Raw genomic sequence first — 97,174 nt, 5'->3', positions numbered from 1 at the left:
GCCGGGCGTGACCAAGCACGGGCCTTCGTCGCCGCACGGGAGTTGACGGCGAGCAACCACGACGCAGCGGCGTGGAAGCAAATCAAAATCCGGACAAACCGCATCCCTGATGAGTAGCGTGTCCTCATGACCTATGAGCCGCCTGCCTCGCCGTCATCACCAGATGAGCCTTCGGCGGTGCCACCAAGGGCGGTCCCTTCGCCTGATGAGCCGATGACATTGCCGTTTGGGGCGGCTTCTTCGCCGGACGAGCCCATGGCAAGGCCACCGGCGGCGGCTTCTTCGCCGGATGAACCCATGGCAAGGCCGCCGGCGGGCCCGTCGCCGGATGAGACTGTGGCGGTGCCGCCGGTAGCGGCCCCTCACCCGGACGAACCGTATATGGCGGCCTCTGCTCCGGATCAGCCGATGGCTGCTTCACCGCCGCCCATGGCGGGCCCGCCGCCTGGTGCGCCGCCGGTTGGGCCTCCGCCCATGGCGGCTCCTCCGCCGTATGTGCCGCAGCCGCCGCAGCAGAAGTCCAACTGGTGGAAGATTCTGATCGCGATCGGCGCGGTGGTGGCGGTGTTGTGCTGCGCGGGCGCGGTCGGTTTGGGTATCTGGGGTTACAACAAGGTCAAGGACGTGGCCGGCCCGGCGCAGGACGCCGCGAACGCCTACCTCGACGATGTGCAGGCCGGAAATTACGGCGCGGCCTACAACCTGTTGTGTGCCAGCGCGAAAAGGCAAATCACCCAGCAGCAGTTCGCTCAGGCTCAGAGCATGCTCCCGAAGATCACGAAGCATGAGATCACCGGGTTCAACGTCAATAGTGTCAACGGGAAGAGCAGCGCGACGGTCAATGTGAGGCTGGAGCGCGAGCTCGTCGGCGAGACCAACCAGACCATTCAGCTGGTCAAGGAAGACGGCGACTGGAAGGTTTGCCAAGTCGGGGTGTAGCGATAGGCTTCGATGGTGATCGAAGTCGCCCATTACACCTCCAGTGGCGTCGTGCTCGACGGAAACGGCAATGTGCTGCTGATCCACCACCGAAACCATGGGCGCTGGCTGTGTCCGGGCGGTGAGATCGAGGCCGATGAGGATCCGCTGGCCGGTGCCGCGCGTGAGGTGCGCGAGGAGACGGGGATCGATGTCGAGCCGATCGGTGCGCCGAATTTCGAGCATCCGTCGCTGAGAAGTGTGTTGCCGCCATTCGCCGTGCTCGACATGATGGTGACCGATCGGCGTCTGGGCTATCACCGGCATATCAGCTTTGTGTACGTGTTCCGTCCGGTTTCCGGTGATCTGACACCGCAATTGGCCGAGGTGTCCGACGCTGCTTGGGTTCCGATCGACCAGGTGTCCACTTTGGAGGTGCCGGACGATTTGCCGGCCCTGGTGACCGCGGCGGCGGGCTGGGCGGCCGCTCGTGTCTAATGGGGCGATGGAACCGATCGACAGCCCCACCGATTGGGTGGCCAAACACATTCGCGACTATGTCGAATCCAACGGCGAGAAGGGCCACCACTGGCGTGGCATGGACATTCTGCTGCTGACCACCACCGGCCGCCGCAGCGGCAACCTGCGCCGCACCGCACTGATTTACGGCAAAGACGGCGATCGGTATGTGATCGTGGCTTCCTATGGAGGCAGACCAGACCATCCGCTGTGGTACCTGAACCTGCTGGCCGACCCGCAAGTCACTATCCAGGTCGGGGCCGACGTGATGAGCGCGCAAGCTTCGACGGCGCCGGCGGGGGAGCGGGAGCGGCTGTGGAAGATGATGGCCACCATCTTCCCCACCTATGACCAGTACCAGGGCTCGACCTCACGGGAGATCCCTGTGGTCGTGCTCACCCCGCTAGAGGGCGCGCCGCTTGACCCGCCAGACGAGCAGGGCTAGCAGCAGCGCCGCCAGGCCGACGTAGAGAGTGCTTTCGATGAGCTGGAAACCTGCCAGCCGGTCAGCCGGATGGTAGGTGATCCAGCGAAGGATGCCGTGCTCGTGCAGATAGGTCGCCGGGTCGATGCCGGCGTCGGTGGCCTTGTGTTCCCAGATCGTGGATGACAGCTCGCTGAAGTGTTTACCGGAGGCGTCGGCGAAGCCTTCGCCGAGGTTCCAGTCGAGCGGCTTGGCGGCCAGGCGTAGCTCCCGGCTGCCGGGCGGGATCTCCTGGGTCAGCGTGATGGGCGCGCGGAACTGCGGGCGTAGCCAGGTGGCCACCGCGATCCGTACGGTCACGAACACGACGATCGCGGTGGCGTAGGCGGGCAGGCTGCGCCGCAGCAGGGCACCGGCCAGGGCGGCGATGGCGAAGGCGAACAGCCCGTAGGCCATCGGGACTATCCCGGACAGGTCGAAACCGGTGATGTCGAAGCGGCCGAACAGGTCCAGCGGCTGCCGGAACCAGGCGACCGCCCCGGTGAAGGCCGCGCCCAGGGCGACGGTCAGCCCGGCCAGCGCGACAAGTTTGGCGGCCAGCCAACGCATCCGCGGTACCGCCTGGGTCCACGCCAGCTGCCACGTCCCCAGTTCGAGCTCGCGGGCCAGCAGAGGCGCGCCCAGGAAGGCGCCGATGGCCAGCGGGACGAAGTTGAGCAACGCCAGCATGGGCGCGGCGAAGTCGTAGCTTTGCTGCAGTGTGGCAAGGCCAACGATGCAGGCCCGATCGGTTGTCGGCGGGACGCATCGGCTGGCGCCATTGGGGAACAAGTCGTGCATCGGCTGCCCGACAATCACCAGCGCGGCCCCGATCGCGGCGATGAGCACCACGAGCGCAAGGGCTTCGGCGCGATGCTGGCGCCATATCAGCCATGTCATACCGTTGCCTCCTGATCGATGCCGCGGCGCAGATAGGCCAGCACGAGTTCTTCCAATGCGACCGGCTGTTCCTGCCAGCCCGGCAGGAGCGCCGTGCGCCCGTCGCGCACGAGCAGTGTGCTGTGCCGGTCGGCATGGTTTGCTTCGATAACGCTGCCCGACTTTCGCGGCCCGGTCTCCACGCGCGGCCCCGTCAACAACCGGTGCTGCCCAAGCAGATCGTCGATGTCGCCCTGCACGGCGACGTGGCCATGGTTGAGCACCACCAGGTGATCGCAGACTTGCTTCAGCTCATGCACAACATGGGAGGAGAACAGCACGGTCACCCCGTCGGCAGCCACCGCGCCCATCAGGGTTTGCTGAAACTCCAGCCGCGCCAGCGGGTCGAGGCTGGCCAGCGGCTCGTCGAGCACCAGCAGATCGGGCCGTTTGGCCAACGCGAGCGCCAGCGCGACCTGTGCCTGCTGCCCGCCGGAAAGCGCACCCGCCCGCCGGTTCAGCGGAATGTCCAATTGCGACAGCCGTTTGAGCGCCAGCCCCTCATCAAAGCGCACGTTGCAGCTGCGTCCGAAACGCAGCAGATCCGCGACCGTGAAGTGCCGATAGAGCGGATGGTCCTGCGCGAGGAAACCCACCCGCGACAACGCCTGTGGCGAATTCTCGGTGGGGGATTGGCCGAACACCTCCACCGTGCCCACCGTGGGCGCCACCAACCCCACGGCCATCCGCAGCAGCGTCGTCTTGCCCGCCCCGTTAGGCCCCACCAAGGCGATCACCTTGCCGGCCGGCAGCGCCAGCGTGCACCCGCGCAGCGCCCATTTCTTGCCGTAACGCTTGCCCAAACCCTCGGTCGCGAGCGCTTGCTCATTGCCCGTCATGCCGCTTCCTCGATCCTGGTCTGATGATGCACCGTGGCAAACAGTGCATTGACCGCATGCTCGTCCAGCCCCGCCGTATAGGCGCGACGCAGCCACGACTCCAGCCCCCGCCGCAACGCCGAATAGGTCGCCGGGGACATGGTTTTCGCCGTCGCCTCGTTGACGAACGTCCCGCTCCCGGGCCGGCCGGTGACAAGCGCCTCCTGCTCCAGCTGCCGGTAGGCCTTGGCCACCGTGTTCGGGTTGATGGCAAGCGTCTCCACGACCTCGCGGATCAGCGGAAGCCTGTCTCCCGGCTGGAGAAACCCGAGCAGCACCGCCTGGCGTACTTGGTGCACGAGCTGTAGGTACGGCGGCACGCCGGAACCGGCATCGAGCCGGAAGTGGAACATACGCCCTCCCTTTACGGCTTTACTAGGCGAGTAGTAAAGCAGTAAAGGTCGATCCTGGCTACACCTGTTCTTTGCTCGCCCGCTCCGAAGGTTCGGCTTTGTATTGCGCGCCTTGGCTTGGCGAGGTTGGCGCGGGCTTGGCGAGGTTGGCGCGCGGGCTTGGCGAGTTGGCCCGCGGGCTTGGCGAGTTGGCCCGCGCTGATCAGTCTGGGACGCCGGCCCGGCGGCGATGCCACCTCATCCCGGCCGCGCTTGCCGTCACCAGCACCACACCGGCAATGAGCAGGATCGCCGCACCGCCCACGGCGCCATCGGTCAGATCAGAGATCATTTCCGGTACCGCGAGCGTCACCCCGATCACCCCGCCCGCCAGCGTCATCAGCGACCGCTCCCACCGATACAACACCAGACAGCCAGCTGCCACCGCGAGGGTGAGCGCGTAAGCCCACGCCTCCGTGCCCCCCTCTGCCAGCGGCAGCTGCGCCCCCACGATCGCCAGCCCGAACCCGATCAGCAGCCCCAGCCACTTCGGCCGCGCCCAGCCCGCCACCGTCACCGCCGCCCACGCCGCGCCCAGGCCCAGCAGCGCCACGCCCACCCCCAGTGGCCGCGCATGCCACACCTCCTCGACCAGACTCACCACCGCCCCGACACTCATCGCCGCGGCCACCGCCACCCCCAGCCCAGTCGCCAACACCCACAGGCAGACCAGACTCACCGCCAACCCGGCCCAAAACCCCCACACCGCGTCGTAATCGCTGGCCGCCACCGCCGCCGCGAACGCCGCCGGGATCGAGGTCAGCGCCAACAGCACCCCCACCACCCGCCGCCGCGCCCCCTCAAGCGCACGGATCCGTCCCGGCCCCTCCGCCACCAGCAGCGCCGCCGCCACGAACAACGCCGCCACCCCGGCCAGGATCGCCGTCTGCCACCCGCGCCCCAGCCGGTCCCACGTCGACCCCACCAGCAGCGCCGCGCCGCCCAAAATCAGCCCGCCGCCCAGGTACCCGGCAACCTCGATCAGCCACCCCACCCGAGGCCCGCCAGCAGCCGCAGAAAACTCCCGCCGCACCGCCTCCGCCTGCGCCTGGGTCAACTCCCCAGACGCCACCAGACGCCCCAACGCAGCTTGTTGATCATCGCTGATCGGCATACCCTCAGCATGCGTCCAGACGACCAGTCTGAATACCGGTTCAATGCCGCGTTGTGAAGATCAACCCGGCCGTGTACAGTGGTCCCTCGTGCGGCCGCCGCCTTCACGGAAGCGGACGTACGCACCCTGTCCGGGTGGCGGAATGGCAGACGCGCTAGCTTGAGGTGCTAGTGCCCGTATAGGGCGTGGGGGTTCAAGTCCCCCCTCGGACACGTTATTTCCCCACGACTTCAATTGACGCCATCCGATTTCCGGGTGGCGTTTCTGCGTTGTGGCGCGCCGGGCGTTGTTTCGGGATGGGTGCCATGCGGGGTGGTTTCTGTTCGAGGACGATGCTGCCGTCGATCTCGAGTCGCCAGAGGTGATGGTCGCACCAGATGGCGGTCTGATGGTTTTCCAGGATGGCGATCAGGTCAGCGGTGGCGATGTCGGCTCGGGCGAGGAAGATCATGGCTTGGTCTTCGCGGGCGTAGATGTTCTTGATCGGAGATGTCCAGCGATGCCTTGAGCTCGTGCGTCCGTGTCGGCAGCGGTGGGCGGGGCGGCCGTGGCTCCAATGCGGTTCCAGCCGCCGGCCGCAAGGCTCGCACGAGAACAGGCCGGTCATCGTGAACTCGTGCGTGATTGTCGTGGTGCTGTGGATGGCCTGAGCGGTGATGAAGTCGGCTTCGCTGACCAGAGGCTCGTGCACGACGTCGTGGGAGATGGTCCATTGCTGGACTTTGCTCCATCGGTAGACCTCGGCGTGGCCGAGCGGGTCGTCGGCTTGGTCGAGGCTGCCGTGGTCGGTGTGCTGCCGGTTCCATACCTGCCGGCCGGTATAGCGCGGGTTGCCCAGGATCGACGCGACCGTGCGCAACGTCCATGCAGTTCCGCTCCGGTGAGGGTTGCGGTCCGGGTCGTGCGCAGAAGGGCAGGGGATGTGTTGTTCGTTGAGGCTGACCGTGATAGCGGCCACGCTCCAACCTGCCAGGCGTTGCGCGAACATCCACGAAACCCACGGCGCCGTGACCGGGTCCGGTGCGTAGCGGTGCAGCCGTCGTCCCCACCGGGCGTGGGCTCTGTTGGGGTGTGGCCCGCCGTTGACGATCATGTAGCCGTAAGGTGGCCGCCCACCGACGGCGCGGCCCTGCTCGGCGACCTGGAACTGCATCGCGGCCTTGACCCGGAACCGTGCCCGCTGCACTTCCCGTTTGGCGTGTACACCAAGCAGTTTCAGTAGGGACAGGTGCATCGGGTCGCGGATGTCGACGGGGCCGCCGAGTTCGGGCAGCCACACCGCGACGCCGTAGCGTTCGAACATTGGCGCCAGCTGGATCAGCTGGTCGCCGCAGAAGGCCCGTTCGAATTCGCCGACCACGATCGCGTCGAACCCGCGGGAAGGCTCTCGCATGGCGGTAAGGAGTTGGGCGGCTTGGGGGCGGCGTGCCCAGCCACGGCTGCGGGTGAATCCTTGGTCGATGTATTCGGCGACGATGGTGCCGTGTCCGTTGATGAGGTCTTCGGCCATGGCGCGCTGCCAGCCGGCGGAGGTGGCGAAGTCTTGAAAGCGGTCGGTGGACATCCTGCCGTAAAACGCGAACCGGATACCCGCCGAAACGGCGGCTCCGTTGTGCCGCAACGACCAGTCAGCCTTGCGATCGGCGCGGGTGATCCACGAGCCGAGCAGATCCGATCCGTTGCGGGGGAGGGGCGGCATGAGGAGTCACCTCGATTCGCCTGCGTCAGATGCTCACGATCCCAATAATCCAACAACGGGAATTGGGTGTAAATCGCCCATAAGGATGTCAGCTGGAAGAGCTGCGGCGAGGACTTACGTTAGGACGAAAACGAAAGATCCAATGTGGATCCTGGAGCCGACCGAGGTGTCCGTATAGCCATCGTGCGTGAGAATCTTCTGCGTACTGGCCATGTGAGAATTGGCTGCCAGCGCCCTTCCCTCGGACCCGACTCAACCAGCAATGTTCTGATGAGGACCCTTATGTGAGACGGAGCCGCAGCCCGTCGCGACCGGCGTGCCACCGAGCGCATACATAATCGACATAAAGGGGTACACGACGGTGAGTCAGCCGATCCACAGCTTGTGGTTCAGATAAACCCGCAGAATCGCGCCAGCACGCAACGTATCGATGTAGATGCTGCGTTCCGATGAGCGGGTGCGACAAGGGCTGACTGCTGAAGCAGCAGCGGCGGCAGGCTGGCCTGGCAAGACGGCAAATCCCTTTCTGCGGACGCGGAACGATCCGGCTAGGTTCCCTCCGTCACCTGGACCCATTGCCCTACCGAACCAGGTTCCGGTACCAGCTCAAAAGCAGCTAGGAACGCAGCAAGAGCCGCAGCCTACGACAGTGTCGGTCTGGCGCTGCCTCGGTCGAAGGCTCGATTTGGTGGGACGGCTGGGATGGAGCTGGACGAACCAGAGCGGGCCGGAAAGACTGGCGCAATGCCGAACGCATACAAGAACCCTCGTGGTCACGATGCAGTGCGTCGATGGTGTTCGCAGACGCTGGCGCGAGGGGACTTTCCACTCACCGGCACGGCCGTGGACACCAGCGCCGGACATGTGCAGCTCGCCAGCGCCGGCTCCGGCCGGCCGCGAGTCGTCGTGGTCCCCGGAACGGGATCCAACGCCGCAGTGGCTCTGCCATGGCTGCGGGCGCTGTCAGCTCGCTGGGCGACTACGGTGGTGGATCTGCCCGGTCAGCCTGGACTCAGCGACCCACACCGGCCTCGCCGGACCCGGCTTGCCTGGTACGGCCGAGTGCTCGACGAGGTTCTCACGGCCACACAGATGGACGAGGTTGTGCTGGTGGGCAATTCGCTGGGCGCCGCGGTCGCCCTGGCCGCCGGCTCTCCCCGGATCGCAGCCCGGGCGCTGATCTCACCGGCGGGTTTCATACGGCTATCCGTGGACCCGAAACTGGCGCTGGCATCAGCCATTTGGCTTCTACGGCCCACATCCGATCACACGCGCCGCATGCTCCGTTTGTTCGTCGCCCCCACTGAGGATCCGCCCGAGACCGACGTGGAATGGATGACCCTCATGGCCGGTTCTTGCCGCACCACCCTGGCCCCGCCGCCGCTGCCCACCGAGCTACTAGCCCGCCGCGCCGAGCTGCCGTGCGTCGTCGGGGTAGGGGAACATGACCGGTTCCTGCCACCCCGGCGACTGGCACCAGCCGTGCACCGAACCATGAACCTCGACCTTCGGGTCCTGCCCGGCATGGGCCACCTGACCACTCCACAGCATCTCGACGATGTGGTGTCACTGGTGGCCCAGGTCGCCGATTAGGAGGTGTAAGTCGCAGATCGGAATCCGATGGGGCGCATGGCAGCCAACTACAGAGTTAGGCTTTCGGTCCGCTAGAGGTCTGTTCTGTCGACGGCGGGTTGATCAACTTCCCGGCGGACCGGGTGAAGCAACGTATCCTCGCGGCCCTCTCTTTGCGCGCCGGCCAGGCCCGGTCGACCGGAGAGCTCGTCTGGTCGGCCGCGGGACTGGGCATGGCCCTCGACAGACGCAAACCCAGTAGTTGAACGCTTCGAGCGGGCACACCGGATGGCTGGTTCAGGCCGGCCATGACCCTGGGTCGAGGGTGACTTGTGGCAGGCCTTGAGTTTGACCCCGGGCCTGGGCCCAGTGGCGGTGGGTTAGCCGGCCGCCGGTGACGGTGAGTTCGCCGACGTTGCTGTGCTGCAGGACGACCTGCTTGTTGCTCATGTGCGCCAGGTAGGTGATCTGCTCGATGAGGTCCGGGTCGCGGCGGAAGCGCTCCTTGGCCTTGGTGAGTTCGCCGGTTGCGGTGGCCGGGATTCTGGTGACCGGGCCTTCGTCGCCGGAGGGCAGCCACCAGTGCCAGGCTTGGCGTAGGTCGACCCGGCCACCGAGGAAGACGGAGGCCGCACCCAGCATTCCGGTGGGCATGTTCTTCAGCGCGCTGCTGGTGAACTGTCCGATCCGGATGGTCTGTCCGGCCTGTGTCAGCCGGGCGGCGACCTGGAAGGCGTAGTGCACATCGCCGGAAAGGATCGCCACGGTGGAAAGGCCGGCCCCGGCGAGCAATCGCATCAAGTCCACGAAACTCAGCGGGTTTGGCCGCCACGACTCCAGGTCGGTGGTAGCTTCCCCGGCCACTGCGGCGATCGCCTCGATCGCACCCTCGATGGCGTCGACACCGAACACCGGCCCGGGAGTGACCACGATCGCCGTGCCCGTTCCGGAGAGGGATTTGAGCAGGCCGGCCAGCCGTGCCCGTTCGTCGGGGTCGAGCAGCCGCGGCGCCCTCGTGTTACGTGGATAGAAATAGCCTTCGGTGCGACCCAAGTCGACCCGGTAGTCGAGCGCACCGCGCGTGGCGGCACGGCGGGTGCGGGTATTGAGCATCAGCACCGGAGGGTCGGTCGGCGCTACATAGGACCACTCTTTGAATTCAAAGAGGGCTTTCTCCGCTGCTGCTTCGTTTTTTCCGGTACGGCAGTAGTCGGTGACCGGATTGACGAACGAGCCGAGGTCGAAGGCCTGTGGTGTGTTGCCCCAGGCCTGAAACGCCCAGTAGGCGCACAGCGCGTTGAGCACGATGCGCCGGCCGGTGGCGTTGGCGTGGAAGGTTTTGGTCCATTCCGGGGTGAGGTTCCAGTCGTCGGTGACCTCATGATCATCGAAGATCATGTAGGTGGGGATGTTGGCCAGCACCCGCCGGGCGGCGCCGCTGCCACGGCGGGCCTCGTTGAGTTTGGTGATCTGCTCGGAGAGCATGGGCTGAAAGCCTTTCGGCTTGTCCTGTGGATCCACGCGGATCGACCGGTTCCACGGTTCGGGCCACAGATCGGGGTTCCAGGCCAGCAGGTAGGTCGCGGCGAACTCGCCGAAGGTCAGCAGATGGTTGTGTCCCTCGCTGGAAGTGAGCGTCAGCTTCGCCTGGTCCTTCAAATAGCGGGCCCGGCCACGCACGCTGATCTTCCCGGGTTCGGGTACCCCGGGAAGGTCTTCGGCGCGGCCGATTAGCCGGGTGGCCCACTCGTTGATCGGTTGCGCCAGCAGATCGGCGACGTCGTCGGCGTAGATCTGGTCGCCGGTGAGCAAGAGGGTCGCTGCCCGTTTGGCAGGGTCTTTGGCGTTGCGCTTGAGCAGCTCCTCGGTGGCCAGCATGGCATCGTCGCCGTCACCGTGGAACTTGCGGCACGAGGCGTACAGGATGCGGGCGGACGCCTTCGGTCCGGGCAGGACGAAGGTGGGCAGCGGGAATGGCTCGATCACCAGATCGGACAGCTTGGCCAGCTCCCGCAGCCTGCGTTTGCCGCCGTCCTCCATGACGTCATAGGCCAGGATGGTGTCGATCGGGAACTTTCCTTTACCGCTGGCGGCGTCGATCGGTACCACATCAAAAAGATGAATCCACAGCTTCTCGCCCAGCTGCAGCGGCGTGGTCTGCGCCGGTCCCCGGGTCGAGATCGGCGCGGACAGCGCCGGCGATCGCGCCGTGGGATCGGCAATTTTATAGATCTCGACGTCGAGTTTGAGGTCCTGGGAGGTGGCCAGCCACACATGGACCCGGTCGGCGGTGGCGCGCCGCACGACCGGACCGGCCAGGATGATCGGCGGCTTAGATGGTAAGCCGGTCATAGATGAACCCCTCTGTGGGTACGGTCACGTCGAACTCGTCGATGATCGGGTAGACGTCCTGTGGGGTCAGTGGTGTCGACGGGGCGCCTACCGGCGAGTCGACGGCCACGTAGTTGGGTCCGGTGGGGGTGACCGCCCGTTGTGAGCGCCGGGTTTGGTCGATGTCGGCCAGGACTTCGGCCAGCGGCCCATTGCCAGGGTCGTAGCCGCGCTGGCCCTCGATGTGCTTGGCCAGCCAGGCGATCGCCTCGCGTTCGCGGCCGGGCCGGATGGGCAGGCAGGCACGCACCCATGGGCTGTTGAGGAACTCGTTGCGCCGGCTGTCCCCGTCGGCCTGGATCATCCAGCCCAGCGAGACGCCCATGGGTGCCGGTTCGCTGTCGGCGGTGATGGTGTACTCGGGCCGGCCCAATCCGGTGGCCACCGGGGCGTAACGCGGCCGCCACCAGCTGGGGTGGGTGTAGGTGAACATCATTTCGATGTCGAAGAAGCGGTGGAAGTACTCGATCTCGATCGGGGCCGGGTAGGACGGGTCGTCGCCGCGTGCGAACAGCTGCGAGACCATCCGGTTCATCACCTCGTAGCGTTCCTCCCGGCGCAGGTCGTTGGCGGGCCGGGGCCGGATCTTGCTCATCTCGGTGATGAGCGCCTTCTCCCTTTCGAACTTGTCCTGTTGGGAGCGTTCGGTCAGGTCGGCGCGCAACGCGTCGACCTGCGCCTTCCAGTCGGCGATGGCCTGCCCGTCGGGCTCCCAGCCGTAGGTGTAGCTGACGTTGACCGCGGCCGAGTCACCTTGATGGACGCCGATCTTCACCTTGTAGGTGCCCGATGTTTCGTCCCAGCTCTCGTCCCACTGGATGCCGTTGAGCGGGGCGGGTGCGGCGTCGTCCTTGCCGCCGCCTTCCAGGTCGGTGATCGAGTCGATGGCCAGCTGTGTCACCCGCCGTCCCGGGCCTGGGGTCACCACCACTTCGACGGTGGGAAAGACCGCCAGATTGACCGGGAATCCGGGCGGGGTGTCCAGGTAGACGGTGGCCGAGGTGCTGCCGGTGTCAGTGCCGCCGCGGGGGCGGGGTGGCGAGCCGGGCGGCACATCCGGTACCACGATCTCGTCCGCTTCGCGGAAGTGCACGAAGCGGCTGCGTGCCAGGCCCGCGCCGGGCTCGCAGATGTATACCTGCCACACCAGCTGTGGCCCCAGATCCTGAACCTTGACCCGCACTCGGCGTAGCACCCGCCGCAGCCCGTAGCTGACCGGCTCGGGAGAGTCGTTGCGGATGACCCGCCGGGTCAGGTTGGTGGCGGTGACATCGGTGACGTCACGCACCTTGAGACTGAAGGACTTGGTGATCCGCTCGGAAGCCTTGGTGGTTACCTCTTTGAGCCGGCGGGTGCTTTCCTCCCGCCCGTTCTGCGCGCTGGCCTTGATGTTGGCGCTGGCCGATGCGCCGGCCTGCCAGATGCCTGCCGCGCCGCCGGAGGAGTTGACCGACATGGCCACCGAGTTGTCCCGCTGCACCAGCGAGGAGACCTTGTCGGAGACCTCCTCCAGGTTCTTCTCCTCGGTCGCGGATTCGCTGACCTGCTCGGTGCCCAGCTCGATCTGCTCCTCGTGGATCTGGCGGCGCACCGACTCGTACAACACCTCCAGGGTTTCCAGTGGCGCCACGGTGAACGCCTGTTCGATCGGGCCGTAGCCTTCGTCGAGATGGAAGTACAGCTGCCGGTAGAAGTGGGCAACGCCGATGGGCGACAACGCTTCCTCCACCGAGCCCGGCGGCAGGTAGTCGTAGATCCGGTCGCCGATCGCCTTGGCCAGCCGCTCGGATAGCCGCGCGCCCTGCGGGCTCTTGAGCCAGGCATCGACGGCGCCGGTCATGTCATGCAACAGCCGGGTCTGGGTGCCGTGAAAATCAAAATTTGGGGGTACCCAGCCCAGCGCCCGGTTGACCACGGTGGGTGCGACGCGCACGTTGGCCAGCCGGGACCGCAGATTCTTCAGCAGCGCCCGGGATCCGGCGAATTCGCTCGGGCTGGGCGTGTCGGCCACCTCAGGCACAGGATCGACAGCCAGGAACCGGCGGGCGGCACCGACCCGCATGGCGGTAGGAAGATTGCCCCGGACCCGGGCGACCGCGGCACCCTTGTGGGCGCGCCAAGCGACCGTTGAAGCGAAGGTGCCCAGCGCCCAATCGGAGATCCAGCGAAGGATCAGCGGCTCATAGACGGCGACGGTCAACGTCGCATACGCGTCGCGAAACGGCGAAAGCTGCGTAGTCACATCAAAGTCCAACGACGACGGTTCAGCGAGGGTGTCCGGTTAGCTGGGTCGAGTGGCTGTCCGCCTAACGGACTATCCGTTTTCCTCTTCATCGTGTGCTCCGGTCTAGTGTGTGATGGCAGTGACCTTGAGTGGCTGTGGAGGTGGTGGTGGAGGCTGCGCCCGGCGGTGCGATCCAGACCGATGCGCCGCTGATCGATGCCGAACTCGCCGGCCGGCTGCGCGGCGGCGACGAGAAAGCGTTCGCCGAGCTGCTGGACGGCTGGTCGCAGGCCATGCTGCGCGTGGCGCGGGGATACGTGTCCAGTGACCAGACGGCCGAGGATGTGGTGCAAGAGACCTGGCTGGCAGTGATCCGTGGTATCGACCGGTTCGAGGGCCGCTCGTCGTTGCGCACCTGGGTGTACCGGATCCTGGTCAACATCGCCAAGGCGCACCGGGCCAGAGACAGCCGCACCGTGCCATGGCCCGCACTGGCCGAAGACGACACCGCGCCGACTGTGGACAGGGGCCGTTTCCAGAGCGCGGATGAGCCGTACCCGGGACATTGGCGCAGGTTCCCGATGGTGTGGCCGTCGCCGGAGACCGACGTCGTAGCCCACGAGGTCCGCGACACCATCGAGGCGGCGGTGGCCGAGCTGCCGCAGCGCCAGCGCCTGGTGCTCACCTTGCGGGACATGCACGGATACAGTGCCGTCGAAGTCTGCGAGATCCTGGAGGTCAGCCCGCAGAACCAACGGGTGCTGCTACACCGGGCGCGTGCCGCGGTCCGGGCGCGGCTGGAAGAATACTTCGGCCGGCCGTCGACGGGCGGGGGAGAGGCGAGATGAACTGCGACGAGTTCGTGGAGCTGGTGACCGCCTATCTGGAGGGCGCCCTGGACGAGGCTACCCAGCAGCGGTTCGCGGCGCATCTGTCCGAATGCGACGGTTGCGAACGTTACCTCGACCAGATCCGCCAAACCGTGCAGACCCTGGCAACGCTGCCGCCGCACAGTCTCGGCGGCCAAGCACGCGACCGGCTGCTGGAAGCATTTCGCGAGTTCCACCGGTAACGTGGTGTTGCGATTGGTGAAATCGTTGTCCGGACCGCGAACCATCGATGCTCCTTCACCTGGTGTAGATGCCACCCGTTCAGTGCCTCTAGGCCCACCCGGCGTTACACGCCCGCAGTAGCGACATGCTGGCAGATAGCTGACAAACAGCAGCTGTCCGTATCTGTGCGCACGGCCGGAATACGTGGCTGGCGAAGTGATGGTCGAATAGCCGCAGGCTAGCTGCCCGATCAGCAGCTGGCATCCCCGCGCGCGGCTGCTTGGGCGGCGGCACTGCGGCGATGGAGGTAGTTTTGCTCGGCTTCGTTCGTGACTCTTGCTGCGGCTGCGGTGTAGCCGGCGGCGGCTTCGCCGTGGCGGCCGGCCATGTCGAGCAGGTGGGCGCGGACGGCGTCCAGCCTGTGGTTTCCGGCTAGTTCGGTCTCCAACAGTCTGAGCATTGCCAGGCCGGTTTCGGGGCCGTGGACCATGGCGGCGGCGATGGCTTGGTTGAGCCGGATCATGGGGTTGTTGGAGATGCGGGCAAGAAGGTCGTATATGGCAAGGATTTGTGGCCAGTCGGTGTCAGCGGTGGAGGTGGCTTCGTCGTGGATGGCGGCGATGGCGGCCTGTAGCTGGTAGTAGCCTGCCCGCTGTTGGCGCAGTGCGGCGGTGATGAGTGCGGTGCCTCCGGCGATGAGGTCTTGGTCCCAGCGGGTTCGGTCTTGCTCGTCGAGCGGGATGAGTTCGCCGTGAGGTCCGGTACGGGCGGGTCGGCGGGCTTCGGTCAGGAGCATGAGCGCGAGCAGGCCAGCGGCTTCGGGCTCGCCGGGCATGGCTTGGTAAAGCAGTCGTGCCAGGCGGATTGCTTCGGCGGTGAGGTCTGCGCGGGATACGGCTGGTCCGGTGGTGGCGGTGTGGCCTTCGTTGAACACCAGGTAGAGGATGTGCAGTACGCTGCGCAGCCGTTGCGGTATTTCGTTGGTGGCTGGCATTTGCAGAGGCATTCCGGATTCGGTGATGCGCTGTTTGGCGCGGCTGATCCGTTTGCCTATTGCCGCCTCGGGCAGCAGGAGAGCGCGGGCGATTTCGGCGGTAGTGAGGCCGCCGACCGCCCGCAGAGTCAGCGGGATCGCGTAAGCCGGGGTGAGGGCCGGGTGGCAGCACATGAACAACAGCGGCAGTGAATCGTCCAAATTGGAAGACTGCTCGGGTGTTGTTGTTTCCTGCTGTGCGGCAAGGGTTTCACGGTGATGCCGGGCAGTGTCGGCACGCCATATGTCGATCAGGCGCCGGGTTGCGACCGTGATGAGCCAGCTACGTGCCTGCGCGGGGATTCCGTCTGAAGTCCACTGCTGGGATGCGGTGATGAGGGCTTCCTGGACGGCGTCTTCAGCATTGGTGAAGTCGCCGTAGCGGCGGATGAGCGCGGTGAGGACCTGCGGCGCGAGTTCGCGCAGCAGGTCCTCGACAGCGCCGGGCTGGGTCACAGTTCCGGCTTCGCGCCGCTCATGATGGCGCGGACTTCGATCGGCTGGCGCATGGGCTGCCCGCCTGGGCCTGGCCCGGCGGAGGTGCGCGCGGCGATGTCGATGGCGCGTTGTTCGCTGTCGACGTCGATAAGCCAGTACCCCGCCAGGAATTCCTTCATTTCCGGGAACGGGCCGTCGGAGACGACCGGCGCGTCGACACCGTCGCTTATGACGATCTTGGCGGTTTGTGGGCCGGCCAGCCTCCCGGTGTCGATCAACTCTCCGTTGTCGGTCAGTTCCTGCCAGATCTGCTGCATGTGTTGACCGCTGGCCTGCATGTCCTGCGCTGTCCACGGCTGCCCGCCTCCGTTGTCGGGGCGCAGGTTCATCATCAGCAGGTACTTCATGGTCGCCTTCTTTCTTGTGGTGCCGCCCCCGGATGGGCGTGTCCCTCGCCTGGTGATCGGAGCTGTCGCGCGGATTTGGACAGGATCACCCCTCGCCGGTTTCGAGGAGGTGTTTGAGCCTGGCGAGATCCTTGGTGTTGGCGCGGCGCATCGCGGCGGCCATCGCGCGCCCGGCGACAGCGGCGAAACCGGAAGGTTCACCACGGTTACGCAAGGTCATGCGGGTGTGGGCCGCGTCGATGGGGATGAAGGCGTAGGTGGTTTCCATCGGAAACGGGCCCTGGCTGGTGCGCATCACCAGCTTGCGGCCGGGCTCGAACTCGGCGACTTCGTAGGTGTAGCGCAAGGTGCGGCCAAGGAACCGGGCCACAAACTCGATGCGCGACCCGACCGCGAGCGGGGGCGGGGTCTGCCAGGTCACCGAGGTGATGTTGGCGTACCAGCGGGGAGCGTTGCCGGGGTCACCGGCGAACGCGGCGACCTGCTCGCACGGTGCGGCGATCACAGTCTCAGTCAGCACGTCGACGGCCATGGTCTTCATCCTGTCAGGGCCGGGCGCGACCACCGACGGGGGTTATCCGCCGGTTTGGGCGAAGTCGATTGCCTCGCCGATCAGGGTGTTCCAGCGGCGCCGTTGCGGCTTGTCGATGGCTACCCACTCGCGAAACATGCGCCCGGCCGGGGCGAACGGCTGCCCGTGCCCCTGCCGGATCAGTTCGGCGACGCGGTCTTGGGGAAGTTTGACCAGCAGCGCGCCCGTGGTGCGGTCGATCGAGGCAAAGAACCTGCCGTGGTAGCGCAGGCACGGGTACCCCATCATGGTCGACCGGGACACCGCAGCCTGCGCGCACAGCGGCTCGGCCAGGTCCCAGAACAGCTCTTCCCCAGTCACGGTATTCCCCCCTTTTGCTTGCTGCCGGGTGGTGTGCCGCGGCCCAGGCCTCTCCCGTGCCGCGGCATTACTGTCACAGGCCCGGCTACGGCGCTGCCGAGAACGGCTTGAACAGCGCCAGCTGCGCCCCGCCAGGATCGGCGATGCGCACCGAGGTACCCGCCGGGCCCTCGGTTGGCCCGGCGAGCACGGTGGCGCCCAACGCCACTGCCTGCTTGGCTGCCTGGTCCAGATCATCGACGACAACGTAGGGCAGCCACTGCCCGGCGTCGTCTGACGCGGTGATACCGGCCCACGGCTGCGCGCCGCCGATGAACGACCGGTAGCCGCCGACGCCGGCATCGGCGATGGACCAGCCGAACAGGTCCCCGTAGAACCCGGCGGTCTTGCCCGGGTCGGCGCTGGCCAGATCAAACCACATGAATGGTGCCGTCACGTTCCACACTCCCTCACAGGTCAACGGATCGAGCGCGGCCGGGCTGGCCGCGTTCACCATGTCTGATCCACCAGAGGGCTGGTTTTCATCGGTGCTGTCACCGTCTGGCGCTAACCTGTGTCGTTGTGAGCACGCACGCAGCGGTCGACGGCGAAACAGCCCTGCTCGCCGCGGCCCTGGCTGGCGACCATGAAGCGTTCGCCGCGCTGCTGGCCGCGCACCGGCGGGCGTTGCATGTGCACTGCTACCGCATGCTCGGCTCGCTGGATGACGCCGACGACGCGATGCAGGAAGTCCAGCTGCTGGCGTGGCGCGGTCTGAGCGGCTTCGCCGGCCGTGCCCCGCTGCGGCATTGGCTGTACCGGATCGCCACCACGACATGTCTCAAAATGATCCGCGCAAGGCCAGGTCTGCCGGTGGCCGCTTCAGACATCATCTACCTGCAGCCCTACCCCGACCGGCTGCTCGACCAGCTCACCGCGGCCGACGGCGACCGGCCGCCGCCGCCGTTTCTCGGGACAGCGTCGCGCTGGCGTTCGTCGCCGCGTTGCAGCAACTGCCCGCGACCCAGCGCGCGGCGCTGCTACTACGTGACGTGCTCACCTTCAGCCCCGCCGAAACCGCCGCACAGCTGGACACCACCGTCGCCGCCGCCAACTCACTGCTGCAACGAGCCCGCGCCGGCATGGCCGCACCACACCGGCCCAGCAGGGCGCTCGAACCAGTCGAACAGCAGATCCTGCAGCGTTTCATCACCGCCTGGCACGCCCGCGACATCCCGGCGCTGGCAGCATTGCTGCGCGAGGACGCCATCTTGCGCATGCCACCCGAACGCGCCGAATTCGCCGGCAGGCAAGCCATCGCAGACTTCTTCGCCACCGTGCCCGCCGACGGGCGCCTCGACCTCATCGAGCTGGTCGCGATCCACGCCAACGGGCAGCCCGCCGTGGCGGCATACCTTCCCGACAACCGCGGGGCCTGCAACGGGTACGGCATCATGGTCTTCGACATCACCGGCACCACCAACGACGCCGCAATCGCGATGATCACCGGCTTCCCCCAAGCGGGCCTGTTCCCCGCCTTCGACATACCCACCAGCCGCCCAGCGACCTGACCGGGGGGCCGCAACAGCTTGGATGGCGTGGGTGACGTTGGCGGTGACGATGCAGTGCCGACCGCCGCGCCGGTCGTGACATCGAGTTGGCTGGGGCTGTGCAGCAGCGAAGTGGGCCTCTTCACGCCGTGCGTGTCTTCCACAGCGGACGCTGGCGCAGCAGTGTCGTGGCCACCACTACCAGTGCCGCGACGCCGTAACCGATTTGCAGTGACTGGTGTATTTCCAGGTGAAGGTTGCCGTAGTACTGCGCGACGTATCCGGCGGCGACCACGGCCAGCCATTCGGGCCGGTCGCTCATGGCGGCCAGAGCGACCAGCAGGATGGTGTACCACGAGTAGCCCGGCGTTGCCACGAGAAGCATGACCCCGGCCATGATGGTGGCGCTACGCCAGGGCCGATCCGGGTCGGAGTGCCAGAACACGTAGGCCGCTGTGGCTGCCAGGATGACGACGGCAGTCCCCAGGCGTAGCGATGACGGCAGGAACAGCAGCAGTGCGAAGCGGCTGCCCGTGTCGTAGCCTTCGCCGGTCAGGTAGTCGGGCAGGTAGCCCAGCACGCCGGCGCCGGTGCCGAGAACGTGGGGCAGGTACACCAGAATGACGGTGAGCAATGCGGTGCCGGCTACCAGAAGCGGGCGGCGGCGCAGCATCGAGGGTCCGGCCACCACCGGAATGATCTTGGTGGCGATGGCCAGTCCGAGCAAGGCGGCTCCGGCCGCGGTACCCCGCCATGTTGCCGCCCGCCCGGCAACCAGGAGCGCGGCCACCGTCAGCAATGTGCTTATGACATCCAGGTGGGCGTTGTTGCCCGCCTCGATCGCCACCAGCGGACACCACGCCCACAGAGCGGCCAGCCTGGGATCGGCCCCGGTTTTGGGAAGAACGATCACCAGCAGGATCGCTACCGCGAGCACGGCGAGCACTGCCGCCACCTGCATCGGCCCCTCTTGCGAGCCGGATGGGGAAAGTGCCTGCACGGCAAGGAAAAACGCCTGAGCCACCGGCGGGTAGATGGTGGGCACGGTGGGCCGGTTGATCAGCGAGCATCCCTGCGTGACGTCGGGCTGGCCTTGCGATGCTGTCGCCGGCACGCACCACGTGGAATGCTGCGGCCAAAGGAAATCGTCGCGCAGGTGGACAAGTTCCGGTGCGGCGGGCACATACCGATACGGGCCGATGCCGTCGGCCTGGACCCGGCCGTCCCAGATGTAGCGGTAAAGGTCGTCACTGGTACGCGGCGGGGCGAACCCGGCGGCTAGCGGCAGGCCGATCGCGCCAAGGATGATGAGCGCCACCGCGGCTTTGCGGGGAACGCCCCGCACGAGCCATGCACCGCAGGCGAACAGGACCCAGGCGCTACCCATGAGGACATACCACGTCCAGGCGCCCTGCCACGCCGGGGGATGGACCAGCCACCAGACGCACAGGCCCAGCGCGGCAAGGCAGGCGGCGGCACCCACGGTGCGCAACATGGTCTGTGGCGGGTTCACGGCAGCTCGAACGGCAGGGTCATGCCGTCCAGCGCGTTCGCGCACGCGCACGGGCGGGCCGTGTCTACGGCGGCGATGCCGGCCAGCAGGAGTGTTCGCATCTTGGCGGTGTTGTCGGCGAAGACCCTAAACACCTCGTCTTGGGTGACGCCGCGCTCACCGTCGACGCCCGCGTCCAGGTCGGTCACCAAGGCGATCGTGGCGTAGCACATGGCCAGTTCGCGAGCCAAGGCTGCCTCCGGTGCGCCGGTCATATTGATGACGCCTGCCCCGGCGGCCGCAAAGCCGCGAGACTCGGCGCGGGTGGAGAACCGAGGCCCGTTGATGACGACCATGGTGCCGCCGTCGACGACGGGTTGGCCCGCAGAAGCCGCAGTGTCCAAAATAGACTGCCGTAGGTGTGGGCAGTACGGGTCGGCGAAGTTGATGTGCACGGCGCCCGTGTCGTAAAACGTGTGCTCGCGCCCGCTTGTGCGGTCGACGAGCTGATCGGGTACGACGAAAGTTCCAGCACCGAGCTGCGGTTGCAAGCCGCCGACCGCGCATGGTGCCAGAATCTGGCGGCAGCCCAGGGAGCGAAGCGCCCACATGTTTGCCCGGTACGGGATCACGTGCGCGGGGTAGCGGTGGCCGGAACCGTGGCGCGGCAGGAATGCCACCGACCGGCCGGCGACAGGCGCGATCGTGACAACGCCCGACGGATCGCCGTAGGGTGTGGTGAGTTTGTGCTCGGAGGCGGAGTCGCCGAACAGCTCATACAGTCCGGACCCACCGATAATCCCTATCTGTGCCTGCATCTGATTCTCCTAGTTCTGCGCGCGCAGCCGGGCGAACCAGTGCCCAGCCGAGGCCCAGTGGGTTGCGACGGCAAGGTCTGCCTCATGCGCGATGGGTTCAAGGTCATCGGCGGCGACTGCGGCCCACCAGAACGGTGGGCTGTCCAAACCGTTGTGCCGTAACCGGACCGGATGCCGCCATGTGCCCGACCCTGGCGAACCGATCTCGACGATGATGGTTCCGCTGGGGCGCAGCAGCCGCCGGCAGCGTTGCAGCAGCCGAGCCGGATGCCCGCCGATACCGATGTTGCCGTCGGCCAGAAGCACATGTTTCCACCAGCCCGAGTCGGGGACCCTGGCGAACACGTCGCATAGCCGGGCCGCCGCCCCACGCTCGCGTGCCTGAGCGATGGCTTCACCACTGATATCAATACCCAGCGCGGCCACGCCCTGCTGGGCCAATGCGGAGACCAGCCTTCCCGGCCCGCACCCTACGTCCAACGTGGATCCGCTGCAGCTTGTCACGATGGTGTCATCGCCTGGTCGGGGTTGGCCGCACCAGTGTGCGGCGTCCATGCGCAGCAGGGTGTCACCGGAGACCGACATCAGATCCACGACGGAGTCGTCGCCGATGGCCGCGTGCTGAAGAGCCCGGCCGAAGACGCCCAGCGCCGCTCTCACCTAAACCCCAGTCCGCTTACCACAGCGGCGAACCGGCCGCCGGGGCATTGTGCCGCCACGGCGCCGAGGTAGGCAGAGCGGCAGCCTCATCAAGACAAGGCAACACAACGTCGATCACGGCTTTACCGTATGGCCGGCGCCCCGGCATTGATCCTTACGACACCCTTACGGATCCAAAGCCGAATGTGATCTGCATTCTCGTTATTCTCGATACGTCTGGGTACTTGTCACCGGAGCCGAGTCTTGATCGGGTTCTCGTAAGCCGACCGTAAGACTCTGCGGGTGCCAATGCGTGAACCATGGACGCCATGAAGTCATTGACCTTGATCACTGCGTGGGTGGTGGCGGCGACCTGGGTCCAGGTGCCCTCGCCCAATGCACCCGGAAGCAACGAACTTCTCGCCGCCTCCGCGTCGAGCTCGACACATGTATGGGCGGTCGGCCGGGTAGTCGCCTCCACCTCGAGCTTCCGCACACTGATACTGCGTCACAACGGCACAGGATGGGTGAGCGTGACCCACCCGGCCGCGAGCGGCAGCGCGATGTTACGCGCCGTGGACGCGCCGTCCGACACCGACGCGTGGGCCGCCGGGTTCCAGCAGGGCGGTCAGCGCACGCTCGTTCAGCACTGGGACGGGGCGGCCTGGAGCACGGTCGCCGGCCCCAACCCGAACCCCAACGGCATCAACGAGTTGCGTGGCGTCAAGTCAGTCCAGGGCAGCCTGTGGGCCGTGGGATCGTACAGCCGGCCCGGCGCAAGCTACGGCAGCCTCAAGCTCATCGCCCAGCGCAGCGGCACCGGCACATGGCGCACATTCGCCACGCCGGCCATCACCGCGGAGGACTTCCTCGAGGCTGTCGACGCTACCGGACCTAGCGATGCGTGGGCCGTCGGCTGGGGCAGCACCAGTCCGTTCGGCGGCATAGCTGTAGCGGCGACGTTGCGCTGGAACGGCACCGCGTGGGTATCGGTGCCGCTGCCGCAGCCCAACCAGGTCATGCTGTTTGGAGTGAAGACAGTGTCACCAAACGACGTGTGGGCGGTCGGCCACACGTATCCCGGTGGTCCACACTGGATCCCGGCGATCTACCACTGGGATGGCACAGCCTGGACCCGCGCGACCATACCCGCCTTCCCCGGCGGCGGCCAACTACGCGACATCGTAGCGCTCTCACCATCCAATGTGTACGCCGTCGGCCTCGACGGCGAAGGCCTTGGCGCCCGCAGTCTTGTGCTGCGCTGGGACGGCTCTGCGTGGACACGCGAGACCACACCAGGCCCGAAGCTGTACGGCGCCGCCACCGTCGCACCGTCGACTGTCTGGGGCGTGGGCTACGGCTACAGCCAAAGCGCCGCGGCCAACCAGACCTCCACCATCCGAACGACCGAATAATTTCCTAACAAAGGGTAGAGGATCTCCCGCCGGGCGCGGCACAATCGGTACCGGAGCGAAGATGCGTCTAGACACCGTCACAGGCGACGCCTGCCTCCCGGCGGGATCCTTTGCTGGACAGGGGTTTCCAGCAGATGCGCTCTTACTCCTTTGGACTCAGGGTAGACGCCGTCGGTGATCACTGGGGAAGCCTCTCCGCCACCGGCGACGATCTTCGTCGCCTCCGGCTCGGCCAGATTCTCGTCGGCGGCCTGTACCGGCTACGCCGGTTGTGTCTCAGCGGCTGATACCCGCACGGCGATGCCGTTGAGTAACGTCGCCGTAGCAGGCAGCCAACATGCGGCGAACCAGACGTCGAGTAAAGGAGGGCGAGGCGGCGTGGCTCACGATGACGTCGCACACTTGCGCGAGCTTATGGCCAGGCGCTGGGAGCGGCTAGCGGCTCTTGACGTGGTCGAGGCGGCCGAAGACATTGTGCGCAGTCACCGGCGTAACCAGCTGCTGGCTGACCTGGCTCGCGCCGTGAGAGTCCACATCGGCGCTGAGGACGACCTGACGGCCGCACTCGCAGCCGGAAACCTGGTATTGGTGATGGCAGCCGAGCAGCGGCTTTGCACCGCCCGCCTGCAGCGGGAGGCCGTCGCCGTCGTCTACACCGTTACCGATGACGCATATGAGCAAGCTGGACGCCACTACCAGGCCGTACGCGCCACGCTGCGCCATTCCATCCGGCAACTGCAGCTCGCCCTCAACCGCACCAGCGGAGAGCGTCATTGACGCAGAAGCCGCGGCCGTGTGCGGGGCCAAGGCTTGCGGCCGTGACTGGCCGCGTCGGTGATCGCGATGGCCTGTGAACCTGAGCGGCGGGCGCGGGGACTATCAAGGTGTGGAGAACGTCAGGCGCGACGCGTTGCTGGTAGTTCAGGCGCAGCTTGGTGACCGGCGGGCGCTGGCTGAGCTGGTCCGGCTCTGGCATGACCCCCTCTGGCGCTATGTGCGGCGCATGCTTAACGGTCCTGGCAGAGCGTGGACGGCTAGGCGGATAGCAGCAGCGGCATCGTTAGGGCGTAAGCGGTGATAAGCACCAGCCCTTCGATCTTGGTTAGGGTCAGGCCGCGGCGTAGCAGTGCCCAGGCCAGGCCACCGGTCAAAATCATGGTCAGGACGAGCGTGACGCTTGCCGGCTCGGCGCTGGCGGGTGCGGCGAAGGCGACCACGGCGCCGCCGGCGAGGCTGTTGAACAGGTTGGAGCCGAACAGGTTTCCGACGACGAGGTCGGTTTCGCCCCGGCGCTGCGCCTGAATGGTGGTCACCAGCTCCGGCAGAGACGTGCCTAAGGCCACGAGGGTGAACCCGATGATCAGCTGCGGGACGCCCAGATCCGTGGCGATCGCCGACGCGTTGACCACAAGCAGTTGCGCCCCGGCGAGGACACCGGCCAGGCCGAGCACAGCACGGATGGGCTCAAACCACACTGGCGGCGTCCAGCGGGCCTTCGCCGCGGCCGGTTCGTGGATTTCGCCCCGTTCGTCGCCGGTGTACGAGGTGACCTCTTCGGCGAGCTCGGCATTGCGGCCTTGCCGCGCCCAGCGCAACAGCAGCGCCAACGCGCCAACCGCAGCCAAGGCGAGGACGGCACCGGTCGCGACATTGAGCCCCGCCCAGGCCAACAGGCCGAACATCACCACAGCCCCGACGGCAAGCGGCACCTCGCGCTTGATCACCGAGGAGGTGACCGTGACCTTGGCGACGAGCGCGGCGACACCGAGGATCAGGGTGAGGTTGAGGATATTGGAGCCGGTGATGTTGCCCAAAGCGATGCCGGTGTCGCCTCGTGCTGCGGCGACCCCGGAGACCAGGAATTCCGGTGCCGAGGTGCCCAGGCCGATCACGACGACGCCGACAACCACCGGGCTGATGCGCATGCGCGCGGCCAGCCGCGACGAGCCGAGCACGAGGTGATCGGCGGCGAAAGTGAGCAGCACCAGACCGGCGGCAGCGTAAAGGATTTGAAACACCATCGGGGCACTCCTGCCGGGGGTAGGCAAACGGAACGTGTCGCATTTGCCGACCAGACTTCCCGGCGCACCACCGCACAACCTACCGCATCGGCGCGAGCTCGCGATCGGCCAATCAGCCAGCCCCTCGTGCGCTGATATCGAGGGTCATGACGGTTCCTGCGAGCCTCCGGGTAAGGAGGGTCGTCCGCGTCTGCCGAGCCCCGCCCCAGCTCCCATGGTTTTCTGAGGTGTTTTCGAGGTTGAGCGGATGCGTGATTCGATAGGGTTAACGCATCCGGGCCGCAGTGTCAGCCGGGGATGTTTCTTTGCGCAGAAAGGGTTTGCCGCTTGCCTGGCCAGCCTGCCGTGACTGCAGTTCCCGCCACACCCGTTGTGCGTGAACGCAGTATCTATATCGACGTATTGCGGGCGGCGGCGATTCTGCGCGTCTATCTGAACCACACCTTGTGGATCGGCTGGCTCACGGTCCTGTACCCCTCGATGTCGATCATGTTTGCGCTCGGTGGAGCGTTGGCCGCTTCCTCGGTGGACCGACGCGGAACGTCATCGATGGTGCGGTCGCGGCTGCGGCGGCTGCTTGTGCCGCTGTGGGCGCTGGCTGCGGTGGCGGTGCCGCTGCTGCTGATGCACGGATGGCGGCCCTAACACTGGACCGATGCCCTGTATTGGGTGTTTCCTCTAGCCAACCCTCCCACCGGCGAGTGGGGCGGCGCCTTCGCCCTCGCCCTGTGGTACCTGCGCGCCTACCTGTGGTTCGTGCTACTCACCCCGCTGTTGTGGCGGGCCTATCAGCGCTGGCCCGTGATCACTGTGCTGACCCCAGTGACCGTAGCTGTCTTGCTGTATTCACCCCTGATCGTGCTTCCGGTCAACCGGATCGGCGATGTGCTGTGGTCCACCGCTTCATACGGCACTTGCTGGGTGCTCGGTTTCGCCCGCCACACTCGCCTGCTCGACCGGTTGCCAGTATGGGTGTGCGCCGCGGCCGCGGCGGGGCTGGCAGCCGCGGGGTACCTGTGGGGCACCCACCGCGCCGACTTGGCGCTGCCGTTTGCCGACCCGTTGGCGGACACCCTATGGGGTACAGCTTTCGTGCTCATCCTGATGCGGCTGCGCCCAGATCTGTCGTTCTTGCACCGGTGGGCCTGGCTGTCCAGCACCATCACCGTGATCAACGCCCGGGCGATCACTATCTATATCTGGCATCTGCCGATGCTGTTTGCCGCCGCGACTTTGATTACCGCGTCCGGATTCGACTTCGGTCGGCTCGGCACCACCTGGGCTGCCATCGCTCTGGGCACCGGCCTGACAGCGCTCACCGTGGTGATGATCGGATGGATCGAAGACGTCGCGGCCCGTCGCCGTCCTGCCCTCAACCCGGCACGGCGGCCCGTCCCCGGCTAATCACCTGTCTGGCCAACCACACCATTTTGTCGACGGCTGCGCTGTTTGCGTGGCGGCCCGGCGATGTTTAGTAGGTTGTGAGCCGTGTTCAAGTCTGGGGTGCGGGAACGGCTACGGTACTGGTTCGACAACACGATGTCGCGTGGAACACCCGCGCTCATAGCTTGGCTGGCCTTGGCATCGCTCCTGCTGGTGGTGGCCGTATCGGCCGTGGTGCTGCTGTTTGACACCGATCCTGATCATCGTGATCCGTCGGCGGTGGTGTGGATCAGTCTGCTGCGCACGCTGGATCCAGGAACGATGGGCGGCGATACCGGTAACGCCATATTTCTGGCCATGATGCTAGTTGTCACCATTGGCGGCATCTTCATAGTCAGCTCGTTGGTGGGCATCCTGGCTTCCGGTCTGAACACGAAGCTTGCTGAATTACGAAAGGGCCGATCGCAGGTGGTGGAACACGGACACACCGTGATCCTCGGGTGGTCGGAGCAAATCTTTACCATCATTGGAGAACTCGAACTCGCCAGCGAGGGCGAACGGGTGTGTGTGGCGATCCTGGCCGACCGTGACAAAGTCGAAATGGAAGACGAGATCCGCGCCAGGCTGCCACGCCGTAGCCGGGTGCGAGTCGTGTGCCGTACCGGCAGCCCCACCCGTCCCGCCGATCTGGACATCGTGCGGCCCGATCAGGCTGCGGTGATCGTCATCCCGTCGCGGCAAGACGAAGACCCCGATGTGCGCCTGATCAAGACCCTGCTGTCGTTGAGTCACAGGCCTTGGCCCGATGGACGCCCGCCGGTGGTCGCTGTGGTGACCGACTCGACCAATATGCCCGCCGCGACACTGGCTGGCGGGCCTGCCGCCAAACTTATCGATGCGCAAGACCTGGCCGCACGGCTTGTGGTTCAGTCACGCCGCCAACCCGGGCTCTCCCTGGTGTACAACGAATTGCTCACTTTCGCCGGTGACGAAATCTACATGCGTTCCGAGCCGTCCCTCAGCGGGCGGCCCTTTGCCGCAGCGCTGTTCGCTTACGACACAGCCGCCGTGATCGGGCTCAAGCACCCCGATGGGCAGGTGGTGCTCAACCCGCCGAGCGACACCGTCATTGTCGATGGTGACGAGATAATTCTGCTCGCTCAAAGTCCGTCGATGGTGCGGTTGGCCGCCGAACCCGCCTCGATAGTCGCTGATGCCATTGCCGCGCCCGAGCGGGCGGCCCCGGTGGTGGAACGAACACTGATGCTGGGCTGGAACGAGCGCGGGCCGACCATTCTCACCCTCCTGGACAGGTACCTTCCCGCTGGCTCGGCTTTAACGATCGCCAGCTATGGCAGGCCGCCAGGCGAGATGCCTGCCGCGGCGAACCTGCGTATCACCACCACATCGTGCGACCCTACCCGCCGCCCCGCCCTGCAGGCCCTTGACCTGCAGCAGTTCCAGTATGTGATCGTCCTGGCGGAAGACCATGTCGGTGTGGCTCATGCGGACTCGCGCACTTTGGTGACCTTGCTGCATCTGCGCGACCTCAAGGACAAGCAGGCTGGCAGCTACGCCATGGTCAGCGAACTCATCGACGACGAAAACCGGCAGCTGGCCCAAGTGACCAATGCGGACGACTTCGTGGTCGGCAGTAAACTGATCAGCCTTCTGCTGACGCAGTTGTCCAAGAACCAATATCTGCAGGAGGTGTTCGCTGAATTGTTCGACGCCCAGGGGTCGGACATGTACGTCGAGCCCGCTGGCAACTACTTGATTGCCGGTGCCAAGGCCAACTTCGCCACTGTCATCGAGGCCGCCCGCAGGCGCGGTGAAACCGCGGTCGGCTACCGGGTGCAATCCCACGCGAAAAAGCCTCCCGCATATGGCATCGTGCTCAATCCCGACAAGACTGAGCCGCTTAGCCTTCACCCTGGAGACCAAGTGGTGGTCCTCGCGAAAACCGCTGAACCAGCATGAGTTCGTGTCGCTACCCTGCTAAGGACGCCGCAATTTTGCCGCCGCGAGTACCGCGGCCGCCAGCACAGCTGCCAGCATGGCAAAGGCTGCCGGCCCGATCCCTTCGACCTGTGTGGCAAGCCAGGTCTGGACTTCACCAGCGGCAGTGACGACTGGATCAGTGGCACCAGGACGGTCGCTGAGCCGAACCTCATACCAGCCATACCAAGCGACATAAGCGCCCGCCGCCGTCATGAGCCCGCCCGCCACGCGGGACAGGACCGGCCCTGCCCGGCGCAGCCAGCCCAGAACAGACTGCTGGGCCAGGGCCACGGCGATAGCCACCGTGCCGACGATCAGGGCCATGCCGGCAGCGTAGGCGACGAAGAGCCCGATGCCCTCGGAGATCGTCTCAGCCCGGAAGGTCATTGCCACGACCAGAAGAAACGGTCCTATCGTGCAACTGAGAGAGGCGATCGCGAAGGCCGCTCCAAAAACGGCCATCGACCAGAATCGGCGGGTTAATTGCGGTGCTTGTCCAGCCTTCGGTACAGGCGACGGCAGATCGCGGCCAGTGGCCATCCACAATCCCAAGCCGGTCAGGATTAGTCCAATAGCGATTGTCATCCACGGTGCGTGTTGCATGAGCTGGTCGGCTACCGGCGTGGCAAGCAGACCAAATGCGCCGAAGACACCGACGAATCCCGCTGTCATCGCGGCCGTCATCGCCAATGCCGTACCGGTCTTGCGCCAGGCTGACCGGGATGAATCATTCCCATCGACAACCAGCAGCGACACATAGGCAGGCAGCAAGGCGAATCCACAGGGATTGACAGCCGCCAGCATGCCTGCGGCCACGGCCAACGGATAGGGCGCGTCGGCCACTTAAGCTAACCCCGATAGTCGTTGCTGAAGCTCACTGATGCTCAGACGCCCACGGTGGACGATCGCGCCAGCGCTGTCGAGGATCACATAGTAATGCTGACTGGGCACCTCGAACTTCTTCCAAACAGTGCCGGTATCGTCGGCAAGCTGGGGGAACCCCGATAGCTGGTAGTCGGTGACGAATTTGCGCATTCCGTCTGCGCCGCTGCCGAGCCCGGCCACTCCGACGACATTCACCTTGCCGGCCAGCTGCTGCTGTAGGAGTCTCACCTTGGCCGCGTCGCCTTTGCACGTCGGGCACCATGCCGCCCAGAACCAAAACGCGACTGGCTTGCCGGCGAGAGACGCCGCATCAAACGACTGTCCGTCCACTGTCGACACAGTGAACCTGAGCGTCTCCGGTACCACCGACGATGAGGTCGGTGGGAGTGAGGACTGACTGGTGGCCACCGATACCGAGGTAGCGGGGCCACTGGATGGCACCTCGGTCGCGCAAGCAGCGGTCAGAAACACAGCACCGATCGTCAAGGCCAAGCGGGTTCGCAACATGGCGCTCACCTTAGACCGCATTGGAAGATCTGAACCTTACAGTCCGGTGACGACTGGCTCTGGCGCGGGGCCTGGCGCCGCACGCCCAGCAGTGAGGTAAGCGATGACCGCATTTGGCCCCACCAGGTTACGCCAGGCCCTGCGACGGTCAGCCTCGGCTGCATCTGTGGCGATGTCCGCACGGCGGTGTGACATTTGCATGACAACCTTCGAGCCGGCTACGAGACCTCCATTGCGGCGCCTGGCTTTCCATGCGCCTTAGCGCGTGTGGTCGGCGTGCTGCCACCATCTCGTCGTGGCCAGCGCGCTGGCTGCGGCCACGGCGGCCACGCCGAGGTAGCCGATGGCGGTCGGGGTTTGCTGTGCTGCCAGTCCGGCGTGCAGCGCTGGGACGGAGAACGGGAACCAGGCGCCGTAGCCGAGTGCGGCCACGATCTGGGCGGTGAACAAGGTGGCGAACAAGGTGCCGACGGCAGGCAGATAGCCGCGTCCGATGCTTGCCGCAAGACCGAACGTGGCCGTCAACGCGATGGTGAGCGCCGCGGTGACCAGGATTCTTAGCACTCCGGAACCCAGCTGCGCCAAGGAAGCGCCGGGCACGCCCAGCAGGAAGCCCACGCCGATACCGGCGGCGGCGAGGTAGACCGTCAGGCACAGGCCCCAGGTCGCTGCGGTCGCGAACTTGGCCATCACCGTGGCTGTCCGGCTTGTGGGCAGGGCGAGCAGGTCTTTGGCGGTGTGGTCGGCGAACTCGCGCCCGAACACCCACACCATGATCATGCCGAAAATCCCGAGCCCACCGACGGCGCTGATCTGCGCCAGCAGACTCAGGTAGGAGTCCCATGTGGGCTCCAGCATGGCCAGCTGTGCCTTCGAGCCGAGCAGTCCGAGGTCGCGGGCACGTTCGGGGTGTAGCGAGATGAACATGAACATCCCACCGGCGGCGACGCCCACCGTGATGGCGAGCGCGGTGATCCATGGCAGTCTGGAGGTCCGCAGCTTGAGCATCTCGGCGTAAAGGGCTGCGTTCACCGGGCGGCTCCCGTCAGCCGCAGAAACAGCGATTCAAGATCTTCCTCGTGTACGGCCAGGTGCTGAGGTGGGCAACCACCGTCGACGAGCAGGGTCGCCACACGTTCCGGCGTGTCCACGGCGTCGTGTCCGGTCACCAGCAGCATGCCATTCTCGCCGGGCTGCGGGTCGTATCCGTTGTCGTGCAATATCCGTCGTGCCGCCACGTGATCGCGGCAGCGGACCTGTAGCGTGCGCTGCACGTGCCGAGGTAGGTCGTCGGCGGACATTTCGGTGATCATGCGGCCTTCGTGGATGATGCCGATGCGGGTGGCCAGCCGGGCGACTTCGGCCAGGATGTGGCTTGACAGCAGGATTGTCGTCCCGTCGGCGGCGAGATCCTTGAGCAGCTGGCGGATTTCGGTCACCCCGGCGGGATCGAGGCCGTTGGCAGGCTCGTCGAGGATCAGCAGCTTGGGGTCGCCGAGCAGTGCTTTGGCCAACCCGAGGCGCTGCTGGTTGCCTAGGGACAGGTCGCGCGTCCGCCGGTTCGCGTTGATGTGCAGCCGAGCCGGTCGATGATGTCGCCGACGGCGTGTGGCGCAACATGTTTGAGCCGCGCGGTCACACGCAGGTTCTCTGTCACGGTCAGCTCCGGATAGGCCGCCGGTGTCTCCACCAGGTACCCAACCTGCGCCCACAGATCCTGCGCTGACGGGGAAACGGGCTGACCGAAAAGGCTTACGCTTCCGCTCGTCGGGGCGATCATGCCCAGCAGGACGCGGATGGTCGTCGTCTTGCCCGCGCCGTTGAGGCCCAGCAGGGCATAGATCTCTCCCGTGGCGACGCTCAAGCTCGCGCCGTCGACCGCACGTACCGGCCCGTAGTGCTTGGCCAGTTCGCGGATGGCGATCACAGTCACACGATGACCCTCTCCATAGGGGTGACGCAGGTCAGGCGAAGGCGAAGTAGCGCAGCCACAGATAAGGCACGCACACCGCGATGGTGATGACGGTGACGATCAGGCCGTACTTGGTGAACTCCCAGAACGAAATCCGCTTACCAGCACGCTCGGCCATGCCGAGGATGACCACGTTGGCCGACGCACCGATCGCGGTCGCGTTGCCGCCCAGGTCAGCCCCGAGCGCCAGCGCCCACCACAGCACATTGCCCTCGCCCTTCGGGAAGCCATTGACCAGATCGGCGACGATCGGCGACATGGTTGCCACGTAAGGGATGTTGTCCACGATCGCCGACAGAAACGCAGACCCCCACAGCAGCACCAGCGTCGCAGGCCACAGCTGCCCGCCGACCGCGTTCGTGGCGGCGGTGGAGATCTGGCCGATGACACCGGTGTTGACCAGGCCGCCGACCATGATGAACAAGCCTACGAAGAACACCAGCGTCGGCCATTCCACGTCCTTGGCCACCGCCTCGGCATCCAATCTGGACAGTGCGAGCAGAAGGAGCCCGCCCACCATCGCCACCACTGAGGGCTCCAGATGAAGGACGGTGTGCAGGACGAACGCCGCCGTCACCAGCGCAAGGACGACACCGGAGATGATGAGCAGGCGCGGGTCTTTGATGGCGTCGCGTTCGTCGAGCGTCATCACCTTGGCGGCCTTCTCCGGCTGGTAGGTGAACGCCTTGCGGAAAAGGATCCGGCACAGCACGACGAATACCACCATCAGCACGACCACGATCGGCGTCAGATGGACGAGGAAATCGTTGTAGGACAACCCTCCGCGTGACCCGATGATGATGTTGGGCGGGTCGCCGACCAAGGTCGACGTCCCGCCGATGTTGGAGGCCATCGCCTCGGCGATCAGGAAAGGAATCACCGGCACGCCGAGCCGGTCGCACACCAGAAACGTCACCGGGGCTATCAGCAAGACAGTGGTCACGTTGTCCAGCGCCGCGGACGCGACCGCGGTGACCAGGACAAGGATCACCATCACCCGGAACGGTTTGCCCTTGGCTTTCTTGGCGGCCCAGATCGCCAAGTACTCGAATCCGCCGGTGCGTTTGAGAACGGCGACGATGAGCATCATTCCCAACAACAGGAAGATGACATTCCAGTCGATACCGGTTTGCTCGTCGAAGAACGCGTGTTCGGCATTGCTTGCGCCAATCAACAGCATCAGCGCGGCACCACCGAGGGCCGCAGCAACGCGGTGGATCTTCTCGGTGGCGATCAGGATGTAGGCGACGGTGAAGACGGCGACCGACGCCCACGCCAGCGCCGTCATGCGCCGTCGCCGAGGATCCGGTCCAGCAGGGCATGCATGGTGACGACACCGGCCAGCGTCCCGTCGGGGTTGGTGACCGCCACCAGCGGGCTTCGGGTGCGGGCCATCAGCGCGGCCATCTCCAACGCGGTGGCCCGGCCATCGACCACCGGGGGTTCCTTGGGCTCGTCGGGCAGGCATTCCTGCACAGTGCGGCCGTCGAGTTCGCGGAAGAACACATCTGCGGCGGCCTCGTCGATCACCCGGGCAAGCGTGGGATCGTCCTGGCAGTAGGACGGCACCGCCAACCTCAGCACCTGCGTGCCGGGCAGCACCAGCAACGGCTTGCCCGCATCATTGACGACGATCAGCCCAGGCAGGTCGCCTCCGGCCAGAATCCGCGCGGCATCGATCGCCGCGGTGGCCATGGTGACGGTTGGATACTCGACAGCAAGATCAGCTGCGCGCATGACAGAACACCTCACAGAAACTGGTTCGGACAAACAGCATGTGCTCGCCGACCAGACTTCCCGGCACTCCACCCGTGACCTTATCGGGCTTACGCAAGAACTGTCCACCAGACTCGGCCCCCGATCGCCGAACAGCCGGCTTGGAAAATCTGCACCTACACTGCAGACTTCATCGCGTTGGTGGCAGGCGTGTGGTGATGGAGGCGGCGATGGCAATCAACCCCAGCGGCAGTGAACTTGCCGATTTCGTGGACGCTGACCCGGGCGCGCCGGTGGTCATGCTGAACCTGCTGCGCTTCGCCGAGGGCGGCCGGGAGTCCTACGCCCGGTACGCCGAGGCGCTGCAGGACGGCATCCTGGCGCGTCACGGCGCCCGGGTCCTCTACGCGGGCGACGGCCAGGACGCGCTGGTGGCCGAGCCCGGCCAGGCATGGGACGCGGTACTGCTGGTGCACTACCCGAGCCGACAGGCCTTCGGGCAGATGGTCGCCGATGCCGAGTATCACAAGGTCGCCCACCTGCGTGCGCAGTCGCTCAGCGAGGCTGTTTTGCAGCCCACCCGCGCCTGGGGCCGGTAGGCGGGCGAAACCAGCCTGCTTCGGCCACACCGTTACTTACCGCCGATGAGGCCGGCGTAGTCGGCGGCGGTCAGCGGGTCTCGGGTCAGCGAGCTGTCGGCGCGGGGCACCTCGACGTGCTGCCCGGCTCGGGTGAATGTCACGGTGGTGACGTCGCTGCGGCTGGTGAGCGTACACACGATCTGGGCGAAGGCGAGGATGTCGTCGGTGCGGCCGGTGCCTTCCAGGCCGGTAGCCAGCTCCACGGTGGCCTGTCCGTCGCGGATGTCGACGCTGAGCCCGAGTTCGGTGCCGGCCAGGGCGCTGGCCATGCCTTGCTGTTGCTCGGCGGTGGTGGGGCCGGCGAGCAGATGGCGTAGCTGCTGGCCCGCCGAAGGGGCTCCGGAAAGGCTGCGGGTCACGGCGGTCAGCCGGCCGTCTTTGACGAGGTAAAGGACCTCGTTCACCGCACCGTTTTCCGAGGGTGTGAGGCTCGGCGAAGAGACGCTGCTGCGGCCGGGCAGCTCGACTGGATGCGGCGCCGGGTCGAGCGGAACTCCACAACCGTGCAGGACTGGCGCGCACACGGCCAGTACCAAGAAAATGGCCTTCTTCATTGGCTCGTCCTGGGCAGGGCGATGCGGAACCGGGCGCCGCCGCCGGGCCTGTCGGTGACGGTGACCGTGCCGGCGTGGGCGGTGACGTGCTGGTGCACGATGGCCAGGCCCAAGCCCGCGCCGTCGTTGTCGCCGCGTGCGGAGGCGGTGCGGCCGCGCACGAACCGGTCGAAGATGATGGCGCGGTCCAGCGGGCTGACCCCCGGCCCTTCGTCATCGACATCGAGCAGCCAGGACTCGTCGCGCTGGCCGATGTCGATAGCGGTGGCGCCGCCCCCGTGATGTCGGGCGTTCTCGATCAGATTGGCCAGGATCTGCTGGAAGCGCCGCCGGTCGATCATCCAGATGACATCCGTGCCTGGCCTCACAGTCACAATCCCTTCAGAGATTTTCTGGGTACGGCAGACACCGCGGGCCAATTCGGCGATGTCGGTAGGCTCCGGCTCGGCAGGCTGGTCGCTTCGCGACAGTTCCAGCAGATCGGTGACCAAGTCCTGGAACCGTTCGGCCTCCTCGGAAACGAGGACGGCTGCCGCTGCCGCACGGCCGCTCATATGGTCTTTCTGGCGCAGCAGGACACTCGCTGCGGCCGAGAGAGTCTGTAGTGGGGAACGCAACTCGTGGCTGACATCGGCGGCGAAACGGCGGTCGCGCTGCATACGTGCGGACAGCTGGTCGACCATCTTGTTGAAGGAGGTAGCCAGCCTGGCCAGATCTGGCTCGGTGCCAGGATCCAGGCGAGCGGTGAAGTCGCCAGCGCTGATGTTGTCCGCAGCGCTGACCACGTAGCTCATGGGCCGCACGACGTATCTGGCCGCATACCAGCCCAGCGCGGCACCGCCTGCGGTGGTCGCGGCGGCGACGAGCGTGATGATGATCGCGAGCACCTGCAAGGACCGGTTGAGCTCCTGCATGGAGTCCACGACGTAGAACACGGTTGAGGCATCCAGGGGAACACCGACCACGATGGCCGGCCCGGTGTCGATGCGGATTCGCTGAGCCCCCGGCTGGCCACCATTGACCATGTCTTGCAGGTCCAGAGGAATGGTGGACTTGGTACCGAAATCGGCGTTTCGTCCGTACCAGCGGCCGTCGCGGAACAGGACCGCACGGCGTTTGCCGCCGGTGTCCAGGGCGCGCAGCACTGCGGCGATGTCCGGATGGTCGGTGGACAGACCGGCGCGCACGATTCCAGCTTCCAGGTAGGTGGCGCGTACCGCGCTGCGTTCCCTTTCCTGCAGCAGGAATCGTTCGGTGAGCTGGTAGGACAGCAGCGCGACCGCCGCAGACACCACCAGTGCGCCGATGGCGAAACCGGCGGTGACCCGCGCGCGCAGTCCCGGACGTTTCATCGCTGCAGCTTGTAGCCAAGCCCGCGCACAGTCAGCAGCCGCTGCGGCGTGGCAGAGTTGTCCTCGATCTTCTGCCTCAACCGTCCGATGTGGACATCGACGAGCCTTTCGTCGCCGTAGTCGTACTCCCACACCCGTTCCAGCAGCTGCTGGCGTGACAATACGAGCCCGGCGTGCTCGGCCAGCTCGCACAGCAGCCGAAATTCGGTGCGTGTCAGCGACAGCTGGTTTCCGTGCAGCAGCACCTCGCCGGCCTGCGGGCGGATCTCCAGCCCGTTGAACACCATGATTTGCGGTGCTACCGCAACTGGCCGGGCGCGACGGCGCAGCGCGCGCAGCCGCGCCGACAGTTCTTTGACCGCCACCGGCTTGATCACGTAATCGTCCGCACCTGCCTCGAGCGCTGCGACGACGTCGTGGGTGTCATCGCGGGCAGACACCACGATGATCGGCACGTCGCCGTCTCGCCGAAGCTGCCGGATGCACTCGAACCCGTCGATGCCAGGAAGCATCAGGTCGACCAAGACCGTGTCGGCCGGCTCCTGCCGCTGCGATGCCATGCCCTCTTCGGCCGTGGCCACCGCCCGGACGGTGTAGCCCTCATCTTCCAGGGCCAGACCCAGCGACATTCTGATCCGGTCGTCGTCCTCAATCATCAGCACCGCTGCCACGCCCGCATGTTTACCCCGCCGGCCAGGTATGGCGACACCCTCCAGCTACCTCCGGACGGGTTTGTCACACAACTGTCATGACATCGCGGAAACCCTGCCACACCCGCCGGGAAACGTGGCCGTTGCCCCGCCCGCCGGACTTGGAGGTACGCATGGTGAACAGCGACACCGCCACCGCGAGCATCCCCACCGTCGAGGTGGTCGTCCGTGGCGACCTCGACGTGTGGACGGCCCCAGGCATCAACACGACTCTCGATGAGGCCATCGCGCTGACCCCCAAGCAGCTCATCATCGATCTGGAAGGCTGCCCGTCGATCGATGCCGCGGGCATCCTGCTGCTGCTCGACGCTCACCGCCGCGCCATCCGCAACGGCGGCGTGGTCGCATTGCGCTCCCCGTCGGCACGGCTGATGCGCAATCTGCGCCTGGCCCGCGTCGACAGAGTTCTTCAAGTCCTCACCCCCTGCCCACCAGACGCCCACCGGCAGGAGGACAAGCCATGAGGCACAGACCGGGCCCGGTCGACCTGGTTTTGGCGACCGCCCGTTCGCCGATCGGCGACGATGATGGCGATGCGGTGCTCGGCCGGGCACACACGGCGCTCATGCACACCGTCTCCTCACGCGGCGGGGCATGGGTGGCCGCGACCGACATACCGCCCAAGGCGGCGGCCTCATCGTGGCTGGTCCCGTTGGAAATATCGGCCCCGGTGCTGTCCGGATGGCGCGACGGGCAGTGCGCGAACACGTTGGCGTCGACCTACTACGGCCACAGCGGGATCACCCCACCCCAAGACCCCGCGTGGAAGGCCGCCTATGAACAGGTCAACGCGCGCTACGCAGCCGCGATAGCCCGAAGCGCCGACGACGGCGCAGCGATCTGGCTTCACGACTATCCGCTTCAGCTAGTCCCAGCCATCCTGCGCCGGATGCGCCCCGATCTGCGCATCGGGTTCACCCTGCACAGCCCGCTGCCACCGGCCGAATCGTTCCAGACTCTGGCCGGGCGCGACGACCTGCTGGCCGGACTGGCGGCCGCAGATCTCTTGTCGTTCACCGACGAACGGTCTCGGGCCAATTTCGCGGCCATTGCCGACCAGACCGGCACCGCCTATGGCCGCACCTTGGTGATGCCCATGCCCGCCGACGCCCACGTCATATCCCAGCTAGCCGAAACCTGGACCGTGCAGACACACGCCGCCCAGATCCGGACCTCGTTGCGCCCGGCGAGCACCGTACTCCTGTCGATAGGCGGCAACGACCCCGGCGACGGGACACTGCAACGGCTACAAGAATTCGCGCGGCTCCTGGACACGCGACAGTTGCAAGCTCAAGAATGCGCGTTCATCCAGCTAGCCCCCAACGGCGACGGCCTCACCCCTGAAGCAGCCCAGCTGCGCGCCGAACTGGAACGTCTCACCGCAAAGATCAACGGCCAGCATGGGTGCCTGAGCCACCTGCCGGTTCACTATCAGCGTGGCGTCCTGAGCCCTGCCGAACTCACCGCTTTCTACCTGGCTGCCGACGTCATGCTCGCCACCCCCATGCGCGACCGGGCAACCCCGCACGCCGCCGAATACGCCGCCACGCGCACCCATGGACGTGGCTGCATCGTGCTCAGCGAATTCAGCGCCACACCATTGCCCGGCGCGGTCGTCATCAACCCACACGACCCGGAAGCGCTTGGCCGGGCGATGCTGGCGGCAGCAGCCCAATGCCACACCGCATCACGGCAAGTCGTGGCGATGCGAAGCCAAACGCTGACCAGCGGCGGCATCACCACATGGGCAGACCAGTTCCTGCACAACCTCAAACCCGTCAAGCACCGCACGGCAACAGGTCGTCTCCACCAGACATGGCGGAGCGTTCCCACCGGGCGGCATCAGGAAGGATCGCGGCAACGTGTACAGGCAAGCGACACCAGCGGCCAGCTCACCGTTACCGCACCGCATCCATAAAAGCCTCCTGCTGGCCTCCTGCGCCGACGCCATCGCCGCATCCCTGCACGGCACCCGGCTACCCAGCACCACCGACATCGACAGCGCGATCACCATCAAAACCGACCCGGCGGCCCTGTCCCACCACGGCGAGCACCTGCTGCTCATGGCCAGCCACCTCGCCGCCCACGACGGCGGCCTCGACGAAGACAACCTCGTATGGACTCTGGCCCAATATGCGCCGCACACCGCCGACAGTGGAACCGCCACAGTGCTATCCCAAGTAGCCCAAGGCATCCCATGGTGGCAAGCCGCACCGGCGCTCCACAATGGACAAGGCTCCCACGGTAGCAGCGCCGCTGTGCGCGCCTGCGCAGCCGGACTCCTGCCGCACCACGGCCTCGGCGCGATCGCGGACATCGCCCGTCGCAGCGCCGTCACCACCCACACCCACCCGTGGGCCCGAGACGGTGCCGCCATCACCGCCACGGCCACGGCCTGCCGCGGCCTGCCCGGCACCAGCTTCACCGCCAACCGGTTCCTGGCCGCTGTAGCCAGTCAAGCCCACGACCGCGAAACAGCCCATTACCTGTCAATCGTGCGCACCCTCGTGCGCCACAGGGCAGGACCCGCCGAAACGATCGCCACCCTCAACAGCGCCGCCGGTGTCCTGCGTACCGTCCCCGCTGCTCTCACCGCGTACCTTCGTCACCCGAGCGACCCCACCGCCGCCGTCCGCTACGCCCTCGCCCTCGGCGGTCACACCCGCGCCATCACGATCATCACCGCGGCTCTTGCGGGAGCGCGCAACCCCCAATACCACCCACCCAGCACGTGGCGCGCACAATCACACGCCCTGCGCATCCATCCCATCGCCAACGCCCTAGCCGCCCTGAAAAACACCAGTCCCCAACCCTGGCGAAACCCATGAACCCCTTGCTGCACATGCGAATACGGCTCGAAGCACACCAGATCACCCTCGCCGCCATCGGGCAACTCACGGCGCTGACGGCGCACCTGCTGCCCAAAGTCGTCATCGGCACGCTGCGTCGCTACGCCACCGGCTCATTGCACCTCGACCTGTCCGCCATCACCGTCGTCGATTACGTCGGCGTTGTCGCCATCGAGGACTGCGAGCACGAAACCTCACGCCGAGGCCTGGCCCTAACGATCAGCCTTCCCCAAATCGACCAAACACCCGTGGCACAGCTGAGGCCCGGAGCGCGCCGCACCAAATGGATGCGGCCCATGTTCAACACCGGTACTATCTGCCGCCAACGCACCAGCATGCGTTAGCCTTGCCAACCCTCGGAATCGTTGCCATCGCGCAGAACCGAACCTCGGCGGTGTCGATGGCCGTGTGACATCCGAGATGGGTTCGGCGAACACGACCTCGCACTCTGGGCCGCCGGACGGGCGAGGAATTCGCCGTGCCGAGGGCCGGACGCACGCGGCAATGGCCGCCAGCGCGGACGATCCACGTCGCGCTGCACGGGCGAAGCCGACCGCCGTCGCCGTCTACCCAGATATCGTCGCGCCGGCATTCGTCGCCGCGTAGCTTTTTTTGGCCGCATCCGGGGCGCCAAGGCGGTCGCCATCATTGGCTGCGCCTAGCCATACTGACGAGAAGCGGCCGCGACGGGCGATGCCCGTCTTGGTTAGCGGGTGAGGATGCCGCGGACCACTTGCTCGGATAGTCGCTGTTGGAATCGGAGATCGGTGGCGTCGGCGCCGGAGATGGATCGGCCTAGCACTCCTAAAAGGACCGCGCCGAGCAGGGCGTTGGCCGCGTCTGCGATGTCGTCGACAGCGAATGCCTTGGTTTCGCGGCCGTCGGCCAGCAGCTCACGCAGCGGGGCGGCGATCCAGATGTCGTTGGCCTGCAATACGTCGTTGAGCCGGCCGGTCGTGCCGAGCGCGGTGAGCAAGCCGGCACACATCCCTGGATGGTGGCCGAGGTAGCCGGCCATGGCCGCGACCATAGCCCGCAACCGCAGCTCAGGTGGATCATCTGAGTTGATCGCGCCTTGTATCGCCGCCGCGCCACGCCGCGCGTGCGCGGTGAGCAGGAAGGTGAGCAGATCATCTCGGCCGGAGAAGTAGTAGTAAAGCGTCGCCCGCGACGCCCCGACCAGCTGCGCCACATCCTCCAGCCGCGGTGGCGGGTCGGTGAACAGCACCTGCTCGCTCGCGTCGAGCAGCCGCTCGGCGAGATCGGCTGGGGGAGTCTTCATGACGGATCAGCCTATCCATCTTGATTTAGATCCGAGTCCAGATTACAGTCTAAATCATGGTTGAAATCGCGTCCTATGGTCCGTGGGCAGCCGTCACCGGAGCCTCCTCCGGCATCGGCCGTGCCTTTGCCGAGCAGCTCGCCGCCGCCGGCCTGAACCTGGTCCTGGCAGCTCGATCGACCGACCGCCTCGAATCGCTGGGACAATCCCTGAAGGCCGCCCACGGCACCGACTATCGAGTGATCACCACCGACCTCAGCAGACCCGACGGCGCGTCAGCCGTTATCGATGCCACACAGGATCTGGACATCGGATTGCTCGTGTCCAACGCAGGCAGCGGCAGGCCCGGTCGCTATCTCGATCAAGACCTTAGTGACCTGCACCGCCGGTTCACCCTCAACGCCACCGCTCACCTTGAGCTGGTCCACGCGTTCGGCCGCCGCCTGATGGCCCGCGGCCGAGGCGGCATCGTGATCGTCTCAGCGCTGGGCGCGCAACACGGCATCCCGAACATGGCTCACGATGCCGCCGCCAAAAGCTATGCGCTGCACCTCGGCGTGGCGCTGCATTACGAGCTCGCACCCGCCGGCATCGATGTCACAGTGATGATGCCCGGCAACGTCGACACACCGATCATCGACGCGCTAGGCGTCGACCGCGCGAGCCTGCCCGTCCGCCCACAGCCCGCCGCGCGGGCAGTCCGGGAGACCTTGGCCGCACTCACCAAAAACCAGCCGATACTCATCCCCGGCAGAATGATGCGCCTGATGACCCAGCTGCTGCCGCGCACCGTCTCCATCCGCATGAACGGCAAGATGCTCGCCCAAGCCGCCAGCAACCTCGCGAAACGACAACCAGCAGCCGCCTAACGCTGCGGGAGCTCATGTCGCCGCTGTGACTGCGTCTGTCGGCGACGCGGGGATGAGCACGCGCCAATTTCGGGCACGGCGAGTATGGGCGAGCGCCGGTGTCAGGGGATCTGAGGTTCGCGTTCGTCTGGCGCCCGGTGCTGGTTGGTTGAGTCGTCGTTGGCTGCCTGAGCTGACTCTGTCTGATGAGCATGTTCAGGTTCAGCGTCCGAACGCTCGTTATTGCCGGTTTCGGTACGGGGAAGAGGCACGTCCACTGTGGTCGGCAGGCGAATGTCGAGGAGCTTGTTCGCTGCGGCGCGGCGAGCACGTTGCGCGCCCGCGGGCTCATTCGCCTGTCGCCCATCAACGCGGCAACCGAGAGCGGATCGATCTGCTGTACCGCGACACCGATAGGCCAAGCGCCGGCTGGAGATCGTCTGCCGGGACCAGGCGGCTGCTGCCGCAGCCCTGGTGGCGGCGGGCCACCATCCACATACCGCACCGGACGACACGCTCACCTTGGCCAGCGAGCATGCCGTCGCCTTCCCGGATGAGATCGCCACCGTGCTTGTCCGGGCCGGCACGGCACCGCTTCATCTCACCGTTGCCGAGGAAGACCTGGAGTCGCTTTTGCGCCTGGTAGGTCAGGGGGCCACCGCATGAACGCCGCGCCTTACGCCGAAATGGTCAAGCTGCGCCGGTCCCGGCTGCCGGCTGTGCGGCGAGTCTGGGCCGCGGCTATCTAGCCGCGATCGGCACCTTGTTCGCCGCCATTTTCACGGCGCAGATCGTGGCCGCCCTCGGATACGGACCATGGTTTGCGTTCTCGGTGCCTGCCCTATACGCCGGGATCGCCGGTGACGGCCAACCCGGCCCTGCCGCGATCGGATACCTCAGTGTGGGGGCCGTGGCGGCGGTGAGCGTAGCGGTGACGGTGGTGGTGGCTGCACACTGATCACACGCGCTAGCCACCGAATGCCAGCGTGTGCGCTCCGGGAAGTCCGGTCGGCAAAGTAGCCGTTGCTGTCCATTGCCGGGAGCACACAGGCCGCCGTCAGTGGCGCAGCGGTGCCGTGGCGAATTCGGTGATGCCTTCGGCGAAGCCGACTTCGGCGGTGAAGCCGAGCTCCTTTTGCGCCAGTGCGGGCGAGGCGGTGACGTGGCGTACGTCGCCGCCGCGGTAGGCGCCGGTGACATGCGGCTGCGGGCCGCCGGTAGCGGCGGCTAAGGCGGTGGCCATGTCCAGGATGGTGTGGGGGTGACCGGTAGCAATGTTGTACGCGTTCATGGTTGCGGGTGAGCAATCGGCTTGCAGCGCGAGCAGATTGGCTTTGGCGACATCGTGGACGTGGATGAAGTCGCGCCGCTGGCCGCCGTCTTCGAACACCTGCGGCGCTTGGCCGCTTTCCAACGATGATCGGAAGATGGCGGCGACACCGGCGTAGGGCGTGTCGCGCGGCATGTGAGGGCCGTACACGTTGTGGTAGCGGAGAGCGATTGCGCTGCCGCCGGTGGCCCGGGCCCACGCACCGGCGAGGTGTTCCTGGGCGAGTTTGGTGGCGGCGTAGACGCTGCGCGGCTCTAGCGGTGCGGATTCGTCGACGAGGGACGGTCGCATCTGCGCCGTGCACAGTGGGCAACCCGGTTCGAAGCGGCCGGCCTTGAGGTCGGCCTCGGTTCGGGCGGTGGGGCGTTGGCTGCCGTGTTCGTCGCAGGTGTAGGCGCCCTCGCCGTAGACCACCATGGAGCTGGCCAGTACGAGACGATCGACTTTAGCTGCTGTCATTTCGGCGAGTACCACCGCCGTGCCAAGGTCGTTGCAGGAGGCGTATTCGGGAGCGTCGTTCATGTCGACGCCCATGCCGACCATCGCTGCTTGATGGCAGACGGCATCGACACCGCGAAGGGCGGTGCGCACGGTTTGCCGGTCTCTGATGTCGCCCAGGGTCCATTCCTGCCCGGACGATGTTGACTGGCGATGAGCGGCGGGATGCAGGCAGTCCAGGCCGGTCACCTCGTGGCCGTTTTCCCGCAGGGTCGAGATGATGTGCCCGCCGATGAAGCCCGCTGAGCCGGTGACAAGAATGCGCACATTGGAAACACTATCGGGTATCCAGTGAGGCGGGCCGATCCGTAAGGGTGTCGTAAGGATCATTGGTGGTGGCGCGGCTCTACGGTGAGAGCCGTGATTGATGTGGTGCTGCCCTGCCTTGACGAGGCGCAGGCGCTGCCGTGGGTGTTGGCGCGGCTGCCGGCGGGCTTTCGGGCGATCGTCGCCGACAACGGGTCGGTGGATGGCTCAGCCGAAGTCGCCGAAGCGCATGGTGCGAAGGTGATTCACGTCCCGCAGCGTGGATTTGGTGCGGCTGCCCATGCTGGGCTGTGCGCGGCGCAGACGGACGTCGTGTGCTTCTTGGACGCTGACGGGTCGCTGGATCCGGCGCAGCTGCCGAGGGTGACCGATCCCGTCGTCGCAGGGCAGGCCGATCTGGTGCTAGGTCGCCGTCGGCCGACGTCTCGCGACGCGTGGCCTCCACACGCGCGTCTAGGTAACGCTGTTTTGGCGCGGCGGCTACGTGCGGCCGCCGATGTGACGGTGCACGATCTCGGGCCGATGCGGGCGGCAAGGCGGGAAGCCTTGCTGGGATTGGGGATGCGGGACAGGCGTTTCGGCTATCCGCTGGAGATGGTGCTGTTGGCGGGTAGGGGCGGGTGGCGTGTTCAGGAGGTCGATGTGGACTATGCGCCGCGCATGGCCGGTACCAAATCAAAAGTCACCGGAACGATGAGGGGAACCCTGCGGGCTGTGAGGGACATGTCCAAGGTGCTCGTGTCGTGAACACGCAAATTGTGGTGGTGGCCAAAGAGCCGATGCCTGGCAGCGTCAAAACGCGGCTCTGCCCGCCGTGCACTCCGGAACAGGCGGCGTTGCTTGCTGAGGCGGCCCTTACGGACACCCTCGCCGTTGCGGGCGCTACGCCGGCGGGCAGGAGGGTGTTGCTTCTGCACGGCGACTATCGGCCGCCGCCCGGATGGGATGTGGTGGCCCAGCGCGGCGAAGGTCTGGGCGTGAGGCTGGCCAACGGATTCGCCGACACCGCGGCTGTCGGCTTGGCCACGTTGCTCATCGGGATGGACACCCCGCAGGTGACGGCCGACTTGCTTGGCGAGGTCGCCGATGGTCTGTCCTCGGCCGACGCGGTGCTTTGCGCGGCTGAGGATGGCGGCTGGTGGGCACTCGCGCTTCGCGACGCACGTGCCGCCGTTGTGTTGCAATGGGTGCCCATGTCGCAGCCCGATACCGGCAAGCTCACCTTCGAAGCGCTGACGAGTCAAGGGCTTCGGGTGCACTGGGGTCCTGTCATCCGCGACGTGGACACTGCCGATGACTTGAGCAAGGTCGCGGCCTTGTGTCCCGGTGGAGGGTTTGCGGCTGCGGTCAGTGCGCTGGGGATGGGATGAAACCGGCTCTGGCCACCTATGGTGCGGCGTTGCGCCAGGCGGCGTCCGGAGAGGCGACCCCGGTCGATCTCCTCGCGCCAGGTGGACTCAGTGTCGTGCAGATGGACGCTGCCCACTGGTGCTCCGATCGGCGCCCCGGTGACGAATCCCTGCTCGACACCTGCACCGGTTCCACGCTGGATGTCGGTTGCGGGCCGGGCCGCCTGGTCATCGCCCTTGCGCAGCGAGGAGTGCCTGCGTTGGGCATAGACATCAGCGGCGAGGCGGTCGCCCAAGCGCAGCATCGCGGTGCGGCGGTTCGATTGTGTGACGTCTTTTCCGAGGTACCCGACGAGGGCTGGTGGGCGCACGTGTTGCTCGCCGACGGCAACATCGGGATCGGGGGCGACCCTGCCGCATTGTTGCGCCGTTGCGCCAGGCTGCTGCGCCCGCGTGGAACCCTCGTCGCGGAGCTCGGGTCGCCGGGCTCGGGAACATGGCGCAGGCCGGTGCGCATGCGGCACAACGGAAAGGACAGCGCGCCGTTCTGGTGGGCCGCCGTCGCCGCCGAGGACCTGTGCCAGGTCGCCGAACAGGCAGCGCTGGAGATTGTTGCGCAGTGGACAGCGGCCGGGCGCTGGTTCGCCCGCCTATCCACCTGAGACTAGGAGCACGTGCGATGCGTCCAGAAACCGCGGTCATCGGTGGGTCAGGGCTTTACGAGCTGTTTGACGAGGTTCACGGTGAGTTCAAACCCGACACGCCTTATGGTGAGCCGTCGGCGCCGGTCACGGTGGCACGTGTCGGTGGCAAGGAGGTCGCTTTCCTGCCCCGCCACGGTGCCGGTCACCGCTATCCGGCGCATCGCATCCCTTACCGGGCCAACATGTGGGCGTTGCGGTCCTTGGGCTGCCGCCAGATTCTCGCTCCGTGCGCGGTCGGCGGGCTGCAACCCCGCCTTCAGGCGGGCACCTTCGTGCTGCCTGACCAGCTGATCGATCACACCAGCGGCCGTGAGCACACCTTCTACGACACCGGCGCGGTGCACATCAACTTCGCCGACCCGTACTGCCCGCGACTTCGAAAGTCCATTTTGGAGACCGCGAACGTCGCGGGCCAATCCTTGACCGACGGCGGAGCGATGGTGGTCATCAACGGGCCTAGATTCTCCACGCGTGCCGAGTCGCGCGGTTATGCAGTACAGGGCAGCACTGTCATCAATATGACCGGTGCCCCGGAAGCGGTGCTGGCGCGTGAAATGGCGATGTGTTACGCCGCCATTGCTTTGGTGACTGACCTCGACGCCGGGGTGCAAGGCGATCGGGGAGTGACCCAGGACGAAGTGTTCCGGGTCTTCGCCTCCAATACCGAACGGATGCGGCAGCTGCTGATGGCCGCGGTGGGCGCGCTGGGGACAGGGCCGGATGCTCGTGCGGCTCGGCATTGGACGGGATGAGCCTGCCTTTCGAGCTGCCATGAAGCATCTGCGTTCGGTCTCGGCATTGGCGTGTGTGGCACTGCTGACGGTGTGTGTCTGGTGGCTGGTGCATCCCGCACCGTGGCAGGGCAGCATCGGGTGGTACGTGTTTATGGCCGGTGCCTGGCTGCTTTTCGGTACGGCCTGCTGGCTCATCCGCAAAGTGCCACGCCGCGCCGCAGCGACCCTGATCGTGGTGGGAGGGATCGCTTTGCCGTTGGCTGCTGGATTCGCGCCACCGCGCACCAGCGACGACCTTTACCGCTATTTGTGGGACGGTCGTGTCCAAACCTCCGGCGTCGATCCGTATCGGCATGTTCCAGCCGCCACGGAGCTTGCCGGTCTGCGCGACGATTTCCTGTGGCCGCAGCACTCCGCGTGGTGTGTGGCACCCGGAAGCGGCCTGATGCCGGGCTGCACTATGATCAACCGGCCGGTGGTCAACACCATCTACCCACCCGTTGCCCAGGCCTACTTCGCCAGCGTGGCAATGCTTTCGCCGGAAGGGTCAAGAGAACGGCCCATCCAGCTCGCGTCAGCGCTGTTCGCTGTGGCGACGACGATCCTGCTCTTGCTCGCTTTGCCGCGAGCCGGCGGAGATCCGCGCTGGGCCGCGCTGTGGGCGTGGTGCCCGCTGGTCGCGCTGGAAGCCGGCAACAACGCACACCTGGACGTGGTAGGCGCTTTCCTTGTCGCGTCAGCGCTTCTCGTCGCAGCGCAGGCCCGATCGTGGCGTGGCACGGCCGCAGGAGCAGTCCTGTTCGGGCTGGCCATCGCCGCCAAGATCACGCCGGTGCTAATTGGGCCTTCGCTGCTACGCCGCCGCCCGCTCACCGTCATCGCCGCAGCCGGTGCCACCCTCGCCGCCGTATATCTGCCCTATGTACTAGCGACCGGCCCGGGAGTGCTGGGCTATCTACCCGGATACCTCAGCGAGGAGGGCTACCGCGGCGGGACCCGCTTCGCCTTGCTGGCCCCGATTCTGCCGCCCACCGCCGCCACCGCGGCCGCGGCTCTGATCCTGCTCGCCGCCGCACTGATCTGCTACTGGAAGACCGATCCGGCGCGACCCTGGGACACCGCGACAGTGTTAACCGGCGTGTTCCTTCTCGTCAGCACCCCCGCCTACTCCTGGTACGCCATACTTCTGGTGGTGATGGTGGCGTTGAGCGGTCGGGTCGAGTGGCTGGCCGTCGCGTTGGCGGGCTACGTGGCGCAATACTCGAGCAACCTTCATCTCCACGGCACGCACGCGCAGCAGGTCGGCTACGGTGTCGCGGCCCTGATGGTCGCGGCAGTGTTTGCCGTGCGTGCTGCCGCACGGTGGCAGATCCGCCTTGCCGCCCCCGGATTGTCTTGATTGCCATGGCCAGACGGTTCACCTCGCTTCTGCGTAGCCCCAAACTCACCAGCCAACTCGGTGTCACCCTTGGCATTGCCATCGGTATTTGCTTTGTCACCGGCTATCTGAGCCACGCCATCCAGCAGCCGCCGTGGTGGTTCGCGTGGCCGTCGCGTCCGGTGAACCTCTACCGGGTGACACAAGGTTTGCATGTGGCGACCGGGCTTGCGTTGGCGCCGTTGCTGTCGGTGAAGCTGTGGTCGGTGTACCCGAAGCTGTTCCGGTGGCCGTCGTTGCGCGATCCGGTGCACGCTTTGGAAAGGGTGAGTCTGGCGGTGCTGGTCGCCACGGCCCTGTTCCAGGTGTTTTCCGGGATCCTGAACATTTTTCGCTGGTACCAGCCGATGAGCTTCTTCTTCACCAGAGCGCACTATTGGACGGCGTGGGCTCTGGCCGGCTCTGTTCTGGTCCATCTTGGTGTCAAGCTCCCCATCGTTCGTCGCGCGTTGAGCACCTCGCCGCGCCGCGAACCGGTCTCCGGTGGGCTGAGCCGCCGCGGATTGCTCGCCTCGGTGGCGGCCGCCACGGGTGTGATCACACTGGCCACCGTAGGCCAGACCGTCCGGCCTCTGGCGAGTGTGTCATTGCTGGCGCCACGTGACCCGCGCATCGGCCCGCAAGGGCTGCCGGTCAACAAATCGGCCGTCAGCGCCGGAGTCGTCGCCATGGCCACCGATCCCGGCTACCGGCTCGAACTGGCCGGCCCCGCAGGCGTCCGGACGTTCAGCCTCGCCGACCTGAACGCGTTGCCGCAACACACTTCACAACTTCCCATCACCTGTGTCGAGGGATGGAGCGCCAACGCGCTCTGGTCCGGAGTGAGAATCGCCGACCTCGTAGCCGCAGCCGGAGGCGACGACACCTACCAGGTCTACGTCGTGTCCATGCAGCAGGGCGCGTACAGCCAGTCCACGCTCGCACCACCGCACGCACGCGACCCGCTCACGCTGCTCGCCCTACGGCTGCACGGCGAACCGCTGCACCTCGACCACGGCTACCCGTGCCGGCTCATCGCCCCCAACCGCCCAGGCGTCATGCAAACCAAATGGGTGCAGCGCCTCGTCGTAGAGAGACCAACGTGAGCCGCCAGCCGACCTGGATGACGTGGACCCGGCGAGGCCTGGTGGCACTCGGCCTCATCGCGCTGCTCTACGCCGGCGTCGGGGTGCTGACCGAGGAAGACAACCTCTTCAACTACATACGTTTCCTTATCCTTTCGCTCGTCGGTCACGAGCTTGTCCTCATGCCCATCTTCATCGGCGTCGGTGTCCTCGTCGTAAAGCTGGTTCCGCGTACCGCCCGCCCGATAGTCCAAGCCGCCCTGTTGACCACGGCCGCAGTCGTGATCATCGCGCTGCCCGCTGTCACCGGCCACGGCCGCAGCTCCGACCTGCCCTCCGCGCTGCCGCGCGACTATCCGCGCGGCCTGCTGATAGTCGTCGGATGTATCTGGGCCACCGCAATGGCCGTGCTACTGATTCGCGCAATCCGCCGCGGCCGCAGGCCAGTCGAAGAGGGTTAGCACTGACGAGAGCCTATTTGTGCGGCGTGACCTGGGCGTCGAGAGCGGCCGCTGGTAAGCACCCCGTAATGTCTGCATTGCCGGGTTGGCTCTAGTCTGAGGGGTAGCTCGTTCTGTGAGGGGTGATGAGCAGTGACAACCGAGACCAGCTCGCCGGCGGAAGAACTCGTCACGAAGGTGCTCCTGGCAGGGGTCGGCGCCTCCGAAATCTCCAACGTCTATCTTGGTCATACGCTCGGCCTTTACCGGACACTCGCTGACATCGGCCCCGCGTCAAGCATCGAGCTTGCGGAGGCATCTGGTTGCGACGAGCGGTACGTCCGGGAATGGCTTCAGGCGCAAGCGGTCACGGGGTTCGTCGCGGTCGAAGGAACTGACCCGGCGACGGCGTCGTTCACTCTGGCGGAGGGCGGCCGTGAAGTGTTCGTCGACGAGCTGTCGCCCTTCTACCTTGCTCCCCTCAGCCAGGCGATCGCCGGTGTCGGGGCCGTGCTTGAACGGCTCGCCGCGGCCTTCCGTACCGGGGAAGGGGTGCCCTACTCGGCCTACCCGGGAGGGGTCTCCGCGCAGGCGGCTCTGAACCGGCCCGCCTTCGCCAACGAGCTCATCCCCGCCTGGCTGCCCGCGATCCCCGGCCTTACCGAGCGGCTTGACGGAGGCGCGCGCGTGGCCGACTTCGGTTGCGGCTCCGGCTGGTCGTCGGTCGAGCTGGCCAAGGCGTACCCAAAAATCACCGTAAGTGGCTATGACGCCGACGCTGCATCCATTGCGGCTGCGCGGGCCAACGCTCAGGCGGCGGGGGTGTCGGGCCGGGTTACCTTCCATGAACACGACCTTGCCCAGCCGGTCCAGGGCAGCTACGACGTGATCTTCCTGTTCGAGTGTGTGCACGACTTTGGCTATCCGCAGAAGGTGCTGAGCACCGCGCGCGGGGCACTGGCCGGCGGCGGTGCAGTCATCGTCATGGATGAGGCAACCGACGAGACCTTGGTGTCGCCGACCGATGACCCGGTCCAGAGGTTCTTCGCCAATGTCAGCCCGCTGTGGTGCCTGCCCCAGGGCCGCGACAAACCAGATATGGATCCCGTCGGTACCGTGATGCGGCCGTCGCAGTTGCAGGCGCTGGCTACCGCGAGCGGCTTTGGCTCAAGCAGGATTCTTGATATCGAGCACCCGTTCTTCCGCTTCTACCAGTTGAACGCCTAGCAGTACTAGCTCTGTGTCGTGGGTCCGGGCATGAACTTCGGCGCCTGCTTGTCGGCGAGGAAGTCGAGGATGAGCCGGGCGACGAGTTCGGGCTTTTCCAGCGGCAGGCCGTGTGAGGATCCGGGCACGATGGCTAGCTGGCCGTCGGGGACGGCGGCGCGCATGGCTTCCAGATGCTCGACCGTGACCAGGTCGTCGTCGCCTGCCATCACAAGTGTCGGTGCGGTGATGCGGGTTAGGTCAGCCAGAGTTTGGGGTGTATCGATGATGGCTCGGGCGAGCTTGTCGAAGACCACCTGAAAGTGGTCTCGTCCGTCGGGTGACAGCCTCGCGTACTCGTCGGTCAGGAACGGCGGGACATGTTGCACGGTCATGTTTTCGGTCATGGCCTTCGCCCACGGCTTGGCACCGCTGATGTTGACCGCTGTCCCGATCAGCACCAGTTTGCGGACAAGGTCCGGGCGGCGCATGGCGGTGATCATTGCGACGTTGGCGCCGTCGCTCCAGCCGACGAGGTGGGCTGGACCGATGCCGAGGGCTTCGAGGAAGGCGATGGTGTCGTCGGCCATGATCTCGTAGGTGATCGGGCCTTCGGGGTCGGGCATGCGTCCGTGTCCGCGCCGCTCGGGGCTGAAAACCCGGTACCGTTCGGTGAACTGCGGGGTGAAGGCGGCGAACGTGTTCACCGAACAGAAGCCGCCGTGCAGCATGACGAGTGAGTCTCCGCGACCCTGCGCCTCGTAGTAGGTGGGCAAGCCTGCGGTGTCGGCATAGCCTTTGAATTCGGCGGTATCAAGGGAATTTGTCACGGTAGGCCTCCGGCGGCGTGGGTTGGTGATAGATCCACCGTAGGAAGGCGTGGCGGTACACCGCATGAGGTGTATTACCCATATCTGGGGTACGGGTCCATCACGTCATGATCGAAGCCGGGTTTACGCTTGCCTCATGCCGAGTGCGCCGACGCAGGGTGTTCGGGTCGCTGAGCTGGTGGCGACCTTGTCCTACGCCGCCGACCTGGGACTGGGGCAGCCGATGGCGCACTGCATGCGCCAGACCGTCATCGCCTTGCGCCTTGCCGAGCTGGCGGGAGCCACGCCAGGCGAACGCAGCGCCACCTACTATCTCGGGCTGATGTTCAACGCCTACTGCCACGCTGATGCAGCCGAGCAGGCGAGCTGGTTCGGCGACGACATCGCCTTCAAGTCCGACACCTTCGACTTGCTGGGCATGAACACCGCACAGATCATCTCCTTTCTTGTACGCCGCGTCGGCGGGCATGGCAGCGGTCTACAGCGGGCCCGCCGGCTGGCCGGGTTCCCTCGGTCGAGCATGAAGAAGGTGACCGAATTCCTTAACACCCACTCGCGTCTGGGTGCCCAGTTCGCCGAGCAGATCGGGCTCGACGAGATAGCCGTGCGGTCGTTTCGGCACGGGTACGCCCAATGGGACGGCAAAGGTGTTCCGCGTGGTCTGGCCGGGGCGTCAATAACGCTGCCGGCCCGCCTCGTTCAGGTGGCCGGACCTGTTGAGGTCTATGCTCGCCGGTACGGCGTCGACGGTGCCCGTAAAGCGGCCGTGCGGCATCGAGGTGCCGATTTCGATCCGGCCATTGTGGACCTGTTCTGCACCAACGCATCCGCCATCCTGGACGGGCTTGACGAAGCCTCGGAGTGGGATGCCATCCTCGACGCCGAGCCCAGCCTGTCGCCAATGGTCGATGGCAGCGACCTCGACTCTGTGTTGGAGGCGATGGCAGACCTGGCCGACTTGAAATCGCCTCACTTCGCCGGGCGTTCGCGTGGTGTGGCCAATCTCGCCGCTGAGGCAGCGCGGCTGTGGCGAATGTCCGAGGCGGACATTCTTACCGTCCGCCGCGCCGGTCTTCTCCACGATCTGGGCCGGCTGGGTGTGTCCAACGCGATCTGGGACAAGCCCGGCCCGTTGAGCGCATCCGAACGCGAACACGTGCGCATCCACCCGTACCTCACCGAACGGATGCTGGCCGGTGTCAGCGCGCTGACCGCCAGCTGTGAGGTCGCGGGCCGCCATCACGAACGGCTCGACGGCTCCGGCTATCCGCGTGGCCTGACCGCGACGTCGCTGCGGCCGCTCGATCGGCTATTGGCCGTCGCCGATGTCTACCACGCCATGTCCGAGCCACGCCCGTACCGGCTGGCAATTCCACCCGAGCAGGCAGCCGCCGAGCTGGCAGCTGAGGTGCGGGCCGGCCGGCTCGACGGAGACGCCGTTGCAGCAGTGCTGAAAGCGGCCGGTAAGCGAAGCACCGCACGGCGAGCCTGGCCCAACGGCCTGACCGCCCGCGAGGTCGAAGTGCTGGGACTGCTCGCACGCGGCCGCACCAACAAACAGATCGCCGACCTGCTCACCGTGACACCCAAAACGGTGGCCAACCACACCGAGCACATCTACACCAAAATCGGAGTATCGAGCCGGGCCGCGGCGACATTGTTCGCGTCGCAGCACGGCTTGGTGGGCGCCTTCGAAGCCGAAGACCGCTAGCGGTATTCGGGATTGGCGAAGTCGAATCGCGCACCAGCATCCCAGGCGCTGCGCTGATTGCCGTACGCGGGAATGCCTCCGGCGTCCTTGAGCATTCGGGCCAGATGCATCAGATTCCAGGTCATAAACGTCGTGTTTCGGTTGGTGAAGTCGTTTGCTGGCCCGCCGGACCCTGGGTCCAGATAGGACGGACCCGGCCCGGCCTCACCGATCCAGCCGGCGTCGGCCTGCGGCGGGATGGTGTAGCCCAGGTGCTGCAGGCTGTAGAGAATGTTCATCGCGCAGTGCTTGACGCCATCTTCGTTCCCGGTAATCAGACACCCACCCACGCGACCGTAGTAGGCGTACTGACCGGCGTCATTGAGAAGCGAGGAGCATGAATACAGCCGCTCGATGACGCGTTTCATCACCGAGCTGTTGTCGCCCAGCCAGATCGGACCAGCCAGGACAAGGATGTCGGCTGCTTGGACCCGCTCGTACAACGCCGGCCACTCGTCGCTCGCCCAGCCATGTTCGGTCATGTCCGGCCACACCCCGGTGGCGAGGTCGTGATCGATGGCGCGGACAACTTCCACATGCACACCATGCTTTTCCATGATGGACCGGCTGATGTCGACCAGGCCGCCGGTGTGGGTCAACTCGGGTGACCGCTTGAGGGTGCAGTTGATGAACAACGCGCTCAGGTCGTCGAAGCGGGCCGTGAAGCCTGTCATGTTCTCTCCATCTCCCGCCATTGTGGAGGGTTCGGTTGACGCCATCCATCATCACCCGTCACGCCGCACCGATGCGCAGGCCGGGTTATTACCATCCGATGACGTTGGAGGCGAATGACGCCTCCAAGGTCCTAGGCTGTGTGAGCGAAAGCCCTTCCGACGACCAACGGAGGTCTACCAATGTCGACTGCAAGCCGAAGCTTCAACGACGCGAACGAGGTACGAACCCCACCCAACGCCCAGGTGGACGTGGTACAGCTGGGCGAGGTCAAGGTTGCCCGGTTCACGCTGCAGCCGGGCTGGCGCTGGTCACTTTCAGTCAAGCCCATCGTCGGGACAGAAACCTGCCAAGCCAGGCACATTGGCGCGGTCGTCGCAGGGCACATGCGGGTCGAACACGCCGACGGGACCAAGCTTGAGCTCGGGCCAGGCGACGCGTATCTCATCGAACCGGGCCACGACGCCTGGGTCGAAGGTACCGACGTATTCATCGGCTACGAATTCGACGGCGCGACCGCGGCCACCTTTGCGGCAGATTCCGAAAGCTAGTCTTTTACTTCGCATCGCTGGACTGGACGGGTCACCGCTGCGCGGCATATGCCTCACGTGCGGCGGCGTCCCAGTTTCCGGTGCAGTAGTGCACGACTTCGAGGATGCGTCCATTGGCGACGGTCACCAAGGACAGGGTCCGGTAGTACTGATCGGCGTGGGCGTGATGCAACTCGACGACGAATCCGCGAGGTGTCGGTTCGGCGCGGTCCACGACGACCTGCCAAGGTCCGGGGCCGGCCGCGTGGCGCTGCTGCGCGATGGCGGCCGGGCCGCGCGAGGAGAATCGCCATGATGGCACGTTGAAGTCGATGACCGCGTCGGTGGCGAAGACGTCCGGGCGCAACTGCCCGGTCTGCAGAAACTCGACGAATTCGGTGAGCATCGGGCAAATGGTTACCGCTGTGCTGGTCATGGCAGCTCCTCGAAGGCGAGTGCAGGCCAGCGGTGTGCCCACGGCTGGGCGCGTTCGAGCTGGCCGGCAAGGGAAAACAGCATGGCGTCGGCGCCGACGCGCGTCAGAGCGTGCACACCGATCGGCAGGCCTTGCGGCGCTTCGGGTGTGGGCTCGGTCCAGTGCATCGGCACCGACATGGCCGGCGCACCGGTGATGTTCGCGACGATCGCCGGGAAGGCCACGAAGGGCCCGCCCACGCGCGCCGACCGCCACGGGTCGTCCGGGCTGGAAACCATGGCGCCCAACGGCAAAGGTGGCGAGGCGAGAGTCGGCGTGAGCCAGACGTCGTACCGGGTGAAGAAACCTGCGACAGCACGAGCGAATGCCTGCAGATCCATGATAGCCATCAGATAGGCGCCCGCGGTGACCGACTTGCTTTGTTGCCACATGGCCCAGGTGTTGGGCTCCAGCTCGTCCACATCGGGCTCGCGTCCCACGATTCGGGTCCAATACTCGACAACCCAGGTGACGACCGCGCCGTAGCTGACGCCGATCGCGTGGCCCACGGAATCGTCAAGGCCGGGCAGATCCTCCTCGGCCACCTCGTGCCCAAGCGAGGCAAGCAGAGCGACAGTGTTATCCAGGGCCGCAACGCATTCGGGATGGGCCTGTTGTCCGTCGGGCGTGCGGGTCGTGTACGCGACGCGCAGGCGACCCGGATCGCGGTCGACCGCGGCGGCGAAGCCGTCGACCGGCGCCGGCCAGGACGGGTAAGGGTCGCCTAGCGCGGGACCGGAGGTGGCATCGAGTAATGCGGCACTGTCGCGCACCGATCGGGTCAGGGCGTGCTCGACGGCGAATCCGGCCGCTACGTCGCCGTATTGCGGGCCGACCGGATTGCGCGCCCGGCTGGGCTTGAATCCGAAAAGCCCGCAGGCCGAAGCGGGGAAGCGGATCGACCCGCCCAGGTCGTTGCCGTGGGCAAAAGGCACCATTCCTGCGGCCACGGCGGCCGCGGACCCGCCTGAAGATCCGCTGGTCGTTCGGGTCACGTCCCACGGATTTCGGGTCGCCCCGTGCAGAAGCGGCTCGGTCGTAGGCTGCATACCGAATTCGGGCGTGTTCGTCTTGCCGCAGATCACCAAGCCGGCACTTCGCAGACGTCTTGTCAGCTCCTGATCGTGACGGGATACGTTGCCCGCCAGAAAGCGCGAACCTTCACTGAAACGCACTCCGTCGGCCTCGATCGCGAGATCCTTGAGGAGGTACGGCACGCCGGTGAACGGCCCGTGCGGCAGGCCTGCGGCGGCCTGTGCCCGAGCCAGGTCGAACGTTGGCGTGATGACCGCGTTGAGGAGCGGGTTGAGCCGCTCGATCCGCTCGATGGCCGCCTCCACCAATTCCGTGGCAGTGATCTGTCCGGAGTGGACCAATCCGGCCTGGTCTGTGGCATCCAGCCGGGCGATCGCGTCGGCGTCGCGGCGGGGCAGGGTCGCGGTCATGGCCGCGCCGCCAAGATGATGTTGAATGGTGCGGCGTCGGCCGCGATCCGTTCCACCCGCTCAAATCCGGCTGCCGCGGCGACTTCACGAAGTTTGGCCTCGCCAGCCATGGCGCCGAGTGCCGCACCGACCGGCTGCGACAGCGAGGAAGGTGTGCACGCCATCGTGGAGATGGCGTATCCGATTCGGGCGTAAGGATTGCTGAAGTCGTCCTCGAAACGGTCGGCCGCAAGAGGTTCGATGATCAGCACGGTTCCACTGGGTGCCACGACGCGCTGCGCTTCTTTCAGGGCGCCGACCGGGTCGCCCATGTCGTGCAGCGAGTCGGTGAAAACCGCGACGTCCCAACCACTTCCGGGAAGCGAGCTGGCGTCGGCGACCTCAAAGGTGACCCGCTGCGCCAAACCGGCCTCAGCGGCAGCCTTCCGCGCGTGCGCTACCGAACCATCATCGGAATCCACGCCGGTCAATTTTGCTTGTGGGTACCCGGAAGCGATGACCAACGTGGAAACACCGTAGCCACAACCGATGTCGAGCACGCTTCCCCCGGCGCGCAGGGCCACGTCGACGCCGTCGGCGGCGGGCAGCCACGCCTTGGCCAGACTCGCCTCGTACATCGGGCGGGTGAAGCGTTCCTGGGCGGCGGACAGTGCAGGGTGGTGGTCGCCCCAGCTCAGCCCGGCGCCGGTGCGGAACAGGTCCTCGATGCGGTCCAGGTCGGCCCACAAACCGATGAAGCCCGAGAAGACGCCGATCATCGAGGCGGGGGAGTCGTCGGTGGCCAGCACCGCCGCCATCTCACCTGACAAGGTGAATGTCTGCGCGCCCGGGTCGTAGTCGAGATATCCCGCGACCGACACTGCGCGCAGCCACTCTCGCAGGTAGCGCTCGTGCAGGCCGGTGCGCTCGGCCAGCCCGGCAGGCGTGACCGGGCCGCTGCTCGCCAGCGCTGCCCACAGCCCGAGCCGGTCGCCCAGGACCATGAGCGGGCCGGTCACGCCAACACCCAGCTCAGCGAAGGTCTTACCCGCCGCGGCCTCGAGCTTGGCCGGATCCAGCGTCGTCATGTCGATCATTGGTGGTCACCCCATCTGTCGTAGGTGACCTATAGGCGTGAGATCGCGTCTCACACCCTGTGAGACGCCGGCCTCACAGCACCCAGCGCACTGCCGCTGACGGCTCGTAGGCGCAGGACCGCCCAGTGGAGATCGACTCGCGCAGGTGCTCGCCCAGCGCGGGATGAGCCCGCTCGATGCGCTTGAGGGTGTCACGTATCCGCGCGGTGACCGCCGAGCGGGCCCGTTCACCGGGGTCGGCGAGTCTGCGCACCCGCCCACCCAGACCGTAGGCAGCTGCCAGCCCGGCCACGAGGGCATCGCGTTCAGCCCGGTACTTGGCAGCGCGGCCGTCATCGTGGGTGGCTTCCGCGGCGTCGATCTCCTCTTCGAGGTCGGCGAGGCGCTGTTTGTAAGCCGCGCGGGCCTGCGCGTCGAGGATCTCGTCGGCGCCGGTGTCCGGATCGGGGCTGCCGTAGAGTTGCAGTGCGCTGATCTGCTGTCCGGGGGCGGCCAGCAGCGCGGCGATGTCATGAAGGCCTTTGGCATCGGCGAGCTGTTTGGTGGTACCCGCAAAAGTCAAAATCCAGATTTCGCTTTGTTTGCGGAACTCGGCCGCGGGCGCTTCGGTCGTGGCTCGAAGCCTTAGCACGCGGTCGTAGAGACCCTCCAGGCCCAGCTCGGCGGCGACATCGGCGGCGGTGGTGAGCATCTGCCGGGCCGACACCGGATCACCCTGGCGTGCAAGCACATTGGCGAGCTCGATGCGTGCTCGGGTGGCGATCGGGCGAGCGCCGAGCCTGTCCGCCAGCGCCATCGCGGCGCGCAGATGCCCGGCAGCGGCTTCAAGGTCGCCCATTGCCTCGGCTGCCAACCCGAGATATAGGTCGACCGGCCCGGGAGCGCATACGGCCCCACCGATCAGCACCATGCAACCGGCGTACTCACGCAGATAGTCATATGTGGCCGGTAGCAGGCTCGGCATTCCGGCGGCCACATCTGCCTCGACTTCGATCGCGGCGCCGGCCAATGCGCGCCACCGGAACCCGCTGACCGGCGGAACAGGCCGCGGCGTGCCCAGCGCGGCGGCGGCAGCGGCAGCATCGCCCTGGGCCAGGTGGCGCATCGCGGACTCCTGCACCGCGTATTCCGGCGGCATCGCAGGGCCGGGGAGCGCCTGCATGGCTTTGCCGGCAGCGACCGCACCGCCTTGGCCCAGAGCGAGCGCGACCAGCTGGGTGACCCAAACGCCATCGCCGTCGGGTTCGCCGATCGCCGCTGCAAGCTCGTGCGCCGCGCTGATCTGGCTGGCGGCCTTGGCCGAATCGCCGGTGAGAATGGTGAAGGCGGCGCGCCTGGACGCGGCCAAATAGGTCAGCCGCGGCTGGCGCGATTGCTCGGCCAGCTCCTCCATCTCCAGAAGGGCCGAGGACGCCAGCGGATCCGCCAGTTCCAGCAACGCGATATGGCGGCCCAGGATCGCATGGAACTGCAAATCGCGATCACCGCCACGAATCGCGGCGTTGGCCATCCGCCCGGCGATCTCCAGGCGCCGCGCCGCCGTCCCCGGACCCCACACGACGTCATACTGAGCGGACAAACAGAACGCAAGCACAGCCGCGTCGCCGCAGGCCTGCGCCGCGGCAACCGCCTCGGTGGCCAGCACCTCAGCGCGACCGAGGTCGGCATCCGGCCCGTCGGCGAGTTCCCGGGCGAGCGCCGCCCGGACCCGGGTGGCCAGCGCCTCACCTGGAGAGGTGGCGTCCAATGCCGACAACGCTCGGCCGAGCAGCTCGATCAACTCGGCGTGGCTGGAACCAGAGCGGACCCCCACTCGATGTAGCGCAAGCGCCGCACAGGCCAGCGTCAGGGCGTCGCCTCCCGAGCGGCGGGCGGCCTCGGTGAGCACCTCTCGGGCCGCATCGGTTTCACCCACCCTCAGCATGGCCTCACCAAGCTCGACCTGCATCCCGGGCGGCACGTTACCGGCCAGCTCGGCCAGCCGCAACGCCTGCTTCCAATGCCGGACCGCCTCCTCGTGTGCCAGCCGCGTGGTGGCGTCGCGGGCCGCCTGCTCCACATTCGCCAAGGCCTCGGCGGGATCCGCCGCGGGCACGGCTCGCGCCCAATGGTGCGCGATGTCGCCTGGGCGGACTTGACCACCAGCCTTCCTGCGGGCTCCCAGCGCACGCGCGACGGCGAGATGGGTTTGGGCGCGGGTGCCCGGATCCAGGTCGGCGTAGGCGGTCTCGCGGAACAGGTCGTGTTCGAACCGGTAGATCCCCACATCGAGGGCGCGCAGTACCCGCGCCGCAACAGCAGGCTGCAAAATGTCCACAATGGATGCCAGGTCCACGTGCGCCGCATCGGCCACCACCGCGGCGTCCACCTCGGCCCCGACAACGGCGGCCACGCGCAGCAGCTCGGCGGTGGGCTGGGGCAGCCGCGCGAAACGCCTGCGGATGGCGTCGCCGACCGCGACCGGCACCGCCTGCGCGTTCGCGCCCGCCGCCAGCAGCCTGCCGACCTGGAGCACGAAGAACGGGTTGCCCCCGGTACGGCCGTGGACGACTTCGGCGACGGGCACACCGTGTTCGCCAACAACCGAGCGCAGCAAGGCGTCAACCTCGGCCGTCGCTAGCCCCTCCAGTGACACCACGTCGGCCATCGCGAGCAGCCCCGCCAGCGGATGCCCGTCCTGCACCTCGATATCCCGGTATGTGCCCAGCAGCAGCACGGGATCGCGCCGCAGCGCCCGGGCGGCGAAGTCCAGCACCCGCAAGGCTCCCGCGTCCGCCCAGTGCAGGTCGTCGAGAACCACCACCAGCGGCGCCGCCTGGGCGGCGGCCCGTAGTCCGGCGACCACCGATGACGCCACCGCGAACCACGCCTGAACGCCGCTGCCGTGCGCGAGCAGACCAGCCAGGTCACCGCCCACCGCGGCCAGGACATCGGGCCACGGCCAGAAGTCAGGCAGCCCCGCGCCGTCGACGCACACACCCCACACAGCACGGGCGCCACGCCCAGCCGCTTCGTCGGCGACGACCTCGGCCAGGGTGGTCTTGCCGATGCCCGGCTCCCCGCCGATCAGGACCAGCCGGCCGCGCGACGCCAGCGCCTCGCTGGCATAGCCGCGCAGCAAGGCAAGCTGGGTCTCCCTTCCCACCAGCTCGGCCATGCTGAGAATTCTGCCGTTCACCGTGACCATTGGCCGGTCGGCGAGCGGATGGAAATCCTTACAGAACGCGGCGCGCTTGTCACGGAGCAGTGGGCTGAGCCGTACCTCTGACTGTGGAAACACCGGTCGTTGAATGTCGCCCTCCGAGCGCGTGCCTCCGCCCATGGCGGGGATCCTGAGACCAACACCGGCCGTCCCAGACCCTGACGCTCAGCACCAGTGAGCCGAAATTAGGAGCAATCAGATTTCCTCGCGGATTTCGGCTTGCGAATGTCTGGCGTAAACAGCGCGTCGTACCGGACAAAGGCGACGTAATCTCGCGGCCAGGGTGCACTGGGGAAGATCTCGGAGCTTGAAGAGCTTGTCGCACGGCGTGAGAATACGTTTCCGCCCTGTACCGAAATCGATGAGCACAGCGACATCGTCCTCAACCCCGATGACCGTGCCGGGGCCGTAGCTGTCGTGGTTCACCCGATCTTGTAGCGCAAACTGGTCCGCCAGTGGGTCAGGCGTCGGAAATCCCCTCGGACACCAAAATTCGTGGAATCACACCATAGAATGTGGTGAATCCTCCCCGCTCACACGCGCTGTCGTCTGTCATAGCATCAGCAATCTCGTCGCGCCAAACGGGTGTCGCCCGTTGGGGTGCACGCCAGTCCGGTGGCGAGGATGGCGGCCGTGAACTCGTCCGTCCGACCCGGCCGTGAGCAGCTGATCGGCGCCCTGATCCCAGGTCCGCTGCATCGCCCGGATCCACCGCGGGCGCCGATCACCGAGCTGCCCGCCGCGAGCTCGGTGGGGAGGGTGAGGTGCTGGCGGTCGCGCGGCTGGACCCGTCCGGGCGGGTGCCGGCCAAGGGTGTGCTCTCCGCGCTGGGCTGGAAGCCTGGGCAGCGCCTGGAAATCACCGCCTGCCGCACCGCCATCCTGATCACCGCAGCCGAAGTAGGCCGTCATGTCGTCGGCGGCCGCGGCGAGGTCGCCGTGCCCGTGGCGGCCCGCCGGTGGTGCGCGATTGCGCCCGGCGCGTTGGTGTTGCTGGCGGCGCTGCCCGCCCGCGCCGTGCTCGTCGTCCATCCGATGAGCACGGTGACCTGCCTGCTGCATCGCGTTCACACTCGACTGCTCAGGGAGCATGATGCGCGCTGACCCGGCCCGGATCGCCATTGCACGTCAGCTGCTGGCCCAGCTCGGTGTCACTCTCGCCGACCTGCAGGAGGATCTGGAGCTGGGGTCGGCGGTGTCGGCGGTGGGCGAGTATATGCCGCAGGTCATCGCCGCCGCCGGGCCGGGAGCCAAGAGCACTTATGGCACCTATTGGGCGCGGATGGCCGCCGCCTTCGGCGACCGGCCGCTGAACACGGTCGCCGCCAGCGACATTGAGGCCCTGCAACGGGATATCACCGCAGCCGCACGGTCGCGGCGCAACAACCGCCACGGTCGGCACGCCGGAGAACACGGGATCGCGGCCGCCCGGGCCTTCTACAACCGGGCCATCGCCGACGGCCTGGTCGGCGCAACGGACAGTCCGGCACATCGGGTGGCCAAGCCCCGACGGCTGCCGTCTACCCGCCGGGCGCTGACCGTAGTTGAGCTTTCGGAGATCAATCTGGCGGCGCGGGCGGGTGGCAACGATCCCGTATTGGAGCGTTGCTGTTGCGGCTGCACACCGAGACGGCCTGCCGGCGCGGTGGCGCGCTCGGCCTGCGGCTGTCCGATCTGGACATCACGTGGGCGCTGGTGCGCCTGGCCGAGAAGGGCGGCACCCTGCGTTGGCAACCGGTCACCACCGATCTGGCCACGGCCCTGGCCTAGCATGCCCGCTGCCGCGGCGCCGTGCTGCCCACCGACGCGCTGTTGCGCCACCGTAACGGAAGCAGGCTGACCAGCCGCCGCTACGACCACCTGTGGCACCGTCTCGGCCTGACGTTGCCATGGGTGGCTGCGCATGGGATTTCCACTCATTGGCTGCGCCACACCACGCTCACCTGGGTGGAACGCCATTTCGGCTACGGTGTGGCCCGCGCCTACGCCGGGCACACCGACTCCACCGGACCGGCCACCACCACCTACATCAAAGCCGACCTACAAGCCGTCGCCACCGCCCTGGCGGCGATGACCGGCCAGCCCCATCCACTTGCCACACCCAGCAGCGAACCTCACCCACGAGATGAACGGAGCGCATCAGCCGCGAAACAACCCCGGATGAGGAAACCAGCTGTGCCATCACGGTTTCGATAAGTTTGCGGTGTCGCGGACACGCCGCGCGATTGGCCGACGCCGGGTAGGGGAAGCGGATCGGTGCACGGGTCGAGATCGACCCGTACCCGTTGCGGTGTGGTGAAGAACGACATTGATGATGGCGGGTCTGAGGCCCGCTTGGCTATCCGCGCAGGGCGGAGGCGAAGATGGCTGGGAGGGCGGCCCAGCGGGGTCGGGCGGCGAATTCGGTTAGCCGGCGGCCGGTGGTGGCGGCGGTGCGGTTGGTGACGAACCACGGCGGTTTCGGTGTGATGCTGAGGGTGCCAGTCAGGATCGAGCGGGGCAACGGCCGGAACGGCCCGTAGACCACTGTCCTTTCCGGACGGTGCAGCAGAAGCGAGTTGTGCACGACGCCGCGGCCGCTCTGGATGTCCTCGAGCGTGTGCCCGGGGAACGCACCCCAGGTGGCACGGGCGGTCAGGTAGCCCACGCCGGTCCAGGCGTTGATGCCGATGGTGCCGTAGCGTAGCCGGGCGATGCACTCGCGCAGCTGAATGCCAAGGCGACGTTGTGTGCGCGGGTCGACGATGAGGTTTGCGCCCAACGTGCCGTGAAGACGGTCATTGGCGACGTCAACGGCGGCGTTGAGGAATTCCAGACCGGTGCCGGGTAGTTCGGCGATGCCCAGGACCGGGCCGAAGTACTCGGTGCCGAAGGCGGATTCGGCGCCGTCGGCGAGGTCGAGCCCCCACAGCATGGTGCGTTGGGCTGTGCCGCCGACGGCGTCGAAGTTCGGATGCGCCTGCCGGGCGCCGGCGACCCTGGCATCACAGCCGGGGTACCAGGCGGCGCGGTCTGGTGCGGCAGCGAACGCGGCGCGCAGCGCCGCGTAGAACTCCTGTTTCTGGGGCCATTGCGCGCTGACGATGACGACCTGTGCGGCGATGCAGTTGAAGCCGCAGTTGTGCAGGCGTTGGGTGGCTATGTGCTCGGCCTGGAAGCGGAGGTCCGCGGCCGACCAGCGGCCGGGCACGACGATGGTGGGTGACACCCCGCCGAGTTCGCTGGTGATCGGCTTGGTCAGGCGCGGGGTTCTGGCGGCCTTGGCCGCGATCCCGGCTTTTCCGAACGAAGGCACCGTGCTGGGTCGGATTAACTGTGGATCGTAATTGATGCCGGATTTGGAGCGCATGGGTCCGCAGCGGTCACCTCAAAACCGCCAACCGTCGTCATTGATCAACTCGAACGACCACGGCGATTGGCGAAGATGTCGTGCTCGAGCAGCGTCCAAAGTAGATCTAGCGTTTCCGCATGCCGAGCACTATCGTTGCTCCACATGAACACGCGCCTTCAGCGCGCGTGCTGGGCGTGGGGGTTCAAGTCCCCCCTCGGACACCAAAATACGTGTAAATACACCGATGATGTAGGTGTATTTCCGCAGTCCGAGGCCTTGTCCGACCCCATTTGGCGCACGCGTGCGGTAGACGACTCGAACGTGCGACGCCCGTTCGGGTATCGGCGTGATCGGCGGCCACGATGACCGACGTGTCCCGACCCGTAACGCCGGTTGCCGAGCGGCTCATCGCCGCGCTCGTGCCTGTCACCGTGCCACCACAGCCCGACCCCGCACCCATGCCGGCACTTCCCGCGCCGCCGATACCGGAGCCCGGGCATGTTCTGCTTGCCACCTGCGTCATCGACCGCTCCGGGCGGATCGGCGCCGCGCCGCTGCTGGCGGCCCTGGCCTGGCAACCCGGCGATCCCGTTGAGGTCGATTTCGTCGGCGGTGTGGTCGTCGTCCGGACTAGGCGCGAGGGCAGGCAGCGTATCGGCTCGCGTGGCGACATCGGTGTTCCTGCGGCTGTCCGTGATTTGTCCGGGCTGCGGCCGGGCCACGAGGTGCTGCTTGCCGCGCTGACCGGTCGTGGCGTCCTCATTGTTCATTGCGCTGCCACGGTTGCCAGGCTCCTGGGCCGGATGCACCGCCGCATCCTGGGAGACCTTCGGTGAGCGCTGATCCCGCCACTGTTGCCGCCGCTCGCCAGCTGCTGGGCCGGCTCGGCATCAGCCCTGCCGATCTGCACGCCGCCGTACCGTCCACAATGGAGGTGCCGACGGTCGCCGAGTACGTGCGCCGGGTGAAGGAGGCGGCAGGTGCTTGCGCCCGCCGCACCTACGGCAGCTACTGGGATCGTATGGCCGCGATGTGGGCGAGCGTCTCATCACGAGCTTCGCCGCCACCGACATCGAGTTTCTCAAGAATCAGTCAGCCGCCGGCGCAGCGTCGCGGCGCAACAGCCGTCACGGCCGGCATGCGGGGAGCACGCGGTGGCTGCGGCTCGGGCTCTGTTCAATTTCGCCGCCGCTGATGGGATCGTCGTGGCGGGTGACAGCCCCGCGCACCGGGTCGCCAAACCACGCCGCTTGCCCAACACCCGCCGCGCCCTGACGGCGGTCGAGCTCGAGCAGATCAATCTTGCGGCCCGTACCAGTGGGAACGATGCCATTCTCGACGCGTTGCTGTTGCGGCTTCATACGGAGACCGCCTGCCGACGTGGCGGCGCGCTGGGCCTGACCTTCGGCGACCTCGACGCGCCACGCGGCCTGATCCGGCTGCGGGAGAAAGGCGAAACCCAACGCTGGCAACCGGTCAGCCTTACCCTGGCCTGTGCGTTGACCGAGCACGCGCGCGAGGGGAGCGGTGACTTTTGGCGATCGGTTGCTGCGCTATCGCGATGGCAACCCGCTGACCAGCCGCCGCTACGACAACCTGTGGAAACGCGTCGGCCAACAGCTGCCGTGGGTCGCTGCGCAAGGTATCTCGACCCACTGGCTGCGCCACACCACCCTGACCTGGGTCGAACGGCACTTCGGCTACGGCATTGCCCGTGCCTACGCCGGTCACACCGACTCCACCGGACCGGCCACCACCACCTACATCAAAGCCGATCTCCACGCCGTAGCCACCGCCCTGGAGGCGATGACCGGTCAGCCGCACCCGCTCGCACTCGCGGGCGAGATACTGGCAGGTCCCCCTCGATTTCGGCTCTGACCGTCATGGGACCGCTATCCAATATGGACAGAAGAAGCTGCACTTTTTTGCGGCCCGGGTGTTCATGCCGATACTCAACCACCGGTCGGTCCCCGACGACGGGGAGTATCAGAGCCCGAATTTCGGTGTAACTTGTGGGGCTCGTTAATCCGATTCGTTGGCTGTGACGTGCGGGTTTGTGCGCGGCAGCCGGGTGACGATGCAGGGCATGTCGGCCTCGTTGGTGTACACGGTCTTGCGCCAAATTCTGCTGATGCTCACCCAGCTTGCCGCGATGGTGGCGCCAAGGACGTCGAGCTGCAGGTGTTGCGGCATCAGGTGGCGGTGCCTCGTCGGTAGGTACACCGCCCTGACTTGCGGGCTGAGGATCGGGTGGTGCTGGCGGCGTTGTCGCGTCTGCTGCCCGACCACGGTGGTCGGCGTTCTTCGTCACGCCGGCTACGTTGCTGCGCGGGCATCGGCAGCTGATCGCCCGGCATTGGACCTTTCCGCATGCGCGGCCTGGCCGGCCGCCGATCGATCGGGAGCTGCGTGAGCTGGTGCTGCGTCTGGCGGCCGAGAATCCGACGTGGGGGCATCGTCGGGTGCAAGGTGAATTGGCTCGTTTGGGCTGCCAGATCGCGGCGAGTACGGTCTGGAAGATCCTGCGCCAGGCCGGGGTGGACCCGGCACCCCGCAGGACCGGACCTACCTGGCAGCAGTTCCTGACCGCCCAGGCACACACGATCCTGGTGGGTGACTTCTTCACCGTCGACACTGTTCTGCTGAAACGGATCTGCGTTCTGTTCTTCATCGAGCTGGCTACCCGTCGGGTCTACGTCGCCGGTGTCACCACGCATCCCACCGGCGCGTGGGTGGCGCAGCAGGCCCGCAATCTCTTGATGGGTTTGGGCAAACGCGCGGACGGGCTGCGGTTTCTGGTGCGTGACCGGGACGCGAAGTTCACCGCCATGTTCGACAGGGTGTTCACCGCCGCTGGTATCGACGTGCTCCGCACACCATCTCAGGTGCCAAGGGCGAACGGCACCTGTCGCGCGTCCTTACCGAGTACGCCGTCCACTACAACGGCCACCGGCCAAACCGATCGCTGGGCCGGCGACCACCCAACCCGCCACCGCAAGTCATGGACCTCGCCGCGGCCCGCGTTCAGCGACGTCCGATCCTCGGCGGGCTGATCAACGACTACACGCAGGCCGCATAACCTAAACCCGATTACGAGCCCCACAGGGCGGGGATCTGCTGCTCGTGCCAGGCGCGCGTTCACCGGCGACGACGAGACGCTTCTGCGCAGCCCTTCGGGGGACGCTGCACTCCGTCCTGGCCCTATTGCTGCTCGTCATCGCCACCATCCGCGCGGTCTACAAGCCCTGCGACATGACGTCCCACGGCCACCGCCAGCAAGCCTGACTCATCGATTCCCGGCTCAAAACCAGCCTCTCAAGCGCTCCGATCCACCATATCGCATACCCCCGGCGGGTATGCGATAGCTCACACTCCGGGCGGTTGATACCCCCAGGGGGTAGGGGTAGGTTGTGGTGGAGGAGGTGATCGCGATGGGCAACTACACCGGAGGCGAGAAGAAGGCCGACAATCTGGCCCGGCTGCGCCGGATCGAGGGTCAGGTCCGTGGCCTGCAGCGCATGGTCGAGGCCGATACCTACTGCATCGATGTGCTGACCCAAGTCTCGGCGGCCACGAAGGCGTTGCAGTCGTTCGCGCTGGAGCTGCTGGGCGAGCACATGGCCACCTGTGTGGTCACAGCTGCTGCCCAAGGTGGTGCGGAAGCCGACGAAAAGATCAAAGAAGCGTCCGACGCGATCGCCCGGCTTGTGCGGTCCTAGTGCGTGAAGGAGACATCATCATGACTATTACGGCCTATACCGTTTCCGGCATGACCTGTGGCCACTGCGTCAACGCGGTCTCATCCGAGCTCGGCAAACTGCCCGGTGTCCGCGACGTTCAGGTCGACCTCGCGACCGGGACCGTAACGGTCGACAGCGAAACGCTGCTCGACGACTCCGCAGTCGCAGCGGCGGTCGATGAGGCCGGATACCAGGTGGTGACCACACCATGAAGGCCCCACTCAAGCTCAGCCTGTACGGCCTGGGCCTGCTCCTGATCTTCGCGGCGGCGCTGGGCGCCGGCCGCCTGGCCGGTCCCACCGGCCTGGCTTCCGAGGAGGTAGACATGAACGGCGATGGCCACAACCAGGGCCACCAATCACCGACACCCCAAGCGGCACCGCCGATTCCCGGTGGCGTGCAGATCGCCCAGGACGGCTACCGCCTCGACCTGGCATCGACCACCCTGTCGAGCACTGGCACCCATCCGTTGACCTTCAGCGTGATAGGCCCTGACGGCAAACCCGTTACCAGCTTCACCGCCGCGCACGAGAAGGACCTGCACCTGATTGTCGTGCGCCGCGACCTGACCGGTTTTCAGCACCTGCACCCGGTGCTGGGCGATGGCGGCGTCTGGTCGGTGCCACTGACGGTCGACCGTCCGGGCGCCTACCGCGTGTTTGCCGATTTCCGGCCGGCCGCCCACGACAAGGGTCTGATCCTCGGCGCGGACGCCACTGCACCCGGCGATTACCAGCCACGTCCGCTAGCGCCACCAAGCCGCACCACCACCGTGGATGATTACACGGTCACCTTGGATGGCGACCTCGTGCCGGGTACCTCGTCGAAACTGACTCTGACTGTCAGCAAGGACGGACGGCCGGTCACCGACCTTCAGCCGTACCTGGGGGCGTTCGGGCACCTCGTCGCGCTGCGCGACGGTGATCTGGCCTACCTGCATGTGCATCCCGAAGAGTCCAAGATAGCAAGACCACAGATCGTGTTCTACGCCGAAGTTCCCAGCAGCGGCGGCTACGGGCTGTTCCTGGATTTCCAGCACCAGGGCATCGTGCGCACCGCTGCGTTCACCGCCGCGACGCACGGCACCACCGCACCCGCGGCCAGCCCGACCCCTGCGCCGTCGGCGTCCGGGCACGGACACAACTAGGAGGCCCGCCATGGCAACCGCGACGCAGCCACTGCGCGTGGCCGCCCAGCAGATCGAGCTGGCAATCGGTGGGATGACCTGCGCCTCATGCGCGGCTCGGATCGAGAAGAAACTCAACAAGCTCGACGGGGTCACCGCCACCGTCAACTACGCCACCGAAAGGGCGTCTGTCACCTTCCCCAACACGGTGACACCGCAGGATCTGGTGCGCACCGTCGAGGCCACCGGCTACACCGCCGCCCTGCCCAAGCCGCCCAACGAAAACGACATTGCTGAGCCCACCGATGAGCTGAGTTCCTTGCGTACCAGGCTGATCGTCTCGGTCGCGCTGTCGATACCGGTCATCGCCATGGCGATGATCCCCGCTCTCCAATTCGCCAACTGGCAGTGGCTTTCGCTCACCCTGGCCGCACCTGTGATCGTCTACGGAGGGTGGCCGTTCCACAAAGCAACCTGGGCCAACGTGCGCCACGGCGCGGCCACCATGGACACCCTCATCTCCGTCGGCACCCTGGCGGCGTTCGGCTGGTCGCTATGGGCGCTGTTCTTCGGCACCGCCGGGCAGCCCGGCATGACCCATCCCTTCCGGTTCGCCATCGAGCGAAGCGATGGCGCCGGCAACATCTATCTCGAAGTCGCCGCCGGCGTCACCATGTTCATCCTCGCCGGGCGGTTCTTCGAAGCACGCTCCAAGCGCCGGGCTGGCGCGGCGCTGCGCGCACTGCTTGAACTCGGCGCCAAAGACGTCTCGGTCCTGCGCGGTGGCACCGAAACCCGGATCCCGGTCAGCGATCTGGTGGTGGGTGACCGGTTCGTGGTCCGCCCTGGGGAGAAGATCGCCACCGACGGCATCATCGAAGACGGCATCTCAGCGGTGGACAACTCCATGGTCACCGGCGAGTCCGTACCCGTGGATGCCAAGCCAGGCGACCGAGTCGTCGGCGCCACAGTAAATCTCAGCGGCCGTCTCATCGTCACCGCGGAGCGGGTGGGGGCGGACACGCAGCTGGCGCAGATGGCCAAACTCGTCGAGCAGGCTCAGACCGGCAAGGCCGCCGTGCAGCGTCTCGCCGACCGGATCTCGGCCGTGTTCGTGCCGATCGTGATCGCGCTCGCCGTTGCCACGCTTGGATTCTGGCTCGGTACCGGCAATGGCGTTGCCGCGGCGTTCACCGCTGCGGTCGCTGTGCTGATCATCGCCTGCCCTTGTGCGCTGGGCCTGGCCACCCCTACCGCTCTTTTGGTGGGTACCGGCCGTGGCGCGCAGATGGGCATCCTCATCAAAGGCCCTGAGGTTCTGGAGTCCACCAAGACCGTGGACACCATCGTGCTGGACAAGACCGGCACCGTCACCACCGGCCGGATGACCCTACACACGGTGGTGAGCGACGGCGCCGACCGCGCGGAGGTGCTGCGGATGTCCGGTGCCCTCGAAGCGGCCTCGGAACACCCGATCGCCCAGGCGGTCGCGGAGGCTGCCAAAGCCGAAGGCGGGCTGCCAGAGGTGACCGATTTCTCCAATGTGGAGGGCCTCGGCGTTGCGGGAACCGTTGACGGCAAACATGTCGTCGTGGGCCGGCCCAAGCTGCTGGCCGGGCATGGCCTACAGCCATCGGATGCGATCGCCCAGGCGCTGCAGGAAGCGGAAGCCAAGGGGCACACCGCTGTTCTGGCCGGATGGGACGGCAAGGTCCGCGCGGTGCTCGCGGTGGCCGATGCGGTCAAGCCGACCAGCAAGCAGGCCATCGCACGGCTGCGTGACCTGGGTTTGACACCGGTGCTGCTCACCGGGGACAACACCACGGTCGCCCGTGCGATCGCCGCAGAGGTAGGCATCGACGAGGTGATCGCCGAGGTCCTGCCGCAGGAAAAGGTCGACGTCATCAAACGGCTTCAGGCACAAGGCAAAATAGTGGCGATGGCCGGGGACGGGGTCAACGACGCCGCCGCGCTCGCCCAAGCCGACCTCGGCCTGGCCATGGGCACCGGCACCGACGTAGCCATCGAGGCATCCGACCTGACGCTCGTCCGCGGCGACCTGAACGCAGCCGTGGACGCGATCCGGTTGTCCCGCACAACCTTGGGCACTATCAAGGGCAACCTGTTCTGGGCCTTCGCCTACAACATCGCCGCTCTACCCTTGGCCGCCCTGGGCCTGCTCAACCCGATGATCGCCGGACTGGCGATGGCGCTGTCGTCGGTGTTCGTGGTGTCCAACAGCCTGCGGCTACGCCGTTTCCGCTCCGTCGCAGCAGCATGAGCCCTGGCCCGTGGGCATCGCGGTGGTGACGGTTTGGCCTTTCTGCGAGCCTTCCAGCAGCCGCACCCGCACGTCGCCGCACTTCTGATCCGGGGCGCTTGAGTTCGGGGTCCAAGCCTTCGGTGCCTGCTGGGAGCGGGCAGGGCTGCTCGTGGATCGAGACCAATGACTGTGCTCGCCATCGAGGTGACTTCCGTGCAGGTGGGTCGCAGCCCGGCCCACCCGCCACGCAGGACTGGTGAAGAACGGCCCAGGGCCCCTCGACCTGATCTTGTTCATGGTGTCACCCGACGCTAGATCCGAGATGCGGTCGCGGTTGACAATGCGCTGACCTGCAAGTAGAGGATCCTTCGTGCATTTGACAGCTCCTTATGAAAGTCGTAGCTTTCGTTAGTGGCGACTTTCAAAGCGCATGAGGGTTGGGAAGCGCTGGGGGATCCCAGCCGCTTCGCGATCGTGCAGTGCCTGGCTGAGCGGCCGCGAGATGTCGGGGAGCTGGCCAGTGAACTTCCCATCACCCGGCAGGCCGTGTCGCAGCATCTGACGGTGCTCAAGGGGGCCGGGCTCGTCACCGCTGAGGCGGTGGGAACGCGCCGGGTCTACCGGTTGAACCCCGCGGGCGTGGCGGCCTTAAAAGATCAGCTCGACACTTTCTGGCGTCGTGCGCTGGACGGTTATCAGAACATCGTCGGGGACAAGAAAGAGGAGAGTTCATGACGCAGGCAGATGCTGCGGTGGTGCGTCGGCAGATCATGGTCGAGGCACCGATAGAGGAGGCGTTCACCGTGTTCACCGACCGGTTCGGCGACTTCAAACCGGCCGAGCACAACATGTTGGCGGTGCCGATCGCCGAGACCGTGTTCGAGCCCAAGGTGGGCGGACACATTTTCGACCGTGGCACAGATGGCAGTGAGTGCCGGTGGGCGCGCATCCTTGCCTACGACCCGCCCCACCGCGTGGTGTTCAGCTGGGACATCGGCCCCACCTGGCAGGTCGAGGCCGACCCCGACCTCACCAGCGAAGTCGACGTGACCTTCACCGCCGAGGCTGCGGATCGTACGCGCGTCGACCTCGAACACCGCTACATCGACCGGCATGGCCCGGGCTGGGAATCGGTGCGCGACGGCGTTGCCCACGACCAGGGCTGGCCGCTGTACCTCGACCGGTACGCCGCGCTCTTTGACAAGGGGTAGACGATGACAGCAATCGTGACGAAGATCAAGGTCGAACGGTCGGCGGCGGACGTGTTCAACTACGCCACTGACCCGACACGGTTCAAGGAGTGGCAACAGGGCGTCGTCGACGGGCGGATGGACACCGACGCCGCGCCCGAGGTGGGAACCCGATGCGTGACCACCCGGCGAATCGGCGGCGCGAACCGATCCAGCGTCTCCACCGTCACCCGCATCGACCCACCGAAGGTGTGGGGCGTACGAGGCATCGACGGACCCATCCGCGCCATCGTCGATCTTACCGTGAAGCCGTTGACCGCCAACAGTTCCGAGCTGACCATCAGCGTCGACTTCACCGGCCACGGCATCGGCAAGGTCCTCGTGCCGTTGATGGTGCGACCCCAGTCGCGCAAGGAAATGCCGAGCAATCTGGTCGCGCTAAAGCGGCACCTCGAAAGCCGCTAACGGTGGTGCAAACACGCGCCGCGATCATCTCGGAAAGCAGAGCGAGGGATCGCGGCGCGTGCCTTGCGAACTACCCCTACTCCGGCGCCACACGATGCAGCCGGTTCTCAGTGTAGGGCTCGAAGTCCTTGCCGGGCGCAGCCAGCTCGAACTGCTCGATGAACTCCTCAGGACCGAGGAAGGTGTAGGTCTCACGGGCACGCCAGCCGTCCGGAATGTTCTCGATCGCTTCGGTCACAAACACGATCTTCGCGTCTGCGACCACCTCGGCGATGTACTGGTTCACGAAACCTTCGACGTGGAACTGCCGTAGCACGAACAGTTTGCGGGTCTTGTCCCAGCTGAAGAAGCCCAAGTCCTCATGCAACTCGCCCTCTGGATGGCGTTCTGTCGGCGCCCACTTCGAGGTGCTCGCCACCTTCATGAACTTGCCGCAACCCAAGCCGGGCTCAACGCATCATCCGATCCAATTACGCAACAGCGCCCGCGTCATACCAGGTGACCACCAAATCGGTTTCCTTTGGAACCGAAGCTCATGACGGCGGACGCAGTGATACCCTCGCCCGGCTGAACCGAAGCACGCTTGGCGCCAACAGGCACACTCGCGATGGACGGGGGGTCCGATCTCGACATCATGAGCTTTGCCGCCACCCGCGTTGGTGGAACGAGCTTGCCGGACAGTTCACCCCTCGATCTTTGCAAGGCTCCATTGAACCTGCATGGCCATCGCGAGCGCCCACTCGGCGATCTCCGCCGACCTGAGCGACGCCTTCGCCGAGTCCTTATTGGCCCTCGTTGCCAGGATCGCCATAATCAAGCGCTCTACGCGATCGACGACGCTCAGTTGATGGTAGACCCGGGACATAAATGCCTTGAGGCGCGCTGTCGTGACCTGCCGCGCGCCTCCTGGCATTCGAACGAATTGGCTACCTCGCCCCCGCTGCCACCGGCTGGAGTTCCAGGTGCAGCGCTTCGGCGGTGATGCTTTCGAGCTGTCGATGCCTGGTTTCCGGGCCGAAGATTAGCAGGACGATCCCAGCCAATACCATGGGAATCAGGCCTAGCGCAGCCGTCATTCGGACCGACGGTGCAGCCGCGGCAACGATAACGACGAGGAACAGGATGGCAACTCCGCCGGTCTTCGTCGCGCCGGCGGACATACCGCTGCCACGCGCCCGCACGACGGTGGGATAGACCTCGGCCGTGTAAGCCGCCAGGACACTGTTAAGAAGGCTGATACCCCAGATCGGGATCACCAGCAGCACATAAAGCAGCGTGGAGTTTTCCACGACGCTGTCGCCGAGGAACGCGAACGTCCCCAATGATCCAGCCATCAACACAGTCACACCGAGTACCGTCTTTTTGGTGCTCCAGAAGCCGTACAGGAGAGCGACCGGAAGGCTGAAGGGAAACCCCAAGAGCGCCGCGTTGCGCAGGATCGACGTTGAGTGAACTGCCGAGAATCCCAGATGCTGCAGGTTCGACGGCATCCATTGCTGGAACCCGTACTGCGTCATGCCGATGCTCAACGCCAGCAGGATGATGGCTGCGGATAGCCCTAAGAAGTTTCGGGTGAACAGCTGGCTGATCCCGCCTTTCAGATGCTGCTCCACCGCCAGGTCTGATTCCTCGTCCGATTCGATGATCGCTGCCCCATAGCGAGCCATCACGGCTCGCGCCTCCTCGTCTCTTCCCTGTTGGAGAAGGAAGCGAGGGGACTCCGGCATCCATCGGTTGAGCAGGATGAGGAGAAGCCCCGAAGGCAATCCGACGAGCCATAGCATCCGCCATCCGAACCGATCCGGGGCAGCTATGGTGGATGCCAGCCAGCTGACGATGATGTAGGCGCCCGCAATGTCGCTTCCAATCAGCACCATGAGCCAACTTCGATGGCGCTTGGGAATTGTCTCCGACATAAGTGCGAATGTGATCGGGAGCATCCCGCCCACACCGACTCCCATGAAGAAGCAAGATACGAGATTCAGCCAGTATTCGGGCATCGTGCCGCATGTCGTGGTGGCGATGAAGAGGATCGCGGAAAGCAGGATCGATGCCCGGCGGCCAATACGGTCGCCGAACCAGCCCCATAGGAATGAGCCGATCATCGTGCCGGTGATGCCAATCAACGGATACAGCGCCACAGGGAGATTGGGCGAGTGAGGGTTGAGCGGTCCGCGTAGGTTGTATTCGACTGCGGCGCCTGGGGCGATGAATGCCAGCGAGGTCGACTTCATGACGTCGATCGTGATCGCCGCCGCAAGCACCAGCAGCAATGCGACGTGCGCCTTGCTAATTTTTGTGTCGTCGAGAGAACCGATCTTGATTTTGCTGACTCGTTGGGCACGCTCGGTCTTCTTGGGAATGATGGCTACCACGACCAAAGCGACGCCAACGCCGATCAGCAACATGCCGACGTTCATGTACCACGTCAGTGGCATGCCCACCATATGGAAGTGATCGTGCCTTGCTGTCCAGTACATAGGCAGCTGCATGAGGACGCCCACGGTCGTGACAAGCACTCCAGCCCAGAACAGTGCAGGATGCTCGTAGGAGATTCCGTTGTTTTTGCGCCCTGCCTTCGGCTTTGGGCTCGGGTTCGACCGATCCCAAGCCCGTGTGGTCTGAGGAATCGTAGGCATGTCTTAGCACAGCCAATTTAGGATCGCGCGCCAAGCGCCACTTCTCTGACCGATACAGAGCCATTACAACTGGCTCCTCTGCAGGATCGGCGCTCAAGGTCGAACCGGAGTGGACCCGATTCACCAGGAGTTTTGTCAATTCCCTTCTGGTCTCGGATTTCGGGCCACGGCTGAGTCGATGGGGCGACCCTAGACTCAACCCGAGTAAGGATTTACGACGACGAATTGGAGGACATGATGGTCGAAATGACAAGGCGTGGGCTCATGCGGCTAGCTGTCCTAGGGCTCTCATCAAGCTTCGTACCGCTTGTCGCGGCGTGCGATGAGTCGGATATGCGCGGCATGGACATGCCGACTGGTGATGGCACTGCGGCCTCTGCGGGAGACATGACGATCAAATCGAATACGCTTTCACTGGCGGGGGGTTCCGACAGCGACTTCGTATTCCAAGTTATCAAGGATCGCAAGCCGTTCACGAGCTTTGTCCCTGATATGACGAAGCTTATGCATTGCTACGCGGTGCGATCAGACCTCACTGGCTACCAGCATGTGCACCCGACCATGGCCGAGGACGGCACCTGGACCGCGCGTTTGGCTCCGATGCGCGCCGGCACGTGGCGCTTCTATGCAGCGTTCAAGACAAAGACATTTGAGCATGACCTCGGTTATGTTCTGGGGCAGCAATTTGAGGTCACGGGGGCGGCTGACGCCGACCGGCCGCTTCCGGCACCCGCGGACACTCTGGAGGTAGATGGTTACGAGCTGAAGTTCGGCTCGACAAGCTTCTCTTCCGACATGTCGAAGGAGCAAATGCTGGAAGTAACAGTCAGCCGCAACGGGGCCAAAGTGGCCGACTTGGAACAGTACCTGGGTAGCTACGCGCATCTAACCGCGATCCGGGCCAGTGATATGTCGTTCGCGCATATGCACCCGATGGAAGGCCTCAATACCATGTCGGATGGTCCGTCTTTCAGCCTCGATGCCATGTTCCCGGCGGCAGGCAGCTGGCGTCTGTTCCTCCAGTTCCAAACCCAAGGGACACTTCACCTCTCTGAGACGACGGTGACGGTCGTCTGACCCTCTCACGAAAGCCTGGCAGCGAGCGCGGCGTGCGGACGCCGGGATATGCGAAGGTGTCCCGCATTGCGTTGCCTTCCAGGGTCAGCTGCGATGGGGAGCCGCACCGACACATTGGGACCACCTAACGCGGCCCGGCGGATTTCCGGCGGGCCGCGTCGTGCCATGTTGTCACTGCGAGGTTCGGGAGGATCCCCACGGGCGCTTCGGGCCGAGTGCTATCGGCGAGGGCGCGCTACCGCTCCATTCCAGATTCATCGCCGAGACCGACTGCGGCATCTAATTCCGACGCCGGTCGGCCGCGTCCACCATGAACAAGATGATCGCGATGAGGAACAGGATGGCCGCCGCGGCGCAGGGAATGGTGGACACCATGAGGAGCAGGATGACCAATCCCGATTCGCCTGAAGTGCTGTCGGTCGAGAACACGAACGGCAAGATCCACATTGCTAAGGTGATGAAGGAGCAGACCACCGCAGCGATGAGCGTGCCCATAGCGCCACGATAGTTGGCCCGCCGGCCCGGGCTGCGGGTCAGCGGGGTGCCGGGCTGAATCGGTGGCAGCGGTGGAATGTCCATTGTCAGTCCTCCTATCGGTAAGGGCCATCGAGGCTACGTTTTGGTGCCTCAAGCATCCCTGTCCGCCAGGTTGGCCGCATGAGTGGCTGAACTCAGCCCGTCTGAGTTCAGCCACTCATGCGGGTCGCGCTTCGCCGCGGATCAGCTTCTCGAGCGAGCACTTCCGGGTGCACGCGTGTCCGGCTCGGCAATGAGGCCGAGCCGGACGTTGGACGAGTTGCCAGTGTTGGTGATGCCAGTTCAGTTGACCCCCACCATCTGCCGGACCTTCTTCGAGTCCTGGCTTGGAGGAGACGCGTCGATAGCTGACTCGGACAGGCCGGACGGGCTGTAGAGCAGACCTCGGCGCCATGCGCTCCTCTCGAATAGGCGATGCACTGGTGTGGCTACGAAGGTGGTCACGATGGTCATGATGGAGAGGATCGTATAAAGCGCAGGGGTGACCAGACCTGCGTTGAGACCGATGTTGAGCAGGATCAGCTCCATCAGGCCGCGGGCGTTGGCCAACGCTCCCATGGAGCCGGCTTCGCGCCAGCTCATGCCCTGGGCTTTCGCGGCCAGCCCGACCGCGGCGAACTTGCCGATGAACGAGATGACCAGCACCGCGACCGTCAGCAACAGGATCTTCGAATCGAAAATGAGGCTGAGCTTAGTGTTTAGCCCGGAGTAGATGAAGAACGCCGGGAGCAACAGATAGGCAGTGATCGGCTCGAGCCGTTCGCGCAGCAGTGTGATGAGCTTGCCGCGTGGCATCACGGTGCCGAGGACGAACGCACCGAACACGGAGTAGATCCCGACGTAGTCGGTGAACCACGCACCGATCAGTAGAGCCAGTAGCGTGATTGTCAGGGGTCCGGTCGGCAAGGTCTCTTCCGAACCGGTCTTCTCTTGCACCCAGGTCTCTAGGCGGCGCAAGACCTTACGGCCGATGGTCAGCATGAAGACCAGGTATGCGAGCCCGCCGCCGATGGCGAGGAAAGCACCGGTCATGCTTCCCCTGCTGGTTGCGACTACTGTGGCCAGCAGGATCCAGGCGCAGGCGTCATCGGCTGCGGCGCAGGACAATGCCATGGTGCCGACCCGGGTGTTGAGCAGGCCCGAGTCGTAGACGATCCAAGCCAGCATAGGAAAGGCGGTAATGGCTACGGCGGAGGCGAGAAATAGCCCGCCCTGCCATGGTGCCACCTTTGCGGTGAACAGCCCGGTGCCGCTGGTGACCAGCCACCAGCCCACCACGCCACCAAGAACGAGCGGAACGCCCACGCCTGCAATGGATGTCCCGGCCGCCTGGCGAAGGTGTTTGGTGAAGATGTCCACCTTGAATGCCGTGCCCACCAGGAACATGTAGAGGATCAGGCCGAGCTGACCCACGACGTAGATGACGGTGAGCGACGGGTGAGGGATGGTAACCCCGTCGGAGAGCGACAGCTTGATGGGGAAGAGCCAATCCGAGGCGGTCGGCGAAATCAGCCCAAGAAGGGACGGCCCAAGGAAGAATCCGGCCACCATGATGGCGACCACCTGCACCTGGCCCAGCTTCTTGAAGACGGGCCACAGCAGCCGATAGGTCCCCAGAATCACTGCCATCTGGAGAAAGAAGTGTAACGTGAGGTCCAGTAGACTTGGCATGTTTATATGAAGTCATCTATACGGGATCGTCAGCAAGTTCCGCTATCGCGAACCCAAAGGTGCCATTGACGGTGCCATTTCGGCCAAAGCTTCTTTCACACGCCCGCGTGCGCGAGGCTCGGGGCTTGCGCTATAAGAACTCGCCGCCGCAGGTAGAACCACCACGTCGCGGCCAGGCAAACAGCATACAAAGCGGCGAACCAGGTGAACGCGGCACCGATCCCGCCCGTCGCAGCGATGGACTGGCTGATTGCGCGGGGCAGGTAGAAGCCGCCGAGGGCACCCACAGCGCCCGCGACACCAAGAGCGGTAGCGGATTCACGGCGCGCCGTCGGCAGGTCCGGCGACTGCGCCGCGAAGATCGCTGGAATCATGCGGTAGGTCGAGCCGTTGGCGGTGCCGGCGGCGGTGAACAGCAACCAGAACGAGGCGAGGAAGAAGCCGAGGTGCCGGTCGGCAGCGGAGGTCACGACGCCATAGGAGCCCAAACCCATGGCGACAAAACAGGCCGCGGTAACCCTTGCGCCGCCGACTTTGTCGGACAGCCACCCACCGCCGGGCCGAGCCAGTGAGCCGATCAGCGGACCGGTGAAGGCAAGCGAGAAAGCGGTCGGGAATTGGAGCTTCAACACCAAAGGGAAGGTGGCGCTGTACCCGAGAAAGGATCCGAATGTCCCGACATAGAGAATTGACATCACCCAGGTGTGCTTGCGTTTAAGCGTGGCGAACTGGGCTTTGAGCGGCGTGCGGGCCACGGCGAGATTGTTCATGAACGCGTATGCGCAGACGGCGGCGCCGACGATGAGCGGGAGCCATATGAGGCCGCCGTAGACCAGTCCAGCGGAGAGCACGAGCGGGACGAAGAACTGCATTGTCGAGATGCCCGTGTTACCGCCGGCGGCGTTGAGCCCTAGCGCGGTGCCCTTCTCACGCTCGGGATAGAAGAACGAGATGTTGGTCATCGAGGAGGCGAAGTTGCCACCGCCCAAACCCGCGGCCGCCGCGCAGGCGAGCACCGCCCAGTAGGGTGGCCGGGCGGTGACCGCGAAGATGAGGCTGGCGACTGGGATGAGCAGCAGCAGCGCGCTGATGACGGTCCAATTCCGTCCGCCGAAACGTGTCACAGCGAACGTGTAGGGCAGGCGCATCAGCGCGCCGACCAGATTGGGCAGGGCGACGAGCCAGAACTTTTGGTCCACCGAGTAAGGAAAGAGCGCGGGTGGCAGGGCAACGACCACCACGCTCCACAGAGTCCATACGGAGAAGCCGACGTGCTCGGCGAAGATCGAGGCGATCAGGTTCCGCCGGGCGATCCGTTGGCCGGTGGTCGCCCAGAATTCTTTGTCCTCAGGGTCCCAATTGGTAAGCGAATACGAAGTCATGGCCGGAACGTACAAAGCGACTGCCCTCGCGGGCAAAGGCCACTCCCCGGCCGCAAAAGGTGCCAAATTCCTGCTACGACTCGACCTCGTATTGGTCGTAGCGTGCGAAAAGGTCTGCCCACTCCTGGCGAGTGACGTCGCGACCGGTGGCGACGATCGCTGCGATCTCCTCGAAGTAGCCTTCCCGTGGCGCTCCGGGAGCGAAAAGAAGCAGCATGGAGGCGGCGGCGCCCGAGTTGTTGCTGAAGCCGTGGATCCCGCCTGGCGGCACGTAGTAGAAACTGCCCGGCGTCGCTTGGATCCAGGTGCGGCCGTTGTAGAGAGTTACGGTGCCATCGAGAATGAAGAACGATTCGGCGAAGGTACGGTGGAAATGCCCGCCGGGCAGGTTGTCGCTGGGTGGTGTAGGTGCCATGTCCCATCGGTAGAAGCCGAAGCGCCCTTCGGTTGTGGCTCCGGTGGCCAGATAACTCACCATGGTTTTGGTGCCCAAGGCAAGCTCCGGCGCGACATCCGTGGCCCGGAAGGAGGCACTGAATTCACCATGATCGCCCAGGTATGTCAAAGACGGATACGACATGCTTCCATGCTATGGGGCATGGTGTGCCGGCTGGGAGTTCCGCTTATGAGATATGTCAGTGGACCAATTACCTCCGTGCCGGTCCGAGCCCATCGCGGTTTCGGTAAACTACGTAGGGCCGGGTGAGGTAGCCGACGGGCGCGCTGAAGGCGTGCACCAGGCGGGTGAACGGCCAAACGGCCAGCAGTGCGAAGGCCGTCAGCACATGTGCCTGTAAGTTGGTGGGGACGGTAGCCATCAGGTCGATGTCAGGGCGCAGCAGGAAGATCGAGCGAAGCCAGGGCGACACGGTTTCCCGGTAGTCGTAGCCGTCGCCGATCGTGTTGGCGCGCACGGTGGCCAGCAGCCCCAGCGCCAGGGTAGCGGCGAGTACGGCGTACATCATGTGGTCGTTGGTGGTGGTGGCTTTGAGCACCGGGCGCACCAGCCAGCGTCGGCACAGCAGGACGGCCAGTCCTGCGACGGTGCAGATGCCGGAGACAGTGCCGAGGAAAACCGCCATCAGATGGTAGGTGTGGTTGCTGATTCCTACGGCCTCGGTCCACACCTTGGGGATCAGCAACCCCGTAGCATGTCCGCCGAGGACGAGTAGTAGTCCAAAGTGGAACATTGGGGACCCCCAGCGAAGTGTCGCCGACTCATACAGCTGCGAAGAGCGGGTGGTCCAGCCGTACCTGTCGTAGCGGTAGCGCCAGGCGATGCCCAAAGCGAAGGTAAGAATTGAGGCGTAGGGCAGCACCGCCCACAATATGATGTTCACTGGCGGCCGCCGGTAGGAAGCGCGAACGGTTGCAGCCCAACCTGCTCGCGTTGCGGGCCGGAGCGGGCCAGCGTGATCGCGGCAGCCAGGTCGCTGGCGGCGGCTGGTGGCAGTGTGGCGAGGATCGCCACTATCGCCTGCCCGTAGGGGGAGCTGGCGAGAGACTGGGCGAGCAGGTCGAGACCGACCCGGTAGCGGCGCAGCAGCGCCCATCCGGGCTCGCCGGCCTGAGCCGCCAGCTCGAGTACTGCGGGGAGAAAGTCGGGCAGTTCACCGTCGGGCGGCTGGAAGCCGGCCTCCCGGTAGGCCATGGCGAACTCCACCAGCTGGGTGCCGCGGTTGCGGGTATCACCGGCGGTGTAGTAGCTCAGGTAGAGGCAGTGCCTGCGGTGTGTGTCGAACAGATCGACGTATTCGGCGGACAGCTTGACAGGGTCTGCGCAGCGGTGGGCGGCAAGTGCTTGTAGCGGGCGGGCCAGCGTCTTGGGCAGCTCGGCGAGGGCTTCGCGCACAGCGGGCAGCATGTCAGAGGCGTCTTCGTCGGGGTAGCGCAGCAGCAGTGAGGCAGCCTGAGCCGCGATGGCATGCGCGGTCTGACTCGCGGTCGGCTGGGTGGTGGCGCTCATACTGGCTCCTTGCGTGGCGGGAACAGGCCTTCGGGGCGATCGTTGCCGTTCCAGGTGAGCAGATTGATCCGCCCGCCCATGCCGGGCCCGCCCTCGCTATCCAGGCTGCAACCGGTCGCCCGGCCCTCCAGCGTGTGAGCGGTCTGCGTGTGAGCGGCCGGGATGACGTAGCGCTGTTCGTATTTGGCGATCGCCAGTAGCCGGTACATGGCTTGCATCTGCTCACCGCTCATGCCCACGGCCTCGGCTATGGACTCGTCAGGTGGATCGCCGAGGTTGATGCGCCTCTGGTAGGCGCGCATCGCGGCGAGTCGGCGTAACACCGCCTCGACGGGTGCGGGATCGCCCGCTGTGAACAGCTCGGCGAGGTAACGCACGGGTATGCGCAACGCTTCGACGGCGCCGAACAGGTTGCCCAGCTTCTCGCCGTCGTGTCCGGTGTCGCGCAACGCTTCGACGACCGGTGACAGCGGGGGGATGTACCAGACCATGGGCATTGTCCGATACTCCGGGTGCAGTGGCAGCGCCACCTCATAGCGCACGATGAGGTCCCATGCGGGGGAGCGCTGCGCGGCGTCGATCCAGTCCTCGGCGATGCCGGCCCGGCGGGCGGCGGCGATCACGCTGGGGTCGTGCGGGTCGAGGAAGACCGAGCGTTGCGCCGCATACAGATCGGTGTCGTGTTCGGTGGCCGCGGCCTGCGCCACCGCGTCCGCGTCATAGAGCATGAGGCCGATGTAGCGCAATCGGCCCACACAGGTTTCGGCGCACACCGTGGGCTGTCCAATCTCGACTCGGGGGAAGCAGAAAGTGCATTTCTCGGCCTTGCCGGTGCGGTGGTTGAAATAGATCTTCTTGTATGGGCAGCCGGTCACGCACATCCGCCAGCCGCGGCAACGGTTCTGGTCGATGAGCACGATGCCGTCCTCGACACGTTTGTAGATCGCCCCGGATGGGCACGAGGCGGCACAGGACGGGTTGAGGCAGTGTTCGCAGATGCGGGGCAGGAAGAACATAAAGGCGTTCTCGTACTCGAGGCGCACCGACGCCGAGACACGGGCCAGGATCGGGTCGCCGGAGGCCACTTCGTTGCCGCCGGCCAGAGAGTCGTCCCAATTGGCGCTCCATGTGATCGCCGTCGGCCGCCCGGTCATCTGCGAAATAGGTTGGGCGACAGGGGTCTGTTGGGCCGGCGGGGAGCTGAGCAGATGCTCGTAATCATAGGTCCAGGGCTCGTAGTAGTCGCGCAGGGTGGGCAATTTCGGGTTGGCGAAGATCGACAGCAACCGCTTGAGCCGCCCGCCCGCGCGGGGCCTGAGCCGGCCCCGGGCGCTGCGTACCCAGCCGCCCTGCCACCGCTGCTGATCCTGATAGGTGCGCGGATAGCCTTGGCCGGGCCGGGTTTCGACGTTGTTGAACCAGGCGTATTCGACGCCGGATCGGTTTGTCCATGCCTGTTTGCAGGTGACCGAGCAGGTGTGGCAGCCAATGCACTTATCGAGGTTCATCACCATCGCCAGTTGCGCCATGACACGCATATCAGTACTCCACCTTCTGCTGGCGGCGGCGGATCATCGTGACCTCATCGCGCTGATTTCCGGTGGGGCCCAGGTAGTTGAGGGCGAAACTGAACTGGGCGTAGCCGCCGATCAGCTGCGTGGGCTTGATGAGCAGGCGGGTCAGGGAGTTGTGCACGCCACCGCGCCGTCCGCTGGTCTGCGAGCGGGGCACATTTATCATCCGATCCTGCGCGTGGTACATGTACACCGTGCCCTCCGGCATCTTGTGAGTGACCACAGCCCTGGCCACGACGACACCGTTTCGATTGACAGCCTCGACCCACTCGTTGTCACGCACGCCGATCTTCGCTGCGTCGGGCTCGCTGATCCAGATCGCGGGTCCACCCCGAGACAGCGTTTGCATCAACAGGTTTTCCTGGTACTCGGAGTGGATCGACCATTTCGAGTGCGGAGTGAGGTAGCGCACGGTCAGTCCCAGCTCCCCCGTGGAGGTCAGCTCGGGTTCACCGAAGAGGCGGTGCATGTCCAGGGGCGGCCGGTAGATGGGCATCGCCTCGCCGAAGTCCAGCATCCAGTCGTGATCGAGGAAAAGGTGCTGGCGCCCGGTCAACGTGTGCCAAGGTTTGAGCCGCTCGACATTGAGAGTGAACGGGGAGTAGCGGCGCCCGCCTTGCTCGCTGCCCGACCACTCCGCACTCGTGAACACCTGGACCGGCCGAGCCTGCGTGTCGGCGAACCGGATGCGCTCTGACTCGTGAGCGGCGGCGAGATCGGTAAGCCGGCGACCGGTGACGCGTTGAAGCGCCTCGAACCCAGCGACGGCGACTCGCCCGTTCGTGGTGCCTGACAAGGCCAGGATCGCCTCGCACATATGGGTGTCGCGGGTCAGCGCCGGCCGCCTGTTGGCGTCCACACCATTGGCGGAGCGCAGAAAGTCGATCTCCGGGGTCACATCGACGGTGACCCCTTTGGTGGTGGTTCCCATGGAGTCCAGCAGCGGTCCGAGCGCGGCGAGCTGGTCGGCGATCGCCGCGTAGTCACGCTCCACGATCACAAGTTTGGGCATGGTGGCACCATCGCGAACGATGCCGTGTGGTGTGGCCAGCTCGTCGGGGGTGTCGTGGGCCAGGGGCACCGCGACCAGGTCTCGGCGCTTGCCGAGATGCTCCGCTGCGCATGCGGAGAAGGCCCGGGCGATGTGGTGGAAGGCGTCGAAGTCGGTGCGGGTCTGCCAGGGCGGCTGGATCGCCGGGTTGAAGGCGTGCACGAACGGATGCATGTCGGTGCTGGACAGGTCGTGTTTCTCATACCAGGTCGCGGCCGGCAGGATCACGTCGGAGAACAAGGTGGTGGAGGTCATCCGGAAATCCAGGCTCAGCAGCAGGTCTAGTTTGCCTTCAGGGGCCTCGTCGTGCCAGGTGACTTCGGCTGGGCGTCGATCCGGTGAGGTTTCGGCGGCCCGCACAGAGGAATCGGTACCAAGTAGATGTCGAAGAAAATATTCGTGGCCTTTCGCGCTGGAGCCCAACAGGTTGGCGCGCCATACGGTGAGGACGCGGGGCCAGTTTTGTGGCGCGTCCGGGTCGGCGCAGGCGAAGCCAAGTCGTCCGTCTTTGAGGGCGTCGATGATCCCGTCGGTGGGATGGTCGGGGTGCGAAGCCATCGCCTCGTCGGCGAGGTCGAGCGGGTTGCGATCGAAGGTAGGGATGGAGGGCATCCAGCCCATGCGGGCTGACTGCGCGATCAGGTCGGCGGTGCGGGTTCCGGCGAATCTGCCATCGCTGAGCGGAGAAGCCATGGTGCCGCAGTCATGTCCGTCGTAGCGCCACTGATCGGTGTGCAGGTACCAGTAAGGCGTGGCCGCCATTTGCCGCGGCGGACGCGTCCAGTCCAGCCCGTAGGCCAGATGTGACCAGCCTGTCAGCGGACGGCATTTCTCTTGCCCGACATAGTGTGCCCAGCCGCCGCCATTGACTCCTTGGCATCCGGTCAGCGTGGTTAGTGCGAGCATGGCCCGGTAGGTGGTGTCGGAGTGGAACCAATGGTTGGTGCCCGCCCCCATAACGATCATCGACCGGCCGCCGGAGCGTTCAGCGTTGTCGGCGAACTCGCGTGCCACCCGGATGCATTGTGCCGCAGGCACACCGGTAATCGCCTCCTGCCATGCCGGTGTGTAGGGCTGGCACGGGTCGGCGTAGGACTGTGGCCAGCTGCCGGGCAGGCCAGGACGGTACACGCCATACTGCGCCAGCAGGAGGTCGTACACGGTGGTAACCAAATGGCCGTCGACCACCCTGGTGGGCACCCCTCGGCGCAGCACGCCACCGCGGCCGTCGGGATGGTCGAAGCGGGGCAGCAGCACATCGACCGACTCGCCGCTGTCCATACAGGACAAAGCCGGCTGTATCTGGCCCAGGTCCAGGTTCCACTTACCCTTGCCTGAGTCGGCGTACCGGAAACCCAGGGAGCCGTTGGGGGTTGCGGGCGCTGCGTCGGCCTCGTCCCACACCAGCGGTTTGAACGGCTCACCGGGGGCAGTGAGGAACTTGCCTGGTACAAAAGCGCCATGGCGTTCGGACAGTGTCACCAGGAACGGCAGATCGGTGTAGCGGCTGGCGTATTCGGTGAAGCGCCGCACGCAGCGGCCGGCGTGGAACTCGGAGAGGATCACGTGGCCCATCGCCATGGCCAGCGCGCCGTCTGTGCCCGGCTGGCAGGCCAGCCATTCGTCGGCGAACTTGACGTTGTCGGCGTAGTCCGGGCTGATGACGACTACCTTCTGCCCTCGATAGCGGGCCTCGGCAATCCAGTGCGCGTCCGGGGTGCGGGTCACCGGTACGTTGGAGCCCCACATGAGCAGGTAGGAGGCATTCCACCAGTCGGCCGACTCGGGTACGTCGGTCTGGTCGCCGAACATCTGCGGCGAGGCCACCGGAAGGTCGGCGTACCAGTCGTAGAACGACAGCATCGCGCCGCCGATCAGAGAGATGAACCGAGCCCCGACGGCATGCGACACCATGGACATCGCGGGGATCGGTGAGAACCCGGCGACCCGGTCCGGGCCGTACTCCTTGATGGCGTGCACGTGGGCGGCCGCAATGATTTCCAGCGCTTCGGCCCAGCCGATGCGGATCAGACCGCCTTTACCGCGGGCCTTCTGATAGCGGCGGCGCCGCTCGGGGTCGGCCTGAATGTCGGCCCACGCCAGCACCGGGTCGCCCAGGCGCGCCTTGGCTTCGCGGAACATGGTGACCAGTTCACCGCGGGCGTAGGGATAGCGGATGCGGGTCGGGGAGTAGGTGTACCAGGAGAAGGCGGCGCCGCGCGGGCAGCCACGTGGCTCGTATTCAGGGCTGTCGGGGCCGACCGTGGGGTAGTCGGTCTGCTGCGACTCCCAGGTGATGATCCCGTCCTGGACATAGACATTCCATGAACATGATCCGGTGCAGTTCACGCCGTGGGTGGAACGCACCACCTTGTCGGGGGCCGCGCGTCTGCGGTAGAACGGATCCTCCTGGGCGAGGCCGGGCTCGAACAGCGCACGGCCGTCGGGCGAGACCTCGCTGCGGCGCACAAGCCCGCCGAGGGCGAGCAGGGCACGACCCGCCGGACCAGCGGTGACACCGTTTTTGTGATGTTCCATGGCCAGCTCCCCAGCGTGCGGTATCGGCTCATCGTCGCCGGGTTCGTCCGGTCGCTGGAAGTGCCAAGAACCCGATGCCGGGAGGGCCATTTGGCACCGGGCCAAGTCGCAAAATGGTGCTATCGCAGGCAAGTCGGCGGATCTACGTTCATCTACATGAGTACTGTGCGACGCCGGATGGTTCTGGGCGCCGGCCAGTGGTGGCCGGGCGGTGAGCACATCACCGCATGGCGCTGCGCCGGGGCGAAACCAGAGGCGTTTATGGATCTGAACTACTATGTCGAGTTTGCCCGGACAGCGGAACGGGGAAAATTCGACACCATCTTCCTCGCCGACGAGCTGTACGTGTGGGACCGCTTCACGTCGGGCATCGAGCACTCCAGCAACGTGCGTCCCGAGCCCTTCGTGCTGCTGGGAGCGATTGCCGCGGTCACCCGGCACATCGGCTTGGCGGCCACGCTTTCCACTACCTACAACGAGCCGTATCACGTGGCTCGTAAGCTGGCGACGCTGGATCATCTCAGCAATGGCAGGGCCGCGTGGAATCTGGTGACCTCCGCCTCGGATGAGGAAGCGCGCAACTTCGGCCGTGACCGCAACCTCGACCACGCCATACGCTACGAGCGTGCCCGTGAGTTCGTCGACGTGGCCCGCGGGCTGTGGGACAGCTGGGACGACGACGCGCTGTTGTGCGACAAGCAAAGCGGCTACTTCGCTGATGCGAGTAAGCTGCACACGCTTTACCATCAGGGAAAGCACTTCACGGTTCGCGGGCCGCTCAATATCGCCCGGCCCCCGCAGGGCTACCCCGTGCTGTTCCAGGCCGGAGCGTCGCCCGCCGGGCGTGACCTTGCCGCAGCTACGGCCGACGCGGTGTTCACCATCGCCGGAAGCCTGGCGCAGGCGCAGGAGTTTTACGCCGATGTCAAGCGGCGTGCCCGCGGTTACGGCCGGGAACCCAACGATGTCAAGGTTTTGCCGATGCTGGTACCGGTGATCGGCGTAACCGAGCAACAAGCACGGGACCACGCCGAGGAGCTGGTCGCGTTGACGCCGCAACGGTTGGCACTTGACCACCTTTCGCACTATCTGGAGATTGACCTGTCAGCCCGTGACCTGGACGAGCCGCTGGACTTCCAGGCCGATGTCAATGTCACCAATCAGTCCAAGTCGATCTATGCCAGGCTGGCGGCGATAGCCTCCGATCGTTCGGTGACGTTACGCGACCTTTACCGGCGCATGTTCCTTGACCGGGTACAGATCGGCACACCCGAGCAGCTGGCCGACTATATGCAGGAGCGCTTCGACGGCGAGGGCGCGGACGGGTTTGTGGTGTTCCCTGCGGCCATGCCCGATGGGCTCACCGATTTCGTCGACCTCGTGGTCCCAGAACTCCAGAAGCGTGCCCTGTTCCGGACCGAATACACCACCGACACTCTTCGGGGGCATCTGGGCCTGGCCTGGCCGCCGAGCTCCTATGTCAAGGCGGACAGCGCGAGAATCGTGTCCGCCCACCCGACGAGGGGGTGCCTCATGTGATGCAGCTGGTGCTCTGGCTCGGGCCGCGTTGATTGACCACTGGATATGCCGGATGCTCCGCCACTGGCGAAGCATCCGGCGTTCCGCGAGACAATCACCGCGCGACGACGCCCAGCGCCAGCCGGGCGAATGCCAGCTTTGAGCGCTCGACGAACAGGCGGACCTTCTCGGGATCCTTCCGTCCGTCCGGGCCCTCAAGCCCGGTGTGGGCGTCGACCGCCGCAGGGCGGACCTGTTCGATCGCGTCAATGACGTTGTCGGCATTCAGGCCGCCGGCGAGCATTAGTGGCCTAGGTGACAGGCGCGCCAGTTTCGCGCTGACCCGCCAGTCGTGGACCATGCCCGTCGCGCCCTTGGCACCGGTCGCCGGGTTAAAGCTGTCGGTGATGAACATGTCTACCCAGTCGGCGACTTCTTCGACCGTCCTGGCGAGGCTGGCTGTGTTGTCTTTCTCGACCACCAGGCTTTTGAGCACGTACAACTCGGGGTCGATCTGTTTGAGCGTACGTAGCTGAGCGGCGGGAACATCGCCGTGCAGCTGCACTGTCCGGACGCCGAGCTCGGCGCAGAAGGCGCGAATCTCTTCCGCCTCGGTCAGGTAGGTGATGACGACGCCTTTGTGCGGTGACCTGATGGAGGCGATGACGTCGATGGCCTCAGCCTCGGTCAAGTCCTCCCTTTTGGACGGAAGCCGCAAGGGAAACCCGAGCCAGTCCACACCCGCTTCGCAGAGCATCGCCGCTTCCGCGCGGTCGATTATTCCCGCCGCCTGAATCAATCCATACACCTCGGTTCACCTTTCTATGTGAAGGTCGAAGATCATAGATGGCAAATGCACCCTATCCAGGGCGATGGTGGCGGCTAAAGCGCCATACGCGGGGTGGCCCCAGGTCCATTGCGGATGTGGCACTGTCCGGTCCTCGGGGTCGGCGGTGCAATCGACACAGACGCCTGCAAGCAATGGCGCCTTCGCCAGGCGCAAGGGCGGCGCGTTACCCCATCACGAACGGTGCAAATGCCAACAAAGAAAGAAGGAGATTGCCGTGACGATGAACAGGCGCCAGGTCCTGCGCGCCGGTGTAGGAATCGCGGGTCTGGCTGTGGCCGCGCCGATCGCGGCAGCGTGCGAAGTGGCCGGCGGCAGCAGCGGTGGTGGGACCTCCACCACGATCAAAATCGGGTTCGTGAGCCCGCGCACCGGCCCGGCGGCCGGATTCGGGGAAACCGATGCCTACGTTATCGGGCTGGCGCGCAACGCGTTCGCCGGCGGTCTGACGATCGGCGGCAAGAAGTACGACGTTGAAGTGATCGACAAGGACGGGCAGTCCGACCCGCAGCGCGGCGCCCAGGTCGCTAACGACCTGATCAACGGTGACGGAATCGATCTCATGGTCACCACCTCGACGGCGGAGACGGTCAACCCTGTCGCCGACGCGTGCGAGGCCGCGGGCGTGCCGTGCTTGTCCACGGTAATGCCGTGGGAGTCATGGTATTTCGGCCGTGGCGGCAAGCCAGATCAGCCGAACGCTTTCAAGTACACCTATCATTTCTGCTTCGGCGTGGAGGAATTCCGCCTGGCCTACGTGAACCTGTGGCCCCAGGTGAAGACAAACAACAAGGTGGGTGTGATGTGGCCCAACGACTCCACGGGCAACGCCATCCGCCAGGTGCTGGGGCCGATGCTGGTTAAAGGCGGTTACCAGATTGTGGATCCCGGCGCATACACCGACGGCACGAACGACTACTCCGCGCAGATCGCCAAGTTCAAACAGGAGGGCTGCGAGATCTTCAACACCTTCCCGATCCCCTCGGACTTCGCGACCTTCTGGCAGCAGTCGGCGCAGCAAGGGTACAAGCCAAAAATCTGCCAGACCGCCAAGACCGGCCTGTTCCCTTCCCAGATCGAATCCCTTGGCCCGATCGGTGTCAACCTGGCCGGCGCGGCTTACTGGACACCTACTTTCCCCTACAGGTCGTCGCTGACCAACGTGACCTCCAAGGATCTGGCGACCGGCTACCGGGACTCGGCGGGCAAGCAGTGGAGCCAGCAGCTCGGTCCGAGCCTGGCGCTTTTCGATGTGGCTGCGGCTGCGTTGCGCGCGGCAGGCGACCCCAAGGACAAGGAGGCCGTGGCCAAGGCGATCGGCACCCTCGAGGTGGAGACGCCTGTGGGACACCTGCAATGGGGCAAGGGGCCCAACGCAAACGTGGTCACCACCCCCATCCTTGGCGGCCAGTGGGTCACGGCAGGCTCCGGCCGGTTTCCGCTGGACTTCGTCTTGTGCGAGAACTCGTGCGACCCGAGCGTGCCGGTCTCGGCGCAGCTCAAGCCATACGCATGAGTACGGCCGTCCTTGTCGGCCACCGTCTGTCCAAAGTATATGGTGAGCTGAGAGTGCTTGACCGCGTTGACTTTCACGTCGGCCAGGGCGAAGCTGTCGGCGTCGTCGGACCCAACGGCGCCGGAAAGACCACCCTGCTCAACGTCCTGACAGGCGTGGTGGCAGCGTCGGAGGGCACCGTCCGGCTCGACGGGCGTGACATCACCGGAATGCGGCCTGAAAAGCGCTGTCGGCATGGAATCGGAAGGGCATTCCAGATTCCGCGGCCATTCGGTGGCATGACCGTTTTGGAGAACGTGTTCGTAGGCGCATCGGCCGGCGCTGGGCTACGCGGCAACACCGCCTATGAGCGATGCATCGACGTGCTGACCACGTGCGGGCTCATCGATCTGGCCAACCGCCGCGCCGTCAGCCTTGGGCTGCTGCATCGTAAGCGGCTAGAGCTGGCGCGGGCGCTGGCGACCGGCCCGCGGGTGCTGCTGCTCGACGAGATCGGAGCGGGTCTGACGGAGGCGGAGGCCGACCAGCTGGTCGGCCTCATCCTGCGGCTGCGGCTGCTCGGCATCGCCGTGGTCTGGATCGAACATCTGGTACCGGTTCTGGTCCAGGTGGTGGACCGATTGGTCTGCATGGAATCCGGGCGGGTCATCGCCGATGGTCCGCCCGATGCGGTGCTGCGCGACCCGGCAGTGGTAGACGCATATCTGGGCAAGGCGGTGGTGTCGGCATGACTGAGCTTCTCAACGTTCGCAATCTGACGGCGCGGCACGGCCAATTGCCCGCGGTCCGCGAAGTGAGCCTGACCATCGGCCGAGGCGAAGTGCTGGCGCTGGTGGGGGCCAACGGCGCCGGCAAGTCGACCCTGCTGCGCGCCATCGCCGGCGTACACCCAATCGGGGGCGGCACCGTCCACTTTGATGGATCCGACATCACCCGCCTGCCCGCCGATCGGCGGGTCGCCGCGGGCATCGCGCTTGTGCCTGAAGGCCGCCGCCTTTTCCCGGAGATGACCGTCGAGGAGAACCTGCGGGTCGCACGGTCACGGCCTGGCGGCTGGGAGCTGGAGATGGTCTTAGAGGCCTTTCCGATGTTGCGGCAAGCGCTGCGGCGGCGTGCCTCGACGCTTTCCGGCGGCGAACAGCAGAGCACAGCGATTGCGCGAGCCCTCCTGACGAACCCAAGATTGCTGCTCATCGACGAGGTTTCCCTTGGCCTTTCCCCGGTGGCGACGGAGGCCGTCTACAAGTCGCTGGATCGGCTCATCCGGGCCGGAACCACCCTCGTGCTGGTCGAGCAGGATCTCGGCCGGGCAATGTCGGTCGCGGACCGGATCGTGTGCCTGCGCGACGGGCGCGTCGCGCTGACGGCGCACGCAGGCGCGGTCACCCGCGAGGAGGTCACCGAGGCGTATTTCGGTCTCGGCAAACCAACGGCGGTGCGGTCATGACCTGGGCCAACGCAATCATCCAAGGAGTCCTGCTCGGCGGGCTCTACGCCCTGTTCGCCTGCGGGCTGTCGCTGATGTTCGGCGTAATGAGGATCATCAACCTCGCCCACGGCGATCTTGCGGTGCTGGGCGCATTCGTAGTGTGGCTCATCGCCACACAGGGACATGTGTCACCATTCATCGCCACGGTGGCCTGTTTGCCATTGATGATTCTTATTGGGTACGGCTTACAGCGCACGCTGCTTTCGAGAAGCCTGCGCTCCGGGGAGCTGACCCCGCTGCTGACGACATTCGGTCTGGCCATCGTGGTGCAGAACGCGCTATTGCAGGTGTTCTCGGCCGATGTGCGCGGGCTGGGCGGCCTGTCAGGCCTGCTCGCCGTCGACGGCTGGCGCCTTGGTGACCAGCTGGCGGTGCCATACCTTGGCGTGACCATCTTGGCCGTCGCGGTCGCCGTACTGGGTGGACTGCAACTTGTGCTGCAGCGCACCGCTTTCGGCCGCGAAATGCGGGCCACCGCCCAGGATCCAGAGGCCGCCGCGCTGGTCGGCATCCCGGCATCGCAGGTATACGCGCGGGCGACGGCGATCGCCGTGGCTACCGCGGCCATCGCCGGCGCTTTCCTGGCCATCCACTCCACCTTCGATCCGTCCAGCGGGCCGACGCAACTCATCTTCGCCTTCGAAGCGGTGGTGATCGGCGGCCTGGGATCGCTGTGGGGCACCCTTGCCGGTGGCGTGACGCTGGGCGTCGCCCAGACCATCGGCGCGGTGATCGACCCGCAGTACTCCATTCTGGCCGGGCATCTGGTCTTTCTCATCGTCCTGGCCGGCCCGCGCGGCTGGCTTGTCTTCTCGCGGAGGCCACGCGCATGGCAGCCTTCTGGTCGGTGAAACGCTCCGACACCACGTCGCACGTCGGCTCTGGCGCCCTCGCGCTGGCCGTTGTCGGTCTGGCGGTGGTGCCGCAAGTGTGGAACGCCAGCGTTGTGCAGCAGCTGACAACGTTGCTCATTCTGGTAATGCTGGCGGCTATGTGGAACGCGTTGTCCGGCTACGCGGGCTTGGTCTCGGTCGGGCAGCAAAGCTTCATCGGCTTCGGCGCGTACACCACGATTTTCCTTACCCAGCAGGGTGTAGCTCCCTATCTGGCGGTGGCGCTCGCCCCATTGGCCGCGGCAGGGCTCGCCATCTGCCTGGCACCGCTGGTGCTGCGTTTGCGCGGCGGCCAGTTCGCCGTTGGCACCTGGGTGGTGGCCGAGGCAATAGCACTGATGGTCATGCTTGACCACGGATTGGGCGGCGGCACCGGAGTGTCGCTGCGTGGCCTTAACGTGCTGCCTTCCCACATCCGCCGGGCCTACACCTACTGGCTTGCCCTGGCCTTCGTGGTGCTGCTTCTCGGGCTGCTGTTCCTCCTGCTGCGCAGCCGCTCCGGCGCGGCGCTGCAAGCCATCCGCGATGATGAGCATGCCGCCGCCTCCGTCGGAGTGCGCACGGCCCCGCTGAAGCTGGCCATCTACGTGCTGGCGGGTTTCGGCTGCGGTGCCGCCGGTGCGCTGACCCTGGCTAACACCTTGTTCATCCAGCCTCGCTCCATCTTCGGCGTGCACTGGTCCGCTTTCATGATTTTCATGGTACTGGTGGGTGGCCTGGGCACATTCGAGGGCCCGATTGTAGGGGCAGTGGTGTTTTTCGCCATCCAGAACTGGTTCAGCGACGGCGGGCCTTGGTACCTTATCGGCCTGGGTGCTGTAGCCGTGGCGTTCGCGCTTTTCCTGCCGCGCGGCCTGTGGAGCGTGGTGTCCCAAGGACGGCAGATCCAGCTGCTGCCGGTCGGATACCACCTGTCCCGCAGACCAACTCCGTGAGTTGGGGATAAGCGCTTCAGCCGAGCAACGGTAACGCGGCCCGCCGGAAGCTCCGGCGGGCCGCGTCTGACCGGTCTGTCACGATGACGTGCGGGAGGGGACCCGCTCCGGCAGGGGAGCGCGCGGCCGAGTGCCATCAGCCTTGGCGCGCTGCTGCACGGGCAGCTGCCCGGCGACGATCGCGACAAAAATGCCGGCCATTCCGGCAAGCTGCCAAGTGGTCAGGCCCTGTCCCAACACGAGGAAGCCGAGGACCGTGGCCACCACCGGGCTGAGCAGGCTGAGGAATGAAACCGCTGACGCGGCAAGCAGCTCGATGCCCCGGAACCAGATTACGTAGGCCAGGCAGGCACCGATGAGCGACAGGTAGGTGTAGGCGAGCAGATTGGTGCCGGTGACCCGGCTCGGCACGCCCTCGATCAGCAGGGTAGGTATGAGCAGCACGAGGCCGCCGGCCACGAGCTGCCAGCCCGTGAAGACCAGCAGCGACACCGGACGGCCCCATTTCTTGGTCAGCACGATGCCCGCCGCCATCGACAGCGCGCCGGCCAGCGCCGCCACGACACCGATGGTGTCGAGGTGGATCGCCGAGCGTGCCAACAGCAGCACCACCCCGACCGTGCCGAGGACCGCCGCGCCGATGTGCACGAGACGGATCGACGTGCCTAGTGCAAGGGCTGACAGCCCGATGACGATCAGCGGCTGCACCGAGCCGACCATCGCCGCGATGCCGCCCGGAAGGCGGTAAGCGGCAACGAAAAGCAGCGCCTGGAAGACGCCGATGTTGAGCGTGCCGAGGATGAGGGCACGCCACACCCAGTCGCCCTTGGGCAGCGATCCGCGTGCGATCAGCATGAGAGCGATGCCCGCGGGCAGAACCCGTGCCAGGCCGGCGAACATTGGCCGGCCCGGTGGCAGGAACTCGGTAGTGACCAGGTAGGTGGTGCCCCAGACGACGGGCGCCAAGATGGTCAGGTAGCGGGTGAGAAGAGACGCGGACTGCCGCACCGGGAGCCTCCTTATCTATCTGTGCCGTAGAAGCGGTCGCCGAAGTCGCCGATACCCGGCAGCATGTAGGCGTTCTCGTTGAGGCGCTCGTCGATGGCCGAGGTGACGATGCGCACTGCCCGGTGGTTGTCCAGCACGGCGTCCAGTCCCTCGGGTACCGCGATGAGGCTGATGAATATGATCTTTTCCTCTGCTACCCCCGCCTCGAGCAGAACCTCTATGGCGGCGCGGGCGGTCCCGCCGGTGGCCAGCATCGGGTCGAGCAGCAGCACATGGCCGTCGCCGATGTTGGGGGGCAGCAGGGAAAGGTACAGGCGCGGCAGTTTGGTCACCTTATCGCGCTGGATGAGCATCTGGCCCAGGCGAATCGTTGGGCAGACGGCCCGCAACTCGGCTTCAATGCTGTTGCCTGCCCGCGCGATCGAAACGGCGCAGACATCGTTGGTCAGGCGCAATCCGCTATAGGTGCGTCCCACCGGCGTCTGCACCTCCCATGGGTCGAAGGGCAGCAAGTTCAGGCCGAACTCGATGAGCAGCCGCATGATGCGGCTGGACACGTGCAGGAAGTCCTCGCGCCGCGCCGCGCGGTCGCGGATCACTGTGTGCAACGACCGCAGATGATTGGTCTGCGGCAGCATGTACACCCGGGTGCCAAGGAGCGTGTCAGTAGAAAATTCCGTCGTAGTTGACATATCGCCAGATCTCCCAAGGATCGAAGGTAACTGTGCGGTAGGCGGTCTGTATGGCCCGCATGACGTCGTGGAAGGTGTCGGCTGTCCAGCTCGGGCTCGCTTCGTCCAGCTCACGCCTGCTGTGCACGCCGTAGGTGACCGCGATCGAACGCATCCCGGCCGCCTTGGCCATCAGCAGGTCATAGGAGGTGTCGCCGACCACCACAGTGCGCCGCGGTGAGATGCATAGCTGGTGGGCGATCTGCAGCGCCGACTCGGGATCGGGTTTGGGCCGGCGCACCTGGTCGGCGCCGACGACGATGTCGAAACATTCGCGCAGGCCAGCCGCTTTTAGCAGCGCATGGGCACTGGCGTAGCGCTTGCTGGTGGCGATGGCGAGGGTGAAGCCGCGCTCGCGCAGCCGGCGCACCCCGGTGGTCACCCCTGGATACACCAGCCGGTGCGCTTGGGGTAGGACGATCTTCGGGTAGAGCTGTCGGTACTGTTCCACTCCGCTGGCCACCAAGGCGTCGTCCATCGGCACGCCGAGCAGTTTGGCGAACGACTGCTCCAGCGGAAGGCCGATGGTGGCACGAATGTCTGCTGCGGATGGCTGTGTGGTACCAAGGACGTCGAAGGCCGCAGCAAAGTTCTCGACGATGGCTGCGGGGGTGTCGACGAGTGTTCCATCGAGGTCGAAGATGACGACAAAGCTCATCGCTGTCCCCTTGCCCGGCGCTGGTTGGCGTGGGCCACGGCGATGCGCCCGGCCAATTCGGCCGTACTGATGAGCACCGACATGTTGGCCTTGCTGGAGCGGCCGCCGGTAGCCCGGTCTACGGCGCGCATGAGGTATTTGGTCAGCGCGTTGCCGCTGACGCCCTCGCGCGTGGCCGCGGCCGTCGCCTCGGTGATCGCTGCGTCGACCTCGCCGCTGTCAATCGCATCCTGCTCCCGGATCGGGCTGGTGATCAGGATGGCGCTCTCGTTGCCGAGCGTCCAGTGCAGCTCTACGGCGCGCGCAATGGTGTCCTCGTCATCTAGGCGATGTGGGCTGCGCAACCCGCTGGAGCGGCAATAGAAGGCAGGGAAATCGTCGAACGCATATGAGATGACCGGCACGCACTGCGTTTCCAGAACCTCCATGGTCAGGCCCAGGTCGAGGATGCTCTTGGCTCCGGCGCAGACGGCCG

Annotated in this window: 100 protein-coding genes, 1 tRNA gene and 3 pseudogenes (1 of these 104 only partly in view); 50 read left to right on the top strand and 54 right to left on the bottom strand. The window is 65.9% G+C overall.

What is annotated here, in order from left to right; translation table 11 throughout:
* Positions 1-474 precede the first annotated feature (474 nt).
* Genes Rhe02_RS16605 through Rhe02_RS16595 form a run of 3 tightly spaced genes read left to right on the top strand, consistent with a single transcriptional unit; the run spans position 475 to position 1,882 of the window.
* Complete coding sequence (locus tag Rhe02_RS16605) at positions 475-939, top strand: Rv0361 family membrane protein (RefSeq protein WP_203909134.1); 465 nt, start codon at positions 475-477, stop codon at positions 937-939.
* A gap of 15 nt (positions 940-954) precedes the next feature.
* Positions 955-1,416, top strand: a complete 462-nt coding sequence (locus Rhe02_RS16600) for an NUDIX hydrolase (RefSeq protein WP_203909133.1) — start codon at positions 955-957, stop codon at positions 1,414-1,416.
* A 7-nt stretch (positions 1,417-1,423) separates the two neighbouring features.
* Positions 1,424-1,882 (top strand): nitroreductase family deazaflavin-dependent oxidoreductase, encoded by a 459-nt coding sequence (locus tag Rhe02_RS16595; protein ID WP_203909132.1) that lies wholly within the window; start codon positions 1,424-1,426, stop codon positions 1,880-1,882.
* Here Rhe02_RS16595 and Rhe02_RS16590 read toward each other — a convergent pair.
* From Rhe02_RS16590 to Rhe02_RS16575, 4 genes are all read right to left on the bottom strand, one after another.
* Positions 1,841-2,800, bottom strand: a complete 960-nt coding sequence (locus Rhe02_RS16590; RefSeq protein ID WP_203909131.1) for an ABC-2 membrane transporter-related protein — start codon at positions 2,798-2,800, stop codon at positions 1,841-1,843. The genes Rhe02_RS16595 and Rhe02_RS16590 overlap by 42 nt on opposite strands.
* Complete coding sequence (locus Rhe02_RS16585) at positions 2,797-3,678, bottom strand: ABC transporter ATP-binding protein (protein ID WP_203909130.1); 882 nt, start codon at positions 3,676-3,678, stop codon at positions 2,797-2,799. Before Rhe02_RS16585 ends, Rhe02_RS16590 begins: the two co-directional genes overlap by 4 nt.
* Positions 3,675-4,070: a GntR family transcriptional regulator gene (locus Rhe02_RS16580; protein ID WP_203909129.1), complete on the bottom strand. Its 396-nt coding sequence runs from the start codon at positions 4,068-4,070 to the stop codon at positions 3,675-3,677. Before Rhe02_RS16580 ends, Rhe02_RS16585 begins: the two co-directional genes overlap by 4 nt.
* Before the next feature lie 202 nt (positions 4,071-4,272).
* The gene (locus Rhe02_RS16575) at positions 4,273-5,223 is read right to left on the bottom strand and encodes a hypothetical protein (protein ID WP_203909128.1); all 951 of its coding nucleotides are present in this window, start codon (positions 5,221-5,223) and stop codon (positions 4,273-4,275) included.
* Positions 5,224-5,351: 128 nt separating this feature from the next.
* Between Rhe02_RS16575 and Rhe02_RS16570 the strand changes: the two genes are divergently transcribed.
* Positions 5,352-5,435: transfer RNA gene (locus tag Rhe02_RS16570), tRNA-Leu, on the top strand.
* Between the two features lie 2 nt (positions 5,436-5,437).
* Here the strand turns inward: Rhe02_RS16570 and Rhe02_RS16565 are convergent.
* A complete protein-coding gene (locus Rhe02_RS16565) occupies positions 5,438-6,922 on the bottom strand; it encodes a recombinase family protein (RefSeq protein WP_203909127.1) in 1,485 nt (494 codons plus the stop codon).
* A 744-nt stretch (positions 6,923-7,666) separates the two neighbouring features.
* On the opposite strand from Rhe02_RS16565, the gene Rhe02_RS16560 reads away from it, so the two are divergent.
* Positions 7,667-8,515, top strand: a complete 849-nt coding sequence (locus tag Rhe02_RS16560) for an alpha/beta fold hydrolase (RefSeq protein ID WP_203909126.1) — start codon at positions 7,667-7,669, stop codon at positions 8,513-8,515.
* 276 nt (positions 8,516-8,791) lie between these two features.
* Here Rhe02_RS16560 and Rhe02_RS16555 read toward each other — a convergent pair whose 3' ends face one another.
* Together Rhe02_RS16555 and Rhe02_RS16550 are read right to left on the bottom strand one after the other, a co-directional pair.
* Positions 8,792-10,846: a metallophosphoesterase family protein gene (locus Rhe02_RS16555; RefSeq protein ID WP_203909125.1), complete on the bottom strand. Its 2,055-nt coding sequence runs from the start codon at positions 10,844-10,846 to the stop codon at positions 8,792-8,794.
* On the bottom strand, positions 10,827-13,127 hold the full coding sequence (locus tag Rhe02_RS16550) for a hypothetical protein (protein ID WP_203909124.1): 2,301 nt from the start codon (positions 13,125-13,127) through the stop codon (positions 10,827-10,829). The genes Rhe02_RS16555 and Rhe02_RS16550 overlap by 20 nt, the downstream gene beginning before the upstream one ends.
* 131 nt (positions 13,128-13,258) lie before the next feature.
* On the opposite strand from Rhe02_RS16550, the gene Rhe02_RS16545 reads away from it, so the two are divergent.
* On the top strand, positions 13,259-13,957 hold the full coding sequence (locus tag Rhe02_RS16545; RefSeq protein ID WP_239123870.1) for an RNA polymerase sigma factor: 699 nt from the start codon (positions 13,259-13,261) through the stop codon (positions 13,955-13,957).
* Positions 13,954-14,181, top strand: a complete 228-nt coding sequence (locus tag Rhe02_RS16540; RefSeq protein ID WP_203909123.1) for an anti-sigma factor family protein — start codon at positions 13,954-13,956, stop codon at positions 14,179-14,181. The genes Rhe02_RS16545 and Rhe02_RS16540 overlap by 4 nt, the downstream gene beginning before the upstream one ends.
* A gap of 230 nt (positions 14,182-14,411) precedes the next feature.
* Here Rhe02_RS16540 and Rhe02_RS16535 read toward each other — a convergent pair whose 3' ends face one another.
* From Rhe02_RS16535 to Rhe02_RS51160, 6 genes are all read right to left on the bottom strand, one after another.
* Complete coding sequence (locus Rhe02_RS16535) at positions 14,412-15,650, bottom strand: RNA polymerase sigma factor (protein ID WP_203909122.1); 1,239 nt, start codon at positions 15,648-15,650, stop codon at positions 14,412-14,414.
* The gene (locus tag Rhe02_RS16530; protein WP_203909121.1) at positions 15,647-16,039 is read right to left on the bottom strand and encodes a YciI family protein; all 393 of its coding nucleotides are present in this window, start codon (positions 16,037-16,039) and stop codon (positions 15,647-15,649) included. The genes Rhe02_RS16535 and Rhe02_RS16530 overlap by 4 nt, the downstream gene beginning before the upstream one ends.
* Before the next feature lie 85 nt (positions 16,040-16,124).
* Complete coding sequence (locus Rhe02_RS16525) at positions 16,125-16,571, bottom strand: SRPBCC family protein (RefSeq protein WP_203909120.1); 447 nt, start codon at positions 16,569-16,571, stop codon at positions 16,125-16,127.
* 42 nt (positions 16,572-16,613) lie between these two features.
* Positions 16,614-16,931, bottom strand: a complete 318-nt coding sequence (locus tag Rhe02_RS16520; protein ID WP_203909119.1) for a hypothetical protein — start codon at positions 16,929-16,931, stop codon at positions 16,614-16,616.
* Positions 16,932-17,016: 85 nt separating this feature from the next.
* Positions 17,017-17,427 (bottom strand): VOC family protein, encoded by a 411-nt coding sequence (locus Rhe02_RS16515; RefSeq protein WP_203909118.1) that lies wholly within the window; start codon positions 17,425-17,427, stop codon positions 17,017-17,019.
* Between the two features lie 50 nt (positions 17,428-17,477).
* Positions 17,478-17,720 (bottom strand): hypothetical protein, encoded by a 243-nt coding sequence (locus Rhe02_RS51160; RefSeq protein ID WP_239123869.1) that lies wholly within the window; start codon positions 17,718-17,720, stop codon positions 17,478-17,480.
* Here Rhe02_RS51160 and Rhe02_RS16505 point away from each other — a divergent pair.
* A complete protein-coding gene (locus Rhe02_RS16505) occupies positions 17,619-18,413 on the top strand; it encodes a sigma factor (protein WP_505973675.1) in 795 nt (264 codons plus the stop codon). The two genes, Rhe02_RS51160 and Rhe02_RS16505, sit on opposite strands and share 102 nt — an antisense overlap.
* A 189-nt stretch (positions 18,414-18,602) precedes the next feature.
* On the opposite strand, the gene Rhe02_RS16500 is transcribed toward Rhe02_RS16505, so the two are convergent.
* Genes Rhe02_RS16500 through Rhe02_RS16490 form a run of 3 tightly spaced genes read right to left on the bottom strand, consistent with a single transcriptional unit; the run spans position 18,603 to position 21,430 of the window.
* Positions 18,603-19,973: a glycosyltransferase 87 family protein gene (locus Rhe02_RS16500; protein ID WP_203909116.1), complete on the bottom strand. Its 1,371-nt coding sequence runs from the start codon at positions 19,971-19,973 to the stop codon at positions 18,603-18,605.
* The gene (locus Rhe02_RS16495) at positions 19,970-20,770 is read right to left on the bottom strand and encodes an S-methyl-5'-thioadenosine phosphorylase (RefSeq protein ID WP_203909115.1); all 801 of its coding nucleotides are present in this window, start codon (positions 20,768-20,770) and stop codon (positions 19,970-19,972) included. Before Rhe02_RS16495 ends, Rhe02_RS16500 begins: the two co-directional genes overlap by 4 nt.
* Positions 20,771-20,779: 9 nt before the next feature.
* Entirely contained in the window at positions 20,780-21,430 is a 651-nt protein-coding gene (locus Rhe02_RS16490; protein ID WP_239123868.1) for a class I SAM-dependent methyltransferase, read from the bottom strand.
* 308 nt (positions 21,431-21,738) lie between these two features.
* On the opposite strand from Rhe02_RS16490, the gene Rhe02_RS16485 reads away from it, so the two are divergent.
* Positions 21,739-22,824, top strand: coding sequence for a hypothetical protein (locus Rhe02_RS16485; RefSeq protein WP_203909114.1), 1,086 nt, complete (start codon positions 21,739-21,741; stop codon positions 22,822-22,824).
* Between the two features lie 378 nt (positions 22,825-23,202).
* Positions 23,203-23,601, top strand: a complete 399-nt coding sequence (locus Rhe02_RS16480) for a hypothetical protein (protein ID WP_203909113.1) — start codon at positions 23,203-23,205, stop codon at positions 23,599-23,601.
* Between the two features lie 257 nt (positions 23,602-23,858).
* Here the strand turns inward: Rhe02_RS16480 and Rhe02_RS16475 are convergent, their stop codons facing one another.
* Positions 23,859-24,845, bottom strand: coding sequence for a calcium/sodium antiporter (locus Rhe02_RS16475; RefSeq protein WP_203909112.1), 987 nt, complete (start codon positions 24,843-24,845; stop codon positions 23,859-23,861).
* Positions 24,846-25,142: 297 nt separating this feature from the next.
* On the opposite strand from Rhe02_RS16475, the pseudogene Rhe02_RS16465 reads away from it, so the two are divergent.
* Positions 25,143-26,249, top strand: a pseudogene (locus Rhe02_RS16465) (acyltransferase family protein).
* Positions 26,250-26,423: 174 nt separating this feature from the next.
* Positions 26,424-28,208 (top strand): CASTOR/POLLUX-related putative ion channel, encoded by a 1,785-nt coding sequence (locus Rhe02_RS16460; RefSeq protein ID WP_203909109.1) that lies wholly within the window; start codon positions 26,424-26,426, stop codon positions 28,206-28,208.
* 18 nt (positions 28,209-28,226) lie between these two features.
* Here Rhe02_RS16460 and Rhe02_RS16455 read toward each other — a convergent pair whose 3' ends face one another.
* From Rhe02_RS16455 to Rhe02_RS16425, 7 genes are all read right to left on the bottom strand, one after another.
* Positions 28,227-29,072: a cytochrome c biogenesis CcdA family protein gene (locus Rhe02_RS16455; RefSeq protein WP_203909108.1), complete on the bottom strand. Its 846-nt coding sequence runs from the start codon at positions 29,070-29,072 to the stop codon at positions 28,227-28,229.
* Positions 29,073-29,621 (bottom strand): redoxin domain-containing protein, encoded by a 549-nt coding sequence (locus Rhe02_RS16450; protein WP_275412615.1) that lies wholly within the window; start codon positions 29,619-29,621, stop codon positions 29,073-29,075.
* A 258-nt stretch (positions 29,622-29,879) separates the two neighbouring features.
* On the bottom strand, positions 29,880-30,653 hold the full coding sequence (locus Rhe02_RS16445) for an ABC transporter permease (protein WP_203909106.1): 774 nt from the start codon (positions 30,651-30,653) through the stop codon (positions 29,880-29,882).
* Complete coding sequence (locus tag Rhe02_RS16440) at positions 30,650-31,165, bottom strand: AAA family ATPase (RefSeq protein WP_275412617.1); 516 nt, start codon at positions 31,163-31,165, stop codon at positions 30,650-30,652. Before Rhe02_RS16440 ends, Rhe02_RS16445 begins: the two co-directional genes overlap by 4 nt.
* Positions 31,156-31,554 (bottom strand): ATP-binding cassette domain-containing protein, encoded by a 399-nt coding sequence (locus tag Rhe02_RS16435; protein WP_203909104.1) that lies wholly within the window; start codon positions 31,552-31,554, stop codon positions 31,156-31,158. The genes Rhe02_RS16440 and Rhe02_RS16435 overlap by 10 nt, the downstream gene beginning before the upstream one ends.
* A 31-nt stretch (positions 31,555-31,585) precedes the next feature.
* Positions 31,586-32,881 carry an ArsB/NhaD family transporter gene (locus tag Rhe02_RS16430; RefSeq protein ID WP_203909103.1) on the bottom strand — a complete coding sequence of 432 codons (1,296 nt, stop codon included), beginning with the start codon at positions 32,879-32,881 and terminating at the stop codon, positions 31,586-31,588.
* Positions 32,878-33,330 (bottom strand): CBS domain-containing protein, encoded by a 453-nt coding sequence (locus Rhe02_RS16425; protein WP_203909102.1) that lies wholly within the window; start codon positions 33,328-33,330, stop codon positions 32,878-32,880. Before Rhe02_RS16425 ends, Rhe02_RS16430 begins: the two co-directional genes overlap by 4 nt.
* Positions 33,331-33,539: 209 nt before the next feature.
* Here Rhe02_RS16425 and Rhe02_RS16420 point away from each other — a divergent pair, with 209 nt between their 5' ends.
* Complete coding sequence (locus tag Rhe02_RS16420) at positions 33,540-33,908, top strand: DUF1330 domain-containing protein (protein WP_203909101.1); 369 nt, start codon at positions 33,540-33,542, stop codon at positions 33,906-33,908.
* A 32-nt stretch (positions 33,909-33,940) separates the two neighbouring features.
* On the opposite strand, the gene Rhe02_RS16415 is transcribed toward Rhe02_RS16420, so the two are convergent.
* The 3 genes from Rhe02_RS16415 to Rhe02_RS16405 are packed head-to-tail and all read right to left on the bottom strand — an operon-like array spanning position 33,941 to position 36,527.
* Entirely contained in the window at positions 33,941-34,504 is a 564-nt protein-coding gene (locus tag Rhe02_RS16415) for a GerMN domain-containing protein (RefSeq protein ID WP_203909100.1), read from the bottom strand.
* Positions 34,501-35,856 (bottom strand): HAMP domain-containing sensor histidine kinase, encoded by a 1,356-nt coding sequence (locus Rhe02_RS16410; protein WP_203909099.1) that lies wholly within the window; start codon positions 35,854-35,856, stop codon positions 34,501-34,503. The genes Rhe02_RS16415 and Rhe02_RS16410 overlap by 4 nt, the downstream gene beginning before the upstream one ends.
* Positions 35,853-36,527, bottom strand: a complete 675-nt coding sequence (locus Rhe02_RS16405; protein WP_203909098.1) for a response regulator transcription factor — start codon at positions 36,525-36,527, stop codon at positions 35,853-35,855. Before Rhe02_RS16405 ends, Rhe02_RS16410 begins: the two co-directional genes overlap by 4 nt.
* A 152-nt stretch (positions 36,528-36,679) precedes the next feature.
* Here Rhe02_RS16405 and Rhe02_RS16400 point away from each other — a divergent pair, with 152 nt between their 5' ends.
* From Rhe02_RS16400 to Rhe02_RS16385, 4 genes are read left to right on the top strand one after another with little or no spacing between them, the layout of a single operon-like run.
* Positions 36,680-37,030 (top strand): STAS domain-containing protein, encoded by a 351-nt coding sequence (locus Rhe02_RS16400; protein WP_203909097.1) that lies wholly within the window; start codon positions 36,680-36,682, stop codon positions 37,028-37,030.
* A complete protein-coding gene (locus Rhe02_RS16395; protein ID WP_203909096.1) occupies positions 37,027-38,484 on the top strand; it encodes a trehalose-6-phosphate synthase in 1,458 nt (485 codons plus the stop codon). The genes Rhe02_RS16400 and Rhe02_RS16395 overlap by 4 nt, the downstream gene beginning before the upstream one ends.
* Entirely contained in the window at positions 38,429-39,394 is a 966-nt protein-coding gene (locus Rhe02_RS16390; RefSeq protein ID WP_203909095.1) for an ADP-ribosylglycohydrolase family protein, read from the top strand. Before Rhe02_RS16395 ends, Rhe02_RS16390 begins: the two co-directional genes overlap by 56 nt.
* On the top strand, positions 39,391-39,759 hold the full coding sequence (locus Rhe02_RS16385) for a hypothetical protein (RefSeq protein ID WP_203909094.1): 369 nt from the start codon (positions 39,391-39,393) through the stop codon (positions 39,757-39,759). Before Rhe02_RS16390 ends, Rhe02_RS16385 begins: the two co-directional genes overlap by 4 nt.
* 362 nt (positions 39,760-40,121) lie before the next feature.
* On the opposite strand, the gene Rhe02_RS16380 is transcribed toward Rhe02_RS16385, so the two are convergent.
* Entirely contained in the window at positions 40,122-40,697 is a 576-nt protein-coding gene (locus tag Rhe02_RS16380) for a TetR/AcrR family transcriptional regulator (protein ID WP_203909093.1), read from the bottom strand.
* A 56-nt stretch (positions 40,698-40,753) separates the two neighbouring features.
* Here Rhe02_RS16380 and Rhe02_RS16375 point away from each other — a divergent pair, with 56 nt between their 5' ends.
* The 3 genes from Rhe02_RS16375 to Rhe02_RS16365 all read left to right on the top strand — a co-directional run bounded on the left by Rhe02_RS16375 (position 40,754) and on the right by Rhe02_RS16365 (position 42,503).
* Positions 40,754-41,566 (top strand): SDR family NAD(P)-dependent oxidoreductase, encoded by an 813-nt coding sequence (locus tag Rhe02_RS16375; RefSeq protein ID WP_203909092.1) that lies wholly within the window; start codon positions 40,754-40,756, stop codon positions 41,564-41,566.
* Positions 41,567-42,019: 453 nt separating this feature from the next.
* Positions 42,020-42,211 carry a hypothetical protein gene (locus Rhe02_RS16370; protein WP_203909091.1) on the top strand — a complete coding sequence of 64 codons (192 nt, stop codon included), beginning with the start codon at positions 42,020-42,022 and terminating at the stop codon, positions 42,209-42,211.
* Between the two features lie 97 nt (positions 42,212-42,308).
* The gene (locus tag Rhe02_RS16365; protein ID WP_203909090.1) at positions 42,309-42,503 is read left to right on the top strand and encodes a hypothetical protein; all 195 of its coding nucleotides are present in this window, start codon (positions 42,309-42,311) and stop codon (positions 42,501-42,503) included.
* A 99-nt stretch (positions 42,504-42,602) separates the two neighbouring features.
* On the opposite strand, the gene Rhe02_RS16360 is transcribed toward Rhe02_RS16365, so the two are convergent.
* On the bottom strand, positions 42,603-43,640 hold the full coding sequence (locus tag Rhe02_RS16360) for an NAD-dependent epimerase/dehydratase family protein (protein WP_203909089.1): 1,038 nt from the start codon (positions 43,638-43,640) through the stop codon (positions 42,603-42,605).
* Between the two features lie 93 nt (positions 43,641-43,733).
* Here Rhe02_RS16360 and Rhe02_RS16355 point away from each other — a divergent pair, with 93 nt between their 5' ends.
* The 8 genes and pseudogenes from Rhe02_RS16355 (at position 43,734) to Rhe02_RS16320 (ending at position 50,596) form a co-directional block, all read left to right on the top strand.
* A complete protein-coding gene (locus Rhe02_RS16355) occupies positions 43,734-44,387 on the top strand; it encodes a glycosyltransferase family 2 protein (protein ID WP_373320639.1) in 654 nt (217 codons plus the stop codon).
* Positions 44,384-45,010 (top strand): TIGR04282 family arsenosugar biosynthesis glycosyltransferase, encoded by a 627-nt coding sequence (locus Rhe02_RS16350; protein WP_239123866.1) that lies wholly within the window; start codon positions 44,384-44,386, stop codon positions 45,008-45,010. Before Rhe02_RS16355 ends, Rhe02_RS16350 begins: the two co-directional genes overlap by 4 nt.
* Positions 45,007-45,651 (top strand): class I SAM-dependent methyltransferase, encoded by a 645-nt coding sequence (locus Rhe02_RS16345; RefSeq protein WP_203909087.1) that lies wholly within the window; start codon positions 45,007-45,009, stop codon positions 45,649-45,651. The genes Rhe02_RS16350 and Rhe02_RS16345 overlap by 4 nt, the downstream gene beginning before the upstream one ends.
* Positions 45,652-45,668: 17 nt before the next feature.
* Positions 45,669-46,468, top strand: a pseudogene (locus tag Rhe02_RS16340) (S-methyl-5'-thioadenosine phosphorylase).
* The gene (locus Rhe02_RS16335; RefSeq protein WP_203909085.1) at positions 46,465-47,826 is read left to right on the top strand and encodes an MptA/MptB family glycosyltransferase; all 1,362 of its coding nucleotides are present in this window, start codon (positions 46,465-46,467) and stop codon (positions 47,824-47,826) included. Before Rhe02_RS16340 ends, Rhe02_RS16335 begins: the two are co-directional and overlap by 4 nt.
* Before the next feature lie 5 nt (positions 47,827-47,831).
* Positions 47,832-48,950, top strand: a complete 1,119-nt coding sequence (locus Rhe02_RS16330) for a molybdopterin-dependent oxidoreductase (protein ID WP_203909084.1) — start codon at positions 47,832-47,834, stop codon at positions 48,948-48,950.
* Positions 48,947-49,390 carry a hypothetical protein gene (locus Rhe02_RS16325; RefSeq protein WP_203909083.1) on the top strand — a complete coding sequence of 148 codons (444 nt, stop codon included), beginning with the start codon at positions 48,947-48,949 and terminating at the stop codon, positions 49,388-49,390. Before Rhe02_RS16330 ends, Rhe02_RS16325 begins: the two co-directional genes overlap by 4 nt.
* 132 nt (positions 49,391-49,522) lie before the next feature.
* The gene (locus Rhe02_RS16320) at positions 49,523-50,596 is read left to right on the top strand and encodes a class I SAM-dependent methyltransferase (protein ID WP_203909082.1); all 1,074 of its coding nucleotides are present in this window, start codon (positions 49,523-49,525) and stop codon (positions 50,594-50,596) included.
* 5 nt (positions 50,597-50,601) lie between these two features.
* Here the strand turns inward: Rhe02_RS16320 and Rhe02_RS16315 are convergent, their stop codons facing one another.
* Positions 50,602-51,405 (bottom strand): alpha/beta fold hydrolase, encoded by an 804-nt coding sequence (locus Rhe02_RS16315; protein ID WP_203909081.1) that lies wholly within the window; start codon positions 51,403-51,405, stop codon positions 50,602-50,604.
* 136 nt (positions 51,406-51,541) lie between these two features.
* On the opposite strand from Rhe02_RS16315, the gene Rhe02_RS16310 reads away from it, so the two are divergent.
* Positions 51,542-53,116 carry an HD domain-containing phosphohydrolase gene (locus Rhe02_RS16310; RefSeq protein ID WP_203909080.1) on the top strand — a complete coding sequence of 525 codons (1,575 nt, stop codon included), beginning with the start codon at positions 51,542-51,544 and terminating at the stop codon, positions 53,114-53,116.
* Here Rhe02_RS16310 and Rhe02_RS16305 read toward each other — a convergent pair.
* Entirely contained in the window at positions 53,113-53,829 is a 717-nt protein-coding gene (locus Rhe02_RS16305) for a flavodoxin family protein (protein WP_203909079.1), read from the bottom strand. The two genes, Rhe02_RS16310 and Rhe02_RS16305, sit on opposite strands and share 4 nt — an antisense overlap.
* Positions 53,830-54,009: 180 nt before the next feature.
* On the opposite strand from Rhe02_RS16305, the gene Rhe02_RS16300 reads away from it, so the two are divergent.
* Positions 54,010-54,378 (top strand): cupin domain-containing protein, encoded by a 369-nt coding sequence (locus Rhe02_RS16300; protein ID WP_203909078.1) that lies wholly within the window; start codon positions 54,010-54,012, stop codon positions 54,376-54,378.
* 31 nt (positions 54,379-54,409) lie between these two features.
* Here Rhe02_RS16300 and Rhe02_RS16295 read toward each other — a convergent pair whose 3' ends face one another.
* From Rhe02_RS16295 to Rhe02_RS16280, 4 genes are all read right to left on the bottom strand, one after another.
* The gene (locus Rhe02_RS16295; RefSeq protein WP_203909077.1) at positions 54,410-54,793 is read right to left on the bottom strand and encodes a hypothetical protein; all 384 of its coding nucleotides are present in this window, start codon (positions 54,791-54,793) and stop codon (positions 54,410-54,412) included.
* Positions 54,790-56,277 carry an amidase gene (locus tag Rhe02_RS16290; RefSeq protein WP_203909076.1) on the bottom strand — a complete coding sequence of 496 codons (1,488 nt, stop codon included), beginning with the start codon at positions 56,275-56,277 and terminating at the stop codon, positions 54,790-54,792. Before Rhe02_RS16290 ends, Rhe02_RS16295 begins: the two co-directional genes overlap by 4 nt.
* On the bottom strand, positions 56,274-57,353 hold the full coding sequence (locus Rhe02_RS16285) for a class I SAM-dependent methyltransferase (RefSeq protein WP_203909075.1): 1,080 nt from the start codon (positions 57,351-57,353) through the stop codon (positions 56,274-56,276). Before Rhe02_RS16285 ends, Rhe02_RS16290 begins: the two co-directional genes overlap by 4 nt.
* Before the next feature lie 73 nt (positions 57,354-57,426).
* On the bottom strand, positions 57,427-60,510 hold the full coding sequence (locus Rhe02_RS16280; protein WP_203909074.1) for an ATP-binding protein: 3,084 nt from the start codon (positions 60,508-60,510) through the stop codon (positions 57,427-57,429).
* Positions 60,511-61,319: 809 nt separating this feature from the next.
* On the opposite strand from Rhe02_RS16280, the gene Rhe02_RS16275 reads away from it, so the two are divergent.
* The 3 genes from Rhe02_RS16275 (at position 61,320) to Rhe02_RS16265 (ending at position 62,750) form a co-directional block, all read left to right on the top strand.
* Positions 61,320-61,658, top strand: a complete 339-nt coding sequence (locus Rhe02_RS16275; protein WP_203909073.1) for a hypothetical protein — start codon at positions 61,320-61,322, stop codon at positions 61,656-61,658.
* A gap of 507 nt (positions 61,659-62,165) precedes the next feature.
* Positions 62,166-62,324: a hypothetical protein gene (locus Rhe02_RS16270; RefSeq protein ID WP_203909072.1), complete on the top strand. Its 159-nt coding sequence runs from the start codon at positions 62,166-62,168 to the stop codon at positions 62,322-62,324.
* Positions 62,325-62,345: 21 nt separating this feature from the next.
* Positions 62,346-62,750: a site-specific integrase gene (locus Rhe02_RS16265; RefSeq protein ID WP_203909071.1), complete on the top strand. Its 405-nt coding sequence runs from the start codon at positions 62,346-62,348 to the stop codon at positions 62,748-62,750.
* A gap of 142 nt (positions 62,751-62,892) precedes the next feature.
* Here Rhe02_RS16265 and Rhe02_RS16260 read toward each other — a convergent pair whose 3' ends face one another.
* Positions 62,893-63,849 carry an aldehyde dehydrogenase family protein gene (locus Rhe02_RS16260; RefSeq protein WP_239123865.1) on the bottom strand — a complete coding sequence of 319 codons (957 nt, stop codon included), beginning with the start codon at positions 63,847-63,849 and terminating at the stop codon, positions 62,893-62,895.
* A 407-nt stretch (positions 63,850-64,256) separates the two neighbouring features.
* On the opposite strand from Rhe02_RS16260, the gene Rhe02_RS16255 reads away from it, so the two are divergent.
* Positions 64,257-64,721, top strand: a complete 465-nt coding sequence (locus Rhe02_RS16255; RefSeq protein ID WP_203909069.1) for a hypothetical protein — start codon at positions 64,257-64,259, stop codon at positions 64,719-64,721.
* Between the two features lie 291 nt (positions 64,722-65,012).
* On the opposite strand, the gene Rhe02_RS49815 is transcribed toward Rhe02_RS16255, so the two are convergent.
* On the bottom strand, positions 65,013-65,396 hold the full coding sequence (locus tag Rhe02_RS49815; protein ID WP_239123864.1) for a hypothetical protein: 384 nt from the start codon (positions 65,394-65,396) through the stop codon (positions 65,013-65,015).
* A gap of 16 nt (positions 65,397-65,412) precedes the next feature.
* On the opposite strand from Rhe02_RS49815, the gene Rhe02_RS49810 reads away from it, so the two are divergent.
* Complete coding sequence (locus tag Rhe02_RS49810) at positions 65,413-65,763, top strand: site-specific integrase (protein WP_239123863.1); 351 nt, start codon at positions 65,413-65,415, stop codon at positions 65,761-65,763.
* 144 nt (positions 65,764-65,907) lie between these two features.
* Here the strand turns inward: Rhe02_RS49810 and Rhe02_RS16240 are convergent, their stop codons facing one another.
* Entirely contained in the window at positions 65,908-66,078 is a 171-nt protein-coding gene (locus Rhe02_RS16240; RefSeq protein ID WP_203909143.1) for a hypothetical protein, read from the bottom strand.
* Between the two features lie 128 nt (positions 66,079-66,206).
* Here Rhe02_RS16240 and Rhe02_RS16235 point away from each other — a divergent pair, with 128 nt between their 5' ends.
* From Rhe02_RS16235 to Rhe02_RS16200, 8 genes are all read left to right on the top strand, one after another.
* Positions 66,207-66,938 (top strand): helix-turn-helix domain-containing protein, encoded by a 732-nt coding sequence (locus tag Rhe02_RS16235; RefSeq protein ID WP_239123862.1) that lies wholly within the window; start codon positions 66,207-66,209, stop codon positions 66,936-66,938.
* Between the two features lie 378 nt (positions 66,939-67,316).
* Positions 67,317-67,604, top strand: a complete 288-nt coding sequence (locus tag Rhe02_RS16230) for a metal-sensitive transcriptional regulator (protein WP_203909139.1) — start codon at positions 67,317-67,319, stop codon at positions 67,602-67,604.
* A gap of 20 nt (positions 67,605-67,624) precedes the next feature.
* Positions 67,625-67,837 (top strand): heavy-metal-associated domain-containing protein, encoded by a 213-nt coding sequence (locus Rhe02_RS16225; RefSeq protein WP_203909067.1) that lies wholly within the window; start codon positions 67,625-67,627, stop codon positions 67,835-67,837.
* On the top strand, positions 67,834-68,772 hold the full coding sequence (locus Rhe02_RS16220; protein ID WP_203909066.1) for a DUF8832 domain-containing protein: 939 nt from the start codon (positions 67,834-67,836) through the stop codon (positions 68,770-68,772). Before Rhe02_RS16225 ends, Rhe02_RS16220 begins: the two co-directional genes overlap by 4 nt.
* Positions 68,773-68,782: 10 nt before the next feature.
* A complete protein-coding gene (locus tag Rhe02_RS16215; RefSeq protein ID WP_203909065.1) occupies positions 68,783-71,032 on the top strand; it encodes a heavy metal translocating P-type ATPase in 2,250 nt (749 codons plus the stop codon).
* Between the two features lie 393 nt (positions 71,033-71,425).
* Positions 71,426-71,749: an ArsR/SmtB family transcription factor gene (locus Rhe02_RS16210; protein WP_203909064.1), complete on the top strand. Its 324-nt coding sequence runs from the start codon at positions 71,426-71,428 to the stop codon at positions 71,747-71,749.
* Complete coding sequence (locus Rhe02_RS16205; protein ID WP_203909063.1) at positions 71,746-72,225, top strand: SRPBCC family protein; 480 nt, start codon at positions 71,746-71,748, stop codon at positions 72,223-72,225. Before Rhe02_RS16210 ends, Rhe02_RS16205 begins: the two co-directional genes overlap by 4 nt.
* 3 nt (positions 72,226-72,228) lie before the next feature.
* A complete protein-coding gene (locus tag Rhe02_RS16200) occupies positions 72,229-72,669 on the top strand; it encodes an SRPBCC family protein (RefSeq protein ID WP_203909062.1) in 441 nt (146 codons plus the stop codon).
* A 76-nt stretch (positions 72,670-72,745) separates the two neighbouring features.
* Here the strand turns inward: Rhe02_RS16200 and Rhe02_RS16195 are convergent, their stop codons facing one another.
* From Rhe02_RS16195 to Rhe02_RS16185, 3 genes are all read right to left on the bottom strand, one after another.
* On the bottom strand, positions 72,746-73,087 hold the full coding sequence (locus Rhe02_RS16195; RefSeq protein ID WP_203909061.1) for a hypothetical protein: 342 nt from the start codon (positions 73,085-73,087) through the stop codon (positions 72,746-72,748).
* A gap of 264 nt (positions 73,088-73,351) precedes the next feature.
* A complete protein-coding gene (locus tag Rhe02_RS16190; protein WP_203909060.1) occupies positions 73,352-73,534 on the bottom strand; it encodes a hypothetical protein in 183 nt (60 codons plus the stop codon).
* A 61-nt stretch (positions 73,535-73,595) separates the two neighbouring features.
* Entirely contained in the window at positions 73,596-75,149 is a 1,554-nt protein-coding gene (locus Rhe02_RS16185; RefSeq protein WP_203909059.1) for an MFS transporter, read from the bottom strand.
* Positions 75,150-75,641: 492 nt separating this feature from the next.
* Here Rhe02_RS16185 and Rhe02_RS16180 point away from each other — a divergent pair, with 492 nt between their 5' ends.
* Complete coding sequence (locus Rhe02_RS16180) at positions 75,642-76,385, top strand: DUF8832 domain-containing protein (protein WP_203909058.1); 744 nt, start codon at positions 75,642-75,644, stop codon at positions 76,383-76,385.
* 279 nt (positions 76,386-76,664) lie between these two features.
* On the opposite strand, the gene Rhe02_RS16175 is transcribed toward Rhe02_RS16180, so the two are convergent.
* From Rhe02_RS16175 to Rhe02_RS16140, 8 genes and pseudogenes are all read right to left on the bottom strand, one after another.
* Positions 76,665-76,880 (bottom strand): hypothetical protein, encoded by a 216-nt coding sequence (locus tag Rhe02_RS16175; RefSeq protein ID WP_203909057.1) that lies wholly within the window; start codon positions 76,878-76,880, stop codon positions 76,665-76,667.
* A 324-nt stretch (positions 76,881-77,204) separates the two neighbouring features.
* A complete protein-coding gene (locus Rhe02_RS16170) occupies positions 77,205-78,551 on the bottom strand; it encodes a cation:proton antiporter (protein ID WP_203909056.1) in 1,347 nt (448 codons plus the stop codon).
* A gap of 137 nt (positions 78,552-78,688) precedes the next feature.
* Complete coding sequence (locus tag Rhe02_RS16165) at positions 78,689-79,975, bottom strand: MFS transporter (RefSeq protein ID WP_203909055.1); 1,287 nt, start codon at positions 79,973-79,975, stop codon at positions 78,689-78,691.
* A 73-nt stretch (positions 79,976-80,048) separates the two neighbouring features.
* Positions 80,049-80,555, bottom strand: a complete 507-nt coding sequence (locus Rhe02_RS16160; RefSeq protein WP_239123861.1) for a cupin domain-containing protein — start codon at positions 80,553-80,555, stop codon at positions 80,049-80,051.
* Positions 80,556-80,622: 67 nt separating this feature from the next.
* On the bottom strand, positions 80,623-81,315 hold the full coding sequence (gene narI / locus Rhe02_RS16155; RefSeq protein ID WP_203909054.1) for a respiratory nitrate reductase subunit gamma: 693 nt from the start codon (positions 81,313-81,315) through the stop codon (positions 80,623-80,625).
* Positions 81,312-81,941, bottom strand: coding sequence for a nitrate reductase molybdenum cofactor assembly chaperone (gene narJ, locus Rhe02_RS16150; protein WP_203909053.1), 630 nt, complete (start codon positions 81,939-81,941; stop codon positions 81,312-81,314). The genes narI and narJ overlap by 4 nt, the downstream gene beginning before the upstream one ends.
* Positions 81,942-82,012: 71 nt before the next feature.
* A pseudogene (gene narH / locus Rhe02_RS16145) lies at positions 82,013-83,479 on the bottom strand (nitrate reductase subunit beta); the annotation flags it as partial.
* Between the two features lies 1 nt (position 83,480).
* The gene (locus Rhe02_RS16140) at positions 83,481-87,104 is read right to left on the bottom strand and encodes a nitrate reductase subunit alpha (RefSeq protein ID WP_203909051.1); all 3,624 of its coding nucleotides are present in this window, start codon (positions 87,102-87,104) and stop codon (positions 83,481-83,483) included.
* A gap of 156 nt (positions 87,105-87,260) precedes the next feature.
* Between Rhe02_RS16140 and Rhe02_RS16135 the strand changes: the two genes are divergently transcribed.
* Positions 87,261-88,643, top strand: a complete 1,383-nt coding sequence (locus tag Rhe02_RS16135) for an LLM class flavin-dependent oxidoreductase (RefSeq protein WP_203909050.1) — start codon at positions 87,261-87,263, stop codon at positions 88,641-88,643.
* A 94-nt stretch (positions 88,644-88,737) separates the two neighbouring features.
* Here Rhe02_RS16135 and Rhe02_RS16130 read toward each other — a convergent pair whose 3' ends face one another.
* A complete protein-coding gene (locus Rhe02_RS16130) occupies positions 88,738-89,421 on the bottom strand; it encodes a phosphoribosylanthranilate isomerase (protein ID WP_203909049.1) in 684 nt (227 codons plus the stop codon).
* Between the two features lie 271 nt (positions 89,422-89,692).
* Between Rhe02_RS16130 and Rhe02_RS16125 the strand changes: the two genes are divergently transcribed.
* The 5 genes from Rhe02_RS16125 to Rhe02_RS16105 are packed head-to-tail and all read left to right on the top strand — an operon-like array spanning position 89,693 to position 94,302.
* Positions 89,693-90,985, top strand: coding sequence for an ABC transporter substrate-binding protein (locus tag Rhe02_RS16125; protein ID WP_203909137.1), 1,293 nt, complete (start codon positions 89,693-89,695; stop codon positions 90,983-90,985).
* 53 nt (positions 90,986-91,038) lie between these two features.
* Positions 91,039-91,716: an ABC transporter ATP-binding protein gene (locus Rhe02_RS16120; RefSeq protein ID WP_239123860.1), complete on the top strand. Its 678-nt coding sequence runs from the start codon at positions 91,039-91,041 to the stop codon at positions 91,714-91,716.
* Positions 91,713-92,432 carry an ABC transporter ATP-binding protein gene (locus Rhe02_RS16115; RefSeq protein WP_203909047.1) on the top strand — a complete coding sequence of 240 codons (720 nt, stop codon included), beginning with the start codon at positions 91,713-91,715 and terminating at the stop codon, positions 92,430-92,432. The genes Rhe02_RS16120 and Rhe02_RS16115 overlap by 4 nt, the downstream gene beginning before the upstream one ends.
* Complete coding sequence (locus Rhe02_RS16110; protein ID WP_203909046.1) at positions 92,429-93,325, top strand: branched-chain amino acid ABC transporter permease; 897 nt, start codon at positions 92,429-92,431, stop codon at positions 93,323-93,325. Before Rhe02_RS16115 ends, Rhe02_RS16110 begins: the two co-directional genes overlap by 4 nt.
* Positions 93,322-94,302: a branched-chain amino acid ABC transporter permease gene (locus Rhe02_RS16105; RefSeq protein ID WP_239123859.1), complete on the top strand. Its 981-nt coding sequence runs from the start codon at positions 93,322-93,324 to the stop codon at positions 94,300-94,302. The genes Rhe02_RS16110 and Rhe02_RS16105 overlap by 4 nt, the downstream gene beginning before the upstream one ends.
* A 78-nt stretch (positions 94,303-94,380) precedes the next feature.
* Here the strand turns inward: Rhe02_RS16105 and Rhe02_RS16100 are convergent, their stop codons facing one another.
* The 4 genes in view from Rhe02_RS16100 to Rhe02_RS16085 are tightly spaced (at most 11 nt apart) and all read right to left on the bottom strand, a layout consistent with a single transcriptional unit that may run on beyond the window.
* Complete coding sequence (locus Rhe02_RS16100) at positions 94,381-95,310, bottom strand: EamA family transporter (protein ID WP_239123858.1); 930 nt, start codon at positions 95,308-95,310, stop codon at positions 94,381-94,383.
* A gap of 11 nt (positions 95,311-95,321) precedes the next feature.
* Entirely contained in the window at positions 95,322-96,002 is a 681-nt protein-coding gene (gene upp, locus Rhe02_RS16095) for a uracil phosphoribosyltransferase (protein ID WP_203909044.1), read from the bottom strand.
* On the bottom strand, positions 95,974-96,699 hold the full coding sequence (locus Rhe02_RS16090; RefSeq protein WP_203909043.1) for an HAD family hydrolase: 726 nt from the start codon (positions 96,697-96,699) through the stop codon (positions 95,974-95,976). The genes upp and Rhe02_RS16090 overlap by 29 nt, the downstream gene beginning before the upstream one ends.
* Positions 96,696-97,174, bottom strand: partial view of a pseudouridine-5'-phosphate glycosidase gene (locus tag Rhe02_RS16085; RefSeq protein ID WP_203909042.1) — the 3' portion only. The gene runs 472 nt beyond the window's last position; 479 of the gene's 951 nt are visible here — the last part of the coding sequence; its start codon lies beyond the right edge, outside the window — the gene reads right to left on this strand; its stop codon occupies positions 96,696-96,698. The genes Rhe02_RS16090 and Rhe02_RS16085 overlap by 4 nt, the downstream gene beginning before the upstream one ends.

The organism is Rhizocola hellebori, from assembly GCF_016862955.1.
GTDB classification, from domain to species: domain Bacteria; phylum Actinomycetota; class Actinomycetes; order Mycobacteriales; family Micromonosporaceae; genus Rhizocola; species Rhizocola hellebori.
The sequence above is the reverse complement of the archived record's forward strand: the minus strand, read 5'-3'. Positions and strand labels throughout refer to the sequence as shown.

Bases quoted from the DNA above. Each gene is read 5' to 3' on its own strand.
- Rhe02_RS16395 (WP_203909096.1), top strand. From the start codon at position 37,027: ATGAGGCACAGACCGGGCCCGGTCGACCTGGTTTTGGCGACCGCCCGT.
- narJ (WP_203909053.1), bottom strand. From the start codon at position 81,941: ATGAGCGCCACCACCCAGCCGACCGCGAGTCAGACCGCGCATGCCATC.
- Rhe02_RS16605 (WP_203909134.1), top strand. From the start codon at position 475: ATGGCGGCTCCTCCGCCGTATGTGCCGCAGCCGCCGCAGCAGAAGTCC.
- Rhe02_RS16215 (WP_203909065.1), top strand. From the start codon at position 68,783: ATGGCAACCGCGACGCAGCCACTGCGCGTGGCCGCCCAGCAGATCGAG.
- Rhe02_RS16590 (WP_203909131.1), bottom strand. From the start codon at position 2,800: ATGACATGGCTGATATGGCGCCAGCATCGCGCCGAAGCCCTTGCGCTC.
- Rhe02_RS16290 (WP_203909076.1), bottom strand. From the start codon at position 56,277: ATGACCGCGACCCTGCCCCGCCGCGACGCCGACGCGATCGCCCGGCTG.
- Rhe02_RS16200 (WP_203909062.1), top strand. From the start codon at position 72,229: ATGACAGCAATCGTGACGAAGATCAAGGTCGAACGGTCGGCGGCGGAC.
- Rhe02_RS16230 (WP_203909139.1), top strand. From the start codon at position 67,317: ATGGGCAACTACACCGGAGGCGAGAAGAAGGCCGACAATCTGGCCCGG.
- Rhe02_RS16190 (WP_203909060.1), bottom strand. From the start codon at position 73,534: ATGTCCCGGGTCTACCATCAACTGAGCGTCGTCGATCGCGTAGAGCGC.
- Rhe02_RS16165 (WP_203909055.1), bottom strand. From the start codon at position 79,975: ATGACTTCGTATTCGCTTACCAATTGGGACCCTGAGGACAAAGAATTC.
- Rhe02_RS16420 (WP_203909101.1), top strand. From the start codon at position 33,540: ATGGCAATCAACCCCAGCGGCAGTGAACTTGCCGATTTCGTGGACGCT.
- Rhe02_RS16205 (WP_203909063.1), top strand. From the start codon at position 71,746: ATGACGCAGGCAGATGCTGCGGTGGTGCGTCGGCAGATCATGGTCGAG.
- Rhe02_RS16125 (WP_203909137.1), top strand. From the start codon at position 89,693: ATGAACAGGCGCCAGGTCCTGCGCGCCGGTGTAGGAATCGCGGGTCTG.
- Rhe02_RS16580 (WP_203909129.1), bottom strand. From the start codon at position 4,070: ATGTTCCACTTCCGGCTCGATGCCGGTTCCGGCGTGCCGCCGTACCTA.
- Rhe02_RS16160 (WP_239123861.1), bottom strand. From the start codon at position 80,555: ATGTCGTATCCGTCTTTGACATACCTGGGCGATCATGGTGAATTCAGT.
- Rhe02_RS16380 (WP_203909093.1), bottom strand. From the start codon at position 40,697: ATGAAGACTCCCCCAGCCGATCTCGCCGAGCGGCTGCTCGACGCGAGC.
- Rhe02_RS16225 (WP_203909067.1), top strand. From the start codon at position 67,625: ATGACTATTACGGCCTATACCGTTTCCGGCATGACCTGTGGCCACTGC.
- Rhe02_RS16560 (WP_203909126.1), top strand. From the start codon at position 7,667: ATGCCGAACGCATACAAGAACCCTCGTGGTCACGATGCAGTGCGTCGA.
- Rhe02_RS16505 (WP_505973675.1), top strand. From the start codon at position 17,619: ATGCTCGGCTCGCTGGATGACGCCGACGACGCGATGCAGGAAGTCCAG.
- Rhe02_RS16170 (WP_203909056.1), bottom strand. From the start codon at position 78,551: ATGGCAGTGATTCTGGGGACCTATCGGCTGCTGTGGCCCGTCTTCAAG.
- Rhe02_RS16540 (WP_203909123.1), top strand. From the start codon at position 13,954: ATGAACTGCGACGAGTTCGTGGAGCTGGTGACCGCCTATCTGGAGGGC.
- Rhe02_RS16335 (WP_203909085.1), top strand. From the start codon at position 46,465: ATGAAGCATCTGCGTTCGGTCTCGGCATTGGCGTGTGTGGCACTGCTG.
- Rhe02_RS16425 (WP_203909102.1), bottom strand. From the start codon at position 33,330: ATGCGCGCAGCTGATCTTGCTGTCGAGTATCCAACCGTCACCATGGCC.
- Rhe02_RS16530 (WP_203909121.1), bottom strand. From the start codon at position 16,039: ATGAAGTACCTGCTGATGATGAACCTGCGCCCCGACAACGGAGGCGGG.
- Rhe02_RS16575 (WP_203909128.1), bottom strand. From the start codon at position 5,223: ATGCCGATCAGCGATGATCAACAAGCTGCGTTGGGGCGTCTGGTGGCG.
- Rhe02_RS16430 (WP_203909103.1), bottom strand. From the start codon at position 32,881: ATGACGGCGCTGGCGTGGGCGTCGGTCGCCGTCTTCACCGTCGCCTAC.
- Rhe02_RS16300 (WP_203909078.1), top strand. From the start codon at position 54,010: ATGTCGACTGCAAGCCGAAGCTTCAACGACGCGAACGAGGTACGAACC.
- Rhe02_RS16485 (WP_203909114.1), top strand. From the start codon at position 21,739: ATGAAGTCATTGACCTTGATCACTGCGTGGGTGGTGGCGGCGACCTGG.
- upp (WP_203909044.1), bottom strand. From the start codon at position 96,002: ATGTCAACTACGACGGAATTTTCTACTGACACGCTCCTTGGCACCCGG.
- Rhe02_RS16135 (WP_203909050.1), top strand. From the start codon at position 87,261: ATGAGTACTGTGCGACGCCGGATGGTTCTGGGCGCCGGCCAGTGGTGG.
- Rhe02_RS16180 (WP_203909058.1), top strand. From the start codon at position 75,642: ATGCGCGGCATGGACATGCCGACTGGTGATGGCACTGCGGCCTCTGCG.
- Rhe02_RS16285 (WP_203909075.1), bottom strand. From the start codon at position 57,353: ATGATCGACATGACGACGCTGGATCCGGCCAAGCTCGAGGCCGCGGCG.
- Rhe02_RS16345 (WP_203909087.1), top strand. From the start codon at position 45,007: ATGAAACCGGCTCTGGCCACCTATGGTGCGGCGTTGCGCCAGGCGGCG.
- Rhe02_RS51160 (WP_239123869.1), bottom strand. From the start codon at position 17,720: ATGCCGCAGCGGGGCACGGCCGGCGAAGCCGCTCAGACCGCGCCACGC.
- Rhe02_RS16115 (WP_203909047.1), top strand. From the start codon at position 91,713: ATGACTGAGCTTCTCAACGTTCGCAATCTGACGGCGCGGCACGGCCAA.
- Rhe02_RS16240 (WP_203909143.1), bottom strand. From the start codon at position 66,078: ATGCCGCAACACCTGCAGCTCGACGTCCTTGGCGCCACCATCGCGGCA.
- Rhe02_RS16175 (WP_203909057.1), bottom strand. From the start codon at position 76,880: ATGGGCACGCTCATCGCTGCGGTGGTCTGCTCCTTCATCACCTTAGCA.
- Rhe02_RS16090 (WP_203909043.1), bottom strand. From the start codon at position 96,699: ATGAGCTTTGTCGTCATCTTCGACCTCGATGGAACACTCGTCGACACC.
- Rhe02_RS16140 (WP_203909051.1), bottom strand. From the start codon at position 87,104: ATGGAACATCACAAAAACGGTGTCACCGCTGGTCCGGCGGGTCGTGCC.
- Rhe02_RS16475 (WP_203909112.1), bottom strand. From the start codon at position 24,845: ATGGTGTTTCAAATCCTTTACGCTGCCGCCGGTCTGGTGCTGCTCACT.
- Rhe02_RS16385 (WP_203909094.1), top strand. From the start codon at position 39,391: ATGAACCCCTTGCTGCACATGCGAATACGGCTCGAAGCACACCAGATC.
- Rhe02_RS16295 (WP_203909077.1), bottom strand. From the start codon at position 54,793: ATGACCAGCACAGCGGTAACCATTTGCCCGATGCTCACCGAATTCGTC.
- Rhe02_RS16220 (WP_203909066.1), top strand. From the start codon at position 67,834: ATGAAGGCCCCACTCAAGCTCAGCCTGTACGGCCTGGGCCTGCTCCTG.
- Rhe02_RS16110 (WP_203909046.1), top strand. From the start codon at position 92,429: ATGACCTGGGCCAACGCAATCATCCAAGGAGTCCTGCTCGGCGGGCTC.
- Rhe02_RS16305 (WP_203909079.1), bottom strand. From the start codon at position 53,829: ATGACAGGCTTCACGGCCCGCTTCGACGACCTGAGCGCGTTGTTCATC.
- Rhe02_RS16185 (WP_203909059.1), bottom strand. From the start codon at position 75,149: ATGTACTGGACAGCAAGGCACGATCACTTCCATATGGTGGGCATGCCA.
- Rhe02_RS16565 (WP_203909127.1), bottom strand. From the start codon at position 6,922: ATGCCGCCCCTCCCCCGCAACGGATCGGATCTGCTCGGCTCGTGGATC.
- Rhe02_RS16525 (WP_203909120.1), bottom strand. From the start codon at position 16,571: ATGGCCGTCGACGTGCTGACTGAGACTGTGATCGCCGCACCGTGCGAG.
- Rhe02_RS16555 (WP_203909125.1), bottom strand. From the start codon at position 10,846: ATGACCGGCTTACCATCTAAGCCGCCGATCATCCTGGCCGGTCCGGTC.
- Rhe02_RS16280 (WP_203909074.1), bottom strand. From the start codon at position 60,510: ATGGCCGAGCTGGTGGGAAGGGAGACCCAGCTTGCCTTGCTGCGCGGC.
- Rhe02_RS16595 (WP_203909132.1), top strand. From the start codon at position 1,424: ATGGAACCGATCGACAGCCCCACCGATTGGGTGGCCAAACACATTCGC.
- Rhe02_RS16310 (WP_203909080.1), top strand. From the start codon at position 51,542: ATGCCGAGTGCGCCGACGCAGGGTGTTCGGGTCGCTGAGCTGGTGGCG.
- Rhe02_RS16375 (WP_203909092.1), top strand. From the start codon at position 40,754: ATGGTTGAAATCGCGTCCTATGGTCCGTGGGCAGCCGTCACCGGAGCC.
- Rhe02_RS16410 (WP_203909099.1), bottom strand. From the start codon at position 35,856: ATGAAACGTCCGGGACTGCGCGCGCGGGTCACCGCCGGTTTCGCCATC.
- Rhe02_RS16415 (WP_203909100.1), bottom strand. From the start codon at position 34,504: ATGAAGAAGGCCATTTTCTTGGTACTGGCCGTGTGCGCGCCAGTCCTG.
- Rhe02_RS16495 (WP_203909115.1), bottom strand. From the start codon at position 20,770: ATGCAGGCACAGATAGGGATTATCGGTGGGTCCGGACTGTATGAGCTG.
- Rhe02_RS16400 (WP_203909097.1), top strand. From the start codon at position 36,680: ATGGTGAACAGCGACACCGCCACCGCGAGCATCCCCACCGTCGAGGTG.
- Rhe02_RS16450 (WP_275412615.1), bottom strand. From the start codon at position 29,621: ATGTTGCGAACCCGCTTGGCCTTGACGATCGGTGCTGTGTTTCTGACC.
- Rhe02_RS16585 (WP_203909130.1), bottom strand. From the start codon at position 3,678: ATGACGGGCAATGAGCAAGCGCTCGCGACCGAGGGTTTGGGCAAGCGT.
- Rhe02_RS16515 (WP_203909118.1), bottom strand. From the start codon at position 17,427: ATGGTGAACGCGGCCAGCCCGGCCGCGCTCGATCCGTTGACCTGTGAG.
- Rhe02_RS16330 (WP_203909084.1), top strand. From the start codon at position 47,832: ATGGCCAGACGGTTCACCTCGCTTCTGCGTAGCCCCAAACTCACCAGC.